Source organism: Providencia sp. PROV130 (assembly GCF_028482225.1).
Classification (GTDB): domain Bacteria; phylum Pseudomonadota; class Gammaproteobacteria; order Enterobacterales; family Enterobacteriaceae; genus Providencia; species Providencia rettgeri.
Map to the genome: position 1 here is coordinate 1 of NZ_JAMPQC010000001.1, position 115343 is coordinate 115343.

Consider the following 115343-nt stretch of genomic DNA (forward strand, 5'->3'; position numbering starts at 1 on the left):
GCCTTAGCATTCAATTCCCAATCCAGTAAATGTTCAGCTGCCAAGCTATACCTCGACAATGAAAGTACTGCATTCCTTCGCTGTACTTTATTTATTTTATTTCACCGGTTTCTGGGAGTAAGGCGTTATCTTGCAAAATACCAATGAGCAGTTCTTGCATTTTTTCTGCCATAATCTGCATATTATTGCGGCCTTGAAGGCTCGCGAGCTCGGTAGTTACCTCACTAAAACAACGCATTAAGCATTGAAGAGACAATGCTGCGCTCTGTGCAGTCCCACAATTAAAGATAACTTCTAGCGCTTCAATATAGGGTTTAGGCATCCACTCATGATAATTACGTCCTTTATACCAAACATCGCACATTGGGCCATTTTTGATAAAAACTAATTGTTCTAATAATTGTAGGAAATACTGCTTCATATCTGCACTTCTTGACCATGCGACCCACAATTCATCACGAGTTAAAGCTATAGTAACTTGATGAGCTTCATGCCAAAAATCAGAGACCACCTCAGCGAATTGCTCTGCAATTAATTGAGGTGGAGCAAATATTTGTTGGTTAGTGCGTTCAGGTAAGCCTTCGGTGATCCCTGTTTTATCGAGTAATACAGTAAAACCACGGGAAAATGTCGCGTCTAAACCTTGCTGCTTCATCTTAGATAATCGCTCAGGCTCGGCAAATGTGAAATCCACTTTGCGGCCTTCTTCAAAGATGACCAAACAAGTTGGCCAATCAGGTGCGTCTTCTTCCAGATTTAGCAAATGAAGAGCAACTAAAGGTTCAGCAAACTGATTAATCCAAGACTTCTGATTAAATATTTCAGTTGTACCATGACCAATCAATTCAATATCAATGTCTGAATAGCTATCAATGTCTTGTTCCCGAGCGCGGGAACCTGTCAATATGACGGCTTCAATTCTTGGATCGAGTAATGAAACAGAGATAATTTTATTTATTAAAGATGCAGGTGATTCCATAACTGACCTAATGAATTAAGTAAGGATGGCTAAGATACCGATAAAGAGGCAGAAAAGCGAAGCCTCAAACGTAAAAAACATGAAAAGAGTACTTAAATGACCAAGTTTTTTCCGAAGTGAAGGAAAATTGTTAGCGTTTATAGGTGATGTGACAGAAATTAAACTGTGTTAGTACCAAAATTGCCTTAATCGCGAAAAGTACATTAGGTTAAACATGGGGATGGAAAAAGTACCGTGGTGATATCGCTAATGTAAACTTAATGTAATTTTTACTTTTTTTGAAAGCCCCCTGAATTTACGCTGTTTTTTATTATCTGTAGCTATATTTATAAACTATTGTTTCCATATATTATATATTAAAATAAAATTTGTATTCTATTTCTTATCAAATTATTATTTGTTTTTTTTAAAGGGAATTAAAATGAAAATAAGTGTATCAAAACGAGATAAATATTTTTTGGAATTAAAAGATTATCATGAATCCATAAATGGAAATATAAAAGAACTTCATGTAGAACTAGATAAATTAACTGAACAAATATTAAAAATAGAAACTGAACACGAGAGTATATTCCTTGCCGAAAATTATAATTTGGAAAGCAAACTAACATATGTTGAATATATTCAATCTAAAATATATATTGATAGAGTTAAAGTTTATATTCATACCGTTAAGGATGCTCTAGGTAAATATCAAAAACTGCAAGATGAATTGAACTTTTATATTAAAAACCCAGAAGAGATAAAAAATATTACACCAAATATCGCTGAGTGCTATGGCAATGTGACAGAAAGTATTCGTAATTATCCATACATTAGCTCTAGATTACACCAGTTATTATCCACATTTGACTCCAAGGTTAGCCAGTTGATCACTGATGCTAAAGAATATACTTTAACTTTTCACTCTTCCTTGGCGGATATAAGATACAGTGCAAATGATATATCTTATTCGATAGGGAGTTTACAGCAATATAAACAATCGGATGAGGAATTAGAGATTAATAATGCTGAGAATGATGAGATTGAAATTGTCACTGAGTATAGACAAGAAATGGATATGTCGAGTGATAAACTAATACAAGATAGTACTAAAAAAGGGGATGTTATCAGTTCCGAAAATAAAATAAAACCTGAATTACATATTGAGAGTCAAAATTTAACCGAGAATATTGCAGGGTTTTATAGCAGAGAGCAAATTCTATCTAATATAGTAAGTCATAATAATATTATAGAATCCATTCTTCTACCTATACCAATATATTAGTTGCATATCTTCCTTTGATTTATCATACCTGCCTACAGTACAAGTCGGCAGGTTGTAACTTTTTTATTTCATGACATTTATACCCGTAACCATTCAAGTTGCAGGGTATTTCGTTGAGGTATAAGTGACTACGCTCGCCGAGCTACAGAATTTATCTATGCACCCCGCCTATTTTCTTTATCGCCTGCCCGCAACTCGAATTATTGTGGGACATAAAATTGACGAGAACGATCCCTATTATATATACAAGTTAACCTCTTAATTAAACACCATCTATTGATAAATCAAAGAGCAATCAACTTTTGCTTTCATGCAGGGTATATCCTTTGAGGAGAATCGCTAAAGGGGAGGAAATGATGCTAGATAAGTAAAAATAGTGAAGACTTATTGAGCAAACTAGCGTATCGTGTTTAGTATATAAAACAAAATTTGTAAATTTAGGCGGTTTTTAGCTTGGCTTAACTATTAAAATCGCTTTATGCTAAACAGAGGCAAGAGATGAGCGTGTTTATCGATTTTGAGCAGTCAGTTTACCCATTCCCAGCAAAACCTGCACTATTAAGCTCGGATGAAAAAACTTTTTATCGTGAGCGGATTAAATCACTATTAGTGGAAAAAAACGCAGTTATCGTCGCACATTACTATACCGACCCTGAAATTCAAGCTCTTGCAGAAGAAACTGGGGGCTGTGTTGCAGATTCACTCGAAATGGCACGTTTTGGGGCCAAACACCCAGCATCCACTTTAGTTGTCGCTGGGGTTAAGTTTATGGGGGAAACGGCAAAAATACTGAGTCCTGAAAAAAATGTATTAATGCCAACGTTAGATGCACAATGTTCTTTAGACATAGGTTGTCCAGAAGAAGAATTCATCCGTTTTTGTGATCAACACCCAGATAGGACGGTTGTCGTTTATGCAAATACTTCAGCGGCGGTTAAAGCAAGGGCTGATTGGGTTGTGACCTCAAGTATTGCAGTGGAATTGATTGAACACTTAGACAGCTTAGGTGAAAAAATTATTTGGGCTCCTGACCGCCACTTAGGTCGTTATGTACAGAAGCAAACTGGTGCTGATATTTTGTGTTGGCAAGGTGCGTGCATTGTTCATGATGAATTCAAAACACAGTCATTAGAAAAAATGAAAGCACTGTATCCCGAAGCCGCGGTATTGGTACACCCTGAATCACCACAAGCGATTGTCGACCTAGCGGATGCGGTTGGTTCAACTAGTCAACTAATTAAAGCAGCACAAAATTTACCTAACCCATCGATGATAGTGGCGACGGATAAAGGTATTTTTTACAAAATGCAGCAAGCTTGCCCCGAGAAGACGCTTTACATCGCTCCAACAGCGGGTGAGGGCGCCACATGCCGTACTTGTGCACATTGCCCTTGGATGGCAATGAATGGCTTAAAAGCGATTGCTGACGCCTTAGAAGGGAATACGCAAGATCATCAAATTCATGTCAGTGAGATATTACGAGAAAAAGCATTACGACCATTAAATAAGATGCTAGATTTCGCAGAGAGTCTAAAATAATAAATACAATTTTAATGAAGTACTGGGCAATACAACATTAACGATCACTTATAAAGGATTTTGGGATGGATTTCTTTAGTACAGCCAATACGTTAGTGCAGATCCCGCTATGGGGTTCAGTTTATGATTTATCTTACATTGAAGCGGTGGGGACTATTGCCGGCTTACTTTGTATCTTACTTGCCAGCCTAGAAAAAACGATTAATTATCTGTTTGGGTTAATTAACGTTTCTCTATTTGCAGTTATTTTCTTTCAAATTCAATTATATGCAAACCTGTTGCTACAGATATTTTTCTTTGTCGCTAATATCTACGGTTGGTATGCATGGAGTCGGGTCACCAGTTCACAGCAAGCAGAGCTAAAAATTCGTTGGTTGAGCTTACCAAAAGCGGCTATAACACTGGTTATTTCAGTCGTTGCTATTATTTATCTCACATTTAATATTGATGCAGTATTTGGTGTACTTGCAAGATGGGCAGTCGAATTATTAAATCTGTTTGGTGCCAACCTTGCGATGCCTACGATAGAACCAGATGCATTCCCATTCTGGGATTCTGCAATGACTATTCTTTCCGTTGTCGCAATGATTTTAATGACACGTAAATATGTTGAAAACTGGTTATTGTGGGTCATTATTAACGTAATTAGTATTGTTATTTTCTTTATTCAAGGTGTTTATGCGATGTCTTTAGAATACTTAATTTTGTTAGGTATCGCAGTCAATGGCTCCAGACTTTGGATAAAATCAGCTAAAGAGAATGGCTCCTCACCAATTTCGCGTGTTTAGCCAGAAAAAATCCGATAAAACGGCTAAAGTGACATCATCGTTGTTTAGCCGTTTTAGTTATTCTTTGCTCTGCCAAATGGGTTTTTAGCTTGTTTATTGTGCTAAATATTAGCCTTTCACCTCATTTTATAATTAACGATTAATAAAACCATGGTTTTATCGTGCGTTTGCCTGTTTACAGACTTCGGTTGAACGGTTAGATTAAAAATTCGATGCTAATTATCTTGTAAGTTTTTTTTAAGCCCAGTGAAGTCATTCACCGCTCCGCTCAACGCTTTACTCAAGCGCAGTAACTTGGGAGAAACCTAGCATGCAAATCAACTACAGTAAAAAATAATAAACATTGGATATACGGGTATGAATTATCAGAACGATGACGTCAGAATAAAACAAATAAAAGAACTATTACCACCTATTGCTCTGCTTGAAAAATTTCCAGCAACCGATAAAGCTGCGTTTACCGTTCATGAAGCCCGCCTCGCTATCCACAACATTTTAGCAGGCAAGGACGACCGTTTGGTTGTCGTCATCGGGCCTTGCTCAATCCATGATACTAAAGCCGCTTTGGAATACGCTGAACGTTTAGGTAAATTGCGTGAAGAACTTAAAGGTTCTTTGGAAATTGTCATGCGTGTGTATTTTGAAAAGCCGCGCACCACAGTGGGTTGGAAAGGGCTAATCAACGACCCTAAAATGGATTGTAGCTTTGATATTAATGAAGGTTTACGTATTGCTCGTGAATTGTTGCTGACTATCAATAACCAAGGCTTACCGACCGCAGGTGAATTCTTAGATGTTATCAGCCCGCAATACGTAGCAGATTTAATGAGTTGGGGGGCCATCGGTGCTCGTACCACGGAATCACAAATTCACCGTGAGCTAGCGTCTGGTTTATCTTGCCCTGTTGGCTTTAAAAACGGTACAGATGGTACGATTAAAGTAGCAATTGATGCCATTAACTCTGCGCGTTCTGCCCACTGTTTCTTATCAGTGACCAAGTGGGGCCACTCTGCGATAGTAAATACGAGCGGTAACCCTGACTGCCATATTATTTTGCGTGGTGGTAAAGAGCCGAATTACAGTGCTAAACATGTACAAGAAGTACGTGAAGGGCTGGAAAAAGCAGGGCTTGTACCGAGTATCATGATTGACTTTAGTCATGCAAATAGCTCTAAGAAATTCGAAAAACAAATGGAAGTCGCAACGGATGTTTGCAAGCAAGTCAGCCAAGGTGACCGTTCAATTACAGGGATTATGATTGAAAGTAACCTTGTTGAAGGTAACCAAAACTTAGAATCGGGCGAGCCATTAGTTTATGGTAAAAGTGTCACTGATGCATGTATTGGTTGGGATGATACTGAAAAAGTATTACGTCAATTATCTGATGCGGTGATTGCACGTCGTAATTAATATATCATTGTTATTTAATATTAAAAAACAGAAAGCCGATTCAATGAAAGGATTAGCTTTCTGTTAATTTTAGGTCGATTTCAATTTTTGATAAAAATATTAAATTGGAATGATTTTTTTAAATTTTCATCTTTAGTTTATATGATTAATTTTATTTAATAATATGATGGTTTAATATGAAAAATAAATTTGTTTTTTATCTTTGGATGGATTAATTTATATTTAATTTATTTGTATGGGTAAATGAATTTTTGAATGCTAAATTCAATTTAAGAGAATGAGACATGCAAATAAATAAAGCTTATTTGGATATTAGTTTGAGTTAAAATAAAGAAAAATTCAATTATCAATTGGAATGCATTAGATATGTAACGAATATGGATGATAAGTCAGGAATATATGCTATTAATATTTTAAGTGAATGGTCTGTTTCATTTATAGGAAAAGATTATATTGGTCTTAACTTAAGAAAAGATGTAATTATTTTATCATTAAACCTGCCTGCATTGTTATTAATAGTTCATATATAAAGCAGTTAAAATACATATTTACTTTATGGAATTAAAGTGAATTTTATCTTAATTATTTTTGGTGTTATTTTAAATTAATTTTTAATAATGCTAATCTTGTTTTGAAATTAATTAAAGGAATTTAAAATGGAGTTTAGATATACCTTAAGAGTGAATTATGAAATTTATTTAAAACGAACCGTTCACGATCTAAAAGAAAATTATAATTTAAGATTAGAGAAATATGAAGAGAATGCGGATTTTCTTTTAAAGGAGATGTCCGCAGTATCCAAAGGGATTGACAATGAAACAGATAAAAAAATTATTGATGAATATTTTTATTCAGTAATTGAATATTTTAGTGAAAATAAAAATTCAGAGTTTTTAAATAAATATAGTGAATATGCTGATAACCCTAAAAAAAGAAATTCACTTGAAAAGAAATTGATATTCTTAGCTAAAGAACAAATCAAGAGTCTTGAAAAACCCGGTATCAGCGGTGAAAAGTTTGCCTCTTTACGTGTTGAAACGCGAAGTGAAATAAAAAAATTCATGAAGCTAGTGGACATGATTGATCAACCATCCAGAGACTTAATGTGGAATTTGAGGGATGTATCTGAAATAGTAAAAGCATCACATGCAAATGATTATGACTATATAGCTATTCATATTGGCGATTATTTAGAGAGTATTAGGTATATTAAAGAACAAATGGTTGAGGTTAGAAAAAATATCAGTGCGATAAGTGAGATATTAAATGACAAATCATTAAGCGATGCTAATGCTGACTTTTATCATGACTGGATGGATTTTCAAACAGAAAGATTGGAAATACTTTCTAAAGACATTGCCATCATTAATGAAGTTACAAAAAAAGCGGAGCCGGTAATTATTCTGAATGGTAATTCTGGAACACCTATCATTGATCTTTTAGGTGAATGGTCTATTTCATTTATAGGGGAGGATTACATCACTCTTAATTCAAGTAAAGATGTGACCGCTTTCTTACTAAACCCGCCTGTACTGATACCAGTAGTTCAAGCTCAATAATTGTAAAAACCTTCGCCAGAAAAAATTGGCGAAGGTTTTTAGAGTATTATTTATTTTGATATGTACTTTTAGGTATCAGTTGCAAAAAATTTTCTACTTGGTTTTTTTCTTCTGGCGTTGTATTCGCCGGTGTTGCCGTTAGCTGTAAAGTTTGGTTATCGGCCTGTACGTCAAAATACATTTTTCCTTTTTCACCTTTCACGTAAGTGACATCTTTTAATGGTATACGGTAACAATGTGCAAAAATATTTGGGCGAATATAAAAATGTGAGTCTTTAATCGCTAAATAGATATTGTCACTAGCCTTTCTACCAAAGTAACCAAGAAAAATGGTAAAAACAAACAGGAACATCCCTAAACTTTGGCTTAATATAATAAAAGTGATACTGATTAAACCAAGTGCGCCGACTAAAATACGGTTATTACGTTTGTTGAACTCAACACGTTGGTCAAATTGAACATTTAAAGATGTATCAAATTGGTTTAGTTGATGATAGCGCCAGCGGATCGCAGAGAAAATCATTCCCATGGTAAATACAATGGTGATTGGCATCAATGCTAGGCTACTTAATATCGTAAGAACAATGGATAACCGAGGTTTATAGGTCATCACCATCATACTAATAATTTGTACTGGAAAGCTGACACAAGCAATGATCATTAAGGTTTTCATCAGCTCAGCATTAGCTGCACCATTTGAACCATCAACGACTAATTCGCCACCTTGGATCATATACAGCAGAGAGCCTAAGATACTGGCGCTTAGTACAAGACCAACCCAAACATACATATTAAATTTGTTCATTATTTATTCTATAAACTGAGTGGATAATGCCTCATATCATAATCGGTTATTTATATTTTCAACATAGCTGACACCATAATTTTGGTAATTTCGTGTAAATACATCAAATAAAATGAATTTACAGCGCTTTCTTGGGAGCTTTATAGGTTAAGGTGTAGGTTTCTGGTTTAGACCAAGAGGCAAATAGAAAAATATCAAATGAAGGAATTATGCAAATAGATAAAAAACCGTTATCTAGCCATCTAATATTATGGTTAAAATATTCTTTTGATTCATAAATGTTATCATCGGGCATGACGCATGAAAAATGCCAATAGTCTGATGCGCCTTCACCAATTGTTTTAGAAACAGAATACTCAAAATCGATTAAGGTAGAACTTTGAAATACAGAGAGTGATCCAATCAAAACATCGGTTCTTTGGCAACCGGAGGCTTTATGACGAATAACAATATTTCTTATATTAAATGTACACATATTAGTAATTGACAGTTGTCCTTTACGAATAGTAGCAGATCTTGAGGTAATATCTTTATCCTCTGAAATTATTTTTCTTGAGAAATGCATAAATTTATTTTTCCTAATAAATAATTATAACATTTAGTTGTTTATATTTTTAGTACTAGCCTGATTTATTAAAGATTCATAACAACCTAAACTATTTGAAAAAAATACCCTTGCATAATTATCTTCATTAATAGTACCAAGCTCAGTTGGGTCTAAGTGTAATGAAATTAAAACTAAACCATTGTCATTAGGGGATATATTACAATAAAAATTATTTTTTCCCTTTGAAGTAATAATGACATCACTGTCAGACCATGTCCATTCAACACTAATTTGCCAATAATCAAAACTAATGTGACTATCTGTATATGTAAATTTGGTATGCCCTACTACTTTTAAAGGTTCAGGATTATCGACGATTAAAGTTTTACCTACCATTCGGTCATTATAATATTCTATCTTTACTCTTTTTATTTTTTTTCTATCTCCTGTCATGTTTATAATGGCCATAGTGCCAGGAAGATATATTCTACTATCTGCATAGAGATTCATTTTTTTCCTAAAATTAATAACGTATTGTTGATGTTACACCCGCAATTTGGTCATCGACACAGCGAGTAATCGTAATTGAATTTTCTTTGGTATAAGATGAAAGTAATAAATCAAACATTGCTTATCCATTTTCATCATTAATTTTTCGATAAACAGAAATTGGAGTTGTGTCAGTACTATTAATTTGTAATGTAATAGAGACATTAGCATCTTCCCCATTGTCAACACCAACAGAAATCGATTTTATATACCCCGATTTATCTTTAGATGAGGAGCAGTTTTTATATAATGCAGCATGCGATTTAATTGATACTGTCGATAGCACAATCGCGGTTATTAACATAAATCTTTTCATGATATCCTCTCTTCAGTAATTAGTTTTTAATAACACCGATTGAACATCTTATATTCTTTTCTGATTCATATATTTCGTACGATTTTTCCATCGATAATATTGCCAAGTTAATAAATGATAATACTCGACTACTAACAGCGCCATCTATATCTTCACAGTAAAATTCTTCACCAGTATTTGTTTTAATTGATATCTGTGTCTGGCTATCATGCTGCCCCATATTGACTTGTAAATACTGAACGAATCCTTTTTTTTCAACATTATTTATCTCACGGGCATGTATTGAAGTATTGAATAATACTAAAGAGGCGAGTGCGACTACTTGTATGGTTTTCATATGTCTCCAGAATTATCTGTAAGTTAACACTAATGTTAAAATAGCTATTTAAAATTATATTCAGCCAATTATTTGGTGATATCAATTTCAATTTTTGTTTTTAGATAATAAATTTTGATGCTAAATGTTTTGGTGGAATATATAAGTATTATAGTTAATTTACATTCTCATTAAATACACTAATGAAACAATAAATAAGCTAAATATTAAGGTGGTTAAATGAAATTTAATTATTTCTCGTTGATATTTGTATTGTTTTTTTCTTTCTTTTTAACAGGGTGTGTTAGTCAGTTTAATAAAATAAAGCCAAATAACTCTAATCAAAGAGCTTACAATACAAATTACCAAATTACAGTCTATAATAACAGTGGGAGTAATATTAATGTGATAGATAAGAAAATTATAATTGGAAAATGGCATAAAGAACCTGCTCCAGAAATAAAAAGTAATGAAAGTGATTTGTTTATGCCTGTTTGGTTTGCAAATGCAGGTGCTGAAGGTTATGTTGAATATTCAATTTATAAAGGTTCATTTAAAATTCATTGGAAGTATACGAAGTCAGGAAATCGACATAATTGGGTAGAGGTAAATGATCCACATGGGTTATATAATATATCATGCCATAATTGTAATAGAAGTAATCTATTTAGCGTATATGTGACTCAAGTTAAAGAAATTGAAAGTTATAATATATTGATTATGTCAGACCCCCAAGCCTGGCGTTTACAAAATGGTTTAAATCCAAATAAAGATCGTAAAGAGTGGGAAACTGTTAACCAAAAGGTATCAGATAGCATTAATATATTAAATGATGTTTATCAGTTAAAATTTGGGATAATAAATGGAGATATCACTGAGTTTGGAAGAAAAACAACGTGGGAAAGTTTTGATAAAATATATACGAATAATATTAAATTCCCATTGTATATCGGTTTAGGTAACCACGACTATGCGAATAATGTTGGTGATTGTTGGGGCAAGGATTGCGCTAGAAACTCTTTTTTAGAATTAATAAGACGAATGAATGTTAATTATAAATACACACTAGAAAATTTTAATTTTGACTATGATGAGAAAAAAAGGATAGGGAGTGGCGCTTATTCATGGGATATGGGAGATGTTCATTATGTCCAACTGAATAATTATCCCACTTACTTTGAAAATTTGGGAAGTGTAAAGGTGACAAAATCAACGGAGTGGTTAGATAAAGATTTATCTGAAGCATATCGTAGAGGGAAGGCGACTATTTTAAATTTTCATGATTCTTATGACCACATTGCAGAAAAAAAATATACATCTGATAAAGAGAAAGAAAAATTAGAAAAAATGATTAAAGATTATAATGTGATAGCTATTTTTTCAGGGCATTCTCATTTTTCAGGTTTTACAGTGGGTTATCTTCGAGGAGTGATAAATTACGACAGTGGGGCTTTATTTAAAGGAGACTATTTATTAGTTTCTGTCGTCGATAAGTGTATTGAGGTTGAGGTATACAACGGCTTTAGTGGCCAACCTGTGAGAGTCAAGCGCTTAGGGAAGGAGTGTGGAGACTAGATTTTGATTTAAGTGCGAAACCTTTTCAGTTGTCACTCCAGTTTTTCACAACGTAAAAAAGGTTGAGCTTATGCCCAACCTTTTATTAAAAATAAAGTCAGTAATTACTTCGCTTTACCTTGGTTTGCAACTGCAGCTTGTTTAGCAGCGATTTCATCTTGGTTACCTAAGTAGTAACGTTTGATTGGTTTCATGTTTTCATCGAATTCATAAACCATTGGAACCGCAGTTGGGATATTCAGGTTCAGAATTTCATCTTCTCCCATGTTATCCAAGTATTTGACTAAGGCACGTAGTGAATTACCATGAGCCGCGATGATGACTTTTTCACCGCTAGCAACGCGAGGCTTAATGACTTCTTCCCAATAAGGGACAACGCGCTCGATAGTGGTTGCTAAGCTTTCAGTAACAGGTAATTCTTTGTCAGACAGTTTTGCATAACGTGGGTCATGGCCAGGGTAACGTTCATCATCTTTAGTCAGATCTGGTGGTGTGATCGCAAAACCACGACGCCATAATTTAACTTGCTCATCACCATATTTTGCCGCAGTTTCTGATTTATCTAACCCTTGCAGTGCACCGTAATGGCGTTCGTTCAGTTTCCAGCTTTTTTCAACGGGTAACCATTGCTGTTCAACTTGATCAAGGATGTTCCATAAAGTATGGATAGCGCGTTTCAGAACGGAAGTGTAAGCAAAATCAAAAACAAAACCTTCGTCTTTTAGCAGTTGGCCTGCAATTTTTGCTTCTTCGCGGCCTTTATCAGACAGTTCTACGTCAGTCCAACCTGTGAAGCGGTTCTCTTTGTTCCACTCACTTTCACCGTGTCTTACTAAAACCAGTTTAGTTACAGCCATAGCTAAAACTCCTATCAGTACATTCTAATTAGAAATGAATTGTTGCTGACCTACATTATAGGGATAGTCAACTTGAACGCCAGTAGCAACTTGCGTTTTCTCCCTATCTATGTGAAAAACAAATTTTACATGAGGGTAATGACTTGTTTTCTAGCTTCGTAGATTCTGCGAATACTCTAAATTTAACTCGAATTGAATCGATACAGCAAGCGATAAAATGACGGTTCGTACATTCTTATGATGGATATCAAGCAAAGTGCCTAATAATTTTAAGGCAAAGAACCGGCAGTTGATTGTTTTTTACAAATTGCTGACGATTGCTGTTTAAACCGAGTTTGTTTTTTCACCATAAGTTTTTTGTTCGGTGATTGAAGTACACTGATTCGTTTGAGCATTGTGTTTAAAGTCGTGAGTTTGTAATGGTCTAATGAACTGATAAAATTGAAAATGTTATCAGCTTTTGATGAACTGCATTATCTTCACTTATTGAGAAATATAAATTTAATGAGTTAAGGTTATTCAATGTATCATTATTCTGACCTATCTTAAATTTGTTGTTTTTTAAATTTTTTATTTCATTAAATTTCTTTTAATTAAGCCAATCGGTTGAATCGCATTCTATATAAAAACTCATAAAAATACTTTTTTTGAATTAATATAAAAAATGCAGATTAATAATTCATATTATTGCGGAATTTACAGTTTTTTATTCTTTCATCTTTTTGGCTAAAATATATTTTTAAAATAAAAATATTTTTAAAATTTAATCTAAGCCATTAATAATCAATTTATTATTAATTAACAAAAGCCGTTAATAAGGTTTTGATAGTTTTAATTTTTATTTATTTTAATAAATGAGGGTGGAATCACAGTAATTTTTTCTTTTATACGATTAGAATGATATAAATTTCTAAAGGGGAAACACGATGTCTTTACATTTTGCTTCATTTTTTAAGGCCTGCATTTTATTTTTGCTGTCACTTGATAGCAAAATGAAGGCTTTATTGAGCAAAATTTGCTGGTTTGTTCCCGTTACCTCTTTAGAAAAAGACGAATCCGAATACCCTAACCAATTAGAGAGCGATTTTTCAGTTAATTGGTCGCAATTATGGCTGAGTGCACAGACGCTTTATACCGCAGTATTTGCTAGTGACGTGATTAAAGTAGAAAGAAAGTGTTGCGCTAAGTCATTAATATCATTGAATATTCGTAAGCGTTACGAATTGCTATTTTTGTTCCTTGTTTCTAGTTTACGTCACATGATGACTTGCCGTCATTCTAGTGGTGCACCTGGAAATTTGGCTAATTTAACTTTAATTGTCTTTCAAAAGCACAATGCGCGTTTTCGCCATTGTGCTTTTTTTATTACCTGAATTAAATTTTTAAGGAGTTGTTATGTTTATTATCTGTGTCGCTGCTTGTCCTACTGGTGTTGCTCATACTTACATGGCAGCGGAAGCATTGGATATCGTAGGGAAAAAACGCGGTCACGAAATCAAAGTTGAGACCCAAGGGAGTATGGGAATTGAAAATGAAATTACCAGTGATGACTTAGCAAGAGCAGATGCAGTCATTTTGGCTGCTGATGTCGCCGTTATTAATAGGGAACGATTTGATGGAATGATTAAGCTTGAATGTAGCGTTGCTGATCCAATTAAGCATGGCGATGCAATTATTGATGCCATCGAGGAGGAAATGAAGAATGGGGCAGTTTAATGGTACATCTAAATTAGGTATTGGTACGGAAATTAAAAATGCCATTATGACAGGTGTGTCATGGATGCTGCCATTTGTGATTGCTGGTGCGGTAATTATGGGGATAGCGCGTATTGGCGCATCTTTATATGGTATTGATAATATTTGGGATGCAAGCCATCAGGAAGCGACAAATTTTGTGGTGCAAATGCTTCATAAATTTGATGGCTTTGGTGGGTTAGCGTTATCACTCATGTTACCCATTGTTGCGGGTTATATCAGTTTTGCGATTGCGAATAAACCTGGACTAGCGCCAGGCATGGTCGGTGGCCTATTGGCCAGCAATTTAGGGACGGGGTTTTTAGGTGCGTTAGCGGCAGGGTTTATTGCGGGTTACATTGTTCGTTTATTAGCGAAGTATACGAAATTACCTAAATCACTTGCATCAGCAGGACCTATTTTTATTTTGCCAGTCGGGGGTACATTACTCACTTGTATTATTATGGCATTTGTGATTGGTGCACCTTTAGCGGCACTTAATCATGGTATGGAACAATGGCTTTTATCAATGTCGGGGTCTAATAAAGTTATTCTTGCTGCCGTTATCGGTGCAATGGTTGGATTTGACCTTGGTGGTCCAGTTAATAAAGCGGCTGTAACTACTGCAATGGCATTATTAGCATCGGAAATTTATGAGCCAAATACTGCGGCTCAAGTGGCTATTATTATTCCCCCAATTGGCATTGGCTTAGCAACGTTAATTTGGGCAAAACGTTTTCCTGAGTCATTACGAGAGGCTGGTAAAGCGTCGACATTAATGGGGTTAATTGGTGTTTCAGAGGGGGCAATTCCATTTGCGCTGGCAAATCCAAAAATTATTATTATCAATATAGTTGGTGCAGCAACAGGTGCGGCGATGGCAGTTGGTTTAGGTGCAATAAACCATGCACCTATTTCAGGTTTTTATGGTTGGTTGGCTGTAGATAAATGGCCAATATATATATTGTCTGTTGCCGTGGGATCCGCAATTATTACCATTGGTTCCTTATTAATATTTCGTGGTAATGAACCGATAGAAACTAAAAAAACAGAGACGGCGACTCCTAAATTTAAAGTCGGACGTTAATCGAATTTTTATATTATTAATATTGTGCTGTGTTAATTAGCGTGAATAACGTGATGGATTCGCTCGGCTAAAAAATATTCAAAGGTTATATAATGAAAACTGTACATTTAATTCAACATACACACTGGGATCGTGAATGGTATTTCACGGAGAATGATTCCAAAATTATTCTTTATTATTTTATGAATGATTTAATAAAACATTTAGCAGAAGATCCCACCCTTGGACCATTTGTATTGGATGGGCAAACTGTCATGTTGGAAGACTATTTACAGGTTGCGTCGGAACAACGTGAGAGCCTACTAAAATTAATTAAACAAGGCCGAATTCTTATTGGGCCTTGGTATACACAAACGGATTTTTTAGTGGTGGGAGCCGAATCCATTACGCGTAATTTATTATTGGGCAAAGCCGATTGTGAACAATGGGAAAACTATATGTCAATAGGCTATGTGCCTGATTCATTTGGACAAAGTGCACAGCTTCCAATGTTTTTACAAGAGTTTGGCATTAACCATGCGGTGGTATGGCGCGGCTGGTGTGAACATGATGTTGCCAGTAGTGAATTTATTTGGAAATCTCAATCAGGCCATCGAGTCACTACGGCGGTATTACCTTGGGGGTATGGTTGTGCGAAATGGTTGCCTGATAACCCAGAAAAAGCGTCAGCTGTTTTACCAGCAATCTTAGAAAAACAGGCTCGGTTTGCTTATTCGGACCAAATATTGTTACCTAATGGTAATGACCAGTCGCCATTCGAGTATGCCGTTCCCGGGATGCTTGAGCAGCTAAACAAAGCACAAAATGACTATTATTTTGTCAAAAGCAGCTTTAGTGCATTTTTTGATGCGCTTCAAGCTAATAGTTCGGGATTACCTGAATTTGAAGGTGAATTACTGAGCCCGAAATATATGCGTGTCCACCGTGGTATTTTTTCTACACGGGTGGATATCAAATTATTAAATGCGCAGTTAGAGCAATTTGTTAGCCAACAACTCGAGCCACTTTTGGCGATTAATTGGCGGCTTGGTTTGCCTTATCCACAAACCGCGATTGATAATATTTGGCGCAAAGCGATGCAGTCGCATGCCCACGACAGTATTGGTGGGTGTAACTCTGATCGTGTTAATAGCATGGTAAAAGCGCGCTTAAAAGACGGCTTAGAAAGTGCGAATCAACTGTTTGACTTGAATATGAAGATGCTTGCTCGTGGAATAGAGGCGACCCAAGAAGGTAAAAAAGTGATTATCTTCAATTCGTTGCCACATAAAAGAGATGCGCAGGTTCGCATTACACTTTATACACCTGAAAAGCAATTTTGTATTAAGGACGATGCAGGGATACCTTGCCGCTGGCAACTTATTCGCGAAGAAAAACAAGATATGTCACTGATCGTACAAGAACTGGCAAATAGTACAACAACGACATGGTATCGGAAGTGTGAAATATTACTTGAAGCGAAAGACCTACCTTCCTGTGGTTATCGGACTTTTTATTTACTTGAAGGTGAAAATGCGGGCTTTGACACTCCTACCCATATTCAGGCTGAAAATATATTAGAAAATGAATGGTTGAAGCTCGAAATACATCAAGGGCAGTTGACGCTAACCGATAAACGCAGCCAGCAGCATTATCCGAATATTCTTCGATTAATTGATGGTGGGGACGCAGGGGATAATTATAACTATTCGCCACCTGAAAATGATTGGTTAATCAGTAGTGATGGTCACTTACAGCAATTTGATTGTATCAGAGCGCCTTTAATGGATTCGCTTATGCTTAATTGGCAGATACCCGTTCCTCAAAATGCGACGGCTCGCCAAGAAAAGCAAGCTAATGCGTATTTAGCAGCTTGCATGAAGCTTTCTTTGCCTCATGATAAGGCATGGTTAGATGTTGAAATTACGATCAATAATACGGTCGAAGACCATCGAATTCAGGTAGAGATCCCTACGGCAGTTCAACAGGTATTTCATTTTGCAGACCAACCTTTTGGTTTGATCCAGCGAGAAAATCAGCCAGCTGCCATGAAAATATGGCGAGAAGAAAACTGGACAGAAGCACCAACGGCACTCTATCCAATGCAAAGTTTGGTAATGCAATATGATGATAAAAAAGGTATGTGTGTTGTTACGAAAGGGCTCAGAGAGTATGAGATACCCACAAACCAAACCGATATTATTCGCGTAACCCTGCTGCGCAGTGTGGGTTGGTTAGGGCAAGCCAATCTCACTTGGCGGCCGGGGCGTGCATCGGGAATGGTTTTACCATCACCAGAGTCACAAATTCAGGGGCTCCATCATTTTCATTTTGCTGTACTGCCGATAGACAATGGTCAAAGTGCCCAACTTTGGCGTGATATTGAGCATTGGCGTTTACCTGCGTTTGGTTACCTAGATTCTGGTTGGTCTCAATTTAAAACTAATCCTCATTATATTGTTTTTCCTGATATTTATAGCTTGCTGATGTGGGATAGCGAGCTGCATTTCAGCACTTTGAAAAAAGCACAGAACCAAGAATCACTTATTTTACGCGGGTGGAACCCAAGTAGTGAAACCAAAACTTATTCAGAGCCTAAGTCGAATACACGGATACACCAAGTTACTTTATCGGAGTCTACATGCATAAATACAGATAAAGCTGCCCCTTGTACACCTGTGTCTTGGTTAATTGATTAATTAATAAGGAAAAGTAATGAAATTACTTACATTTCGTTGTGAGTTACCAAATGGTATTCATGCAAGACCAGCGAGTGAAATTGAGCAAAAAACAGCTTGCTTTCAATCAGATATTTTACTTTTTAATAAAAGCAAACAACGCCAAGCCAATGCGAAAAGTGTGCTGGCTCTTGTTGGTGCCGATGTCGCTGTTGGTGATGAATGTTATTTTACAATCAGTGGAAATGATGAAAATCTGGCTTATGAAAAACTAAAAATATTTATTGAGCAAGAGTTTATTCATTGTGATGGATTAATACCAAAAAAAGATAAACCAGAACAAGGAATGATCCCGATATATCTGAGCCGGACATTATCCCAAATTATTCAGGGTGACGGTGTTAGCAAAGGTATTGCAAAAGGTAGAGCTATTTATATGGAATCTTTTGATTTACAAAAGATTTCATTGTCAGAGCCATCAAGTTCACAATCAGAGCAATGTGAAATACTAAAACTTGCGTTACAAAGTGCTCGTCAGCAATTTAGTCTAGACATTCAGCAAGCGGATAAAGCAGCGGTTGATATTCTTGAGGCACAAAGCCAATTATTGGATGATGAGGATATTGAAGCGTGCTTGCTTGAACCAAGAGAGGCGCATAATGCGATTGCTGCGTTATCAATGGCAATTGAGGAGCTCAGCTTACCATTTCGAAGCAGTAGTAATGAATATTTACGCCAACGTGAGTTAGATATTAAGGATTTGGGATTGCGTATAGCGAGGCATCTTGGTATCCAATCTAAAATACAACTTCCTAAATTAACAGAAGATTCGATTATTATCTGCCAAGGATTACTAACTCCAAGCGAATTATTAGCATTGAGAGGTGAATATTTGCAAGGTATTGTGATGGCTTCAGGCGCAGAAACATCACATACCGTTATTTTAGCACAATCTTTCTCTCTTCCTTTAATATGTCTTTCATCCTCTATGATTGAATCAATCCAACCTGCTCATGTTTTATTATTAGATACGCAATACGATTTATTAATTATTGAACCTGATGTATATGCAGATAATTGGTTCAAGCTTGAAAAAGATAAATTATCTCATTTTTCTATTTTGACTAATAAACCAAAAATTGATTATTCAGTATTGGACTCGTCTTTAATTTTTCTTGATGAAAGAATGGAAAGTAAAGAGGAAGTCATTAAACGATTAACTGATAATTTAGAGATTCATCACCGAGCTGACTCAGGAGCACAAGTTGAACAAGCAATATGGCAGAGGGAAGAAATTTTTAGTACTGCATTAGGTTTCTCAATTGCAATACCGCACTGTAAATCACCTTTTGTTAAACATAGTAGTATTTCAGTATTGCGTTTACCGAATGAGCTAGCGTGGGGAGACAATGTTGATGTTAAATTAGTAATTATGCTAACAATTAATGATTCAGATGAAAATCAGCATATGCGAATTTTTTCTGTCCTCGCACGTAAATTAATGCATGAGTCTTTTAGAAATGAAATATTAAATGCAGAAAAATCAGAAGGTATTGTTGATTTATTAAAGTTGGAATTAGGGCTGTGAGATGAAAATATAAAATAAATTTAAATTTTAAATAAAGTTAATTTTCTTTTAATTTATTTAAAAGGATGGGATGGTTTTTTCAAAAAATAGAAGAGGTATATATACATAATAGATAACTAATAACTCATTTTTTTAACCGTTAAATAAAAAATAAATATTAATTATAGGAATCAGTTTATGAAAAACTTAACTCTAGGTATCTCTACATTATTATTTTGCACAGCAGCGAATGCGACATATATTGACTATCGTCATGAATGGTTAGGGGATGAACATCGCCATGAAGATCGTGTCAAAATTGGCCATAGCATGCAAAATGGAACTTATTTTAGCCTTGAAGGAAAATGGAGAAGTCGAGATGGTGGTTTCGGTGAAAACCTATCATCAAAAGGAAATGAGGTTGAAGTCGGTTATAAATATAAAGCCACAAAAGATTTTGTTTTAACTCCTTCTTTTGCGCTAGATTCGGGAGATAAGGATACAGCTTATAAATTCAGTGTCAAAGCTGCTTATAATTTAACGGATGATTTTAATATTGGAACTCGTTTACGTTATGGCGTAAGGCATTATGATAACTCTAATAGGCCTAAAAAAGATAATCAACATTATTGGCAGAGTAATTTTTATTTAGGTTATAAGTTGCAAGATTTCTCATTAAGTTATGACTTTGAATATAAATTTGATACTGATTATCCCGCATATAAAGGTAAAGAAAAGGATTATGCGCATAATCTGAATGTGTCTTGGATTGGTAATAAGACATGGGTTCCTTATGTTGAATTAGGGTATGTTTCCTATGATGACGGTTCATACGTCAAAAATGGACAAACTTACCGTGATGCATGGCAGTGGCGTTATCGTGTTGGCATTGCATATAACTTCTGATAGAAATAGTTAATTATCTAAAGGGAACAAATATGAACAATAAATTAAAATATGGTTTTGCCCTTGCATTAATGTCCGTTGGAACTGTCGCAATGGCAAATGACCCTACGGCTCAATCTTATAATTATCGCGTTGCATTTATGCCCGACATCCATTTTCATGATGTCTATGGGCAGTTTGCTGATAATGCATTTGAAGGATTAAAAAATAGTAAAAGTGGTCAAAATGCCGTTATTCGTTCTATGTATGCGCAATTAACCTCTACGCGTTTATTTAATGAAAACTATTTTGCTCTACGTGCTGCACTTGATGATGCAGGTAAGAAAGGTATTAAACTTATTGCATTACCTGGCGATTTTACCGATGACGGCCAACCTATTCACTTACGTGGGCTAGTGAAAGTCTTGCAAGAGTACGAGCAAAAATATGGTATGCGTTTCTTTGCAACGCCAGGAAATCATGATCCGAACCGCCCATTTGATATGCCAGCAGGAAAGGAAGATTTTCTTGGGATTGATGGTAAAACGCAACGTATCTTTAGTTTAGGGGCCAGTGAGTGTACGGGATATAACGGAAAAACGGCTGTTATAGAAACAGGAGCGGAGTTACCGACAATTTGTACCGAAGAGATGGTATATAGTGGTTATGGTCGAGTGATGGATGCAATGAAATCGTTTGGTATTAATCCACTACCAGAAGATATTTATTGGGAAACGCCATACTCAAACTATGATTCCCAAGGTTACAGCTATGAAGCAGCCTTAAAAGCCAGTGATTTTAACCAAAGACAGTATGAAATTTGCACTCAAGGAACAGGCGGTAAATATAAACAGGAGGGGTATGGGCCTTGTTTTAATGTTGCAGACAGTAGTTACCTTGTTGAGCCTACTCCTGGTTTGTGGTTAATGGCCGTTGATGCCAATGTCTATGTTCCTTCTGAAAAAGCGGATATTAACCACCCTAAGGCGGCTAAAAACTTTGCGGGGTCGGGGAATGCGGGTTACAACAAAATGTTGACACACAAACAACAGACTGTTGAGTGGATGGCGGATGTTGCAAAGCGCGCGAAAGAACAAAATAAAACATTAATCACGTTTAGCCATTTCCCGATGGTTGAATTTGATAATGGCGCAGCAGATGACCTTGAAACCATTTTTGGTAAAGGTAAATTTCAGTTAGAAAGGGCTCCAAAAGAAGATACGAGCCATGCAATGGCAAAAACAGGCATCGGTGTTCATGTTGGCGGTCATATGCATTTTAATGATACAGGTGTACGTAAGTATTCGGATGGCAGCTTGCTTTTTAATATTCAAGCTCCCTCAATGGCAGCATATGTTCCCGCTTATAAAATATTGAATTTTAGAAATGCCAATGAAATTGATGTGCAAACCATTATAATAGAAGAAGTACCTCGGTTTGATGAGTTATTTGAGCACTATCAGCAAGAGTGGAATCATCTCAAAAATACCAACTCGTCACATCTTTGGAATAAAGATATTTTAAGCGCAAATAATTATTATGACTTCACTAATTGGCATATTACTGAACTGACACGTTTACGTTTTATTCCAGAGGAATGGCCATGTGAAATTCGTCAAATGTTATTTAGTTTGAATGGTGAAGAGATGCTTATTTTAAGCCAATTAGACACAAAGAAAGCTTATAATGAAGTATTAACGGCACCATTGAGCCAAAATCATGAAATCTGTGCAAAGGACCCTGGGACTGTTAATGTCACCGAAATCTATTTGAAGAAAGACTCCGATGCATGGAAAAAAGCCAGTGATAAAGCTGCTATTCTTGCTAAAAATACAGGGTATCAGTTAAATGATTTTGCAAAATGGAATGGTTTTGACCTTGCTGTGGATTTTTATCGTTTACGTAATGCAGACGAGCTTGCGTTACAAGATATACCTGTAGAAAGATTAAATCAGTATCGGTTCCTTACAGGAACCTTGTTATCGTCATTACCAACTGAGACTGACAAAATTAATGCGGGTAGTTCATTTGAACATATTTTTAAATTACGTTTTGGCAGTATTTTCACTGTAATTGATAAATATCTACAAGGAAATCCGAGTCGAGATTTTTATCTTAATATTGAGTCCGGGGAAATTAAACCAATGAATGTTAATCAAACTAGTAATTAGATTAACGATAGATAACATGGCTATAATAATGAAAAATCACTAACATGACTCGTGTTAGTGATTTTTTATGATAAAAATCATCCAGTTTATGGGGGATTATGAATTTTCAATTCGCTAATATTAACTAGCAACCAACTTAAATGGGTAAGTAAAAAATAACAGATGCCCTAAATTCAACCCGAAATGAATCGATACCGCCAGCCATAATTTACCACTCCACATCCAAGCTAGACCATAAACCAAACCTGCCAATGTAGCGAAGAGGATTAACAACGGCCCACCTGCAAAATGTACAACACCAAATAACAGTGAAGTAATAACTAATGCGAGGTAAGGTGATTTTAACCAAAGAGTTAGGCGTTGCTGTAAATAGCCACGAAATAGCGCTTCTTCTGCTAATGAAACAAAAAATAGATTACAGAGTATAAAAGCAGGTAACCAACTAGGAAAATGCCATTCAAAGGCTAACCCACCAGCAGCAGTCGCAATCAGCAATAAAAGTGGAACAAAAATAACTAATAGTGCCCATTGAACTTTAGTTGCATGTTTGGCTGGACGGCAAATAAATAATGTTGGTAAGCAGGCAAGTAAAATAAAAGGAACGAGAGCCTTATCAAAGTTAAAATACATAGTGAAGGGAACACTATGTGTTCCGACTGTGACTTTATCTAGATATTTCAGGTTATTAAAGCCAGGGAATAAGTGAATAAATAACCCGATCGCACAGATTAGTAAGGTGATTTCACCGATAATTTTTATGGGTAGGTAGTGTTGGAAACGCAAACGAATAATGACAATTAACGTAATACAAGCTAAGAGTAGAATCGCTTGCCAATCAATAATGTGTGTGAATACTGCAGTAATGATTGTGCAGATGAGTAAAAAAAGAGCAATTAAACGATGTGTTGCAAGTGTAGCAAGTGAAGAGGCTAACATTAACCAAGCCATAAAGAATATCCATTATAATGTCTAAATTATTAGAAGAGGCGCAGTGTAATGATTTTGTGTGATTTTTCTAATTGAAAATAACTGAATAATAATAAATTAAACAAAATCAAATGGTTGTAATTATATAATTTAGTTATCATCTATTAAACATTAGATTAAATTTGCCAATAGTTTCACTGTATCTATTGGCAAATAAGTCAAAAATTAGATCGCTTCAATATCGTAACGGTATTTTCCATTATCAGGAACAAAAGTGAGCCGATGCGTAATACAAGCAGGGGCATCTTCATGATGATGGGTAACGAACAGGAGTTGTGTGCTACCTTGGCTTAGCATTACATCAATAAACCGCAATACTAATAACCGGTTAAGACCATCTAAGCCTTGTAGTGGCTCATCTAGAATCAGCATGGCAGGGTGTTTAACTAGCGCTCGGGCAATCAAAACTAAGCGCTGCTGCCCCCACGAAAGACTATGGAAAGGTTGCTGAGCGGTTTGCGTTGAAAAACCTAATAAAGCTAACCATTCATACGCTAATTGTATTTGGCGGTCAGAAGGTGTTTGGTACAAGCCAATAGAATCATGAAAACCGGAAATAATGACATTGAGTACACTGGTTGCGACTCGGTATTCTTGGTGAATGCTATTGCTGACATACCCAATATGGCGCTTAATATCCCATATGGTTTCTCCTGACCCACGACGGAGGCCAAATAAGGTTAAGTCATTACTGTACCCCTGAGGATGATCTCCTGTAATCAAACTCAATAATGTTGATTTTCCTGCGCCATTTTCCCCGATAATTTGCCAGTGTTCGTTTGGATTTACCTGCCAATTTAAACCGTGCAGTATCGGTTTGTCATTGTAGCTAACGGTCCCATTTCTCAAAATAATACGAGGCGTCGTATCATCCAATTTTTCGTCTGTGGTTGGGTCTTCGGTTTCAGGAATGGAAAGCTGTTTAATTTTCTCGCTGTGTTGTAATTGTGTGATTAGCGTGTTAGCGAGTACTGACTCTCTATTTCCTGCCATCGTCAGCTTGCAGTCTGCGACGACACCCATATTTTCAATAAAGTCAGGGAGTTCATCAAAGCGATTTAGCACTAACACCAAGGTGAGGCCTTTTTCAGATAAACTAGAGAGTAGCTCACTAAGATGATTTCTTGAATAGACATCTAAACCATCGAATGGCTCATCAAGGATTAGCAAGTCAGGATTGCCCATTAATGTTTGGCATAATAAAACCTTACGAGTTTCACCGGTGGAAAGGTATTTAAAGCGACGCGAAAGTAAGTCACTGATACCAAAGCGTGCGGCCAGCTCGAGACAATATTCATTGTCTTTATGGTTAAATTGAATGATTTCAGCAGCGGTATACCCTGTGTCATCTTCATCATCGCTGAGCATATCCGTATTGTTGCGCTGCCATTCTTCATTGATGATTTTTTGTAATTGTTCAAATGATAGACGAACTGGAGAGGTGAATGTATTTTTTACGACACCAGAAAGAGGAGGGAGCTCATTGGAAAGCACTCGAGCGAGTGAAGATTTACCGCTGCCATTGGCACCAATAAAAGCCCAACTTTCCCCTTTTCCGATGTTAAGCTGCTGAATGTCTAAAGTCTGTATTTCGCTGAGCTTAAAGTTGCCATGTTGTATTGTTATTGCGCTCATCAAGCTTCCTTATCATGATTATTTACCTTGTCATCTATCACAAATAATCAGGATTGAAGATAAAGTCAACAACTGAACAGCATGGCAGGAAAAAAAGGTGAATGCTTACTTACTTTTATAGTAAGTAAGCAGGACAAATTAGCACAGGGTGGCAATAATCACTTGGTCAGCATTAAATAGTGCAGTAACGCTATTATTCATTTTCAAAGATTGGCTATCAATTTCACTGTTTGGCATGGTTGAGCATAAAGTTTCACCGCCTGTGAGTGTCACTATTACTTCGCTGTTCTCATCACCTCTCTCTAAAGTGGTAATTTTCCCTGCAAGGTAGTTATCAAAGCCTGTTGGGTTGGGTTGTTTAGTAATTTTTACCCAAGGTGCTTTAATCAATGCGAGAACCTCTTTCCCTTCCGTTAACCCTAAACGGTTAGCGCTTTGCTCTGTTAGTGCGGCATTAATCACAGTGCTGTTATCGGCTAAGCGAATTTGTACATGTTGTTGAACTTGCATATGGTCACGGGAAATTAAGGTACCAAAAAATTGGTTACGGGCACTGGTTTGTAATGAAAACCGTGAAATAGCCGCTAATAAGCTGTCTAAAGGGAGATTATCTTCTTTAAGTACATCAAAGGCTTTTTGTTGAATTTGTGCAAGTAAATCATAAAGTTGGAGTAATCTTTCACCATAGTGAGTGAGTGTGGTGCCGCCACCGCCTTTGCCACCTGTCGCTCTATCAACAAGGATATCATCAGTGAGTTGGTTCATTTCATTGATGGCATCCCAAGCACTTTTATAGCTTATCCCTGCCAGTTTAGCACCTTGGCTGATTGACCCTGTCGCTTTAATTTGTTTTAGTAGCGCGATACGGCGAGGATCCGCAAATAAACTGCCCTGTAGTTTCAGTGTGAGTAAAATTTCGGCCTGCATAAATTTCTCCCTTCCGGCGTGGCTGGTGATGACAGACGTAAAAAGCACGTTTAGTATGTCGTTAGTATAATATTTTGTCTAAAATAGTCTCCATTATAACGTAATTGTGCGTTATTATTTTGATTTGATTTATACTCAATGTACTGAGAGTCAAGTTTTCCCTCGTCGGCGTATCTTGTAGGCTGGTGGGCACAGTATCACTGAAGAGGCTTTTTCCTATGTTTGAACTAATTAAAAGTTTGGGTTTTGCCCTGATGATGGTTCCAGTCGTTATGTTTTTGATCATGGGGTTGATCTACGGTTTGGGCGCGTTCTTTAACTTACTGTCTAAAGCACATGTACCTCATCATCACAACACTGAAAACAAGTAATTTTTAACAAAATTTATTGTTTGACTGATTATAGACCCCCTGACTGTAAATGCAGTCAGGGGGTTTTTCATATTGGAGAGGAATTTCATGATGGTCGGTATTCGTTATCGTAGTAAGTAGAAAATAATTGCCGGCGTTCATGAAGATTAAATTGCTCTTGTTCATGAATTGTTTTATCTAAGAAATCTTGGTGGAATTGTTTGAGCGTTTTCTCAGGATCTTGCTGAATATTTTCAGTTAATTGTTTCATTGCGGCAAGAACAAATAATCCACAGCCATTAGGTACGTTCTGTTGGATGTTTCCTTCTATGTAAGTGATATCTTCTTCAGTAACACCGGCCTTTTTGGCTGCCACTGTTATTTCTTTTCGAATATCGGTACTCACGTTATCGTATGAATTAAATAGAGTGCATTTTCTTTTATTATTTGCTGATTGATGTGTTGGATCTGCTTGATAGAGCACAAACAAGATCCAATGGTTATCATTAACATTGATAGGGAATAATTCGAATTGGTTTAATGTATTGCTATTTAAGACTTTTTGTTCAATTATTTCTGCTAATAAATTGTACCCGCTTTGGGTGAGGCCTATTGAGTCATTGACTGTCATATTTGATGGCAAAGTTGGGTTATTTTTATTGCTTGCGTCAATCTCATCACTTGTTGTCATCCTGTTATTATCCCAAAGAGTGGATTCCGCGGGTTCATTTTTCATCAATAGTTTTGTTAAACCAAGTCTATCAATAACTTTTTCTATTGCAGACCCGACAATATAAAGCAGCTTAGAAGGGGTCGTTAGTTTCGAGTCTTTTAGGTGTTTTTTTATTTTTGTATTAAGGTGTAATTGATATAATTTTTTGCTAGTTTCTTGTATTTCTTTATCTACACCTTTCTTTGCAGGCAGCTTTCCGCTAAATAAATCAAACAGAATATTTTCTGCTTTTCTTCCTTCGCTGTCTTGTCGTAGAGCGATATTGTGTAATAAATCGATACTCTCTAAGTTCCCATCACTAGCCGATTTTGCTAAAGAAGCTAAGGTTTCAGATGCTATTTCTTTATCAAACAGTCCATTAAACTGTTCGACTGTTAATTCTGCAATAAAGTGCGTACTAAGCTTTGTTGGAAAGGCCACCATATAATTACCTTTGCTATGTCGTTTGTAAAAGTGGAATGGAATACTGAAATGTGCACAACTTGTGCCGATAAAGTTATAAGGGGAATAGAAAGTTTTCTATAGCAAAACGATTTGAATGCTTGTGCGTTTTTTAATCGGCTAATTTTTCTTTTAGGGAAAACATGCAACAAAATTGCATCATTTCTTGCGCCAGCACACTTTTATCGCGAGTTTGACTTTAAGTTATCGCTGTGTCCTGTTATATATAACGTGTCGATTAATACTAGGGTAGATAAAAATGAAAAAAGGTTTGGTATCACTTCTCGCGGGCGCAACATTGACGTTAACGATGGCTAGCCATAGCTTTGCAGCAGATAAAATTACGGTTTTTGCGGCGGCTTCTTTGACGAATGCATTGAATGAAATTTCAGAACAATATAAGAAAGACACTCAGGTTGAGGTTGTTGCTTCTTATGCATCGTCCTCAACGTTGGCGCGCCAAATTGAGCAAGGTGCCCCCGCTAATTTATTCATTTCGGCTGACCAACAATGGATGGATTATGCTATCGATAAAAAGTTGATGGTCGAAGATACACGCTATACATTATTAGGTAATGAATTGGTGTTAATCGCACCGAAAGATGCAAAAATTGATAAAGTCGAAATTAATAAACAAACTGATTGGAAAAAACTGTTAGATGGTGGTCGGTTAGCAGTAGGTGACCCTGATCACGTGCCTGTTGGTATTTATGCAAAAGAAGCGTTAAGCAACTTGGGTGCATGGGAAACGGTTGACCCACTATTAGCACGTACGAATAACGTACGTAGTGGTATGGCATTAGTTGAACGTCAAGAAGCGCCTTTAGGTATTGTTTATGGTTCAGATGCTGTCGCAAGCCAAAAAGTTAAAGTTGTTGGTATATTCCCAGCAGATACTCATAAACCTGTTGAATACCCAATGGCAATTGTTAAAGATCAAGATAACCAAGCAACGCGTGATTATTATGAATACTTGAAAACGCCAGCGGCTTCAGAAGTATTCAAACGTTACGGTTTTGAACCTCGTACTAAATAAACGTTAAGAGAGCATTTTTTGCAGATGTTAAGTCCTTATGAATGGGAAGCGATTTACCTAAGTCTAAAAGTATCCAGTGTAGCTGTAATTTTCAGTTTACCATTAGGTATTTTAATGGCGTGGGTATTGGTCCGCTGTAATTTTCCTGGAAAAACACTGCTTGATAGTATTATCCATCTACCACTGGTATTGCCACCAGTGGTAGTGGGGTATTTATTATTGATCAGTATGGGTAAACGCGGTTTTATCGGTGAATGGTTATATAACTGGTTTGGCTTTAGCTTTACCTTTAGTTGGCGGGGTGCTGCGCTTGCGTCTGCCGTGGTTGCATTTCCACTAATGGTGCGTGCTATTCGTTTAGCGCTTGAAGCGGTTGACCAAAAATTGGAATTAGCCGCGAGGACACTAGGTGCGACACCATTACGGGTATTTTTCACGATAACCATTCCGCTTTCTCTTCCCGGTATTATTGTCGGAACAGTGTTAGCATTTGCACGTTCACTTGGTGAATTTGGCGCCACAATTACTTTTGTTTCGAATATACCAGGTGAAACACAAACCATCCCATTAGCGATGTACACCTTAATTGAAACGCCGGGGGCAGAAGTAGACGCTGCGCGGTTATGTGTCATTGCGATTATTTTAGCCTTGATTTCATTATTGATCTCCGAGTGGCTAACCCGCTGGGGTAAAAAGCGTTTGGGAGTGGCCTAAGATGTTAGAACTCGATTTTTCACAAAAATTAGGCGACTTACAGTTAGAAGTTAAAACACAATTGCCAACGGAAAGTATTACCGCGGTTTTTGGGCTTTCTGGTGCAGGTAAAACCTCGCTTATCAATGTAATCGGTGGGCTAACTAAACCGAATAAAGGGCGCATTGTTCTCAATGGCCGTACGTTAGTGGACATTGAAAAGAAAATTTGTTTACCGCCGGAACAACGCCATATCGGTTATGTATTTCAAGATGCACGGTTATTTCCTCATTATCGGGTGAAAAGCAATTTGCGTTATGGCATGGCGCCTGAAATGAAAGCCCGCTTCGACGATATCGTCGGGCTGCTTGGCATTGAAAAATTACTCAATCGCTACCCGATAACCCTTTCTGGTGGCGAAAAACAACGAGTCGCGATTGGACGTGCATTACTTACCGCGCCTGAAATTTTGCTGATGGATGAGCCGTTAGCGTCTTTGGATTTACCCCGAAAACGGGAATTATTGCCGTATTTAGAAAAGCTTTCTCAAGACGTTAAAATCCCCATTTTATACGTCAGTCATAGCCTAGATGAAATTTTGCGTTTAGCAGATAAAGTCATCGTGATGGCACAAGGTAAAGTTAAAGCCTTTGGTGCCCTTGAAGATGTGTGGGCAAGTAGTGCATTGCGCCCTTGGTTACAGCAAGAAACGTTAAGCAGTGTGGTAAGTGCAACTGTACATAGTCAACACCCTGATTATGAGATGACAGCGGTGGTTGTGGGTAACCAAAAGCTGTGGATCCCACGTGTTAACGCACCACAAGGCACTAACGTTCGGATACGTATTGATGCATCGGATGTATCTTTGGTGCTTGAAAAACCACAAGTGAGCAGTATTCGAAATATTTTGGCCGCAGAAGTGGTTGAATGGATTGAAGATGGCGAACAAGTGGATGTGAAGCTAGATTTAGGCGAAGAACATTATTTATGGGCACGTATTACCCGCTGGGCAAGGGATGAGCTGTCTATTCGTAAAGGTAGAAAAGTGTATGCGCAAGTGAAGGCTGTATCGCTATCTCGTCATCTATAATCACTCGTCGTTCTTGGCGTTGTGACAATAGAAAATAAGAAAAGGAAAGCTGAGCTTTCCTTGAATTAATAAAATAATTGGACGTTACAGAACGTACTTACGGATAACTTCAGCAATACCCGGTTCAGTATTAACTCGAGTCACGAGCTTAGCTTGTTGCTTGATTTCATCAACCGCATTACCCATCGCGACACCTAAACCTGCGGTTGTCAGCATACTTAAATCATTGAAATTATCACCAAAAGCGACAACATCATTCATTGTCATCCCTTGGGATTCAACCCATTCCTTTAAGCGTTGGCCTTTACTATTACCTTTACGGCCGACATCCACCTGATCCATCCAAGACCATTCACAATCTAAACCAAAGTCATTTTCAATTTCACTAACGACTTGATGAAGTTGATCTGTATTTGGTGAGCTAACAGCAAATTTCCAAATAGAATCATAGTTATGCATCACATCAGCGTAATCTTCAACAAATTCAATGGTTGGACGCTGTGCAACAGGTAAGGATTCGGCCCAATTTAATGTACGTTTAATGCCTTCTGTTTGCGCGTTATAGAGCATCGCATTATCAACATACATTAAATGTTGAATATCAGTACCACGCAGTTTATCGATCATTTGCGTGACTGAATCGAGGGTCATCGGATTAGATTTTAGGACTTTTTTGCCTAAATAATCGTATAGATAAGTTCCGTTACAGCAGATCGCTGGTGTATCAAGGTCTAAGGTTTGGTAAAACGGATGAATAGCGACATGATGACGACCTGTCACAATGATGACCTTAACGCCTTGGCGACGGGCTTCCTGTAAGACAGCTAGAGATTCCGGTAGAATTTTCTTTTGGTGATCAAGTAGTGTTCCATCAAGATCGAGCGCAATAACGCGGTATGACATAAACGGCTCCACGTGATTTTAGAGTTATCTATACGATGATTGGCAGCATCAGTATAGGAGATGAGGATATATTGAGCACAGCTATAAACTATCATATTCATGTTAGTAAGCTAAGGTTGTTTTATCATCATAGCGGATAATAGTAACGAACTGAACCGTTTTAGTATCACTATTATTTGTTCTTGGCACGATATATATAGTGGTGTTGGTGTCATTTTTTACAGTTAAAGCGAAATTAAACTAATAGCTGCGATAAATTGTAGATAATATTAATTGGCATTGTTAAATCTAGCTGTTGTTGAGGTTGTCTGTCAGAGACAGATATTCCATATTGTTTAGGTAGATACTTTTGATGTGAAAAGCTCAATATCGACTATGATTTTAAAATTTTAAGATAATGAGGCGTTTTTTTAGTAAATTGCAGAATTGAAATTTCGAACGCTCAAAAAGTTGTTAGCATGGACTCATACTACATTGAAGTGATTTGTGGCGAAGGTTATTTAGATAGTATTTAGCATCTTGCTAGTAAGAATAAAGGGTTTATTGTGGTAGCCAATAAAACTTTGATGTTACATTAAAAAATCAAGTTGAAATAATATACTTCGTTATTTATTAAAAATAAACAAGCATAATATAAAAAGTAATTTTCTTAGATTGTTTTCTTTGTAAAATATTAACTAATATGCATGTCGTTTTAAATTGAAAATAAATTTCATGCGAAATAGTTGGGCCATTAATATGGGGATTTAATTATATGAGGTTGGCGATAATTGGATGTGGGAATATTGTAAGAAAGGAACACATACCTGCATTATGTAGTTTGGGGGTGAGTATTAGTGCGCTGTGTGATATATCGATAAGTAATATTTATAAAACAAAATTATTATTAAATTACAGTCCTCCTACTTATTTATGTTATCGTAAAATGTTCGATGAAATTGAGCCAGATACAATTATTATTGCTCTTCCTCATGAGTTATATGAAAATGTAATTTTTTATTGCTGTAAAAATAATATAACAATAATAAAAGAGAAGCCATTTGCTTTAAATGTCATGCAGGCGAAAAAATTAAAGAATTTAATAATTAAAAATGATATGAGATTTTTTACTGTTTGTCAAAAGAGATATACGTTAGCTTATGAAAAACTGAAAGAATATTTAATCTCAACAGAAGAAAAAGTCTCCCAAATAGAAATAAGATACACTATTCCTAGTAAAAATCCAAATAGTGACTGGAGAAGCAGTCATGCGAGTTCTGGTGGTGGTGTTTGGTTGGATATGGGCTATCACATTGTAAATTTAGTAAACTATTTATTTGATGGAGATGAAATTAATGTTAATTACTCTAGGTTAATAAATACTTCTTCTGGTGAATATGATGTTGATGATGTTGCTTTTGTAGAGTTACAATGCAGAGATACAATTATTTTTATATATATATCATGCGTAGGATATAAGAAACATGAAGATGTAACGTTAATAAGTAATAATTGTATTATTTATGGAAATGAAAATATAGTTCAGGTTAAGTCAAAGAAACAAAAAATAATAAATGAATTTAATTTTATTAATGCACTTGAGTCACCATTTGTTCGTATGTATCGAGAGCTTTTTTTCAGTGATTCTCAAGACAGTTTCAATAGTAACTTAGTCAGTTCACTTGCCGTGACCGATATTTTAGAAATTGCTTTCAAAGAAAGTGGTTATAAAGCGATAAAATAAAAAGGAATGGAAGTATGATGAAATCAAAATACTGTAAGTTTAGTCATCCAATTATTACAGATGAAATTAAAGATAGTGTTAATAGGCAACTTTTTGAAGATATCTCAATTTATGATAATGGTGGAATTTACGAGCGCCTAGAAAGTACATTTAAAGAAATTTTTGATGTAGAAAATGCAATTGCTGTTAATTCTGGTACTACAGCATTATTTTCCATGTTTTATGGTGCTGGTATAGGCCGAGGGGATGAAGTAATAGTCCCTAGCTATACATTCTTTGCTACATGCTCTCCACTCCACCAGCTAGGCGCTGAGCTAAAATTTGCAGACTGTGGGGATAATGGCAATGTAGATCCAAAATCCGTAGAAGCCCTGATTAGCGATAAAACAAAAGCGGTGATTATTACACATATGTGGGGGATACCGTGTGATATGGATGAACTGATAGATATATGCGAACGACACGAAATTCTTTTATTAGAAGATAGTTCTCATGCACATGGAGCAACTTGGGATGGCAAAATGATTGGGAGTTTTTCTGATGGTTCTGCTTGGAGTTTTCAGGGTAAGAAAATACTAACTTCAGGCGAAGGTGGCTTCTTTGCCACTAAGCATCGTGAATTCTACGAACGAGCTGTGTTAGTCGGGCATTTTAATAAGCGTGCAAAAAAGGAAGTGAACACTGATAGTTTAAGAGATTTTGCTATTACAGGGACTGGCCTTAATTTACGAATGCACCCACTTGGTGCTTCGGTTGTTATGCCTCAGATGCTAAACTTTGAGCAGATGATGCAAGAAAAAAGGGAAACTGCTCATTTATTGAAAACTGGAATTGAGCAGATCGATGGTTTAAAGATAGTTCGCATTCCTAAAAAAGCGAACCCAGCTTGGTATGCCATGCCAGTTATGTTTGATCAGTCTAAATTTTCAATTGGTCTGCATGAATTCGTAGATATATTAAACCAAGCTGGTGCACTTGAGGCTGATATACCTGGCTCAACGTGCCCTATCAATGAATATTCTCTCTTTCACTCACCAAATAAAATCTCTCGTGACTATGGTGAGAAAATTCGAATTAATAAAGCTTATTTCGGAAATGCTATAAAATTTCACAATAGTATGTTTAAGTTGGATATTTGGTACGGAGAAGAGCGTTTCAATTTTATTGATAATTATTTATCAATCATTTCATCTGTTGCAGAGAAGTATCGAAGATGATAGAAAAATATATCCCTCATTCAGTCATGTCCAAACTTAAAAACTATGATCGTGTTGTTGTAGGCGGTTTAATCAAAGCTGGACATGATTCAAAAATTCTTTTTTTGAAGCGTTCAGAAGGCGAGTTCATGCCAAATGTATGGGAAATTCCTTCTGGTGGCATGGAGTGTGATGAAGATATGCAGACAGCGCTTAGTCGTGAAATCGCAGAAGAAACCGGAATGATAATTATTGAAATTTCTGGGTTTTCCGGTGCGGTTGAGTACCAAGCAATGGGCCAACGTTGTATCCAATTAAACTTTAATGTTTCATGCTCTGGTCATGTTTGTTTAAGCTCTGAGCACTCAGATTTTGCATGGTCTACTGTTGAATCATTCAAGGGAAATCTTGATCGTTTTATGTTGAGAACGTTAGGGTTGCAATGAGTTACCAAAAAGCTAGTTAAGGAGTTCTACAGTGTTAAATATTGCTTTAGAAGCCGCGAATACTGCTAGTAAATATTTACTAAAAGGTTTTTACGAAGCTGGTACATTTACCAGAAAAATAGATAACACCATTGTTACCGCTACAGATCTTAAAGTAGAAAATGTGATAAGAGAAGTACTTCAGGCGAGAACTCCACATATTCCTATTTTAGGGGAGGAGTTCGGAACAAATATTGAAGGTGAATTTTCTACCGGATGGATAATAGATCCTATTGATGGAACACGAGCATTTTTGTATGGCGTTCCATTATTTAGTACGTTAATTGCTTATGTTGAAAGTGGCATTCCCCTTGTCGGAGTTATATCATTTTCCGCTATTGATTCTATATATTATGCATCGTTAGGGAACGGGTGTTGGTCTAAAAAAGGTGATCTTGCACCAAAACGGATATGCACTCAGATAAAAAAAACGAAAAAATTAGGCGAAGCTGTTGTTTCGATATCAGGTATACACAGTACCAATTTTGATAACAGAGAAGGTAACAAAGCTTACAATCTATCAAATGTCGTTAATTCTGCTCAAGATATGGTTTTTATAAATGATTGTTATCAGCATTTAATGGTAGCAGCAGGAAGGATCGATTGTGCTATTGATACGTTAATGAAACCATGGGATATCGCGGCTATTTTACCTTGCCTTACTGAAGCTGGAGTTTATTATGCAAACATTAATGGTAATAAAACAAACGTGATCAATGGGGGAAGTTTGGTGTCAGCATCCTCCTCTGAGTTATTGGATGAATTAATTGTAGCTTTAAATTCATGACGCTGAACTTTGGCGCTATTTACTCACTGTGATTTGCATAATATAGGGTATAGTGAAGCCAATGTAGTGGACTATAGATACGGTTTTGTATTTTTATCATGAATTAAGGAGTCAGGATGAATCAGGTTGTTTATATTGCGAGCCCCGAGAGTCAGCAAATTCACGTATGGTTGATGAATGAGGTTGGGGAACTTACTCTTTTACAAACAGTAAAAACACCAGGCCAAGTGCAACCTATGGTATTAAGCCATGATAAAAAATACCTTTATATTGGTGTGCGCCCGAATTTTCGTGTCGTAACCTATGAAATTGAAGGCAAAGGGACACTGCGTTTAAAAGCAGAAACATCCGTTCCGGGAACGCCAGTTCACTTATCATTGGATAACACGGGCAAATATTTATTTGTTCCTTCATATCATCAACATAATCTATCAGTTCTGACTATCAATGATGAAGGTGTACCAAACCAAGTCGTTCAAGTGATTGAAGGATTGCAAAATCCACATTCGTCTCATGTTGATGTTGATAATCAACAGCTTTGGGTGCCTTGCTTAGGTGAAGACCATATCCGTTTATTCGATTTACATGAAAATGGTTATTTAACCGAAGCAACTGCAGACCAAATTACTACGGCTGAAAAATCTGGCCCTCGTCATCTGGCCTTCCATCCGACTGAAAAGGTCATTTATTGTGTGAATGAGTTAGATTCAACGGTAGGCGTATATCGTAAATTCACTCGCTATCGTAACATGCAAACTTTGGCAAATTACCCATTAGGTAACGAAAGCCAGCGCTGGGCTGCCGATATCCATATTACGCCAGATGGCCGCCATTTGTATGTTAGTGAACGTTCTGAAAGCTACCTCAGCCACTATCTGGTTTCTGATGACGGTTGCGAGCTAACATTAGAAGCACGTTACCCAACAGAGACGCACCCAAGGGGCTTTAATATTGATGCGACAGGTCGTTTCTTAATTTCCAGCGGGCAAAAATCAGACCACGTTTCAGTTTCTGAAATTGACCCGATTACGGGAAAATTGCGTTTATTAGCACGCTATGGGGTAGGGAAAGGACCTATGTGGGTCACCATCCTTTAATCTTCGTCATACTTCGAGCTATAGCGGTGTTGGCTTCACTCGGCTACTTGGGTCACATACTGGTGTATGCTCCCCAAGATATCCTCGATTGCCGCCTTGCTATAACTCGAATTATTTAGAAGATTCTCTAGTTAAAAATCTAGTTAAAAATCTAGTTAAAAATCTAGTTAAAAATCTAGTTAAAAATCTAGTTAAAAATCTAGTTAAAAATCGACTTAGATTAAGATTGAATTTATTGAGTTATCCCAACACTTTTGCCATCGTATTCGTCACTTTGCTCAGTTGCTCTGGGGTGATGATGTACGGTGGCATTACATAAATCAGTTTGCCGAATGGGCGAACCCAAACACCATTTTCCACAAATACTTTTTGCAAAGCCGCTGTGTTTACGGGTTTCTTCATTTCAATCACGCCAATTGCACCGAGAACTCTCACATCTGCTACGCTAGGATGGGCTGCTAATGGTGTTAGCTCAGCTTTAAGTTGTTGTTCAATAGTGGCAATTGTTTTTTGCCAAGGGCTATTGAGCAATAAGGTCAGGCTAGCATCCGCAACGGCACAGGCAAGTGGGTTACCCATAAAGGTTGGGCCATGCATAAAACAACCCGCTTCCCCATTGCTAATAGTTTCTGCAACGTGGCGGGTTGTGATTGTTGCCGAAAGGGTCATATAACCACCGGTTAATGCCTTTCCTAAACACATAATATCGGGCGATATATTTGCATGCTGGCAAGCAAACAATTTGCCGGTACGACCAAACCCCGTAGCGATTTCATCGGCAATTAATAATAGACCATATTGATCACATAAATGGCGAACTCCCTTTAAATATTCAGGGTGATAGATGCGCATTCCGCCAGCGCCTTGAACAATCGGTTCAAGGATGATCGCTGCAATTTCATGGCTATTTTCGGCAAGTTGTACTTCAAGTGGATATAAATCTGCGCTGTCCCATTCATCGTAAAAACCGCATTGAGGAGCTTCCACAAAAATATGCGGAGGTAAATACCCCTTATACAGTCCATGCATTGAATTATCAGGGTCGCATACAGCCATCGCACCGAAGGTATCTCCATGATATCCATGACGTAATGTGAGGATCCGTTGACGCTTTTCCCCTTTGGCTTGCCAATATTGCAATGCCATTTTCAGTGCAACTTCAACCGCCACGGAGCCTGAATCGGCAAGAAAGACACATTCGAGTGGCTCTGGCGTGATTGCTACCAACTGTTTGCATAGATTCACTGCGGGTGGGTGTGTAATTCCGCCAAACATCACATGGGACATTTTCGCTAATTGCGTTGTGACCGCTTGGTTTAATACAGGGTGATTGTAACCATGAATGGCTGCCCACCATGAAGACATCCCATCAATTAATTTTTTCCCATCGGCCATGATTAGCTCGGCTCCATGGGCTTCAACAATCGGATAAGCCGGAATTGGCTGGCTCATCGAGGTATAAGGGTGCCAAATATGTTTGGCATCAAATTGAATATCTACGTTATCCATTCGCTATCATCGTCAACTTTTTTAGATCATTTTAGTTGACATGATAATCGCAATATTTAAACTGGCAACAACTTTTTCAACTGGAGCGTTTCCGTGAGCCAATTAAAACAGTGGACAATAAAACAAGCTAATGAACTGTTTTCAATGCCTTTTTTTGAATTATTATTTCAGGCACAGCAAATTCATCGCCAACATTTCGACCCTCAGCAAGTGCAAGTCAGTACTTTGTTATCGATTAAAACTGGGGCTTGCCCTGAAGATTGTAAGTATTGCGCGCAAAGCGCCCGCTATAAAACAGGGCTAGAAACTGAAAAATTAATGGAAGTTCAGCAAGTTTTGGAATCGGCGAAAAAAGCGAAACAAGCAGGTTCAACTCGTTTTTGTATGGGCGCAGCATGGCGTAACCCAAAAGAACGTGACATGCCCTATTTGGAAATGATGGTGAAAGAAGTGAAGTCACTCGGCATGGAAACCTGTATGACTCTGGGAATGATTGATAACGCCCAAGCTCAACGCTTAGCAGAAGCAGGATTAGATTATTATAACCATAACCTTGATACCTCTCCAGAATACTACGGCAATATTATTACGACTCGCAGTTATCAAGATCGCTTAAATACACTCGAAAATGTACGAGATGCAGGGATCAAAGTCTGCTCGGGTGGGATTTTAGGCTTAGGTGAAAAAGTTAGTGACCGAGCGGCCTTATTAGTCCAATTAGCCAATTTACCGAAACCGCCAGAAAGTGTGCCGATCAACATGTTGATGAAAGTTGAAGGCACCCCAATGGCAGATAACGAAGATGTCGATGCATTTGATTTTATTCGTACTATTGCCGTTGCACGCATCATGATGCCAACGTCATACGTTAGGCTGTCAGCAGGCCGTGAATACATGAATGAGCAAACTCAGGCATTATGTTTTATGGCCGGCGCAAACTCCGTATTCTACGGGTGTAAATTATTAACGACTCCAAACCCTGATGAAAACAAAGACTTGGCGCTATTCAGAAAACTGAATATTAACCCTGAGCGTATTGAAACCGACGAAGGGGATAACCATCAAGCTGCTAAGTTAGCCGAAACGTTGTTAACTGCTGATAACGCTCAATTTTATAACGCAGTAGTATAATGGCTTGGCAATCATTTATACAAAACCAGATAGCGCAGCGTAAGCAGGCGTCTATCTGGCGTCAACGTCAGTGCATTGATCATGCGAATGGTCGGTCTCTTTATTTTTCCGGAAAAGAATATCTCAACTTTTCATCCAATGACTATTTAGGGTTATCTCACCATCCCCAAGTGGTTGCCGCTTGGCAGCGTGGTGCCGATGAATATGGCGTGGGGAGTGGGGGATCGGGACATATCACAGGGTTCACCAAAGCACATGATAAATTAGAACAAGCGCTCGCGGGTTGGCTAGGCTACCCAAAAGCCTTATTGTTTATTTCTGGCTTTGCTGCGAACCATGCGGTGATCACCGCATTAATGACGGAAAAAGATCGTATCTTAGCGGATAAGCTCAGCCATGCATCGATCATGGAGGCCTCAATTCATTCGGGGGCTCAATTAAGGCGCTTTCAGCATAATAATCCATTATCACTCGATAACTTAATCCACAAGCCTATTTCGGGTAAAACGCTTGTTGTGACGGAAGGCGTTTTTAGTATGGATGGTGATAGCGCTCCTCTTCAACAATTACAAGAAATAGCAAGAAATCAGCATGCTTGGTTGATGGTTGATGATGCACACGGTATTGGCGTTATCGGAGAACAAGGCCGTGGTAGCTGCTTTGCGAGTGGGGTTAAACCTGAAATTTTAGTCGTGACATTTGGTAAAGCATTTGGTTTAAGTGGTGCAGCGGTGCTATGTGATGAGCCAACAGCTGAATTTTTTATCCAATCTGCACGCCATTTAATTTATAGCACTTCGATGCCTCCGGCTCAGGCCGTTGCTCTTTTGGCGGCCGTTGAGCAAATTCAGTTCGCAGATCAGGCACGAGAAGACCTTAAGCAACATATTGAATATTTTAGACATAATGCTGATTTTCATGGCATGCAACTGACCCATTCAACGACGGCTATTCAGCCATTAATTGTTGGCGAAAACCAAGCTAGCCAACAGTTAGCCAATTTTTTACGCAAAAAAAATATTTGGGTGCAAGCTATCAGGCCGCCAACGGTTCCGCCTGGTAGTGCTAGGTTACGGATCACATTAAGTGCTGCACACCAACGTCAAGATATCGATCAATTATTGGAGGCTTTACATGACTTTATCGCTCAGTCGTGAAAAGCATAAAATTGCAGCGGCATTTGGCCGTGCAGCTAAGAGTTATGATGCAGTGGCAAGTTATCAACGATCAACAGGAACACAACTCCTTGATCAACTGACTTCAGTCTTAAATTGCTCACAATCAACGGCGCCATTGCATATTTTAGATGCAGGGTGCGGTACGGGCTATTTCAGCCATAAATTAAAAAACCAAGGACACCGCGTTACCGCATTAGACCTTTCTGTGGGAATGCTTGAAATGGCACAAACGAAAGCTGTGGCCGATCATTATTTATGTGCTGATATAGAATCCATTCCATTAGATTCACACACCTTTGATGTGGTTTTTTCAAATTTATCGGTTCAATGGTGCCAAGATCTGAGTAAAGCATTAAGCGAATTGTATCGGGTGACAAAACCGGGTGGAATTGTGGTGTTCACTACGCTTGCAGAGCATTCTCTCACAGAATTATCTTCAGCTTGGCATTCACTTGACGGCTATTCGCATGTGAATTCCTTTCTCAGTGTTCAACAGATACGTAATAGTTGTCAGTCATGGAGACATAAACTTATTTTTCAGAAGGATACACTCTATTTCCCTGAGTTAATAACACTGCTTCATTCATTGAAAGGAATTGGCGCGACACATTTGACCACTGGGCGTAAAGCAGGGCTAGTGACCCGTCAGCATTTACAGCAACTTGCTTTGCTCTATCCAATGACAGAGCAAGGCTTACCTTTAACTTATCATACGGTGTTTGGAGTGATTTACCGTGACTAAAGTGTATTTTGTAACAGGAACGGATACAGAAGTAGGGAAAACCGTTGTAAGTTGTGCTTTACTGCAAGCCGCAGGTTATCAAGGTTTGAATACGGTGGGCTTTAAGCCCGTTGCATCTGGAAGTGAACTCACGGTGGATGGGTTGCGTAATAGCGATGCGTTATTATTACAAGCCAATAGCCGAGTAAAATTACCCTATCAGGCGATTAACCCGATTGTGTTTGAAGCACCTACTTCGCCACATATTATTAGTGAAGAACTAAATCAACCTATTGAATTTTCAATAATCAATCAAGGGTTGGCTTATTTGAAATCTCAAGCTGATTGGTTATTAGTGGAAGGTGCTGGTGGCTGGTATACCCCGTTATCCGTAGAAAAAACGTATGCAGATTGGGTGATTGAGCAGCAGTTACCCGTTATTTTAGTGGTTGGTGTTAAGTTAGGTTGTATAAACCATGCATTGTTAACCATGGAATCTATCGAAGCTTCAGGTTTGCCTGTGGTTGGTTGGGTCGCCAATGAAGTTGAACCGGCTGGTCGTTTTCAAGCACAATATTTGTTGACACTTAATCGAATGATTAAGGCACCTTGTTTAGGTGTGATCCCACATCAAGACACACTTAACGGTGAATTAGGCAGTTATTTGGATCTTTCTTTATTAACTCTTTGATTATATAAAATTTATAAATATTTTCCCCAAGTAGGTCAAGTGCTTGGGGATGATCAATTGTTAAATAGAGATCCGATCTTTTTTAACGTTCTCAACTGAAATACTGTCAAGTATTTCAGTAAAAATACCACTCAGATCTTAATAAAAAATATAAAATCTGTTTTTCATCGCAGTTACTACGTAAAAATTTTTTCATTAAACTGCCATCTTTTTGTCATTTAGCCTCTATTGAACAAATCTTAGGGATCTTGTGAATCCATGAGCCTAAAGGGCTTCAAGAGTTATCCACCATTTCTGTGGATAACCTTGTGTATTAACGTTATAAAACAAGTTCTACGCTAGGCGACAAGCGGCTTTGACTTTATTTGATGTGATTCTGGACTTTAAATTAATTTATAATAAATACAAGTGGTTAAATAAAATCAAGCCTTCAATTTGTATTTGAGATACGGCATAAAAATGCAATAGCATAAAATATAAAGTTTCAAAAAGGTCAAGCACTTTTTTGGGGATAACATTTCTATAAACATATTAGAACGGAGAATAACAGAAAATTTAGCTTCAATACTTGAAGCTGGTTTTTTATCCAGTATCATAATGGGAGAAACTAGTTAAGGGGCGTTAATATGAGTAAGGATTTTAAGCTGTATTCTGATTTTCAGCCGGGAGGGGACCAACCCGAAGCCATCCATAAGTTAAGGGAAGGGCTACAAGATGGACTTGCTCATCAAACCCTATTAGGGGTAACGGGGTCCGGTAAGACGTTCACTATTGCCAACGTTATTGCGCAAGAGAACCGGCCGACCATGTTAATGGCGCATAATAAAACCTTAGCGGCACAGCTTTATAGCGAAATGAAAGCCTTCTTCCCAGACAACGCTGTGGAATATTTCGTTTCTTACTATGACTATTATCAACCTGAAGCTTACGTCCCAAGCTCAGATACTTTCATTGAAAAAGATGCGTCTGTAAACGAACACATTGAGCAAATGCGATTATCTGCGACCAAGGCCTTACTCGAACGCCGTGATGTGATTGTGGTGGCTTCTGTGTCGGCTATTTACGGTTTGGGTGACCCTGACAGCTACTTAAAAATGATGCTGCACCTAACAGATGGCATGATCATCGACCAACGCTCAATTTTAAGGCGTTTAGCAGACTTACAATATACGCGGAATGACCAAGCTTTTACGCGAGGGACTTTCCGAGTTCGTGGTGAGGTTATCGATATTTTTCCTGCGGAATCAGACGAGTATGCCTTACGTGTTGAGTTGTTTGATGACGAAGTTGAACGGTTGTCATTATTTGACCCATTGACAGGGCAAATACAACATCGTGTCCCTCGTTTCACCGTTTATCCAAAAACGCACTATGTCACACCGAGGGAGCGTATTCTCGAAGCAATGGAACAAATTAAGGTTGAATTAGCGGATAGACGAAAAGTATTACTAGAAAACAATAAATTACTTGAAGAGCAACGTATTACTCAACGAACGCAATTCGACTTAGAAATGATGAATGAGCTCGGTTATTGTTCAGGTATTGAAAACTATTCACGCTACTTATCGGGTCGTGCTCCTGGCGAGCCGCCGCCGACACTATTCGATTACTTACCCGCAGATGGCTTGCTGGTGGTGGATGAATCTCACGTTACCATCCCGCAAATCGGTGCGATGTACAAAGGGGATCGCTCAAGAAAAGAAACCTTAGTTGAATATGGGTTTCGTCTCCCTTCTGCTTTAGATAACCGCCCAATGCGCTTTGAAGAATTTGAAGCCTTAGCCCCTCAAACTATTTATGTGTCGGCTACTCCGGGTAACTACGAGCTCGATAAATCAGGCAATGAAGTGATTGAGCAAGTTGTTAGGCCTACTGGCCTACTTGACCCGATTATTGAAGTCCGCCCAGTTACTACCCAAGTGGATGATTTATTGTCTGAAATCCGTATCCGTGTGCAGAAAAATGAACGTGTATTAGTCACCACTTTAACAAAACGCATGGCAGAAGATTTAACGGAATATCTCGAAGAGCACGGTGAGCGAGTGCGTTATCTTCACTCAGATATCGATACAGTCGAGCGTGTGGAAATTATTCGTGACCTGCGACTTGGTGAGTTTGATGTACTGGTTGGGATCAACTTATTAAGAGAAGGCTTGGACATGCCAGAGGTCTCTCTGGTGGCTATTTTGGACGCGGACAAAGAAGGTTTCTTGCGTTCAGAACGTTCGCTTATTCAAACCATAGGGCGTGCGGCTCGTAACTTAAATGGTAAGGCAATCCTGTATGGAGACAGGATAACCAACTCCATGCAAAAAGCGATTGCAGAAACAGAGCGTCGCCGTGCTAAACAAATGGCGTTCAACGAAGAGCATGGCATCGTTCCACAAGGTTTGAATAAGAAAATCGGTGATATCCTGCAAATTGGTCACAAAGTGGGTGGTAAAGGAAAAAACCGCACGAAAGACAATGGTAAAAATAATAATTCGGTTGATATCCAATCGATGTCGACAAAAGAGCTGGAGCAACGGATTTCGCAACTTGAAGCGCAAATGTATAAGCATGCTCAAGATCTTGAATTTGAAGCGGCTGCGCGAGTCCGAGACGAATTGCAGGAGATTCGCTCCCAGTTTATCGCTAATTCGTAATTTTCTTCATACTTCACGCTGTGGGGGTGTTGGCTGCGTTTAGTCACTCGGGTCACATATTTATGTATGCTCCCCGAGCTGCCAACACTTGCCGCCTACCCACAACGCAAAGTATTTTGAAAATAGATTTTGTGGAAATACGGGAAACAAAGGGCTAATTTTAGGGAAGGTTTTCCGCTGCGGGTATTTAGCAGCGGAATGGCGGTTGGGGATTATAACAAGTTGATGGTTTCTTCGATGGCTTGCAGTAACAGCTTTCTATCATGGCGATAGGGAATATCGTCAGCTTCGAGTACTCGTTGAATTATTTTGCGTTCAGGGCTGATATTGCTTGTTTGTGTGCGAGGACCAAGGATTAACGCATCAATTTTTTGGCAACCAATATAATGTTCCATCATTTTTAGTTTGTCAGGCAAAGACAGGTTTGCTGCTGGGGAGCTAATTTCTTTCGCTAAATTACCAATATAAATCATCGGGGCTTTACATTCGCGCAGTGCAGCTGCAATTTCATCCAAAAGCAATAATGGCATTAAACTGGTAAAAAAGCTGCCGGGGCCGATAATAATTAAGTCTGCTTGGTGGATAGCCTGTAAGGCTTCTTTCGTTGCCTTTACTGTCGGGTATAAGCGTAATTCTTGCGGGATTTCATGCAGGGCATCAACATTCACCTCACCGTATACTTCATTGCCCATTTCATCGATAGCCATTAAATCAACAGGGGATTCTGACATCGGGATCAACTGCGCATCAACTTTTAGCATATTACGGATAAGATTTATGGCTTCTAGCGGGCGTACACTTAGGTGGTCTAATGATTTTAACATTAAATTACCTAAATTATGCCCTGAAAGCTCACCATTACCGCTGAAACGGTATTCAAACATCGCAGAAGCAATGGACGGCTCAGTAATTAGCTGATTTAAACAATTACGCATGTCCCCCCAAGCGATCCCTCCTTCAGAGCGACGAATACGACCTGTTGAGCCCCCATTATCGGTTGTGGTGACAATACCCGTTAAACGAGAACCTAAAGAAGAAAGTGAAGACATCACGCGACCAAGTCCATGCCCGCCACCTAGAGCGACAACATGCCTGAGATCCGCCAGACTGCAATTCGGCATAGTGTTCCTATATCAGTTAATTTTCAGTACTTATAAAAGCAAGTAAACCAGCGAGTTACGAAATGCGTTTTTTTACGCTAAGCCCGTTTTATGGCGACTAAAATAAATTGGGCGTTAATCTACCATAAAACATCATTCTTAGCTTAAGTACTGTGACAAAAAGCAATAAAAGAGACGATTCTGTATTGATGTGAGTCTTAGAAGGAAAAATGCGCTAGGGAGTTTTCATTTTAAATTATTATCTATATCATGTAAATAATTCTCATTTTCATTATTTATTTTATGGATCAATATGTCTGATTCAGAATTACAGCGCCTGTTTGCTCGCCATTCATCGTCGTTATGCCGTTATCTGAATATGTATCTTAAAGACCATAATTTAAGTATGGATATCACGCAGGAAAGCTTTGCTCGAATGGCAGAGTTAATGAAAACATCAACTATTCAAGATTTTGACGCGTATTTGTATCGAATTGCGAAAAACCTGATGATTGACCATTTCCGGCTACAGAAAAAACAACAATTAATGGCGATCAGTGACCAACAATGGCAAGAGATCCCATCACGGGTAAAAGGCCTTGAAGCCACTGTTATTCATGATCAACAACTCGCACAAATTCAGAATATTATTCAATCTTTGCCGCCCAGGACTCAGGAGATATTTCGCTTGCATCGAGAAGAAGGATTAGCTCAAACGGAAGTGGCGCAGCGCTTAAATATTTCATTAAGCACAGTCGAAAAACATTTAGCCAATGCATTGGCAATGCTAATTCATAAATGGAGAGACTAGTCATGAAGCCATCTGATAGTCCATCTGAAATTGAAAACAAAGCCGCAATGTGGGTTGTTAAAACCACGCAACGAGAGCTGACGTCGCAAGAAAGTGAAGATTTTCAGTGTTGGCTGAATGCGTCAGAGTTACATAAGTCTACATACTATCGTGCACAGCAATTATGGGCATTAACGGCCAATAAACCGCGACAACAAACAGCAGATAATCAACAGGGAATGAATAAGAAGAGGCAGCCTCGCTATATTGGTTTATCAATAGCGGCGGTTGTACTAGTGAGTGTGTTATCCATGTCAATTTGGTACTTTCAATATACACAGCCAGCGGATTACTATGCGAAAACCGGTGAAATACAGCATATTACCTTACCTGATGGTAGCCGTGTTGACCTCGACAGTGGTGCGCAATTGCAATTAGCATTTAGCCCGCAGTATCGGCAAGTCAATTTATTACGAGGGCGTGCTTATTTTACTGTTGCACCAAAAACGGATACGGAACCAAGGCCTTTTCAGGTTATGGCGAAAAATGGCATAACTCAGGCACTTGGCACTGAGTTTTCAGTTGATAATGAAAATAGCAAAGTGGCGGTCAGCGTTTATCAACACAGTGTAAAGGTGTCACTATTATCAGGGCAGGAAATGGTCATTCCAGCAGGCAATTTTACTCAATATCAATCAGATATAACGCCTATGACTTCCATGGTCAACTCACATTCTGCGGTATGGCGAGAAGGACAAATTATTTTTCAGCAGCAAACCTTTCCGGAGGTTATCGCTGAAATAAATCGATACCGTGACAAGCAAATTATTTTATTGACTGAGGAAAGAGTAGGGCACATTAGTGGTGTACTGCAAATTAATACACTTGATAGTGGGCTAACGCATTTGGTGTCATCGTATGGCTTATCCGTTTATGAAATTCCATTTTTCACTTTAATATATTGATTATTAATAATTAATATAGATATCGAATAATAATAAATTATTTTATAAATATTTATTTACGGGTTTTCCTAATTTCCGCGTCTTAATCTAAGTGATTATGATTTTTATTACCATTATCATTTTAGGGATGGGAAATGACTCAAAAAAAGCACCACTATAAAAAAGCAACACTCTGTGTTCACCTTGCATTATTTACGTTACCTGCATTTTCATTTTTCAATCTAGCACAGGCTAACTCAGCGGTAGCATCCGCACAGCAGGAAATAACATTTTCTGTTGCTGCAGGCTCACTTGAAAATGCTTTGCTGCAATTCGCCCGGCAAGCAAAGGTAGAAATTATCATTCAGAGCCGAGAAATTAATGACTTACAAAGTCAAGGCTTGAAAGGAAGCGTTACGCTACAGGAGGGATTACGTCGATTAATTGGTTCAAACCCTGTGCAATATCAATTACAAAATAACCGAATAACCATTGAGCGTATCGCGCCTACTACTGGTGATTCGGTGATTAAGCTAGATAACATTACTGTCACAGCAAGCCAGATCCAACAAGGGGATTGGGTATATAACAGTCCATCATCCGTCAGTGTTATTAGTAAAAAACAAATTGATGACCGCCCACCAAAGCACATAGCTGATGTGTTAGAGCTAACGACAGGTGTCTATTCGAGTGTTAGCCAACAAGACCCTTCTTTATCTGTGAATATCCGTGGAATACAGGATTATGGCCGCGTGAATATGAATATTGATGGGATGCGGCAAAATTTTCAAAAAAGTGGTCATGGCCAGCGCAATGGTTCGATGTATATCGACTCAGAACTGCTTTCTGGGGTGGAAATACAAAAGGGCAATACAAGTGGAATGGGAAGCGGTGGAACCTTAGGTGGTGTGGCAACCTTCAATACTGTCAACGCGTCTGATTTTTTATCAAAAGATAAAACCTTTGGTGGAAAACTACATGCGAGTACGGGGTCAAATAATACTCACTTTATTGGTAGTAGTGTACTGGCATTGGGGAATGAAAACGCGGATTTCTTGTTTGCGGCAAGCGAACGACGTCTTGGGGATTATAAACCAGGAACTCACGGTGATATTGGTAATATTCGAGTCAATAATGGAGCAGGGCATTATGATGAACTTGCGCACCAATTAAAACACACTCGTATTAATGACAGTAATTACCGAATGACCTCTTATTTGGCAAAGGCTGGCTGGAATATCAGTAACGAGCAGCGTTTGCAATTTAATTACTTAGAAACCAAAGTGGCAACACCAAATGCAGGAACGCTAACGAATTTAGGTAGCTCGTGGCCTTATAAGCTAGGCTGGAAAAGTAGCGGTTTCAGTGATGTAACAGCCAAGAATTATTCCCTTGATTACACTCAATTTAGCGATAACCAATGGAGCACCGAGCTAAAAGGAAAAGTGTATTTTGTTGATACCAAAGACAATACGGACACCTATTCCACTAGCCAAATTTATAATAATGGCTACCAGATGGACACTCGAGTCAAAACGGTCGGGATACAGCTTGAAAATCATTCAGAAATTGAATTTAACCATAACAATGTAATAAAAGCGCATTATGGTTTGGAAACTTTCCAAGACAAAGCGAGTAGTAGTTCGACACGTGAAGCGGCGAGTGGAGTGACACCGGACGGAAAACGTTCATTGAGCTCACTTTTCACTAATTTAACTTATGAATACGATGATTGGTTAACATTAGAAGGGGGAATGCGTTATGACTATTATTCTCTCAAAGGCCAAACTAGCATGAGTTATGCAGTGCTTCCTTATACCAAAGACAATCCATGTACAGGAAGAAGATTACGTGATTGCAAGGTTGTCATGACGACGGAAAATTGGGATGTTGATAACTCAGAAGGGGCATTTTCACCCCATATTCGCTTAGCGGTACGTCCTAATCTGGAATGGATGGAATTGTTTACAAGTTATGGGCGGTCATGGCGCCCGCCAGCGATTACAGAAACGTTAACCACAGGAAGTGCTCACAGTAGTTCGACTCAATTCCCCAATCCGTATTTAAAACCTGAGCGTTCAAATGCTTGGGAAGTGGGTATGAACATCAATTATCCGCAATTGTTTATCGAAGAAGACCGATTTGTGGCGAAAATTGCCTATTTTGATACACGTGTAGATAACTACATTAACTTAGCGATTGACCGTAAAAAGCCAGGGATGGTTAGCCCTAATATTGGAAATGCGGCTTATAGCAACAACTTGGTTGCGACCCGTTTTAGAGGGGTTGAATATCAACTAAATTACGACGCAGGCTTTGTGTATGCAGACCTGACCTTTACCCATATGATGGGCAAAAATAAATTCTGTTCACATCCTGCATGGTTAGGTGGTGTATTGAAGTATGGTGAGGACGTTGGTCCCGGTAACTGGTATGTTGAGCCAAATGAGGCATCAAACAATCATGTGGATTGTGACAGCAGTGCTATTTTCAGTAGTGCAGCGAACCTACCCGGTGACCGCGGTTCCTTTACATTAGGTGGGCGAGCGTTTGATAGAAAACTCGATGGTGGTGTAGTTGTTCGCTTCACACCCGGTTTCCAAGACTACTCAGTACAATCAAACTCCCCTTACTTAGCTGACTGGCCTAAATATACATTGATTGATTTATATGCAAGTTATGCATTAACCGATAATTTAACTATTCGAGGAAATGTCGAAAACTTGACCAATCGGGCGTACGTGGTTAGTTATGGGGAAAGCTTGGCCAATACGTTAGGTAGAGGGCGAACGGTGTCGGGCGGGATAGAGTACCGTTTCTAAATACACGTCATACATTACGCTGTGGCGTTTTGGTTAATAAATTTTGTGCCTTACTATTTATTTTTAATTGATATGCCAATTATTCAGTTTGAAATATCGGTTTGATAAGCGTTGAGTGCTGATATTTATAACGTTAACAATTAGATGGGGAGCTTGCTCCCCATTTTAGATCTATATCAATAAATGTTTAATTAAATAGTTAGAGATGTTAATCAATTAGCATGAAATTATGCTTTTTAAAGCCATCTAAAATGGAAAATTATCAGTGATAATAATAGCTTCGGTGATTCTATAATATCTTTTGTAAGTCGTTGTATATAATGGTATATATTGAATTGCAATTCGCTTTTTCAATTTCTATCGGCTAGAATCCTTACATAAATTAAGTGAACAGAGTGACGCATTTTACAGTTTAAAATCAGTGACTCGGTTCCAAATAAAACTCCTAGCCTTTGCGTCTAAGTTTGAATGACTGAATATGATGCACTGGCCGTGGCCTAGAGCCACCAGGGTGCAAGATAGAAATGTCTGCATCTCCCGTACTTGGAAAGGTGTGATTATGCAGCAACTTGTCGATCAATTTGACCGGAAATTTTACTATCTCCGGCTTTCTATAACAGATGTTTGCAACTTTCGTTGCACATACTGCCTACCCGATGGCTACAAGCCAAGCGGTCGTCATGAATTCTTAACATTAGATGAAATTCGTCGTATCAGTACGGCATTCGCAGAATTAGGCACAGAAAAAGTGCGTATTACGGGCGGTGAACCGACCATGCGCAAAGATTTCAGTGATATTATTGCTGCCATCAATGAAAATGAATCGATCAAAAAAATCGCCGTGACCACCAATGGCTATCGTATGGCCAGAGACGTGAAAGAGTGGAAAGATGCTGGACTGAACGCGATCAACGTGAGTGTTGATAGCCTCGATCCACGTCAATTTGCGGCGATCACGGGACAAGACAAATTCTTTCAGGTGATGAAAGGTATTGATGCTGCTTTTGAAGCTGGCTTTGAAAAAGTCAAAGTGAACGCGGTATTAATGAAAAATGTCAACGATATCGCTTTGAAATCATTCCTAAACTGGATCAAACATCGTCCTATTCAATTACGCTTTATTGAGTTAATGGAAACCGGCGACGGCAGCGATATTTTCCAACGTTTTCATATTTCGGGTGAAACTATTCGCGAGCGTTTAATTGAAGAAGGCTGGTATATGCTTCCACGTTCCCGAAGCGACGGCCCTGCTCAAGTCTTTAGTCACCCAGATTACCAAGGCGAAATCGGGCTTATCATGCCGTACGAAAAAGATTTTTGCCAAAGCTGTAACCGCTTACGTGTTTCCTCACTAGGAAACCTACATTTATGTTTATTTGGTGAAAATGGCATTCCGCTGCGTGATTTATTGGGTGCAGATGACCAAAACGAAGCGTTAAAAGCCCGCATTCAGCGAGGCTTACACCATAAACGAGAAACCCATTTTCTGCATATGGGTGATAGCGGAATTACACCTAATTTATCTGTAATCGGCGGTTAACTCTTTTTTATTTCAGGAGAAGATATGTCCCAACTGACTCACCTCAATGCGTCGGGCGAGGCGCATATGGTTGATGTTTCAGCCAAAGCTGAAACTGTTCGTGAAGCTCGCGCAGAAGCTTATGTCACTATGAATCCAGCAACTCTAACGATGATTGTCGACGGTAGCCATCATAAAGGCGATGTGTTTGCCACGGCACGTATTGCGGGTATTCAAGCGGCAAAAAATACCTGGCAGCTTATCCCATTATGCCATCCACTTCTGTTAACCAAAGTTGAAGTGATACTCAAAGCGGAACCTGAGCATAATCGAGTTCGTATTGAAACTTGTTGCCGATTAACAGGGAAAACAGGGGTGGAAATGGAAGCATTAACTGCTGCATCCGTTGCTGCTTTGACGATTTATGACATGTGTAAAGCAGTGCAAAAAGATATGGTGATTGGCCCTGTTCGTTTATTAGAAAAAACAGGCGGTAAGTCTGGACATTTTAAGGTGGAATAATGATCACAGTATTATTTTTTGCTCAAGTACGTGAGCTAGTCGGAACAGAACGCTTAGAACTCACCGGCACTTACCAAAAAGTTGAAGACTTACGTCAAGCGCTTTCACAGAAAGGCGATCGCTGGGCGTTGGCACTTGAAGATGGCAAATTACTTGCCGCTGTTAATCAATCATTTGTTTCACTAGACCATCCACTCTCAGAAGGGGATGAAGTGGCCTTTTTCCCACCGGTCACTGGGGGGTGATATGGAAAACACCCATATTGCAGTACAAACAGAAAATTTTAGTGTTGGCGAGCAATACCAATGGCTTGCTCAATGCGATAGTGATGGTGCAGTTGTGACTTTTACGGGGAAAGTACGTAACCATAATTTAGGTGACAGTGTTGCGGCATTAACACTCGAACACTACCCGGGAATGACAGAAAAAGCGTTAACAAATATAGTGATAGAAGCAAAAGAGCGTTGGCCATTGCAGCGAGTCAGTGTGATCCACCGTATTGGTACCTTACAACCTGGCGAAGAAATTGTTTTTGTTGGGGTGACGAGTGCCCATCGAAATGCAGCATTTCAGGCCGCTGAATTTATTATGGATTACTTAAAAACCAAAGCACCATTTTGGAAAAAAGAAACACTACCTGAGAATGAGCGATGGGTGGAAGCGAAAGAAACCGACGAGGCGTCTGCAAACCGCTGGTAATCGCACTTTTTCCTCTGAAAAATACGAATTTGCTGAATGGTATTGTCAAAAGAATGTGTTAGACTTTGGTTAATTTCTCCGATTGCAGTATTTTTACTGGGTCGATTTTTCTTTTAGCGAAAGGGTAACCATCATGGGTCAGTTTGATCAACGTAATGATTCTCTTGTCCAGGGTGCCAATACTGGCGTTCAGGCATTTATGTCGCAAGTATACGGCTGGATGACAGTCGGTCTACTGCTGACAGCTTTTGTTGCATGGTATTCAGTTAGCAGCGGTTTGTACTACACCATTGCAACCAATAAAATTCTCTTTTTTGGAATGATCATTGCTGAGCTCGGTTTAGTGATGGGGATTTCATTCCTACTGCAAAGAATTAGTGGCATGGCAGCAACGGGCATGTTTATGCTCTATTCATTGCTCACCGGCTTAACGATTTCAGTTATTCTTGCGGCGTATACCGGTGAGTCCGTTGCGGGCACATTTGTCATTACAGCAGTAATGTTTGGTGCATTAAGCTTCTACGGCTATACCACTAAACGTAGCTTAACAGGTATGGGTAACTTCCTGTTTATGGCGCTGATTGGTATTGTTGTCGCTTCTTTGGTTAACATCTGGCTGCAAAGCACCATGATGTATTGGGTGATCACATACGGTGGTGTTTTACTGTTTGCTGCTTTAACCGCGTATGACACACAAAAACTGAAAGAAATGGGTTCACAAATTGATGAAAACGACAGAGAAACAATGCGTAAATACTCTATCATGGGTGCATTATCTCTGTATTTAGACTTCATTAACCTGTTCTTAATGTTACTGCGTATCTTTGGCGACCGCCGCTAATTTGGTTGGCATTCCTCATTACTCCGTGAAATGAGGGGATAGCAGTCGTTAAAATTGAAAACCCTTGTTACTTCGGTAACAAGGGTTTTTTGATCTAAATACTATCGTAAAATATGATTTGAATATTATTAGTTTGTTTGTAATTCAAGATGTTAATGGTAGTTCCTGCACTTTTAGTTGCACTTCCAAAGCGTAATGTTATTTCTTTATGATCACGCTATTTTCTTCCTAAATAAATAATAAGCCACTGAACTGGTGATTATCGCAATGATAAATAATGGCCATAAACTATGGAAGATAACTGAAAAATCAGCATTTTTTAGGTATATCTGCTTAGTGATTTCAGTAAAGTGGCGAATTGGGTTAATCCAAGTAATTTGTTGCAGCCAAACTGGCATGTTCTCGACTGGGGAAATATAACCTGATAACAACACCGCTGGCATCATAAATACAAATACCCCAATGAACGCTTGTTGCTGAGTTGAACACAGTGCTGAAATAAGCAAACCAAATCCCACCAATGACAATCCGTAAAATAACATGGTGGCATAAAACAGGAGCAGGGAGCCAGCAAAAGGAATTTGATAGCAAAAGATCCCAATAACTAGGACTAAGCTCGCCTGTGCAGTCGCAACGATCAATGCAGGCACCGCCTTACCAATAAATATTTGCCAAGTGGTCAGGGGAGAAACGAGTAATTGGTCAAGGGTGCCTTGTTCTCTTTCCCTCGCGATAGAAAGAGATGTCACAATCAATACCCCAATCGTCGTTATTAAAGCTACCAATGAAGGCACAATAAACCATTTATAATCTAAATTTGGGTTGTACCAATTACGAACGATTAATTCACTGTTGTTTGGTACAGGTTGTGATTGAGTTAGCTCATGTTGGTATTGAGTGACAATTTGTGCAACATAGTTTGCTGCAATTTGCGCACTATTTGAATTACGTCCATCAAGGAGTAACAGCATATTAGCATTATGGTGACTTGCAATATCAGCACTAAAATTTTGCCCAAAACGGACAACCAGCAGCGCCTTGCGGTTATCAAGCGTTTCACGAATATCGTGTTCATTCTTCAATAATAAAACTTGAGAAAACGCACTGGCTTTAGCGAGACGTTGCGTCAGCTCGATAGAATGCTCACCATTGTCTTGGTCAAAGATAGCAATAGTTGTGTTAGTCACCTCAAGTGTGGCGGCCAGAGGAAATAAAATCATCTGAAATATTACGGGTAAAATGAGGATAACCCGTGTTTGCGGTTCTTGAAGTAATGATTGAAGTTCTTTCATAATTAAGGTGTATAGACGATAAAACATAACTTCACCTCAATCCAAACGACGGCGAGTTTTTAGCGCCGTTAGTCCAATAAATAGTATTGCAGATGCGATTAATAGCAGAAAATCTATCAATAAAACGATATAGATATCACCGGCAAGAAAGAGTGTTTGTAAGCTACTGACAAAATACCGAGCAGGGATAAAATAAGTCACAGCCTGAATAATGGCTGGCATGCTATCAATTTCAAAAATAAACCCAGATAACATAATGGCAGGTAAGAAGGCGGCATTCAGAGCGACCATCGCTGCATTAAATTGGTTACGAGTAATTGTTGAAATCAATAACCCCATTCCCAGTGCGGTTGCCAAATAAAGACTGGTAATGACAAATAAGACCAATAGAGAACCGCGATAGGGTACCCCTAAGATAAATGTGGTGACAAACATGCATAACACAATCACAAAAGTACCGAGAACTTGGTAAGGCAATAATTTTGAAAGCAATAATTCAGTTTTAGTAATCTGAGTTGAAAGTAATGCTTCCATCGTGCCACGTTCCCATTCTCTTGCGATAACTAAAGAGGTCAAAATGGCACCAACTACGGTAATAATGATACTAATTGCCCCTGGAATAATAAAATGCTGACTAATTGCAGCTTCATTAAACCAATAGCGCATATTGAGCTCAATTAAGGGTTCTGTTGGGTAGCCTTTATTTTCCCCTTGTTGAATTAGCCACGTTTGCCACACGCCTTGAGTATAAGCTTGTACAAAGTTAGCGGTATTCGGTTCGCTACCATCAGTAATGACTTGAATTGCAGCATTGCCTTGTTTTTTCAACAATTCGGCTGCGAAATTCACTGGGATGACGATAATGCCGCGAATTTCTCCTGCTTGCATTTTATCGATTAATAAATGGCGGTTATTACTAATGGTGGCATCAATAAATGGTGAGCCTGTGAAGGTATCAACCAATTCACGTGCTTGCGAACTTTGTTGCTCAAGTAAAATACCGACACGTAATTTACTTGAGTCTAAATTGATACCGTAACCAAAAATAAATAATAACATCAATGGGATAAGTACAGCTATAAGGGCGCTGCTAGGATCCCGCACAATTTGTTTACTTTCTTTCCAGCATAGCGCTTTAAGCCTACGCCATGAAAAATGGGAAGCGGAGTGAGTCATTGAGCCTCCTGTTGCTTATCATAATTCATGATAAGCTCAATAAATGCATCTTCCATGGAAGGATCAGGGTTTTCAGTACTGGCGATTTGCTGTTTCAGCTCATCAGGGGTTCCTGCTGCAATAATTTTTCCATGGTAAACCAACCCGATACGGTCACAATACTCTGCCTCATCCATAAAGTGGGTCGTAACCATAACGGTAACGCCTTTATCAACCATCCCATTGATATGTAACCAAAATTCCCTACGAGTTAGTGGGTCAACTCCTGAGGTTGGCTCATCCAAAAATAAGATATCAGGCTCATGCATCAATGAGCAGGCGAGGGCTAAACGTTGTTTATAACCCAAAGGGAGGGATTCAGTAACCTGATTGATAATCGGTTTGAAATTAAAAGCCTCAACCATTTCTTGGATTTTTTTGGCTTGTTGTTGATGATGCAAACCATAAACACCTGAAAAAAATTTCAGGTTTTGCCCTACTTTTAGGTTGCCATACAGCGAGAACTTTTGTGCCATATAACCAAGGTGCTGTCTGACTTTGTTTGAACTTGTTTTTAAATCCATTCCAAGAACGAGTGCTTGCCCATCTGTTGGCTTCATTAACGCACACATCATTTTAAAAGTCGTCGATTTCCCTGCGCCATTTGGCCCCAATAAACCAAAAATTTCTCCACGTTTAACTTGGAAATTTACGGTATCAGTTGCCGCAAATTGGCCAAATTTTTTGGTTAAGTTATGCGCTTCTATGACGGTTTCTTCAGGATTAGGCGGAATTTGCGGTACGATAGCGGCTAATTCCGAACGATGAGATGGCCCCCCACCTAATAAGTCAATAAACGCATCTTCAAAACGCGGCTGCGCCTCAATGAGTTTTCCATCTACCATATTTAATGCAGTTAATAAATTCGCTTGTGACGCATTAGGTTTCAAAATTAAGCGAATATAGCGGCCTTGGATCACACCATCGGTGGTTTCAGGTAATACGAGTGCATTTTGCAATACCGTGCGTTTTTGTGAGGCAGGTACATCAAGTAAAAACGAACGTCCCGCCATTTTTTGAGTCAATAATTCGGGTTTTCCTGCATAAAGCTGTTTGCCTTTATTTAATAGCAGTACATTTTTACATTGCTGAGCTTCATCTAAATAGGAGGTACTCCAAAGAATTAGCATTCCATCATCGGCAAGAGTATGAACCATTTGCCATAATTCGCGTCGAGCAATGGGGTCAACACCAACACCGGGTTCGTCGAGTAAAAGAACTTTGGGTTTTCCTAATAATGTACAGGCCAATCCGAGTTTTTGCTTCATTCCTCCCGATAACTTACCGGCTAGCCTATCGGTAAAAGGAGCTAGGCTGGTGAAAGAAAGCAGTTGTTGGTAGGTTTTTTGCCGCTCTTCGCCGAGTACCCCACGCAAATCTGCATACAAATTTAAATTTTCTTGTACGGTCAGGTCTTCATATAAACCAAATTTTTGGGGCATATAGCCTAGGCTGGCTCGCATAGCAATGCTGTCGTCGATAGGGTCGAGCCCCATCACGCTAATTTTCCCTGCATCTGGTTTTAATAGTCCTGCAATCATACGCATTAAGGTTGTCTTTCCTGCACCATCAGGGCCGACAAGACCTGTTACAGAACCCCCATGAATTTCGATTGTTAAACTTTCAACGGCTGGAGTATCCAAGCCAACAAATGTTTTCTCGACTTTGGATAGGCGGATACTGTAATCATCACTCATAGCAAACTCTTACTGTTTATTATCAGCAAATTGAATAGTCACTGGCATTCCTTGACGTAAAGCATCATCAGCATCATTGACGACGATACGTAGTCGATAGACTAAGTCGGTTCTTAAATCCGGTGTTTGTACGCTTTTAGGGGTAAATTCGGCAGTAGGGGAAACAAAACCGATGGTGCCATGGTAGGGCTGGTTTGGGCGGCTATCCGTATACAGTAAGACTTCTTTACCGGGGATGGCATCACCGAGGTGCGGTTCACTCACATAGGCTCGAACCCAAACTGGATTTGTTAAAGTGACGCTAAAAACGGTATTACCTGCACCGATGATCGTGCCTGGCTCTATTGCTCGGGTTAAAACAGTTCCAGGGGAAGGCGCAGTTAAAACGGTATCTTGTAAGTCAAGTTCAGCTTGAGCGACAGCTGCCTCGGCTTGTAGCCATTCGCCTCGCGCAGCCGCTATCTCCTCTTGGCGAAAGCCACTTTGGTATTGGTTCAGCTTATCTTGTGCTGCTTGAAGGGCGGCAAATGCTTGGTTTCGATTGTTCTTCGCGTTGTCTAAGTCATTAGCTGAAATAACGCGAGACGCAGCAAGCCCTTGCTGACGTTTATAAAAGTTATCGGCATACTGCCAAGCTGCTTGTTTTTGCGCTACTTCAGCTTCAACCTGTGCAATCTCTTGAGTTCGGTAACCACTTTCTTTCAAAGCAAGTTGAGCTTTGGCGCTATCACGTACCCCTTTGGCTTTATTTAAGGTGTTAATGTAGGGGCGATCATCCAGTTGACCAAGTTGCTCACCTGCAATAATTTTTTCGCCTTCATCAACGTTTAGGGATTTGAGCTTACCTGACACTCGAAAACCAAGATTTACTGTCCGGACATCTACATTGCCGTAGAGAGTTAATATTTTGTCTTGCTGTGATTGATAGTAGTAATAACCGCCAATTGCAGCACCGATTAATATGAGAATAATGAAAACAACAACAGAACGGTTTTTATTGCTCATAGCTAACCTTACTTAAAGAATCTACGATATGAAAACAAATTATGTTGTTAGAGGCCGCTGTTTTTAATGGAGAAATGTGGCTCAAGTTGCAATAAAATCATCAGCCTCTAGTTATTATCAATGTGAATGAATCACTTTAATATTTTTATCATATCACTTTTCATATTGTTTGCGATGGCGTAAGCCCGCTAATAATATATTTGTATGTTCAATAAGAACTTGATTAATAATTTTAAATTCATTTTCATTAATATGTTTCCAACCAGTTTGGCGTAATAACGTTTCTCGAGCAATACGAAATGAAAGCGTTTCGCCAAGGATTGCGTGTGTATGAATTAACGTTGTTAAATGATTGGGGTCAGCGCCAATATAAATCGCAATCAAGCGGTTTAGGCGCGAATGTATTGGGCCTAAAGCTTGTTCATGGATTATCGTATAGGCTTCGGTGGGGTTGAGTTGTTCACGTGCTAATATGCGAGAAAAGCTTAAATTTTTCTTTTCCAACTGAAAATGATTATAAGCAATGACTGTTTTTTGTAGTAAATCAAGTGCATCATCAGTTACCTGTACTGACAAAGGTTGATTTAGAAAATTGTCAATTGCTTGAAAAACATCATGGAAATCGTCCCTGATTGTTTTTGCGATAAGCTGAGCAACAGCTAAGTAAAGCCCTTCTTTTGATCCAAAATAATAAGAAATTGCGGCAATATTTTGCCCTGATGCCTGTGCGATTTTGCGTGTAGTAGCGCCATCAAGCCCTTGTTCTCCATATACATCAGCAGCAGTAAGAAGCAATTGCATTTTTGCATTTTCTCCTCGCAATGTTGACGATGAACTTGTATTCATAACCATTCCTTTAAAAATTCAGAATTAAATAACACCTAATTAGCTCTTAATGGCTTTTCATGTTAATAAAAAGTAAAAAACGACATCTCATAGTACCATGTAAGTATATATACTATACGAATGAGATTTTATATTAATTTATTAAGCAAACTAAATTAATATATTTATCATCTGCAAATAATGTTAGAATTTTACACAGTGTCGCACGGCAGTTTGCGCTTTTTCTTCTGACTCACTTCCCCCATAACTGCCACATTCAATTTGAAGCGGTGAAGCCCGGAGTAATTTAATTTGACTACTTTTTCAGACCTCGCGTTAAACGAGGAAATTTTGCTTGCCATTAATGAATTAGGTTATGAAAGCCCTACTCCTATTCAACAACAAGCTATCCCAGCCGTGCTTGCAGGAAACGACCTTTTAGCTAGCGCTCAAACAGGTACAGGTAAAACAGCAGGTTTTACATTACCAATTTTACAAAAGCTTATTACAACTCCTCGAGTAGGAAAGGATCGCAAGCCTATTCGCGCGTTAATTCTGACGCCAACAAGGGAGCTTGCAGCGCAAGTTGCTGAAAATGTAAAAGAATATAGCCGTCATTTACGTATTCGTTCTTTTGTGGTTTTTGGTGGGGTGAGTATTAACCCGCAAATGATGAAGTTACGTGGCGGGGTTGATGTCCTAATTGCAACTCCGGGGCGTTTATTAGATTTAGCGCATCAAAATGCAGTAGACCTTTCTCAGGTCGAAGTTTTTGTACTGGATGAAGCTGACCGTATGTTAGACATGGGGTTCATTCATGATATTCGTAGGGTGATTAATAAGTTACCTAAAAAACGCCAAAACTTATTGTTCTCAGCAACGTTTTCTGACGAAATCAAACAACTGGCGAATAAATTACTCAATAACCCTGTAACTATTGAAGTTGCTCCGCGAAACTCAGCTTCTGAGCAAGTAACTCAATATGTACATTTGGTTGATAAAAAACGAAAAGCGGAATTGCTTTCGTTTATGATTGGCCGTGAAAATTGGCAACAAGTCCTTGTTTTTACTCGTACAAAACATGGTGCAAATCGTCTTGCTGAGCATTTAAATAAAGATGGTGTTAAAGCTGCGGCTATTCATGGCAACAAGAGCCAAGGGGCGCGTACTCGTGCATTAGCTGACTTTAAATCTGGGGATATTCGTGTTTTAGTAGCAACGGATATCGCCGCTCGTGGTCTCGATATTGAACAGCTTCCTTATGTAGTGAATTTTGAGCTACCTAATGTTGCAGAAGATTATGTTCACCGTATTGGTCGTACAGGCCGTGCAGAAGCAACTGGAATGGCCGTTTCCTTAGTGTGTATCGATGAGGCTAAATTACTCAAGGATATCGAAAAATTATTGAAAAAATCGATTCCTTTGATGGCGATTGAAGGCTATGAGCCCGACCCTTCCATAAAGGCTGAGCCAATTCAAAAAACACCACAACGCAATGAACGTCGTTCAGGCGGTTCAGGTGATAGGAATCAAAGTAAAGCACCACGTCGTAGCAATGCACCATCATCAAAGCCAAGTTCAGGGAAGGGGGCGGGTTCCCCATGGAAAAACGCACAGAAAAAAGTTAAACAAGGGCGAAGTGACAGCTAACCTTCCATAAGCTTGCGGCTCTTTTTAATGTTAATAGCATTAAAAAGAGCTACTTGCAAAGTCACGTTAAGCTAGTTTTTGGTATCTCCCACCTTAGAAGTTTTTCTGCTCATCTATTAAATAAACGGTATGATAAGCAGGTATTATTACGTTTTTTGTGAGCCATTTATGCGCGTTTTGTTAGCTCCTATGGAAGGAGTTTTAGACCCCCTAGTTCGTTGTTTATTAAGTGAAGTTAATAACTATGACCTGTGCATAACCGAGTTTGTTCGCGTGGTTGATACCCTTTTACCTGCAAAAACATTTTACCGTTTATGCCCTGAACTAAAGTATGGAAGCCGCACCCCTTCAGGGACATTAGTTCGCGTGCAACTATTAGGGCAGCATCCTCAGTGGTTGGCAGAAAATGCAAACCGAGCGGCTGAATTAGGATCTTGGGGAGTCGACTTAAATTGTGGTTGCCCATCAAAAACAGTCAATGGTCATGGTGGTGGTGCGACTTTATTAAAGCAACCCGATTTAATCTATCGAGCCGCTAAAGCAATGCGAGAAGCAGTTCCAAAAGAGTTACCTATTTCGGTTAAGGTTCGTTTGGGGTGGGATAGTTCTGAATTTGCTTATGAGATTGCAGATGCAGTTCAACAAGCAGGAGCAACAGAACTTACTGTTCACGGTAGAACCAAAGAAGACGGTTATAAAGCAGAGAACATTAATTGGTCTGCCATTGGCGAAATCCGTTGTAAATTGTCGATTCCAGTGATTGCTAATGGTGAGATTTGGGATTATACAAGCGCACAGCGCTGCCTTGAAATCACAGGATGTGATGCCGTAATGATTGGCCGTGGAGCACTCAATACGCCAAACCTTAGCCGGGTGGTCAAATTTAATGAGTCTAAAATGCCTTGGGAGCAAGTTGGCAAGTTGCTATTAAAGTATACGGAACTTGAAAAACAAGGAGATACAGGCCATTACCATGCAGCCCGAATTAAACAATGGCTAGGCTATTTACGCAAAGAATATCATCAGGCAGATGAACTATTTTCTCAAGTTAGATCGTTAAAAAATGCCCAACAGATTGCACAAGTGATAACTGAAAAAGTGAACAATTAATTATGAATAATGTTAATTAGCAAGAATTTATAGTTGCGAAATTAACTTATAGGGTCTTTACTTAATTGGTAGGAGAGCGATTTAATTTACTTAAAGCTCTACTATTATATGAGAAAATTTTGACATTATAGTGAAATTACCGAGTCTGGGAGGCGTAAGATGGGTGTAATTGCTTGGATTATTTTTGGTCTAATTGCAGGTGTTTTAGCTAAGTGGCTGATGCCAGGTACTTATCACATGGGGTTCATTATGACCACCGTGCTGGGGATTGTTGGTGCCGTTGTGGGTGGTTACATCAGTACTTTCTTTGGTAAAGGAAAAGTTGATGGCTTCAACTTTGGGAGTTTTGTTGTCGCGGTCATTGGTGCGATTGTCGTACTGTTCTTAGCCGGGATATTTGCCAAATAGCCATTTTCTCTACTTGGTAAATGCTCATTCTATAAGCCACTTAAATATCGAGTGGCTTATATTTTTATGGGAGAAGATTACGACTCGATTGGCAGGCCGTTATCTTGCCCCCATTGGGCCCATGAACCATCATACAAACGCAGGTTTTGGTTACCTAATAAGGTTAATGCCATTAATACCACTGCAGCGGTCATTCCTGAACCACAGGTCGTCACAGAAGGCGCATGGATATCTACACCTTGCTTAGCAAAGATAGCTTTAAGTTGCTCTGGTGATTTGAATGTACCATTTTCCACAAGAAGATCCCATGGGACGTTTTTGCTCCCTGGAATATGCCCCATACGTAAACCCGGACGCGGTTCTGGCGCTTGGGCAAGAAAGCGTGGCTCTGCGCGAGCATCAATAATTTGAATTTTGCCTTGATTTACAATCTCAAGTACTTGTTCTTGATTCAGTGCGTTACTGTCTTTACGTGTGGCATGGAATTGCTTCGCAGCTGGCGGAGTGACTTCCCCTGACTGAACATCAAACCCAGCAGCTTTCCAAGCATCGATGCCACCGGCTAAAATTTTAACGTTTTTGCAGCCCATCGTGGTGAAAGTCCACCATGCTCTTGGGGATGAAAATAAGTTATTCTGAGAATAAATAATAACTTGGGTGTCATTGCCAATGCCCATGGCACTAACTGCTTGGCTAAAAACTTCAGCACTTGGCAGCATATGAGGTAAATCACAGCTTTTGTCTGCAATTTCATCTTGATGAAAGAACTGAGCGTTAGGAATATGTTCTTCTAAATATTGCTGGCGGCAATCATAAGGTGCGGTTGGTGGTGGAGAGGAAGCATCGAGCACAATGATGTTATTATCAAATAGATGTGAATTTAACCATTGTGGGGTTACGAAATAATCGTTGTACATAAGCTATCTCCATCCTGGGTTGCTAAATTATTTAAAAATTACTGAATTTGATTAGGTGCTGGCAGTGCTGAAGGGGATTGCGGTTGTCCTTGCTCAAGTGGTGTTGTTGAACGGGTATAAATGTTCATACCAGCTAAAACAATACCGCCTACAGAACCAAAAGCACATAATGCGCAAAGTGCGATAACAACCTTTTTCATTTTCTATAGCCTGCCTAGTGATAAAAATCCAAATAGTGTAAGAACTCAAAGTATAACCGGATGAGTGTTGCAAACAAGTTAAAAGCTATTTTTTCTGTTGCATAATGGGCGTTTTGCAAAAAGCTTCCCAATTTTTATGTATAATGGGTATTAATACAGTAGTTTTGCGAAGCGGTTGGCAAAAGAGTTTTTTTCATATTTCGTATTGTTGTCAGTTTCGTTATCTTTCATTTTAACTTTGGTCACCTGCATAATTTATGTCCCTGTCGAATAAAACTAAAGAACAAATAACTCAGTGGTATAAAGGGTTGTCCGTACAAATTGATGGGTTTGTTTCAAGAGCCCCGCAGCGGCAGATGATAGCGCAAGTCGCGAAAAATTTAGCGGATGATGACGGTCGCCATTTGGTCATAGAAGCGCCTACTGGGGTAGGGAAAACTCTATCTTATTTAATACCGGGGATAGCGGTTGGTAGGGAAGAAGGAAAAACCTTAGTGGTTAGTACGGCGAATGTGGCATTACAAGACCAAATTTATAGTAAGGATTTACCGTTATTAAGCAAAATTATTCCTGATCTAAAATATACAGGTGCATTTGGGCGTGCTCGTTATGTTTGCCCCCGTAATTTAGAAGCTATTTGTGCAGCAGAAGGTGAGCAAATAGATTTAATGTTATTGGTGGAAGACAAAACGGAAATTGCGAATAGTGAAGAACGGGCAATTTGTCAGCAGCTGCGGCATGATTTTCAAAGCTTTGCATGGGATGGGCTAAGGGATCATCACAAACGGGCATTTAGCGATAGCTTATGGCGTAAAGTCAGCACAGATAAAATGAACTGTTTAGGCCGTAATTGCCAATTTTATCAGCGGTGCCCATTTTTTATTGCTAGGCGAGAAATCGAAGATGCAGATGTAGTGGTTGCTAACCACGCGTTGGTAATGGCAGCTATGGAGAGTGAGTCGGTATTACCTGACCCGAAAAATTTATTATTAGTGCTTGATGAAGGTCACCATGTTCCAGACGTTGCAAGGGATGCCCTTGAAGTTGAAGGCGAAATTACGCTAGTTCAATTAACGGCACAGCTTGATAGCTTTATTCAGCATGTTGGGCAATATATGGGGCAATTTCGTCCAGCAAAACCACCAAAGTTAGCTAACCCTGAACGATTACAGCAACATGCAGAAAAATTGCGTGAAACATTTCGTGATTTTTCATTACTAGCAAATGCCTTATTGCCAGAAACGTCAAAAGAAACTGAGTATTTATTTCCGCTAGGTGTATTGCCTGAAGCAATGCAATTAAGCTGTCAGGTGCTATTTAAGCAGACAGATGCCCTACAGGGGTTAGCGGAAGCTATCTTAAATGATTTGACGGAACAAACTGCGAAGCAAGATATTGTTCGCTTACATCGGTCGATTATTGTAACTAGTAGGGCTATGGGATACTTTGAAAATATGTCGAAGCTTTGGCGGCTGGCGGCATTAGAGCAAAGTTCAGGTGCCCCTGTGTCAAAATGGTTAAGTCGGCGTTATGAGAAAAACCAATCTCGTTTCTTTATGCATTGTGCGGGGATCCGAGTGAGTGAGCAATTACAACATTTGTTATGGCGAAATGTTCCTCATATCGTGATTACCTCAGCAACGCTGAGGTCGTTGAACAGTTATTCACGTTTTATGGAACTTACTGGGCTATCTGAAAAAAGTGATGATCGCTTTGTGACATTGTCCTCCCCTTTTAACCATGTTGAGCAGGGAAAAATTATTATTCCTAAAATGGAATACGAGCCAACGATAAACAATGAAGCGGAACACTTAGCGGAAATGGCGGTATTTTTTCGTGAACAATTTATTAAAAATACTCACCGTGGCGTGTTGGTTTTATTTAGTAGCCAAAGAGCAATGGAAGGTTTTCTTGAGCACGTAAAAGATTTGCGTTTGCAGCTTTTAGTTCAAGGAGATCAACCACGTTATCGGTTAGTCGAAACACATTGTGAAAGAATTAATCAAGGGCAATCTAGTGCCTTAATTGGCTTACAATCGTTTGCAGAGGGGTTAGACCTAAAAGGGGAATATTTAACTCAGGTCCATATTCATAAAATCGCATTTCCACCAGTAACAAACCCTGTGATTATCACTGAAGGTGATTGGTTGAAGTCGTTGAAGCGATACCCGTTTGAAGTTCAAAGTTTACCGAGTGCTTCATTTAATTTGATACAGCAAGCAGGTAGGTTAATTCGTAGTCATGAATGTTATGGTGAGATTATTATTTATGATAAACGGTTATTAACTAAAAATTATGGCAAAAGGTTATTAAATGCATTACCGGTATTTCCGATAGAACAGCCTGAAATATCTAAAAACAGTAAATAATTAAGTTAACGTATTTTGTTTTAAGGTATTTAAATGTCAATAATAGTTTGATTTATATAGTTAATTGTTAGTAAATAAAATGGCCACTTTGCAGTGGCCATTGGTCAATTTGAATTGACTCTATTTACGACATTACTCAATATTAGCTTCTAAAAACCAGAGGAATTTATCCATATCGCGGGAAGCCGCGGTAAACATATCTGCGGTATCTTCGTCTTCCACTTCATCAATCGCTTTTCGAATATCATTCGCGACAACCGCATAACGGTCTGCTAATGCTTTCAAATGATCTTGTACACTGTGAATATTAATTGGGTAAGCCTCTAACGAAGTGAAGCGGCTAACCTCTTGGGTTGTACCAATAGCAACGCCTCCCAATTGAACTGCACGTTCAGCGAATTCATCTAAGTGTTCAACTAACGTGGTTCTAAAGCCATCTAACATTTCATGTACGGCGATAAAATTGCGACCACGCATATTCCAGTGGGCTTGTTTAGTCATTAGAGAGAGATCGGTAAAATGAACCACCATAACATTAAGTATTCCAATGGTTTCCAATTTTACGCTGTCTTCCATATCATTGCGGGTATATAAAAGTTCACTTGAAGATGCTTTAAATAATTTAGCTGTACTCATGATTCATCCTCTCTTAAATATGAATTTGTTTAGTAACCTCATCTGTCAATAAATATAAAATAATCAAACGACTTTGTCATAATGTAATAAACGATTAGTTTAATAGGCCTATTCGATAGGTTTTATTAACTGTTAATTTATTGTGGATCTTGAATACCGATAGTTTTTAGCAATAAGTGCTATAAAGCTTATTAAATAATAAAATAAAAATAAAAAATGATTATTTCAAATTGATGAATAAATCTTTACACGAAAAAAGGTTAATAAATATCAACATATCGAATTTATTAACCTTAACTGCTTTGTTTGCCATTAGATTCTGTGGTTAGGACACTTTTTCTATTTTTGACTTTGGTACCGCTGTTGAGGTTGAACCAATAGAAGCACAGACAATACACAACAATGCTAACCATTGAGTCATTGTTAAGTGTTCATGTAGGAAAACTATCCCCAAAAATGCGCCCATACAAGGTTCAAGGCTCATCAATGTACCAAAAGTTCGAGCAGGCAAGCGGGTTAGCGCGATCATTTCTAATGTATAAGGGAATGCGGTTGATAAAATCGCAACAGCTAGCGCAAGAGGTAAGATTGATGGGTCAAACATCACCTCGACCCCAGTTTGCATTAAACCGATAGGAAAGAAAATCATCGCAGAAATAAATGAACCGATAGCCACGGTGGCTGCGCCATAACCGGCTCCCGCGCGTTGGCCGAATATAATATACAATCCCCAACAGACACCGGCTCCGAGAGCATAGATGGCACCGAGGGTATCAATGGATTCAATATTATCGCCAATAGGAAGTAAAAATAATAACCCAACAATAACCAGCGCTATCCACAGAAAATCAATTGGGCGGCGAGAGGAAAACATCGCGACGGCTAAAGGGCCAGTAAACTCAAGTGCAACGGCTATTCCTAATGGAATGCGTTCAAGGGAAAGGTAAAATAAATAATTCATTGTACCTAGGGATAAACCATAGGCTAGCAGGGGAACAAGCGAGTTTCTTCTGAATTTTAAACGCCAAGGTTTAAAAATAACAAATAATATAATCGTAGCAAGCAATAAACGTAAACCAGTAACACCGGGAGCGCCGATAACAGGAAATAAAGTTTTAGCTAAAGAAGCTCCGCTTTGAATAGAGGTCATTGCAAGCAATAATAACCCTATAGGTAATAGCGGAAATGCGCTCTTTTTAGTGTCGGCAGACATAAATAAGTAAACCTCGGAAAACGTAACTTAATTGATAATAAATATTTAGAAAATAAGTATTTAGTGATGAAAAATAATTTCTTAAAGATTATCTCATAAAACTGCGCGGCTTTATATTTCTTTATGGTTTAGCTATCGCTCATAAGGGGGTAAATGTGCTCTATTGGCTGTCAATATGTTGGTTTAGGTGAATTGTAGTGCTATAAACATGAATTAGTCTCATTTTATTATGACAGAGGACGAAGCTTGAGCTTCTGTATTAGGCTCGTATAATTCAATTCTCTAAAAAGTCACAATAAAAATGGAAAATGAGGAACAGATGGGAAAGATTAAAAGTATTGCAGTGTATTGTGGTTCCAGTATGGGAAATAATGAGATCTATCAGCAAAAAGCCATTGAATTTGCCAAAGAAATGGTTAAGCGCGACATTACATTAGTTTATGGCGGTGCTAGTGTGGGAATTATGGGGACAATTGCTGATACCGTTTTGTCATTAGGGGGAAAAGCGATTGGAGTTATCCCATCATTGCTAGAAGAACGCGAAATTTCTCATAAGAATTTAACCGAACTATATAAAGTTGAAACGATGCATCAGCGTAAAAGTAAAATGATCGAACTTGCCGATGCCTTTGTCGCTTTACCTGGCGGGTATGGCACACTTGAAGAGTACGCAGAAGTGTTTACTTGGAGCCAAATTGGTTTGCATGCTAAGCCGTGTGCCTTGTTTAATATTAATAATTATTGGCAGCCATTGATTGATATGACAAATAAAATGGCAGATGAAGGTTTTCTACATGAAAAATATCGTCATATGGCGATTGTGAATGATTCACCTGCTGAGTTATTAGAAAGTTTTGAATCTTATATCGCCCCATCAATTAAAACCTACGACTAGCATCAATACTGAAATAACAGAGAGGAATGCATGATAAGGGAAGCTATAAAAAGAGATGTAGACTCTATTTTATCACTTTACCAAATTTTGTTTTCGGAGATGGCATTACTTGACCCTGAGCGCTTACAACCCGCGGAACAGGCTAAGGAATTTATTGAAAATGCAATTATTGACGATAAATTTTATGTGTTAGTTGCTGAATTCAACGGTGAGATTAAAGGGTTTTGTATCGCACAACAGCAAGCCGCTGACCCTTATAGCTGCATTGTTCCTCGAAATTTTGGTTATATTTTTGACCTTGTGGTTGATCCTAATTTCCGTGGAGAAAAAGCAGGGCAAAAATTACTAACTACGATGAAAGCATGGGCGAAAAGTCGACAACTGAGCCACTTGGAGCTATCAGTATTAGCGCAAAATCATCAAGCGATTAAGTTTTATGAACGAGAAGGGCTTACAGAAATCAGTCGTACTATGGGGATCACACTTTAGTTTGGCAATATAATCGGTCTTTCCTTTCGTGTTAATCAATTTGCTGAAAACAGCACAAGATCTAAGCGGCGTAATATGGCATAATGCGCCGCTATTTATACCTGCCGTACTCTAATGACCATGCATGGAATGCATTTTACTGCTCAAATGATTATTTTGGGTTATTTTGCACGCCGTAGTCATGGGCCTCTAATCATCGCAGGCTATTTTACACCGTTTAATTTAAGGCATAGCAGTGTTAACAACGAACAATATCACTATGCAGTTTGGCAGTAAGCCACTGTTTGAAAACATTTCAGTTAAATTTGGCACAGGCAACCGTTATGGTTTGATCGGCGCAAATGGCGCGGGTAAATCCACATTTATGAAGATCTTAGGGGGAGATTTAACCCCTACAGCTGGAAATGTGAGCACGACTGATCCAAATGAGCGTATTGGTAAACTTCGCCAAGATCAGTTCGCATTTGAAGAATTTACCGTACTTGATACCGTGATAATGGGCCATAGCGAACTGTGGGACGTCAAACAAGAGCGCGATAGAATCTACGCCTTACCTGAAATGAGCGAAGAAGATGGTTACCGAGTGGCTGATCTAGAGGTCGCTTATGGTGAAATGGACGGCTATAGCGCGGAAGCTCGTGCCGGTGAATTATTGTTGGGTGTAGGTATTCCTGTTGAACAACACTATGGGCCAATGAGTGAAGTTGCACCTGGCTGGAAACTGCGTGTGCTGTTGGCACAAGCCCTATTTTCTGACCCAGATATCTTATTACTCGATGAGCCGACGAATAACTTGGATATCGATACTATTCGTTGGTTAGAGCAAGTGCTGAATGATCGTAACTGCACGATGATCATTATTTCCCATGATAGGCACTTTTTGAATACCGTATGTACGCACATGGCTGACCTAGATTACGGTGAATTGCGTTTATTCACAGGTAACTATGATGAATATATGATTGCGGCAACTCAAGCGCGTGAGCGCCTATTATCGGATAACGCGAAGAAAAAAGCGCAAATTGCTGAGTTACAGTCTTTCGTTAGCCGCTTTAGCGCAAATGCCTCTAAGTCGAAACAAGCGACTTCTCGTGCACGTCAAATTGATAAAATTCAATTGGATGAGGTGAAAGCGTCTAGCCGTCAAAACCCATTTATTCGTTTTGAACAAGAGAAAAAACTGTTCCGAAATGCGCTTGAATTAGAGGCTGTAACTAATGGTTATGACCAAGGGCCATTATTCAAAAATGTCAATTTATTACTAGAAGTTGGCGAAAAAATGGCCGTTATTGGTGCTAATGGTATCGGTAAAACGACATTCTTAAAAACGCTGGTGGGTGAACAGCCTGCAACTAGCGGAATGGTTAAATGGTCAGAAAACAGTAGCATTGGTTACTATGCTCAAGACCATGCAGAAGATTTTGAAACAGATTTAACCGTGTTTGACTGGATGAGTCAGTGGAAAAATGAAGGAGATGACGAGCAAGCGGTGCGCAGTATTTTAGGCCGTTTACTATTCTCTCAAGATGACATTAAAAAGAAAGTTAAAGTGTTATCTGGTGGTGAACAAGGGCGCATGTTATTTGGTAAGTTAATGATGCAACAGCCAAATATTTTGATTATGGATGAACCAACCAACCACTTGGATATGGAATCCATCGAGTCATTAAACTTAGCCCTCGAATTATACAAAGGAACGTTAATTTTCGTTTCTCATGACCGTGAGTTTGTTAGCTCGTTGGCGAGCCGTATTTTAGAAATCAAAGAAGATAAAGTAATTGATTTCAAAGGTAGTTATGATGAATACCTGACAAGCCAAGGTGTAGTGCTTTAAATATCGTTTTGGATTAGAAACAAAAAGCCCTCAGTTTTGATTGAGGGCTTTTTAATGGGCGAAGTAAACTTAGTTTTTCTTCACAAACTCAGATTTCAATTTCATTTGACCGAAACCATCAATCTTACAGTCGATATTGTGGTCGCCCTCGACCAAACGGATACCTTTAACGCGGGTACCGATTTTTAGCATTGAAGAGCTGCCTTTGACTTTGAGATCTTTAATCACGGTGATGGTATCGCCATCAGCTAGCAGGTTACCATTGGCATCTTTTACAATTAATTCATCAATATCAGCTACAGGCTCGGCATCATTCCATTCATGCGCGCACTCAGGGCAGATATACATATCGTTATCAGTATAGGTGTATTCAGACTGGCATTTCGGGCAAGGAGGGAATTGCATATTCATACTCTCAGTAACTTTATCAAAAGAATAAACAGTGGTGATATTTAAACCATCAAGCACCACAAAAGAGAGATAGTATAAGGTGAAAGGGCAATTAAATTATTTTTTCGGATTATTCTTAATTTTAGTGTGATTGAAATAGGAAAAAGGCGAGAAAAGCCTCGCCTGAATGATGAAAAAAGTCAACTTGCTCGAAAATTTAGCCGTTAGCCTTTAGCACAGACTTCACAATGCGGGTCTTTGCTAAGTTTAAATTGGCGGAAGTCCATGGTCATTGCATCAAATAGCAATACTTTTCCTGAATTAACCTTCCCATAATTAGCTAATAATTTAATTGCTTCCATCGCCTCTAGCGTACCAATGGTTCCGACTAAAGGGGACATGACCCCGGCTTCAACGCAAGTTAAGCTATTGTCACCAAATAAACGGCTTAAACAGTGATAGCAAGGGGTATTTTCTTCATAAGTGAAAACAGATAATTGTCCTTCCATGCGAATAGCTGCACCTGAAACCAATGGCTTTTTATGTGGTAAACACAACCGGTTGAGCTGTTCACGAATGGCGACGTTATCAGTGCAATCTAAGATCACATCATGATGTGTGATTAATTCATCAAGTTGTGCATCATCTAGCTGTGCATTGACGGTATCAATTTGGATATGTGGGTTAATGGCTGCAAGCTGTGTTTTCGCGGAATCAACTTTTGGCATATCAATGGTCGCATCACGATGCAACACTTGCCGTTGTAAGTTAGATAATGACACGGTGTCGAAATCCACCAATGTCAGGTGACCGACACCTGCTGCGGCAAGGTATTGAGTGGCAGCGCAGCCTAAACCACCAAGGCCAATAACCAGCACTTTGCCAGCTTTAAGCTTTTCTTGCCCATCGAAATCAAACCCACGGAGGATAATTTGGCGGTTGTACCGCAACATTTCCGGATCGCTAAGCTCTTGCACAGTTATTATTCACTTTTTAATAAATAGTTAAACATTTCGACTTCAACCATTTCACCCGCTTCAACACGGCCACGTTCTCTTTCAAGGACAATAAAGCAGTTAGCTAAACTAAATGAACTAAACACGTGTGAGCCTTGGTGACCCGTTGTGGCGACTTGTAATTGTCCTTGTTCATTGGTGCTTAGAATTCCTCGCTGAAAATCTAAACGACCCGGGCTTTTCTTCAACGCGGTGGTAACTGGAACTTTGAAGCGTAGCGGGGCACGCCATTGGCTGTGCCCTGAAAGGCGCGCAATCAGTGGTTGAACTAATTGGTAAAAGGTGAGTGCAGCAGAAACAGGGTTCCCCGGTAGCCCACAAAACCAAGCGTCACTTAACTTACCAAATGCAAAGGGTTTTCCTGGTTTAATGGCTAACTTCCAAAAACCAATCGTGCCTAATTCATCCAAAATTTGTTTGGTATAGTCAGCTTCACCCACGGAAACGCCGCCACTACTGATGACCAAATCAGCGTGTTGGTTAGCTTCGATAAAGGTTTGTTTGAGTTTTTCTGGCGAGTCCGGTATCACACCTAGATCAAGTACTTCGCAGTTAAGTTTTTCAAGCATCAGGCGAACGGTGAAACGGTTAGTATCATAAATTTGCCCATCTGCTAAAGGAAGGCCGACGGCTTGTAGTTCATCACCTGTTGAAAAAACGGCAACTTTAAGGCGACGATAAACGGTGACATCTGCAATCCCCAGTGAAGCAATTAACGGCAGTTGGGCTGTTGTGAGTAACGTTCCTGCAGGGAACACAGCATTGCCTTGGGCAATATCTTCCCCTGCTTTACGAACGTTACTACCTTGTTTGATAGGTTGGGTAAATACAATGCCTTGGCTCGTTTGCTCTGTAGATTCTTGCATCACAACCGTATCCACGCCTTGTGGAATCGGGGCACCGGTCATAATACGCACGCAGCAACCTGCTTTTAATTCGCCTTCCATAGGATTGCCGGCAAATGATTTACCAGCCACTGGCATTGGTGTTTTTCCATCCCAATCGGCAAAACGCAAGCCATAGCCATCCATAGCAGAATTATCGAATGGTGGGACATTGATAGGGGAAATCAGGTCTGTCGCAATGATGCGCTGTGCAGAGGAGGTCAGTGGAATGATTTCGGTATCTGTGACGGTTTTCGTTTGAGATAGTAATTTTTCCAATGCAACATCTAGAGAAATCAAATCGTTAGTATGACACTGATCCATAAATAATGACCCTCATTATTGTTATCTGCCTTGAGGCTTAAAATGTGTTCGTAATGCATATTATGGCAGAAATCCATTAGTGGGTGAATGAATAGAAATTGATTACAGATAGCTTTTAGTGAGATTTAGACAATTAGCTGGCATTAGCACAGAGAAAATTATGCACAAAATAACAAAACTGTTGTTGCTATAATCATGTTAAATAGTTAGGCACTCTATATTTATCTTTTAAAATTAATGTATCAATAAAAAATGTGCTATTAATCACCGTATGTAAGGTGTAAAACCTTTTAAAGGATAGATTAACAGGGTGAATGAATTGCATGAATAAGTGCAAATATTTCACGGTAATTATCCATGTTGTACTGGATTATCTGTACCTGCTGTTTTAGAGTACCGCACACCTGCATTTTATAAAAATAGTTATACCATTTGTGGAGGATCACATGTCATCTCTGAGTAAAGAGGCCGAATTAGTTCATGCCGCACTGGAGGCAAGAGGCTTAGAAACGCCTTTGCGTATCCAGCCAAAATCAGGCGACGAACGCAAGAAACTGATTGAGGGGCACATGACAGAGATCATGACGCTGCTGAATTTGGATTTAACCGATGACAGTTTAGCTGATACCCCTCGTCGCATCGCAAAAATGTATGTTGATGAAATTTTTTCAGGGCTAGATTACGCAAACTTTCCAAAAATCACTCTGATTGAAAATAAAATGAAAGTGGATGAAATGGTCACCGTGCGTGATATTACGCTAACAAGCACCTGTGAACACCACTTTGTTACGATCGATGGAAAAGCTACAGTTGCCTATATTCCAAAAGATAAAGTCATTGGTTTATCGAAAATTAACCGAATTGTGCAATTTTTCTCACAACGCCCACAAGTGCAAGAGCGTTTAACACAGCAAATTTTGGTTGCTTTGCAAACATTACTGGGAACAACGAATGTGGCTGTTTGCATAGATGCAGTGCATTATTGCGTGAAAGCACGTGGTATTCGTGACGCGACAAGTGCAACAACAACAACGTCATTAGGCGGGTTGTTTAAATCAAGCCAAAACACACGACAAGAATTTTTACGTGCAGTTCGCCATTTATAATTTATGACAACAACGACACCGTCAAGTCGTATTGACGCACTTGACGCCGTCCGTGGTATAGCGATTTTAGGTATTCTTTTAATGAATATCTTTGCTTTTGCTTTACCACAAGCGGCGTATTTAAACCCTTATTACACCAATACAACACCCGAGTCAGAGGCTTACCTCTGGGGTGTTTTCAATGTCCTTTTTCAAGGTAAAGTTCTCGCTATTTTTTCCATCCTATTTGGGGCAACACTTGTATTGCTACAGCCTCGTTCTCTTGGTTGGAACCGGTGCCGTTTATTTGTTTTAGCCCTATTCGGGGTGATTCATGGGGTTGGCTTTTGGGACGGTGATATTCTTTTGGCCTATGCATTAACGGGCTTGTTGGTAGCCTATTTGCTTAATCAATATGATGATGGTTTTTTATTGAAAATAGCATTGTCACTATATTTGATTGGGCTAGTCATCTTGCTCGTGTTGGGAAGCGGTGTAGATCCCTCTGGTTTTTGGCAAACCTCGGATAAGCAATTGGCATTTGAATATACTATACATACCTCGGGGGGAATGGATGGTGTGTATTATCGAGCATCAGAGATGCTCAAGATGGTTGAAATGCTGGTTATCCAATATGGCTGGCAATTATCTGCGTTGATGATTATTGGCGCGTTGTTAATGAAAAATGGTTGGTTACGAGGGCAATTTAGTGCTCAACATTACCGCAAAATAGCCTGCATATTTATCTTGCCATCCTTATTGATTCAAATAGTTTCGCTATACATGCAAAGCCAATTCAATTGGAGTTATTTTTCAACTTCAATCATTGGTTATATTATTAATGAGCTAGTTATTCCATTTCAATCTATAGGATACATAGCTCTGGTGTATGGCTTTTGGGGAATAGTGGTAAACAATAAAGTAATCCATGGGCTGCAATATGTGGGCCGTATGGCGTTGAGTAATTATATTTTGCAAACGCTAATTTGTACCACATTGTTTTACCACTTAGGCTATTTTGGGCAATTTACAAGGGTTGAATTACTTGTTTTGGTTCCCATTATTTGGGGGGCAAATTTATTGTTTTCTTATTATTGGTTAATGTTTTTTAGGCAGGGGCCGCTTGAATGGTGTTGGCGTAAATTGACCGGAAAATTAATAAGTAGATGAAGGTTCATCTACTTATAGATCTAATTCAATTTATTGACTTCATCCGGTGAAACCGCTGGATAGCCTTTAATTCCTTCAGGCATTTTAATAGGAGCAGGGATAGATTCTTGCTCACCTAAAAATTTAGGTTCGCGTTTTAAAATATATAAATCCGCCAAAGCTCCTAGCCGTGCAAACACTTCGCGTACTCTCACTTTATACATTCCAGAAGGTGTCGGAACCGCTAAACACTGTGCATCAATACCTTTATGTTTGGCGATAAAGACCGCTCGTTCACAATGAAAACGCTGGGTAATAATCGTAAAATTATCGGTATCAAACACTTTTTTAGTACGTACCACTGAGTCTAATGTCCTAAAGCCAGCGAAATCGAGCACAATTTTAGAGGCTGGAACCCCTTCTTTAATTAAATCTTTGCGCATGTTGATTGGCTCATTGTAATTATGTGCGCCATTATCACCACTGAGAAGTAAATATTTAACTTTTCCACTGTGGTATGCCTCAGCTGCGCCTTTAATGCGATAGGTATAGTAGAGGTTATTAACACCAGAGGCATAATATTTGGATGTGCCAAGTACCATGCCGACATCGCGCGCAGGCAATTTTTCTACATCTTCATAGATATAGGGGGCGGTATCCCAGCTTATCCAGCGATCAAGCAACATTATGGTCGTAAATGCGATCCCTGCAAGAATAATAAGACCAAAAAACAGACGTTTCCTCATGTCCTAGCCTTGATAATAAAGAGTCATAATTTTGAAATTGTTGGCCTCAATAGGCCAGTGTCTCTAGGCTACTTGACTTAAATTAGTGACGCAAGTCGCGTAACGTAAAATCATGTCAATGTCTACATTACAATCGGGGTTGACTAATATTAAGCCCAATAATTGAATCAAAATTAATCAGAAATTGGATGAAAAAGATAAATCACATTCTTATTAAAGAGTGAGCAGCTTCACATCATGATAGTTTTTATAGAATGAAGCTATATATTATGAAATTTTAATTCTATATTTTATATTTGCAGTGAAATATTATTTCTTTAATGGTTTTTTGTGAATAACAGATTTTTAATCAGATAGGTGAGGAAAGTATGAAGCTAACGACATTACTAGCCACAAGTGCCGTACTTGTTACAGCGAGTGTGGCAGCGAAAGAGTACCAAATCAATCACACCAATCAGTTAAAATCACTCAATGATGCGACGAAAAGTCCGGAAGTCTGGGAACAAGCAGAAGTATTAACCGATTTTACTTACCCATGGGAAAAGGAAACGGCCCCTAAAACAGATTTTCGTGCCCTGTGGAGTGATGACGCATTATATTTCCGCTTTATTGCAGATGATAAAGATATTCAGCTAGGTGATAACTCAGATAAAGACCAAGCGGTATTAGATTCTGACCGAGTTGAACTTTTTTTCACGACTAGCCCTGAATTAAAACCGTATTACACGGCGGAAATGGACCCGAAAGGGCGCACTTTCGATGCAAAAGCTAATTATTATCGTGAAGTTGACCCAAGTTGGAATTGGGAAACATTACAAACGGTGGGTGAAATAACGCCAAATGGTTATGTATTAACAGGAAAAATTGATTTAGATGAATTTACTAAACTCGATTTATGGCAAGACGCGGACAAACAGACACTAATGTGTGCCATTTTGCGCGGAGAGTTCAGTGCGGGCGAACCTAAGCAAGTGCGTAAATGGATTAGCTGGATCAAGCCTGATTCTGTTAAACCTGATTTTCACATCCCATCAGCCTTCGGAACCTGCAAGTTCGTAAAATAGCATTATCGCCGGTGGCTTTTGTCACCGGTAGCTTTTCAATACAAACGTATAATTGTGAGAAAGATCATAACCTGCAATTAAGTTGTATGAAATCGCAGTGATTTAAATTGAAATAAAAATTCATTTAATGTATTTTTTAATGAAATTAAATTTCATGAGGGCGTTTGAATGTCTCTAGCCGAAAATACTCTGAGTGACTGTCTATACAATGAATTCAATCAGGAAACGCAACAGTTTTCACGTTTGGATACACTCTCGATGGTGAACGTCATTAACCAAGCAGATAGCACGGTTGCAGGTGCTATTCAGGTCGTTCTACCTGCGATTGCCCAAGTGGTTGATGCTGTTGCTGAGTGCTTAAAGCAAGGTGGACGCTTGTTTTACATTGGGGCAGGTACCAGCGGCAGGCTAGCCGTGTTAGACAGTGCAGAATGCCCACCAACATTTGGTACTTCGTCTGAAATGGTACAGTCGATTATTGCGGGTGGCCAAGATGCAATGCTAAAAGCAGTTGAAAATATTGAAGATTCAGCAGAATCAGCGATTGATGAGCTTAAAAAGCGCCAGCTTTGTGCAAAAGATGTCGTGGTGGGTATCGCTGCCAGCGGACGCACACCATTTACTTTAGCGGGTATTGAATACGCCAATGAAATCGGTGCGTTAACGGTGGCTATTACCACGCGAGGCTGGGGATTAGTCAGTGATGTCGCAAAATTAGCGATTGCACCTGATGTTGGTCCTGAAGTGTTATCGGGTTCAACTCGCATGAAAAGCGGTACTGCACAAAAAATGATTTTAGGCATGCTAAGTACCTGTGTAATGGGGCGATTGGGTCGTATTCATACTAATTTAATGGTTGATGTCGTTGCCAGTAATATCAAATTACTGCGCCGCGCAGAACGGATTGTTAGTGAAGTTTGCGGTATAGATGAACACACCGCAGCAGGGTTATTGGCACAAGTGGATTATCATCCACGACGTGCAATTTTAATGCATGAGCTACAGATTAATGCACAGCAAGCAACGGATATCGTTCAACAGCATCCAAATACCACCTTGGACAGCATGTTAGCAATCACCGTTAAGTAATGGGATAGCGTGATGAAGAGCGGGTTTACTGGCTCAGTCAACATCAGGGGAATCATATGGCTAATAAGATAGAACATCTGGAAGTACTCGCCAGAGAAATAGAAAAATATGCGGGCGGCTTTGAGAACGTGGCAACATTAACTCACTGTATGACGCGTATCCGTTTAGTTTTAAAAGATAACAGTAAATTCGATGCTGAAGCTTTGAAACAAATTGAGGGTGTAAAAGGCGTTATTTTCAATGGTGAGCAACAACAAGTGATTGTTGGAATGGGAACCGCAGCGAAAGTCTTTTCGGTGATGAACAAACGCATGCAAGGTAGTACCTCTGCAACAACGGAAAGTGCAGCACCAGCAGAGAAAAAAGCATTTTCCATACGACGTATGCTAAATACGTTGGCCGCCATTTTTGTTCCAACCATTCCTGCACTGATTGGTTGTGGTTTGATTATGGGGCTGATCAATATTGTGCGTTTAGTGGCACCAGGCGTTGTTGAACAATTCCCTGAATTATTTAAGTTATTAAAATTGATTGGTAGTGCAGTCTTTGTTTATCTTTCAATTATGATTGGGGTGAATACTGCGAAAGAGCTTGGTGCATCTACCTCAATTGGTGCGGTCATGGCTGGATTACTTTCAATGCCAGGTTTAGCGGATATCACCTTATTTGGCTCGAAGTTAGTCCCGGGTAGTGGGGGAATTTTTGCAGTGCTTATGGTGGTCGTTTTCTCTTCTAAATTTGAAGTGTGGTTTAGAAGTATCATTAAAGAAAGCTTAGACCTCATCGTGACGCCATTTGTGACCATTTTAGTCTCAGCGATGGTGGCAATTGTAGTGTTCCAACCTGCAGGGCATTACTTAAATCAAATTTTAGCGCAAGGTGTTTCTGTCGCTTTATTAAATAGTGGCGGTGGTGCCGTGGCGACTGGCGGTATCTTGGGGGGAAGCTTCTTATTTTTATTACTAACGGGTTTACATCAAGGTTTGATCCCAATTCACGCTGAAATTTTACAAACTTTTGGTCTGAATTACTTGTTCCCAATTTTAGCTATGGGGGGAATGGGGCAAGTGGGTTCGTGTTTCTGGGTTTATTTAAAAACCAAAAACCAACGCTTGAAGAAAACCTTAGTCGGTGCGTTACCTGTGGGTATTTTTGGTGTCGGTGAACCACTTTTATTTGGTGTGTCATTACCATTAGGTAAACCATTCATTGCAGGTTGCATTGGTGGAGCTGCGGGCGGGGCATTAATGGCGTTCTTCCATGTCGGGATCATCATTCCTTTTGGAACAGCAGGGTTATCATTAATTCCATTAGTGGGTGATGGCCAAATATTGGATTTCTTAATTGCTGTTGCAGGTGCATGGATTGTCGGGTTCATTGCCAGTATGATAATAGGCTTCACTGATCCAGAAAAATAATTAGAAGGAAAAGCCATGTCGACACTGACGGTAAAACTGGAAAGCTTGCAGACACGCGGTAAAGGCACAGAACAACGTATTGCCACCTTTTTGCTGGATAACCGCGAAAGTCTTATCGCGATGAATGCAGCGGAGTTGGCGCAGGCGGCTGGGGTAAGTAGTGCATCTGTTATCCGCTTTTCACGTCAAATGGGGTACCGTGGCTATCCTGAATTTAAAGTCGATTATTTGTCGGATGAGAAACAACACAAAGCCGAAAGCCTATACGGTAATCTGAGTCGCCACGATGATACTTCTCAGATTATCGCTAAAACGGGGCACATGTTTATTTCGGCTATTGAAAAATCACTGGATCTGCTTGAACCACCAGTTGTGGATACGATTGCGCAAAAAATGTACCAGGCCAAACGTATTGTGCTGTTTGGTGTCGGGTCTTCAGCTATTGTTGCCAGTGATATTTTCCATAAATTAATTCGCATTAATAAACATGCACTGTTTAGTTATGATTTGCATGTTCAGCTAAGTTACTCGGCAAATTTGGGGCCAGAAGACCTTGCTATTGCGGTAACGGCACGCGGAAATACTCAAGAAATCAATAGCATGCTTCGTTCTGCAAAAGAAACCGGATGCCCGACAGTCGCACTGACGCGTTTTGGCCAAGATGAAGCGATGAAGTTAGCGGACTTCGCCTTGCCTTATTTTTATGATGAGCAACACTCCCAATTAGGCATCATCACCCCCCAAGTGTTACAGATGATTACTTTCGATACATTATTTTTTAAATACCTCACGTTAGCAGATAGTGATGCAAATGAAGCATTACAAAAAGGGCGACGAGCACTGATACAAGGCAAGAGTTAATGATTGTAACGGAGTTAGCGATAGGTGCACTGATTGGGCTGATTATTAGCACAACGGGTGTCGGTGGTGGTGTGATTGTATTACCGATACTGACCTATTTCTTTGGGCTAAATGCATTAGCGGCAGTAGCCACTGCCAATTTTCTTTCGATGTTAATGAAGGTTTCTTCTTCTTATATGCATTTTCGACTAGGCAATATTCCCTTTAAAGGGGCAATGATTGTGTTAGCGATTATGTTACCGAGCACCTTTCTCTCTAGCTTGTTTGTGACATGGCTGGGGGGGTTACCGGGGTATGAAAAACAAGTTGAGTGGGGGATTAATCTCTTAGTGGCTGCTGCCATTATTTTTTCGCTCTATTTATTTATTCAGCGAATGTTTTTTGTTTCGATCATCAAACAAGAAACGGCGAAAGGGGACCAGCTAAAATCCATGGCTGTGCCAGCTATCTTGGCGGGTGTTGTACTTGGTGCAACGGGTGTTGGTGGTGGGGTGGTTGTTCTCCCTATGTTATTGCGCTATATGCAACTAAATATTAAGCAAGCAATTGGCACATCGATTTTTGTAACAACCGTGTTATCCGGTTCCTCTGCTTTAGCTTATGCGCAAGATGGCTATACGGATTTAAAATTGGCGCTGATATTGTGTGCAGGGGCATTGATTGTGATGCCACTGGCTAAATATTTACTGATCCGTTTATCTGAACGCACCTTTCAATACATTACATTGTTATTAATTACCTGTAGTGCAGTAATGATGACAATGAATTTATTCACCTTCTAGGGTCATGAGTCCTATTATTGATGTTGTTAATAATAGGACTGACTCTTCACTAAAAACGGTGCGTTTATCGCTGATTAAGCTCTTTTGTCATTTCTTGGTAAATAAATTGGCGCTCATAGTTTAGGTCTTCGTCTTGTAAGGAAGAAAACTGGCTGAGTGTAATAGTGAGTAAGGCGGCGGCTATAAGTACAATTAAGCCACTAGACAGCAGTTTTGCTCGAGCTGTTGCATGGGGAGCTAGTACAAAAGCGCCACTGATAACCGCACCGAGTATTGCGCCACCAATATGAGCTGCGTTGTCAATACCTGACTGCAAACCATTGATAAGAGTTAACGCAATCATCCCAATAATATTATATAGCGGGCGTTTTAATTGGTTGCGTTCTTCAAGAGAAAGGTTGGGGTGATTAATTCTTTTTAATAAATCAATGACAGAAGCCGCAGCTAACCCCATAATGGCACCAGATGCACCAATGCCAACAGTAATATACACTGTGTTATCAGGTAAATATAAACTGTTCCATGCATTCATTGATGCTCGGCTTGCTGCTTCCTTAATGGCTTCGCTATATTGCCAATAAGCACTAAAAAATGCGGCACCAATACCTGAAAATAGGTATATCGCGAGCATCCTAAATTTTCCATAGGTGCGTTCGCATTCAATCCCAATAACAAACAAGGCCAATGTATTTAAAGCAAGGTGCATACCACCTGAGTGCAATACCATACTGACTGGATAACGCCACCAATCCCCAGTTAATGAAAGTTGGTAAACATTGGCACCAAATAACAATAAGTTATTTTCTTGGGAATCGAGTGGGGCGGCATAATTGAGCTGGTAAAAATAAACAACAATATTCAGCACTGCAATAAAAAGCGTTAGGGCTATTGCCCATAGGGAAAACTTAGGTTTCTGTGGAATAGCAGTATTGAGGTCGCCAGTCATGTAAATGTCCTATTAATCAGTCATGGCCGTTATCTTAAATAAGTGATTTGTTTAGCGCAATTTATCATTATCTGAGAATGCAGATATCATTTTGTAGGGGTCATAAAAAACAAAAAAAGAGCTCTAAAGAGCAGCAAGTCTGATAGGTTTTGAAAATAAATTAGGAAAATCAATTTATTGATTTTCGGCTGATAACACAAAGCGGGAAAAACCACGCTTTTATCCCGCTTTGTCAACAACCTCAGGAGCTCTAAGAGCTCCTTTCAACGTCATTATGACAAATTAAAACGAAGTTCGTTTATAGGTACGGTACTCAGGCTTCCAGAAATTGCGTTCAATAGCTTCATCAAGCGCGCTATCCGAAGTGACCGTTGCCACACCTTGAACTTGTGCTTCTTTTGCCACTTGTTTAGCAATAATGCGTGAAACATCTTGGATATCAGACAGTAAAGGCAATAGCGCACCTTCGCCATTTTTGGCTAGTGGCGAACAGCTGGCGAGAGCACGGCTGGCAGCCATTAACATGCCATCAGTGACACGTTTAGCACCAGAGGCAATCACACCAAGACCAATACCCGGGAAGATATAGGAGTTGTTACATTGTGCAATTGGGAACACTTGGTCTTTGTAAGACACTGGGTTAAATGGACTTCCTGTTGCGACTAAGGCCTTGCCATCAGTCCAATTGATAATGTCTTCAGGGCGAGCTTCAACACGTGATGTTGGGTTAGATAACGGCATCACAATAGGGCGTTCACAGTGCTTATGCATCTCTTTAATGATTTCTTCTGTGAATAACCCAGCTTGGCCAGACACACCAATCAATATGGTTGGTTTGGCATTGCGTACGACATCTAACAGTGAAATTGAGTCACTGTTAACATCCCAGTCGGTTAAATTTCCACTGCTTTGGGTTAATTTGGCTTGGAAATCGAGTAAATTAGGCAGTTTATCGGTTAATAAACCAAAACGATCAACCATATAAATGCGCGAACGCGCTTCTTCGTCGCTTAACCCTTCAGATTTCATTTGAGCGATAATTTGTTCTGCGATACCGCAACCCGCTGAGCCTGCACCTAAGAAAGTCACGCGTTGGTCACTTAACTTACTGCCTGCGGCATGGCTGGCGGCAATTAAGCTACCTAATGCAACCGATGCGGTGCCTTGAATATCATCATTGAAACAGCATAGCTCATCACGGTAACGGGTTAATAAAGGCATCGCATTTTTCTGAGCGAAATCTTCAAATTGTAATAATACATTTGGCCAGCGGCGTTTAACTGCCTGAACAAATTCATCAAGGAACTCGTTGTATTCATCACCCGTAATACGTGGGTGACGCCATCCCATATACAGAGGGTCATTCAGACGCTGTGGGTTGTTGGTTCCTACGTCAATAACAATAGGTAAGGTATAAGCAGGGCTGATACCCCCACATGCGGTATACAGGGATAGCTTACCAATTGGGATACCCATACCACCGATACCTTGGTCACCAAGGCCTAAAATACGTTCGCCATCAGTAACAACAATCACTTTCACATTTTGTTTAGTGGCGTTTTGTAGCATGTCGTCGATGTATTCACGATTCGGATAAGAAATAAATAAACCACGTGCACGACGATAAATGTCAGAGAAATGCTCACAAGCTTCACCCACGGTTGGGGTATAGATAATAGGCATTACTTCAGTGAGGTGAGCATCTATAAGGCGATAAAATAAGGTTTCGTTGGTGTCTTGAATATTTCGCAGATAAATGTGTTTATCAATATCTGATTTAAAATCAATTAATTGGCGATAGGCTCGTTCAACTTGTTCTTCGATGGTTTCAACTTGTTCAGGAAGTAAACCATGCAAGTTAAAATTTGCACGCTCTTCTTCGGTGAAGGCGCTTCCTTTATTCAGCAAAGGGAATTCAAGCAAAATTGGGCCAGCGTAGGGTATATAGAGAGGGCGTTTTGTTTCGTACTCATGTTCCATGAAATATCACTCTTCGGACGATTAATCAACAAAGTCAGGGTAGATCCTAAGCTAAACAGCAAATATGTACAGTAAATAATGATAAAAAAGCGTTAAAAAATTTACTGAAAAATATTGTGCATATGATAAGGAGTTTATGCGCGAAAGGGAATGAAAGCCGATAACGGCATACGCATTACGGTAGGTAGATCACGCTTAGGCAAATAATGAATGTCTCATCGTTATTTTTACGTTTTCAAACGTTAGTTTAGCTTTTCTGCGGGTTCAATTTTTTCATGTTTTTTCTTATTTTTAGTCAGTTACAGAGAGAAAAAACGGATTCAATGAAAGTTAAATTATATTTTTAAATATCATATATTGCTGCAAGTTTTAAATTTATATAAGTTAAATTTTATTTTATATTTCATTTTTCACTAAGGAGTTTTATGAATTTAATTAATGGGGTGTTAAGAAATAAGCGTATTTATATATTAATTATTATGGCATTTCTAGGAGGAATGAATCATTCAAGAGCAGACTATAACCCAATCGAAACACTAAGGAATATTGACAGCTATTTCTATGAAAACAAATATGGCTCATCAATTTTTGGTCGAGTTATAACAGATTATTTTTATTTGGTGATGAAAGAAAAAAACAAAACAATTAATAAAACATTGATAGACAAAATAAATTATGACCATGCATTAGAAATGCTTCAAGTATTGAAGCGAAAAGCGAAGAAACAGAGTACAGGTGAAAAAGTCTCTCATGATATGACTTATAAAGAAGCAGATGAAATACACTATCTGGTCATGTTACGTAATAAAATACCCGAAGAAGCTTGGGTTTTAGGTGTGGTATTTTCTGTATTAGATGAAAAAGAAAAAGAATTTTATTGGCAAAAAATTATGGCAGCTTCTGGAGACCGTGGCCATGAATTATCGGTAATATACAGCTTGATGAAAGTGATGTCAGAAAAGGAAAAGAAGGCCACTAAAAAACAGAAAATAATTATTAATAAATGGTATGAACGTATGAGTAAAACATTAGCTTCTGCTAAATCATAGTTTTCATTTAAATAAGTTTGAAAACTAAATGTTATATAAGTATTAAGGTGTCAATTATTATGAAATTATATTTTTGTTTAATTCTACCGTTATTATTATTTTCCTGCATTGTAAATGGCGAGAACCGCCCCGGTTTTGTCTGTGGGCAGTTTAATAAGAATATTATAGAAGTTCCTGGCGAGTATGTTTTTCCATTTGCTGAATATGAAGGGTATAGCTATTTTGACCCAAGGTTTATTGAAAATAAAGAAGGATGCGATGCTAATTTTAGAGAGTTAACATTAATAACGCATTGGCCTTATATGACAAGTGTTGATTCCAAAAAAAAAATCCACCTTGAAATAGATGAAAAAACGATAAGAATTATATTGAGACCAATTCGAGAGAAAGATTATTCATTAACACAAAAAATGAGGAATTATCTAAATGCATCATATTTAGGAAAGCGAAGTCAAATATTTTATGACGATGATTCCGAACTTCAATATGTTGACTATTTTGATGAATATAATATATCTGAAAAACTATATAGTGGAGAAAGAACTCAAAAGAAAAGAACTTTTTTTTGGTTCGAAAATGAAAATGAAGTTATTGCTATCTTAGAATGCTTATGGCTACCATTAGAAAATAAATATTTAAGTTGTAATATGAGTTTTTCAATATTGGAAGTGAGAATACTAGCAGAGGTTAGGTTTAGTTTTGATAAACATAAAAAATGGAGAGATATAATGAAAGAAACTAAGGTTTTTGTGATTGATTTTATTAAGGATGAATATTATGAGTAAAGATATGGCTAGTTTTTCAATTAATTATAATGATGTTGTAAATTTGAAGGCTATTTTAAATGAAGGATATTTGGAAGCGTTTTACAGATATCTTGCTGACAAGGGGGATAGGTATTCATTAACGGCGCCTGGGAGTTATAATGAGCATAGTTTCTTAAGTCGATTATACTTTAATTATGGTTTAGATGTTTATAGTGATGAACTGAAATACATGTATTTAAGAGGAATATTATATAGGGTTCAACAGGATTTAGCTAAAGAGTACATGGTGTTAATAGAAAGTAAGTTTAAAAATAATATGGATAAAAGAGGGTTTATAAATATATCTAGTGAGGATATTTATAAGCACTATATGCATGTTTTAGAAAAAAATAATATGTTTATGGGATATTGGGATACTAATATAGCAATGTTATTTTTTACTACTGAAGAAAGAGGGGAGTATTGGGATAGTAAATTAAATAATAGTGATTCATTCAAAGGCCAAGTGATTCATTATTTTAAAACTATAAATTCCCTATTGGATATTTATGATAAATATACTAATAAAAAAGGCACTCCTATAGCGTGGTACTTGAAAAATAACTATAATCTATTTATGTATGAAAGGGGGTGTGAGTTAATTGAAGAGCAGAAAGATATAATATTAAAAGATAAATATCTTTGTGATTTAATATATACTGTTCATATGAAGTATGTTAAATACAAAGATGAAATGGATATTAAAATAGGGAATGTGTATGATTTAATAAACTATCAAGAAAATGAATTATTTTACTCTGATAAGATTGATTTGAAAAATAAAATCAAATTAGAGGTGTTGGAAAAAGATATTAAAAATAGAAGGAGAAAAAGGTCAGTTGGTAATTATACTGATGAGTTTGTTACGAAAAAAGATGATGCTATTAGAATATATGAGGAGTTTAAAAAGATACAAAAGTCTGAAGTTATTTATGATTATTTGGAAAGTGAAGGTTCCAAATACGCTGTTATTGCAAATGGATTGATTAAAGAACAATCTTTATCTGGAAAGGTTGCAAGTAATTTTATAGATACAGAGTTGGAAAAAAATGGAATAAATGAAAGTAAAATTATTTTGGATAAATTAAAATTGGATTTGGCAGAAGAAACTATTTTAACATTTATATCACGAAGTGATAGTGATGGGGTTATAAAGGGAGATTTAACATCACAAGAAACACAACGTATTCATTATAATGCTTTTGAACGTAATGGTATATCAAGGTATGGATGGACATTAACAATCCCTTACCAGATTTTACCAGAAAGCAGACATAAAGAAATTCATCTTGAAATGTTAAAATCTGCAGGTAATGATCAGGCTGAATTTCAGTTTTCTATTTTCTTAAGTGACGAAATGTTTCTCGAAATAATTAAAAACCCAAAGATAGAATCGATAAAATATTATGTTAATTGGGGGGAGATATTATTAACAATTGATAATATAAAAGAAGTGGGGGCTGTTTTTGGTGATTATTTTGTAGAAAGTGGAATAACACTCAAGGAAGATATAGCAGCCTACGTGAATGAATTAAAAAAAGTTATCCCTAAAAGCGATTTAGATATTTATGGGGTTGAGAGCAAAATATCGCAAACCAAAACCCAGCCTATCAATCAAGGAGCGCCATCAACACCACCAATTAAGCATCCACATAATAGGGTAGAGAAATCGATATTGGAAAGCACTTATCCGAAAGTCGAACCGAATAGACAATTAGCACCTCGTACAACAAATCTGTTTGATAGATTAACAGTTGATAAAAATGAAACACCAACAAATCATTATTTAGAACGCCCAAGCGTTGTTCTTCCGGGAACGCCAGGATTTAAAGACTTTCCTAAGGATACAATAGAAAATAATCGTCATTTCGAGAACATGGTTGGTCAGCTAAGAGACAATATGTCATCAATGAATAACTCAATGAATTCATTTAATGATAGATACTCAATACCTTCAATACCAAGTGTACCTGAATTTAGTTATAGGGGGTATTCGTCAGGGGCTTCTCTTAATTTTAATTAGTATTATAAAATTGCTAATAATAAAAATAATTATTTATGATGGTTTGTCATAACATGAAACGGTTATTGCTGACTATTCATATTAGTAGCAATAACCGTTACTTTTAAATCAATATCAAATTAATCCAAATAAGCTAATTCAATATTTTGGCAACCTAGTGCCTGTAATGTATTTTCGGTCACACACCAATGTTTGATAATCGCATCTTGTTTTTCAACAAACTTAGCTTGGTCGATGGCGTGAATATCTTTACCTGCAAGGTTAATCATAATTAAAGCGGCTTGCAGTGGTGGTAAACTTGGGTTGAATGCGGCATTTTCTGCGTAGCGTCCGGTAAACAGTGAGCCATCTTTTAATTGTAACGCAATTCCTGAATGGGATCGGCTATAAGGTGCATGGGATTGGTTTGCAGCCTCAATTGCTGCACTTAATAACCGGTCACGGCTTTGGTTTTTATAGCCATGGTCAACAGGGTCGAGTAGTAAAGTAGTAATATTGAGGTCAGACGGCCCAAATGAGTCGGGTAAATAGTGGTGTAGTATTGCGGGTGTGCGGCCTGGTAAATTCACCATAATTTTACCGCCTTCACGCAATTCATTCATAAATTGGCGGCAGTGCCCACAAGGTGTGTAATTCACGGTAATTGAGGTAATCTGCGTTTCACCTTTCATCCAAGAGTGTGTCACTGCACATTGTTCTGCATGGATCACTTGCCCCATTGAAACATGGCTAAACTCCATATTGGCGCCGAAATATAAATTACCGCTAGCACCGCAAGCGATTGCACCAACGTGAAAATGGGAGATTGGAGTAATTGCATAAGCCGCAGCGAAAGGCAATAACGCAAAGGCTAGCTCAGCGTCGTTTACACCTGCTTCAGCTTTAATCTGTTTGACTTGTTCCGCTGTTAACATACCTCGGAAATCAGAATTATCAATGATTGGTCTAAGTACCGACTGTAACTTTTCTGGAAGTTCGGCCCAAGCGGCCTTAAATCGTGAATGCATGTGTTACCTCCCTAATTAATTGTTTTTATTCTATTCAATAATGCGCCTAACAATATGTGATTTAAATCACCATTTTAAATGAAACATATGAAACAAATTCTTTAATTGAGAGATGTATCTCATGTTTTCTCTGTGTGTTAGTGAGTAAGAGGCTAATGGATTCCTCTTACTCATTTGCTTGGATATTGGCTTAGTGAATTAAGCTTAGCTAAAAAGATGTAAAATAACAGGAAAGATAAATGGGGCAATAAGTGAGGTGATAACCCCACAGGTCATCAATGCAAGGGAACTGTAAGCACCTTCAATGTAATTCACTTCGGCACAGCGGGCAGTGCCTAGGGCGTGGGAAGCGGTTCCCATCGCGAGTCCTCTTGAGGCGTGGGTTCGTACACGCAGCACATCAAATAAGCTATGGCCAAACATGGCGCCTAAGATCCCAACAAACAACACGCAGGCGGCACTAATCGCAGGGATCCCACCAACCGAATCAGCAACAGCCATCGCGATAGGGGTAGTGACCGATTTAGGCAAAATAGAACCCGCGATATCAGGGGTTGCCCCTAACCATAGTGCGATGGCGGCACCGCTAAACATGGCCACTAAACTACCTGCAAAACAAATGCTTAATAAAGATTTCCACTGGGCCCGAATTTGGTGCATTTGTTCGTAAAGTGGAAAAGCTAGCGCGACGACTGCAGGTTGTAGTAAATCATTGAGTATTTTGCTACCTGCAAAATAGTGCTCATAAGAAGTATTTGTCACGACCAATAACGCAATCAATACCGCAATAGTAATTAATAGTGGGTTTAAAATCGGTAACTTAAATGTGGTCGACAGCTTACGAGCCAAATAAAACACCACAATGGTCAGCGGCAATGACCACCAAATATGTTCTAACATTATTCATTCCCCTTAGTTTTATCATTATTAATGACCGAAGAAATTGGCTCTTCGGGGGGTAAAGGAACGTCATCAGGTTGAGCACCAACGACAGGGCGTTCCTTATGAATATAGTTAGAACTGATGGCGACAACGACCATAACGATTAAGGTACTAACCACACAGGAAACGATGATGGGAACCATTTGTTGGCTGATTAATTCATAGTAATTCATTATGCCAACACCAATAGGAACAAACAGGATGGTCATATTTTTCAACAAAATGCTGCAACCGGGTTGTGCCCACTTCGCGGGGATAATTTGTAACGCAAGCAATATGAATAAAATTAACATGCCGACAATGCTGCCAGGGATGGAGAATGGAAGTAGTGTTGAGATAAGGTTTCCAATAATCAGGCAAAGGTAGAGTATTGCGAAAGCTCGCAAATATTGCCATCCCGTTATCAGTACCTGTTTAAATGACATGAGACTGGTCCTGTAATGTAATATCTATTCATCATACAATTAACTTTATTATTGTGCTACCGATCACAATAAAAAGCCAATAAAAAAGTGGGAAGTATTTAGCTTCCCACTTTTGATGAATAACAGACTAGAGCAAGTATGGGTTATTTAACTTGCATACCGGGTTGCGCACCACTGTCTGGGCTGAGCAAGAAGATATCTTTACCGCCAGGGCCAGCAGCCATTACCATGCCTTCAGAAACACCAAAACGCATTTTACGAGGTGCGAGGTTGGCAACCATCACGGTTAAACGGCCTTCTAAGGCTTTTGGATCTGGGTAAGCGGAGCGAATGCCTGAAAATACTTGGCGAGTTTCACCGCCGATATCCAATTGTAATTTTAGTAGCTTGTCTGAGCCTTCAACAAAATCAGCTTGCTTGATTAATGCAATTCGCAGGTCAATTTTCGCAAAATCATCAAAGGTGATGGTTTCTTGAATTGGGTCATCGGCTAGCGGCCCCGTAAGTTGCTGAACGGGTTTGATGCTCTCTTTTGAGGCTTCAACCATTGCATCCACTTTTGCCATTTCAATGCGGTTAAACAATGCCTTAAATGGTGCGACGCTGTGGTTCAATAATGGGGTGTTAATCGCATCCCATGATAATTCACTATTTAAGAAAGCTTCAGCACGCTTAGTGAGCCCTGGTAAAACAGGTTTCAGGTAAGTCATCAGAACGCGGAACAAATTGATGCCCATCGAGCAAATATCTTGCAGCTCTTGATCTTTACCTTCTTGTTTTGCCACAACCCAAGGGGCTTTTTCATCAACATAGCGGTTTGCGATATCGGCTAATGCCATGATTTCACGGATCGCTTTGTTATATTCACGGTTATTATAATCTTCACCGATAACTTTAGCTGCATCAATAAATTGTTGATATAGCTCAGGCTCAGCGAGATTTGCCGACAATTTACCGTCAAAACGTTTAGCAATAAAGCCTGCATTACGAGATGCCAAGTTAACCACTTTATTGACGATATCGCTATTCACACGCTGTACGAAATCTTCTAAGTTAAAATCGATATCATCGATACGAGAAGACAATTTGGCAGCATAATAATAACGTAAGCAGTCGGCATCTAGGTGATCTAAGTAAGAGCGGGCAGTAATAAATGTACCGCGCGACTTCGACATTTTTGCCCCATTAACCGTGACATAACCATGAACAAACAGATTTGTTGGTTTACGATACTGGCTACCTTCTAACATGGCAGGCCAGAACAGGCTGTGGAAATAGACGATATCTTTACCAATGAAATGGTAAAGATCGGTTTTCGAATCTTTATTCCAAAACTCGTCAAAATCAAGGTCACCGCGTTTATCACACAGATTTTTAAAGGAGCCCATATAACCGATAGGGGCATCTAACCAGACATAGAAATATTTACCCGGCGCATTCGGAATTTCAAAACCGAAATAAGGCGCATCACGGGTGATATCCCATTGTTGTAAGCCAGATTCGAACCACTCCTGCATTTTATTGGCGACTTGTTCTTGCAGTGCACCTGAGCGAGTCCATGCTTGAAGCATGTCGCTAAAGGCAGGAAGATCAAAGAAAAAGTGTTCTGAATCACGCATGACAGGTGTCGCACCTGAAATCACTGAACGTGGGTTAATCAGCTCTGTTGGGCTGTAGGTTGCGCTACACACTTCGCAGTTATCACCGTATTGGTCTTCGGCTTTACATTTTGGACAAGTGCCTTTAACGAAGCGATCCGGTAAGAACATGCCTTTTTCTGGGTCGAAAAGCTGTGAGATAGTGCGGTTTTTAATAAAACCGTTATTTTTCAGTTTCCCGTAAATTAGCTCTGATAAAACCTTGTTTTCTTCACTGTGTGTGGAGTGATAGTTGTCATAACTAATGGCGAAACCAGCAAAATCGTTCTGATGCTCTTGGTTCACTGCCGCAATCATCTCTTCTGGCGTTACGCCCAGCTGTTGAGCTTTAAGCATGATTGGAGTTCCGTGCGCGTCATCGGCACAGATAAAGTGAACCTCTTTGCCGCGCATTCGCTGATAACGGACCCAAATATCAGCCTGAATGTGTTCCAGGATATGACCAAGATGGATTGAACCGTTAGCATAGGGTAACGCACAGGTTACCAGTAATTTATTCGCGACTTGAGACATAGTAACTTTCTTACTTCCATTATTTGAAAAGGGTCTTTGATGTTAACCGATCAAAACCATCGCTGCTAGGGGTATAAAATATTAATTGGCAATTTGTTCGAAAAAGAAATTTTTACCTCTTTGTGGTTTTTACTGTGCGGGGTAATCACTATTTTTTGTGTTCTCTGTTATGATTAATCTCAGTCAAAGTATATCTGTTTAATTTTATGTAGCTTATTATTCAGGATGTACCTAGTTCAAAAATATAAATAAAGGAGCCGGGATGAACGATAAATCCCCCGAGCAGAGCAAACCAGAACTGCTGACTGAACAAGTCTCCAAAGTTTTGGCTTCATTTACACACCCAACACTGCAACGTAATTTGATTTCTATCAAAGCGTTACATCATTGCGCAATGTTGGACAACGTGCTGCATGTCGAATTAGTTATGCCATTCGTTTGGAAAGGGCCGTTTCAAACTTTAATTAGCGAAAAGACCGCTGAATTGAAGCAACAAACAGGCGCTCATGCTGTTGAATGGAAACTGCGTCATGACATCACGACATTAAAACGTGCAAATGATTTGCCGGGTATTAATGGTGTTCGTAATATCTTAGCCGTCAGTTCGGGTAAAGGTGGTGTTGGTAAATCCAGTACTTCTGTGAACTTAGCGCTTGCGCTGGCACAAGAAGGAGCGAAAGTGGGGATCCTTGATGCGGATATTTACGGCCCATCAATTCCAAATATGTTAGGCACAACATTAGAGCGCCCAACCTCCCCAGATGGTCAGCATATGGCCCCAATCATGGCGTATGGCTTGGCAACAAACTCAATAGGTTACTTAGTGACCGATGATAACGCGATGGTTTGGCGTGGCCCAATGGCAAGCAAAGCATTGATGCAGATGCTACAAGACACGTTATGGCCGGATTTGGATTACTTAGTTATCGATATGCCACCGGGAACAGGTGACATCCAGCTGACGCTTTCTCAAAATATTCCAGTAACCGGTGCTGTTGTGGTGACGACTCCACAAGATATTGCCTTGGTTGATGCCATGAAAGGCATTGTGATGTTTAAGAAAGTTAATGTCCCAGTACTGGGTGTTGTTGAAAACATGAGTGCACATATTTGCAGCAATTGTGGGCATGTAGAACCGATTTTTGGTACCGGTGGTGCTGAGAAATTAGCAGAAAAATACCATACTAAATTATTGGGACAGGTTCCTCTGCATATCTCTTTACGTGAAGACCTTGATCGTGGCCAGCCTACTGTTATGCGTGATCCAGAAGGTGAATTTGCCGATATCTACCGTGAAATTGCTTCAGGAATTTCAGCCTTGATGTATTGGGAAGGGGATAAAATCCCAACAGAAATTTCTTTCCGTGCAGTTTAATCGGTTATAGAGCAAAAAGGCTATTTAGTATTATCTCTAAATAGCCTTATTTATTGTTGAACCCTTTTTTTACTAAACACGCCTACTTTAACCTTCTATACCTTCTATTTTTCTGAATTGTTCTCGGAATATTTCTTTATTGAGTCATGTTCGCGTAGAATAGCCGCATCTGTTATTTAATCAGTTTTCTTTCTACGGGTAATCCGAAAAGGTGACTATGAAATTTTTAATTTTTATTGTTGTCGTGGTGCTGATCGTTATTTATTTTTATAACCGTATCGTTGCGTTGCGAGAAGCTGTTATTTCGAGTGAAACAGAAATTTCAGTTCAATTAGACCGTCGTGGAAAAGTATTTGATAGCTTATTGGCAACAGTTAAAAAATATTTAAGCCATGAAACCGAGGTGTTCAGCAAAATTACAGAACTACGGACACAAGCACAAAATACGACAGGAGATAAAGCCCGCGAAGCCGAAGATGCATTATCAAAAATGGTGACCAGTGGGGCGATTAATGTCGCAGTTGAAGCTTATCCTGAGCTAAAATCCGATGCAATTATGGCAAATTTACAAGAAGAAATCGTTTCTTCAGAAAATAAACTGTCATTTGCTAAACGTGGTTATAACCGCTCATTAGAAACGTATAATGCGTATATTGCGTCTATGCCCGCGGCACTAATTGTTGGCATTATTCCTAGCTTAAAAATTTCAAAGGAATATTGGCGTCTTGATGAAGAAACTATTAAGACTGAGGAATCACGTCGCATTAATTTTGATTAAAAATCTCTTACCTTTGAAGTTATCAATCATCGGAATGCCTTATGGTGTTCCGATATTATATGAGTGGTAGATAGCAGGTCACATTATGGATTTTAGAAACGTCATTCGTAAAAATAATCTTCGCACGCGTTTGGTGGTGATGAGCTATATTTTTTTAATGCTAATTATTGGCTTATTGGCAGATATTGCAACACATCCAAATGAGCAATTGGACTTAGTCGATAATGCGATGATGTTTGTGACACTTCATGAATTACCTATCGCCACTTTTATTGTTTTAGGCTTAACCTTTCTTGGGTTGATTTATATTCATTTTAGAGGCCATAAAATGATGTTAGCTGGGATGAATGCCAGAGAAATAACCCAAGAAAATGCGAGTAGCCCCCAAGAAAAACAACTTTTTAATATTATTGAAGAATTAAGTTTAAGTGCTAGTTTAGGTTATATTCCCCGTTTATATATTTTAGAAACGGATGAGCCGAATGCTTTCGCAGCAGGGTGGAATAAGCGTAATGCGCTTGTGGGGGTAACCAGAGGTTTGTTGCAAACGCTTAATCGGCAAGAAGTTCAAGCCGTTCTCGCTCATGAAGTTGGGCACATTATTCATGGTGATTCAAAATTAACCCTGTATGTGGGGATTTTGGCAAACGTGATTTTAACGGTAACGAATTTATTTAGTCAGATTTTTATCCGAACAGCAGGGCGCAGCCGCAATAATGCTGCTAATAAAGCGCAAATGATCCTATTGGTTCTAAATTTTGTTTTACCGTGGATAACCCAAATACTCTATTTTTATTTATCTCGTACCCGTGAATATATGGCTGATGCAGCGGCAGTGGATTTGACTTCAGATAACCAAGCCATGATAAGTGCGTTGAAAAAAATCTCCGGTAATCATGAAACCCATGAATATGATAACAGTACCACAGGGCAAGCTTACCGCAAGGCCGCTTATATTTTTAATAAAGGCGATTCTGTATTTTCTACTCACCCTTCGATTGAAAATCGCATTGCGGTATTAGAAGGAAAAAAACAATTTTAGTGTATAAATGACATTTTGTACGCTCCGATTTACGGCATTTCCTATCCAATGGGTGTTTTTTTAGCGAACTTTGTTGAGGTATGCTGGAACAACACGCCATTACCCCCTATAATTCCGCCAACATAACATTTTTCTGTTGTGTATCTCATTTCTAAATATTTAACCAGGTTATCATTTTATGACTGACATAGCGCATCACTGTACCATTGTAGGTATATCGGGAGCCTCTGCATCTGGCAAAAGCTTAATTGCAAGCACGTTATACCGTGAATTAAGAGAACAGGTCGGTGATCATAATATCGGTGTTATTCCAGAAGATTGTTATTATAAAGACCAAGCCGATGTCCCAATGGAAGAACGCCTTAAAGTAAATTATGACCATCCTAACTCGATGGACCACAGCTTGCTTTATGAACATCTCAAATCACTGAAAAGTGGCCAAGCAGTAGAAATCCCGCAATACGACTATGTCGCTCATACACGTAAACAAAAAACCATCACGTTCAAACCTAAAAAAGTCATTATCATTGAAGGTATTTTGTTATTAACAGATAAACGCTTACGTGGTGAAATGGATTTTTCTATTTTTGTTGATACACCACTTGATATTTGCTTGATGCGCCGTATTAAACGTGATGTAAATGAAAGGGGCAGAACGCTTGATTCCGTTATTGACCAATATAATAAAACGGTTCGCCCAATGTTTTTGCAATTTATTGAGCCATCAAAGCAATATGCCGATATCATTGTTCCTCGCGGTGGGAAAAACCGTGTAGCGATTGATATCTTGAAAGCAAAAATTGGCGAATTCTGTCAAGATTAAACCGCGCAGAAATTAAAATAATGAAGGGGGAAACAACCATGCGTCTTTGTGACCGCGATATTATTCAATGGATGGATGATGGTAAATTAGTTATTAGCCCACGCCCACCAGTTGAACGAATCAATGGTGCAACTGCAGATGTTCGTTTGGGAAATCAATTCCGCGTTTTTCGAGGACACACGGCTGCATTTATTGACCTTAGTGGCCCTAAAGATGAGGTTAATGCCGCATTAGATCGCGTCATGAGCGATGAAATTGTTCTTGATGAGGATGAGCCATTTTTCCTGCACCCAGGAGAATTAGCACTTGCAGTGACGCTTGAGTCTGTTACGCTCCCTGATAACCTTGTAGGTTGGTTGGACGGGCGCTCTTCATTAGCGAGATTAGGTTTGATGGTGCACGTAACCGCACATCGAATTGACCCAGGTTGGCATGGGCAAATCGTGCTAGAATTTTATAATTCAGGTAAATTACCATTAGCATTGCGTCCTGGCATGGTGATTGGCGCATTAAGCTTTGAGCCATTATCTGGTCGTGCTGATCGCCCTTATAATAGCCGACAAGATGCTAAATATAAAAACCAACAAGGTGCTGTTGGTAGCCGTATCAGTGAAGACTGATAACCGGTGAACTTTGCGGAAGTTGTTGTGTTTAATGGAGATTAAACCGGTAATTTCCGCCCATTTTCAGGGATAGGTGTGAGTTCATTTTTGTGGCGAGCGCAAGCGGAATTTAAGAGAGGGAAGGATGAAACGTTTTTTGACGACACTGATTATTTTACTTGTGGTGATTGTTGCAGGGTTAACAACACTTGTAATGTTAGTGAACCCGAATGATTTCCGTCATTATATTGTTGAACAAGTAGAGAAAAAAAGTGGTTATCAACTTGAATTCAACGGTGATATGCGTTGGCATGTGTGGCCAACCTTAAGCATTATTACTGGGCCTGTTTCCCTTACTGCACCGAATGCCGCTAAACCCATCCTAAGTGCAGATAATATGCGCTTAGATGTTGAATTATGGCCTCTCATTTCCCATAAGCTTTCTGTTGAGCAAATTGTTATCGATGGTGCTGTTATTCGCAAAACACCTGATAGCGAAATTCAAGCTCACCGTAACACCCCTGTTGCGCCTGGTGGTGTACCAACATCAACCACTTCACAAGAGAAAAGTGACTGGTTATTAGATATAGAAAAAATTAATATTTCTAATAGTTTAGTTATTTGGCAAACAGCTAAAGATGAATTTAACCTGCGTAACATTGATTTATCACTGAAGAAAAGTGATAAAAAACAGGTCGTAGTTAAATTCAGTGGAAATCTAAATAAAAACCAACAAGAGTTTGTATTTAATCTACGTGCAGATATCGATTTATCAGATTTTAATCAAAAGATTAGTGGAAAATTAACTCAGTTTGATTATAAGTTGAGTGGTGTTGATTTACCTGAAAGTGGAATTGAAGGGCAAATAACGAGTGATTTTCTATACACCAAAGGCAAAGTGGAAAGTGCTAGTTTAAATAATTTGGCAATAACGGCTAATGAAAGTGCCCTATCAGGGAATGGCAGTATCCAATTAACGGATACTCCAAAAATTAGGGTTAATTTAGTCGCCGAGAAATTAGATTTAGATAATCTATTAGGGATAGCATCGGCCAGTACCAGTGTAGAATCAGAGACAAATAATAACCGTGTCGGTGTTAAACCGGTTATTTCTGGGGCTAATCCTCAACAGTATGATTTGTCAGGCTTGCAGGCATTTTCCGCCGATATCAATTTAGCCATTAAGCAGTTAATTTATCGCGGAATGACGGTTAGTGATGTGGTTTTTGAGGCACAAAACCAAACTCCTCGTTTGACTGTTTCAAAACTACAAGGTAAGGCATTTGGTGGTGATTTTTCATTACCTGTGACTTTTAATTACAGCTCAACGCCTGCTTATGTTTCAGCAAAACCAGATTTAAAAAATATCGACTTAACTCCGCTATTAAAAGCCTTCAATATGCCACAAAAATTAAGTGGAATAATTTCGTTAAATGCGGCGTTATCGGGTGTGGGTTATGATGATAATGCAGTGAAAAACCAATGGCAAGGGCCGGTTAATTTTGAACTAAGAAACGCAAAATTACAGGGGCTGAATATTCCGCTATTAATTCAGCAATCCGTTTCCAGAGTAACCAATAAGATTAATGCACCCGTCAATTCGGGAAATTTCACTGAGGTTGATTCCTTCACTGTGGCAGGTAAATTAAATAAAGGTACGTTGAACATTTCCTCTATGAATGCGATGTCATCCTTAGTTAACATCAGTGGGCAAGGCCGTATGAATATCCCTAATGAAACCATTGATGTCAATTTAGGGGTTAATATTGCGAATGGCTGGGGTGGGGATTCACGTTTGGTTCAACAATTGCAAGCTATGACCATTCCACTGCGAATTTATGGTAATTGGCATAATTTGAAATACCAATTAGATGTTGAAAAATTACTGCGTAATGAGTTACGTACACAAGCTAAAGAAGCGCTTGGTAACTTCTTGAAGAAAGAAGAAAATAAAGGACTCAATGATTTATTGAATGCCCTTTAAGATAACAAAACGCCCTTAAATGGGCGTTTGAGGTTGTTGACAAAGCGGGATAAAAGCGTGGTTTTTCCCGCTTTGTGTTATCAGCCGAAAATCAATTTATTGATTTTCCTAATTTATTTTCAAAATCTATTAGATTTGCTGCCAAACATAATAGGTTTGTCAGCAGTCTGAAGCGCCCTTAAATGGGTGTTTTCTCTTTTTATGAACTTATTTTATTTTTGTAATCAGAAAGATCATTATTTAGTTGAATCATTTTATTCGATAAATTTTGAAAAAATGAAGAGTCATTCGGATTAAATTGCTCAGTGTTAATATCATGTATAGTTGTAATTAATTTGGTGATTTGGGTGCTCAATTTACTTATTTTATTGAAATTATTTGTTTTTTCTGGTGTTTTTTGTAATTTATCACTTTGATTAGTGATTAAATTATTACTGTTCTCTTTAATCAGTACAGGGCAACATTTAACGTTATTATTAATGCTTATTGCTGTAACTGCTATATTTTCTGATTTTTTTTTTGTACTTGTACTAGGCACTTGGATCGTACTGCTATTTGATTGGCTAGTTTTTATTTTCACAATGTGACCTTCGTTTAAATTAGTTGTATTTAATACGCTGAATTATTCAAGCTTTGAATGTATTTTTCTTTTAAAAAACGCCACTATTTTGCGCTTAATCGTCTAAAGGTTGATATCTATAGGTTTTAGGCAAAAAAATACCAGCCATATAGGCTGGTATTTAGTCAAAAAGCACGTGCTAATTAGTCATCTTCAAACTCATAGCCATCCCCCTCAGGGGCTGGTGGAGTGATTAACACTTTATTGACTCGGTGGCTGTTAACCTCAAGAGGTTGGAATATACAACCGTTAATTGTCACTTGTTCACCGACTTCAGGAACACGTTGCAGGTGCTCCATTAAAAGACCCGCAATCGTTTCATATTCACGTTTATCGTCTAATTCCATAGGGATAAACATGATCAAGTCTTCAAGTGGCATAAAACCGTTGGCAATCCAAGTGCCATCATCCAGTTTTTGAATATCGTGGCGTGAGTCGTTTTCTTCATCACCAACCGGCAAGTTACCTGCTATTGTTTCCATTACGTCGGTCAATGTCACGATACCTTCGATAGAACCAAATTCATCCACAACAAAGGCAAAGTGGGTATGCGCTTTACGGAATTGCTCTAACGCTTTTAGCAGCGATAACCCTTCAGGGAATATCAATGGCTGGGTAATCAATGCACGTAAGTTTAATGGCTGGCCTTTTAATTGCTGTTTAACCAAATCCATTACATGTACCACGCCAACGGGTTCATCACTGATAGTTTCATCAATGACCACTAAACGTGAGTGTGGGTTTTTCTCCATTAATTGCAGTAAATCTGAAGATGATTTATTAATGTCGAGGTAATCCACATCATGGCGTGATGTCATAATGCTTTCGACATTACGTTGCGCCATACCGAGCACTCGAGCAATCATCAAACGTTCTTGTGGATCAAAAACGGATTGATTATCAGCGATAAGATTAGAAGTATGTGGGTCTAATTCTCCACGTTCGTTATTACCGCTAAGAATGCGTAATACCGCTTCAGCTGTACGTTCACGTAGTGGGCGTGAGCCTTTAAGGAACTTACGGCGATTGAATTGGGCAAATTGGTTGAGGACTTCAATCATGATAGAGAAGCCAATTGCAGCGTATAAGTAACCTTTCGGTATGGCATAGCCAAACCCTTCGGCAACTAAGCTGAAACCAATCATCAATAAGAAGCTCAAACACAGTATGACAATGGTTGGGTGCTGGTTAACAAAGCTCGTTAACGGTTTACTTGCCCAAATCATTAATGCCATTGCAATGGTCACAGCTGCAATCATTACGCCGATATGGTCAACCATACCAACAGCGGTGATCACGGAGTCCAGTGAGAATACGGCATCAAGAACAATAATTTGTGCAACAACAGCCCAGAAATTCGATGTCTTTCTTTGGGTATTGGTGTGTTCGTCTTTCCCCTCCAACCGCTCGTTTAGCTCCATTGTGGCTTTAAACAAGAGGAATAAACCACCCACCAACATAATTAGGTCACGAGCGCTAAAGGCGTGATCAAAGAGCGTTAATATCGGTTTCGTGAGGGTAATGAGCCATGACAGGCTAAATAGAAGCACAACACGCATAATCAGGGCTAATAAAAGTCCAGTTACACGGGCTCTATCACGCAGCTTTGGCGGGAGCTTATCGGCCAGAATGGCGATGAAGACGAGGTTATCAATACCAAGAACGATTTCTAGAACGATAAGGGTAGCGAGGCCCGCCCAAATCGAAGGATCTGCGATCCATTCCATACAGTTTGTTTTACCTTCTGATATGACGGCTTATACCGACGAGTGAATAATGCGGTTTGTTGAACGAAATATCAATAAAAAATAACGTTAGTTGGGCAATTCTTGACAAAAATGGCCTTGTATACGTCATCGATTGCATCAATAACTACCATGCAACACAATCCTAGGTTAATATGTGATCCCGTTAACAGAATGTCAGCACGGTCGAGGCTGACTTGGTCCTAATCAGACAGGAGTTGTTCATGTCAAAGCAGCAGATTGGTGTTGTCGGAATGGCAGTCATGGGGCGTAACCTTGCGCTTAACATTGAAAGCCGTGGTTACTCAGTGTCTATCTTTAATCGTTCTAAAGATAAAACAGACGAAGTGATTGCCGAAAATCCAGGGAAAAAGCTAGTTCCCAACTATACAATTGAAGAGTTTGTTGACTCTCTGGAAAAACCTCGCCGCATCTTGTTGATGGTAAAAGCGGGTGAAGCAACGGACAAAACAATTGCCTCGCTGACTCCTCATCTGGACAAAGGAGATATCTTAATTGACGGTGGTAATACTTTATTTACTGATACTATCCGTCGTAATCGTGAATTATCTGAGCAAGGTTTTAATTTCATCGGTACTGGTGTTTCAGGTGGCGAAGAAGGCGCATTAAAAGGTCCTTCAATTATGCCTGGTGGTCAAAAAGAAGCTTACGAACTGGTTGCTCCAATTTTAAAAGAAATTGCAGCACAAGCAGAAGGCGAACCTTGTGTGACCTATATTGGTGCGGATGGTGCGGGCCACTATGTTAAAATGGTTCACAACGGTATTGAATACGGTGATATGCAATTAATCGCAGAAGCCTATTCATTATTAAAAGGTTCATTGAACCTGAGCAACGAAGAATTAGCAGGCATCTTTGCTGAATGGAACAAAGGTGAACTGAGTAGCTATTTAATTGAAATCACAGCAGATATCTTCAAGAAAAAAGATGAAGATGGTAAATATTTGGTTGACGTGATTCTTGATGAAGCGGCTAATAAAGGTACCGGTAAATGGACTAGCCAGAGTGCGCTGGATTTAGGTATCCCTCTGACGTTAATTACTGAGTCTGTATTTGCACGTTATATTTCTTTCTTAAAAGATCAGCGTGTTGCGGCGTCTAAAGTATTAACAGGTCCAACCCTCAAAGCGGTTGAAGGTGATAAAAAAGAGTTCATTGAAAAAGTTCGCCGTGCACTGTATTTAGGTAAAATTGTGTCTTATGCACAAGGCTTCCAACAGCTCAAAGCGGCATCAGAAGAATATAATTGGGATTTAAACTACGGTGAAATCGCAAAAATCTTCCGTGCAGGCTGTATTATTCGTGCGCAGTTCCTGCAAAAAATCACCGATGCGTATAACCAAGATGCAAAAATTGCCAACTTGCTGTTAGCGCCATACTTTAAACAAATTGCTGACGAATACCAGCAAGCACTGCGTGATGTGGTGTGCTATGGTGTACAAAATGGCATCCCGACACCAACATTCTCAGCCGCTATTTCTTATTATGATAGCTACCGTTCAGCCGTATTGCCTGCAAACTTAATCCAAGCGCAGCGCGACTACTTCGGTGCTCACACTTATAAGCGTACTGATAAAGACGGTGTTTTCCATACTGAGTGGATGGAATAATCCGTCATCATTGACTGTTGATGACATGAAAGGCGCTAAGTTTAGCGCCTTTTTTGACTTTTAAGCACCGTAAAATGTTTAATTTATAACAACGAGTATTTTCTAAATTACATTTTATCGAGTCTAGGCATGGTTTATGCGTAATTTTCTTATCTTATTACTTTTATTAGTATTACTTGGTCCATTAGGGATTGATTTATATTTACCAACAATACCTGATATTGCGAAGGATTTAGGTAGCAGTGAGTCGGTGATCCAGTCAACGATAGCATTGTTCATTCTTGTTCTGGGACTAGGGCAATTGATTTCGGGTCCATTAGTCGATAGATATGGACGAAAACCTGTCGCGATAGCGGGTATGCTGTTATATATCATCGGTGCAGGTGTTGCTATTGTAGCAACAACATCCACTGTATTTATTGCATCACGTTTATTGCAAGGTGTTGCGGTTTGTTGTACTTCGGTAGTGGCATTTAGTTGTGTACGTGACCGGATGAATGGTACGGAGGCAGCTCGCGCTTTTGGTTTTTTAAATGGGACATTAAATATTGTTCCAGCGTTAGCTCCACTACTTGGAGGTTTACTGGCAGAGGCATGGGGGTGGCGGGCACCGTTCTGGTTTCTTGCTTTGTATGCATTGGTCATATTAGTGCTAATTGTTGCTTTTTTACCGGAAACACGCCCAGTTAATTTACCTAAAGCAAAGATTATTCCGCTGAAAACCTATTGGCGAATTTTAGGAAATTATCAATTTATTATTTTTGCCTTAGTGAACGCAGGCACGATGGGTATGGCATTAACTTATGTGTCACTTGCACCAACTGTACTGATGGGGGATGCGCAGTTATCTCCGCTAGCGTTTTCTATTGTATTCGGTATTAATGGTTTTTGGATCATGTTTGCCAGTTATATTGCTAATAGCTTTATTCATAAAATAGGGCGACCAACCTGTTTATTAATAGGTAGTTTAATGATGGCAGTGGGTTGCTTAGGATTATTGCTAGGTTTTGTCGTATTGCCGATAGAAATACAAAGCCATTGGTTAGTCTATATGTTACCTGTTGCCTGTGCTTGTACAGGACTGGCCTTTATGATGGGAACGGCAACCAGTTATGCTTTAGAACCCTTTGGTAATGAAGCAGGTACCGCATCTGCCTTAGTGGGTTTTGTACAAATGGCTGGAGGGGCAACTCTTGGGCTTTGTGCAATCGGTTTGCCCATTGCCCCAAAATTATCCTTAGCAATAGTGATGTTAGTTGGTTGTCTGTTTGGGGTAATAGCAAGAAAAACGAGTTTATCGGTTGCTAGTCATTAAATGCCTAAGGCATGTTAAACAACTATTTTTATTGATACATCAAGATGTCACGGGTTGCAGGATATAACCCGTGACAAGATTGGGTTATTTATTCAACAATAGTGCCATTAATCGTAGTGAGAAACCGATTCTCTTTAATTTCAATCGGTCTTGAGTGAACCATTTTATTACGAATATACAGTTTAGTCTCAATTGGGATTAAATCGTGTTCAATATTAATATGGAATTTATTCATCATATCTTTGTTGGCTCGGAAGTTATTAAGCTGATATTGTTTTTTGTTCCCATCATTAAAAATCACCTCTAGGTAAGAGGAGTCAGTATTAACTCGCTGATCGTTTTGATAAACCATGCCATAAGAACCAAATAAAGGGGGATAAATATAACTATCAATGGTTCCTTCAGGATCATAGAAGCCCATTAAAGTGACAACCTCTACACCTTGCTTTGTGGCTTTTTTATGGATAGCAGACTCTGGTTCCGAAATTCGTTTCCAATTAACTCCATCTGAACGATAGCAAAATAAATCATTTTTCGTGATTGTCTCCACCTTATTATTGACATGTACTTTACTGTTGTATTGTGCATATGACTTTATTTTAATAGTACTATTTTTATTATGTTCGGATGCCACAGGGAGATTAATATTCGGCGCATAATAGCCATTTCCTTGGTAAAGATAGACTAAGTTACTTTTTTTCAACAGTTCATTTATACCATCAGTTGTAATATCAGAACCATTTTTTGGGGAAAACTTAATGAGACTGAAATTGGAAAGATCTAATTTAGCATCAACGCTTTTTTTAATATTTGGATCCCATTTTTTATATCCCGTCGATGATTTTGGGCAAAAAGTATATTTACTTTCCAATTTCTTTTGGATAGCAACAAGGGAGTTGGGTGTGTATGCGGTATAGGCATTGTATTTGGGATTGTAAGCTTCCCCACCACTCATTGCGTCATGGTTTAATGAACCATCTTGATAGGTATTTGGGATAAAATAGTTATTATCAGAATCCAGTAGCCATGTTGCATTTTTTTTATCAGCAGTTGCATGCGTTCCTCCTTCTTTGCCTCCATAGTAATCACTTAGACCAAAGTTATGGCCAAACTCATGACTAAGCTCATTACTATCTGTTCTATTTAACGTTGCTTTCCCACCACCGCCTGACCAGCCATGAATGACCCTCCCATTCTCATATACCCCAACAGAATTATAGGCGGTTATTTGGCTCGTAGGATTAAATGACTCAGCATCAGAAGCTGAACTGTTCACACCATAATTCGCTAGATTAATGCCATCGGCATAGAAACGTTTGGTTATCGACTCCCTCATATTACCACTATGGCCACCACCTTCACCCGTTGCTTTATCAGTGAAAACTTGCCCATCAGGCATCACCACTTTTGTAAGGTGGATTGGCTCATAGCGAGAAACAATGAAATTTTTGACGGGGATAGTTTGGTAATATTGCCGATTAAGTTCGGGCTTTTCTTGAAAAAGAAATGCATCCCTAGGAGGAGTAAGTAAACCAATATCCAATGTATTGACCAGTAATTCATTTGGGGCACCAATATCAATATCTGATAGTGTTCCTTTTTGGTCTTTCAAAACAAACTCTAGCTTTATACCTGGGTGAATATACTCTTCAGAAATTTTCACTGACCATGTATCTTCAATGTATTCTAAATTACTCGTTGAATCTTCATTTTTTGCGATAGAAGAATCATTATTAAGATAAATAGGGATCCATTTTTTATGAAAGTCATAAACAAAAAGTACACTTTCACCCGTTTTCATTTTTAGGCTATTTTTTCCATAATGAATGTAGCTATTATAATCGGCACTAGAGCTGAAAAGGATTTTTTTATTATGAAGGTCATTATCTGCCATAAGTGTAAAGTTACGTGCCCAATTTCCGTCACTTGTGGCTATTTTTATTGATTCATTGTTTTTTAATAATTCCAATAAGTGTTTTTTGTTTTTAGATGACTCATTAATTGACTTATTATTATCTAAAGTTAAATCATAACTTTCTGGTTGTGAATAGTCTAGCGGTGGGATATCTCTGGTTATAGGTATATTTTCCCAGTCCCCATTAGTATTACACTTGAATAAATATAAGTCTCCTTTTTTTAATTCAATACATTTATATTTAGTATGAATAAGAGTCGGCTCATCGGATGTTGAGGTAAATAGGATTTTTTTATGTACATGGCTAATATTACTTTTTAACATTAAACTATCAACAGTATCATTATCAACCTTGGTTATTTTTACTGTTGAATATTTATTTAAAATATCATTCATAAAACTGGCATCTGATTCACTAACATCGATATCTGGAAGATTTTCAATTTCGATATCAAAGAATGGAGGTAAATTAAATGCTGAAATATCAGGTGATTTCCAATATTCGATTAGATTGATATTCTCTTCAGTGAGCCAACGTCCATTGTTGTCACAAATGAACTGAATAGTGCGATTCTTTGGCAATGTTACCGTTTCATTTCCATAGCTAATATTAATATCTTTTTTATGAGTATTTTCTAAAATTATAGTTTTTCCTTTGTATCTCACATCATTATTTAGTATGAATGTTTTCTTCATATATTTATGATTGAAAGTTAAGTGTATTATCTTATTTTTTAAAATTAAATCATGTAAAGCTTTTTGGTTTAAAGTTATATCATTTAAGTAATTTTCATTTTCAATGGAAATATCAAACCTTTTAGTTGATTTGAAATGGTGAGGCAATAAATTTGTCTCTGTGGTGCTGTTGTTTGCAATCTTAGGTAATTTGGTGGGAGGGCGTAAGTTTTCACTAGTTATCAATTTATTATTTTTATCATAAATTGTTAATCTAATATTTTCATTTTGTTGAATTGATGATTGAGGTTTAAACATAACTAACGTTTTTCGACCAGATATCAATTTAGGTTGTATATCTCCTTCAATTCGATTCACAGCAGGAATGATTGAGTTTTGAGCGAAATAAACGCTTCCCTTTAATTCACCACTCGTGTCACTGATTTCTTTATGTGTTAAAGGGTTAATAAACTTATTTTTATTAAAGTAAATAGCCTTATCCGGTTTTATTCCACTACTGCTTTTTTCGTCATTTCTATCTAAGTGAATAAATGGATTGCTTGTTTTATCCTCATGGAGAATTACTTCCACTATTAGTTCATTATTTTCATTATTTTCATTATTTTCATTATTTAATGCGTGAAATATTTCATAAATGTTATTGGCTAAGCTTGTTGAATAAGGAGAAGCTAATGAGTTATAAGTGGGTTGCTTAATAATGTTTTGAATTATTGGGTTTTTTTCTATCATTTTGTATCTTTCTTCTATTTAACAGTATGCTGAAATTATTTTTATTTAATTTATAATAAAATATATTAATTGTGTGATTTTTTATTTGAAAGTTAGTCTTAAATACTATTTCTTTTGTTCATTTTTTATTAATTGATAATTAATTATATGGAAATTATTTTCTATGATATTATTTGCACAAGTAATTTAAATAATAACAGGTTTGTTAGGATGAATAACATGTTGAATCCATTACTAAAACAACCTCGAGTGGCTAAAGGTGATGTATTTTGAACGCGAATGCATCACCATAGAATGCGTTCTATGGTAAATATAAACGAATTAAAAGGTTTAGTACCATGAATCAAAAGCATTGGTCAAAATACGAACTACTTCATGAGGTCGTACAAAACCCCAATATCCATATCAAAGGTAGGCATAGTTATTACAGCGACTGTTGGGATAACGGGTTTGAGCAGTCAGTTGTGCGTTATCTACAAGGTGATGAACAAAGCCGAGACTGGCAGCTAGCATGGGATGTTGACCAACTTTATATCGGTGATTATGTCTGTATTGGTAGCGAAGCTGTGATATTAATGGGAGGGAACCATACTCACCGAATGGATTGGTTTTGCTTATATCCTTTTCTTGAATATATTGAAGAGGCATATATAGGTAAAGGTGATACCTTGATTGGTGATGGGGCATGGATTGGCATGCGTGCCTTTATCATGCCCGGAGTTAAAATTGGTGAGGGGGCGGTCATCGCGGCCAATAGTGTGGTCGTTAAAGATGTCGAGCCTTATTCTATTGTTGGGGGGAACCCTGCAAAGCCGATTAACTATCGCTTTTCACACGACGTCATTACTGAACTATTAGCATTGAAAATCTATGATTGGCCGGAGGAAAAATTTACCGCATTAAAGCGGTTTATTTGTGGTTCCGATTTTGTGGCATTAAAAAATGCCAGCCAGAAATATGACCAGCGATTGATTAGCTAGCTTTTCTTATTAAGGTTAAGGGGGATTCTGTGGAATCTCCCTTTTTACATATAACTAATTTTCTTCTGTGCGAATAAATTCAACTAAACTAGGCGCTGCTATTCTTTGATAATCTTCTGTATTTAAAATAATAGAGCGTTCTAATGTACCAGCATTAAAGGCGAGTTCCTCAAAACGTTCAAAAAGTAGCGGGTCAGCAATTAATTTTAAATTGGGATGAAAGCTAAAGGGGGGAATAGCCCCAAATACGCATTGAGTGAGCTCATCGACTTCTTTGGGGCTTGCTAAAGATGCACGAGTCCCGCCAATTGCTGTGGCAATTTTACTCAAATCAGCTTGTTTATCGGCAGGTAAAATTGCCAGTACGTGTTGGCGGATACCATTTCCTTTGACATGGCATACTAATCCTTTTGCCCCTTGCCCAAGTTGCGTGCCACGTATTTTTGCCACTTCTTCTGATTTCCCCGCAGTGGAATGTTCCATCACACGATATTTGGCATTATTTTTATCAAGTAATTGTGTGAGTTGCATAAAAATAGAATTTTCAGACACTGTTTTTTCCCTTTAAAACCACATCAATAACAGGGAATGATAACAAGTTCATCAAGAGATACAACCGAGAAATAGTGCTAGCTAAAAATCGTAATTGTGGAAAATATTATAAATTGCATATCAGATGCGGTTTTTAACTATATTGCTAATCTGTTTTGAGGTTTTATTGTTATATCCTCTGTAGGATTATTTATTCTAAATTAAATCAATAGGTTATTTTTATGATTTATTATGAAGAAGTGAGAATACATCTTGTTAAGAATTGAGTTTGATCATTTACGCTGTATTTTATTATCAGTAATATAAAACTTTATATAACGAAAAGATAATATGAATCGTAAATTTAACTTATATGTAATATTACCGCTGATTACAGGGATCGCACCGTCTATCGTTGCTGCACAAGTTTCGGAACAATTGGCTAAATTTAAGCAAGATAAAATGCTAGTCATCGCAGCACCAAGCGATGTGTCCAGAGAAGCTCAGGCTGGCACTGGTTTTTTTACTTCACAAATTGATCTTGGGCCATTAGGTACTCGTGAGTGGATTGATACGCCATATTCTACAACCACTATTCACCGTGAAATGATCAATAACCAGCAAGCCAAAAGTTTGAGTGAGTTATTGAAATATGCGCCAAGTACACAAATGCAAGCTCGCGGGGGAATGGATGTGGGTCGTCCACAAAGCCGTGGTATGCAAGGTGGTGTGGTAACAAATAGCCGTCTTGATGATTTGTATATGGTGTCAACGACCGCATTCCCTGTGGAAATGTTGGATAGAGTAGACATTATTAATAGCTTGACGGGCGCATTGTATGGCCCTGCAAGTCCTGCTGGACAATTTAATTTCACCACAAAACGCCCAGAAGATATTCAGCGTTTTTCTTTAGGTTACCAAAGCCGCAATGCCTATAGTGGCCATGCTGACTTAGGCGGTTATTTTGATACAGATAAACGCTTTGGTTATCGTCTTAATTTGCTGGATGAGGAAGGAACAGGCAACCTGAAAGACAGTACATTACGCCGTAAATTAGCTTCTGTAGCGCTAGATTGGAATATTCAGCCAGGTACGCAACTTCAATTTAATGCGAGTCATTACAATTTTGTGCAAAAAGGTTATGTGGGTAGTTTTAGCTATGGTTCTGATATTAAATTACCGAAAGCCCCTAACCCACAAGATAAGAATTTAGCGTTACATACGGCGGGTAATGACTTAACTACGGATACTGTTAGCACTCGATTACTTCATGATTTTAATGAGGATTGGACGCTAAAAGCTGCAGTCGGTTACCAGCAAGCAGATAGAGCGATGCGTACAGTAACCAGTGCCATTCAAGATAACAATGGGAATATTAGTCGCTCATTAAGCGATTCTCCTGCTTCGGGGCGTTTTCGTGTGTTGAGTAACTCAGTAGTACTAAATGGCCACGTGGACACAGGCTCTATCGGTCATGACTTATCATTAGCGACAAACGGTTATGTTTGGTCGATTTACAGTGCCAAAGATAAGAGTGTGAGACGTGATTTAGGGCAAACCAATATGTATCACCCATCGCCGATGGAAGAGCCATCGGACGGTAAAATTCATACGGGAGGTTCACGTTATAAGTCTGCTGAAAATAGCCAACAAAGTATCACTATCGGCGATACCATCACCTTTGACCCACAATGGTCAGCCATGTTTTACCTTAGTCAAAGCTGGATAGAAAGCCGTAGCTTTGATAAACAAAACCACAAAACTAGCCAAGCCAATGACCATGGCCTTAGCCCTCAAGGCGCGTTGATGTATAAAATTACCCCAAATGTGATGACGTATGTGAGCTATGCAGATTCGTTGGAAGAGGGGGATACCGCGCCGATGAATCAAAATCTGAAAAATGAAGGACAAACCTTAGCCCCTTATCGTAGCAAACAATATGAATTGGGCATTAAAGCCGATTTGGCAGATTTAAACCTGGGTGCTGCCGTATTTCACTTGGAGCGTCCATTTGCCTATGCGGGGGACGATAACGTGTTTCGCAAACAAGGTGAACAAGTGAACCGAGGGCTAGAACTCACGGCCACAGGCCATGTATGGCAAGGGTTGAATGTGTATAGCGGTGTTACCTTCTTAGACCCAAAACTCAAAGACACTAAGTTAGCCACTACGCGGAATAAGCGTGTCGTTGGTGTACCGAAAGTTCAAGCCAATATGCTAGTGGAATATAGTTTGCCGTCGATGCCAGAACTGGTGTACAGCGCTAATGTGCATTATACGGGGAAACGAGCCGCCAATGACACCAATACCAGTTGGGCGGGAAGCTACACGACATTAGATTTAGGCACGCGTTATAGCACGAAAATCAATCAAGTCCCAACGACGGTCAGGCTATCCGTCAATAACGTAACCGATGAGCATTATTGGGCTTCTATCTTCCCATCAGGGATTAATGGGGAAGGAAAAGGGGGCAGCGCTTTCTTAGGATCAGGTCGAGAAGTGCGCGCGACGGTGACGTTTGATTTCTAATGGGTTAAATAAAAATCAGGAGCGCTCTTCTTTTCTTTGGACAGGAAGAGTGACAAATATGAGAAAAACAACGTTTTTACAAACGGTTATTTTGCTGGCAGGGCTACTCATCCACAGCCTGTCTTACGGTAAGACGGATAACCCAGAACTGCGAATTGCGACGCCGTGGCCAGCACAAAATACCATCATTATGATGTTAGGATATGGTGAGCAAATCGTTGGCACATCGATGATCGCGAAAAAAATTCCATTGTTTCGCCAAATGTTACCCAACATTGATAATGTTCCAGTGATCAGTATTAGCAATCAACTAAACCCAGAGCAAATTATTTCATTGCGAGCTCAATTGTTATTTATTGCAAAGGGGATGGAAGTACCGCAGCGCGATTTACTCGAAAGTGCTGGAGTTAAAGTTGTTGAATATCCTGCCAATTCATTAAAAGCTTTACAAGCAAGGGTGCAAGCAACAGCGAAAGAGTTAGGCCCTGATGCAGAACAAAAAGCCCTTGAATACCAACGTTATTTTGACCGCAATGTCGCATTAGTTAGTGAGCGTTTAGTGGGGCTGACTGATGCAGAAAAACGGTCGGTATACCACAGTATGGGAAATGCGTTATTTACCTCTGGGCGTCCGTCATTAAACCAAGACTGGATGGATTTAGCGGGGGCAAAAAATGTGGCTGAAACGTGGTTTTCGGATAAAAAAAATAATTCAGGTGAGGTCTTGTTGGAAAGCATTATTACTGCGAGCCCTGATGTGATTGTTGCGATGAATAAAGAAGATGCCAATATCATACGCACGTCTCCTCAATGGAAAGCAATTAGCGCGGTAAAAAACCAGCAGGTATATGTGAACCCAAAGGGGATGTTTTGGTGGTGCCGAGAAACGTCAGAGGAGGCATTGCAGTTTCTGTGGCTAGCACAAACACTGTACCCAGAGCGCTTTGCAGATATCGATATGAAGCAAGAAACGGCGGACTTCTATCTGAAATTTTTTGCTATTTCACTCAGTGATGAGCAAATAGATAAAATCTTGCACCCATAAAATAGGCTGCCAGTGAGACTGGCAGCGGATTAACTATTGATGGCGTTCTTTTAACCGTTTGATTATCGTGCTTAAATCCAGCTCTTGGTCTTGTAGTAAGACTAATAAGTGGTACATCAAATCAGCGGCTTCATTAGTCAATTCTGCGCGGTCATTCACGGTGGCTGCCAATGCAGTTTCAACACCTTCTTCACCGACTTTTTGTGCAATGCGTTTAGTCCCGCTAGCATATAAACGCGCGGTATAGGAGCTTTCTGGCGACGCAGTTTTGCGTTCTTTGAGTAACGTTTCTAACTCAAATAAAAACCCCCAATCGCTTTGTGCTGGTGCGAAGCAGCTTTGTGTGCCGTTATGGCAAGTTGGGCCATCCGGCAGTGCGAGAGCTAACAGCGTATCACTGTCACAATCTGGGTAGATATCCACTAAATTTAAAAAGTTATTCGAGGTTTCGCCTTTCGTCCACAAACGTTGTTTTGTGCGAGAGAAAAAGGTGACTTTACGGCTATCTAAAGTGACTTGTAATGCTTCTGGGTTCATATACCCAAGCATTAGCACATCACCTGAAACGGCGTGTTGTACGATCACAGGCATTAAATTATCGACTTTTTGCCATGCCAGTTGGCTAGATTGTTCTGTGGTTAACATACTCTAATTTGAACTCCATTTTCGGCTAGGTATTGTTTTAAGTCACCGATATTAATAATTTGTTTATGGAATACAGAAGCGGCTAAAGCGCCATCAACGCCTGCGTCAGTGAAAGCATCAAGGAAATGCACTTTTTCGCCAGCGCCACCCGAGGCAATTAATGGCACTTGGCAAACTTCACGAACTTTCTTCAGTTGTACCAGATCATACCCTTGGCGTACACCATCTTGGTTCATCATATTTAATACGATTTCACCTGCGCCGCGTTGTTGCACTTCTTTCACCCAATCGAGGGTTTTCCAGCGCGTCTGCGCTGTGCGCTTTTCATCGCCGGTAAATTGGTAAACGAGATATTCACCCGTACTTTCATCGAACCAAGTATCAATACCCACAACGATGCATTGTACGCCAAAACGTTCTGCTAAGCGGCTGATCAGGGTTGGGTCTGACAGTGCAGGGGAGTTGATCGAGATTTTGTCTGCACCAAAAGATAAAATTTGCGAGGCATCTTCAACGCTTTTGATACCACCTGCAACACAAAAAGGAATATCAATCACTTCAGCGACTTTGGCAACCCAGCTTTTATCTACTACTCGACCATCAGAAGAGGCGGTAATATCATAAAATACCAGTTCATCTGCACC

General features: G+C 38.9%; 102 protein-coding genes and 1 riboswitch (1 of these 103 running past the window's edge). Of the genes, 63 read left to right on the plus strand and 39 right to left on the minus strand.

Features of this window, described 5'->3' with window-relative positions; translation table 11 throughout:
• Positions 1 to 91 precede the first annotated feature (91 nt).
• A complete protein-coding gene (locus PSF28_RS00005; protein ID WP_272684418.1) occupies positions 92 to 979 on the minus strand; it encodes an aminoglycoside 6-adenylyltransferase in 888 nt (295 codons plus the stop codon).
• Between the two features lie 421 nt (positions 980 to 1400).
• On the opposite strand from PSF28_RS00005, the gene PSF28_RS00010 reads away from it, so the two are divergent.
• The 5 genes from PSF28_RS00010 to PSF28_RS00030 all read left to right on the plus strand — a co-directional run bounded on the left by PSF28_RS00010 (position 1401) and on the right by PSF28_RS00030 (position 7542).
• A complete protein-coding gene (locus PSF28_RS00010; protein ID WP_272684419.1) occupies positions 1401 to 2246 on the plus strand; it encodes a hypothetical protein in 846 nt (281 codons plus the stop codon).
• A 498-nt stretch (positions 2247 to 2744) separates the two neighbouring features.
• Positions 2745 to 3785 (plus strand): quinolinate synthase NadA, encoded by a 1041-nt coding sequence (gene nadA / locus PSF28_RS00015; RefSeq protein WP_210840398.1) that lies wholly within the window; start codon positions 2745 to 2747, stop codon positions 3783 to 3785.
• A 65-nt stretch (positions 3786 to 3850) separates the two neighbouring features.
• Positions 3851 to 4573 (plus strand): nicotinamide riboside transporter PnuC, encoded by a 723-nt coding sequence (gene pnuC / locus PSF28_RS00020; protein ID WP_210840397.1) that lies wholly within the window; start codon positions 3851 to 3853, stop codon positions 4571 to 4573.
• Positions 4574 to 4930: 357 nt separating this feature from the next.
• Positions 4931 to 5983 carry a 3-deoxy-7-phosphoheptulonate synthase AroG gene (aroG, locus tag PSF28_RS00025; protein WP_210840396.1) on the plus strand — a complete coding sequence of 351 codons (1053 nt, stop codon included), beginning with the start codon at positions 4931 to 4933 and terminating at the stop codon, positions 5981 to 5983.
• Between the two features lie 656 nt (positions 5984 to 6639).
• Positions 6640 to 7542, plus strand: coding sequence for a hypothetical protein (locus PSF28_RS00030; protein WP_272684420.1), 903 nt, complete (start codon positions 6640 to 6642; stop codon positions 7540 to 7542).
• A 46-nt stretch (positions 7543 to 7588) separates the two neighbouring features.
• Here the strand turns inward: PSF28_RS00030 and PSF28_RS00035 are convergent, their stop codons facing one another.
• From PSF28_RS00035 to PSF28_RS00055, 5 genes are all read right to left on the minus strand, one after another.
• Positions 7589 to 8347, minus strand: coding sequence for a hypothetical protein (locus PSF28_RS00035; protein ID WP_210840477.1), 759 nt, complete (start codon positions 8345 to 8347; stop codon positions 7589 to 7591).
• 118 nt (positions 8348 to 8465) lie between these two features.
• Positions 8466 to 8912, minus strand: a complete 447-nt coding sequence (locus PSF28_RS00040; RefSeq protein WP_272684421.1) for a hypothetical protein — start codon at positions 8910 to 8912, stop codon at positions 8466 to 8468.
• A 33-nt stretch (positions 8913 to 8945) separates the two neighbouring features.
• Positions 8946 to 9404, minus strand: a complete 459-nt coding sequence (locus PSF28_RS00045; RefSeq protein ID WP_272684422.1) for a hypothetical protein — start codon at positions 9402 to 9404, stop codon at positions 8946 to 8948.
• Between the two features lie 121 nt (positions 9405 to 9525).
• Positions 9526 to 9759 carry a hypothetical protein gene (locus PSF28_RS00050; RefSeq protein WP_272684423.1) on the minus strand — a complete coding sequence of 78 codons (234 nt, stop codon included), beginning with the start codon at positions 9757 to 9759 and terminating at the stop codon, positions 9526 to 9528.
• 19 nt (positions 9760 to 9778) lie between these two features.
• On the minus strand, positions 9779 to 10096 hold the full coding sequence (locus PSF28_RS00055) for a hypothetical protein (RefSeq protein ID WP_210840532.1): 318 nt from the start codon (positions 10094 to 10096) through the stop codon (positions 9779 to 9781).
• Positions 10097 to 10315: 219 nt separating this feature from the next.
• Between PSF28_RS00055 and PSF28_RS00060 the strand changes: the two genes are divergently transcribed.
• Entirely contained in the window at positions 10316 to 11650 is a 1335-nt protein-coding gene (locus PSF28_RS00060; protein WP_272684424.1) for a metallophosphoesterase, read from the plus strand.
• Between the two features lie 104 nt (positions 11651 to 11754).
• Here PSF28_RS00060 and gpmA read toward each other — a convergent pair whose 3' ends face one another.
• Positions 11755 to 12507, minus strand: coding sequence for a 2,3-diphosphoglycerate-dependent phosphoglycerate mutase (gpmA, locus tag PSF28_RS00065; protein WP_210840485.1), 753 nt, complete (start codon positions 12505 to 12507; stop codon positions 11755 to 11757).
• Between the two features lie 926 nt (positions 12508 to 13433).
• On the opposite strand from gpmA, the gene PSF28_RS00070 reads away from it, so the two are divergent.
• The 7 genes from PSF28_RS00070 to PSF28_RS00100 all read left to right on the plus strand — a co-directional run bounded on the left by PSF28_RS00070 (position 13434) and on the right by PSF28_RS00100 (position 22608).
• Complete coding sequence (locus PSF28_RS00070) at positions 13434 to 13880, plus strand: hypothetical protein (RefSeq protein ID WP_210840289.1); 447 nt, start codon at positions 13434 to 13436, stop codon at positions 13878 to 13880.
• 22 nt (positions 13881 to 13902) lie between these two features.
• Positions 13903 to 14223 (plus strand): PTS fructose transporter subunit IIB, encoded by a 321-nt coding sequence (locus PSF28_RS00075; RefSeq protein ID WP_210840288.1) that lies wholly within the window; start codon positions 13903 to 13905, stop codon positions 14221 to 14223.
• On the plus strand, positions 14210 to 15328 hold the full coding sequence (locus PSF28_RS00080; RefSeq protein ID WP_210840287.1) for a PTS fructose transporter subunit IIC: 1119 nt from the start codon (positions 14210 to 14212) through the stop codon (positions 15326 to 15328). The genes PSF28_RS00075 and PSF28_RS00080 overlap by 14 nt, the downstream gene beginning before the upstream one ends.
• 92 nt (positions 15329 to 15420) lie before the next feature.
• On the plus strand, positions 15421 to 18006 hold the full coding sequence (locus PSF28_RS00085) for a glycoside hydrolase family 38 C-terminal domain-containing protein (RefSeq protein ID WP_210840286.1): 2586 nt from the start codon (positions 15421 to 15423) through the stop codon (positions 18004 to 18006).
• Between the two features lie 16 nt (positions 18007 to 18022).
• Complete coding sequence (locus PSF28_RS00090; RefSeq protein ID WP_210840285.1) at positions 18023 to 19573, plus strand: fructose PTS transporter subunit IIA; 1551 nt, start codon at positions 18023 to 18025, stop codon at positions 19571 to 19573.
• A gap of 177 nt (positions 19574 to 19750) precedes the next feature.
• Positions 19751 to 20458 (plus strand): oligogalacturonate-specific porin KdgM family protein, encoded by a 708-nt coding sequence (locus tag PSF28_RS00095; protein ID WP_210839903.1) that lies wholly within the window; start codon positions 19751 to 19753, stop codon positions 20456 to 20458.
• 32 nt (positions 20459 to 20490) lie between these two features.
• On the plus strand, positions 20491 to 22608 hold the full coding sequence (locus PSF28_RS00100; protein ID WP_272684425.1) for a metallophosphoesterase family protein: 2118 nt from the start codon (positions 20491 to 20493) through the stop codon (positions 22606 to 22608).
• A gap of 120 nt (positions 22609 to 22728) precedes the next feature.
• Here PSF28_RS00100 and PSF28_RS00105 read toward each other — a convergent pair whose 3' ends face one another.
• The 3 genes from PSF28_RS00105 to modE all read right to left on the minus strand — a co-directional run bounded on the left by PSF28_RS00105 (position 22729) and on the right by modE (position 26157).
• Complete coding sequence (locus PSF28_RS00105; protein WP_272684426.1) at positions 22729 to 23556, minus strand: CPBP family intramembrane glutamic endopeptidase; 828 nt, start codon at positions 23554 to 23556, stop codon at positions 22729 to 22731.
• A gap of 204 nt (positions 23557 to 23760) precedes the next feature.
• Complete coding sequence (modF, locus tag PSF28_RS00110; RefSeq protein ID WP_272684427.1) at positions 23761 to 25230, minus strand: molybdate ABC transporter ATP-binding protein ModF; 1470 nt, start codon at positions 25228 to 25230, stop codon at positions 23761 to 23763.
• 138 nt (positions 25231 to 25368) lie between these two features.
• Positions 25369 to 26157, minus strand: coding sequence for a molybdenum-dependent transcriptional regulator (modE, locus tag PSF28_RS00115; protein ID WP_210839911.1), 789 nt, complete (start codon positions 26155 to 26157; stop codon positions 25369 to 25371).
• 218 nt (positions 26158 to 26375) lie between these two features.
• Between modE and PSF28_RS00120 the strand changes: the two genes are divergently transcribed.
• Complete coding sequence (locus PSF28_RS00120) at positions 26376 to 26528, plus strand: AcrZ family multidrug efflux pump-associated protein (RefSeq protein WP_004909125.1); 153 nt, start codon at positions 26376 to 26378, stop codon at positions 26526 to 26528.
• Between the two features lie 85 nt (positions 26529 to 26613).
• On the opposite strand, the gene PSF28_RS00125 is transcribed toward PSF28_RS00120, so the two are convergent.
• The gene (locus PSF28_RS00125; RefSeq protein ID WP_272684428.1) at positions 26614 to 27663 is read right to left on the minus strand and encodes an ElaD/SseL family deubiquitinase; all 1050 of its coding nucleotides are present in this window, start codon (positions 27661 to 27663) and stop codon (positions 26614 to 26616) included.
• Positions 27664 to 27940: 277 nt separating this feature from the next.
• Here PSF28_RS00125 and modA point away from each other — a divergent pair, with 277 nt between their 5' ends.
• Genes modA through modC form a run of 3 tightly spaced genes read left to right on the plus strand, consistent with a single transcriptional unit; the run spans position 27941 to position 30500 of the window.
• Positions 27941 to 28717: a molybdate ABC transporter substrate-binding protein gene (gene modA, locus PSF28_RS00130; protein ID WP_247605447.1), complete on the plus strand. Its 777-nt coding sequence runs from the start codon at positions 27941 to 27943 to the stop codon at positions 28715 to 28717.
• Positions 28718 to 28741: 24 nt separating this feature from the next.
• Complete coding sequence (gene modB / locus PSF28_RS00135; protein ID WP_094962413.1) at positions 28742 to 29431, plus strand: molybdate ABC transporter permease subunit; 690 nt, start codon at positions 28742 to 28744, stop codon at positions 29429 to 29431.
• 1 nt (position 29432) lies between these two features.
• Positions 29433 to 30500 (plus strand): molybdenum ABC transporter ATP-binding protein ModC, encoded by a 1068-nt coding sequence (gene modC / locus PSF28_RS00140; protein WP_272684429.1) that lies wholly within the window; start codon positions 29433 to 29435, stop codon positions 30498 to 30500.
• An 84-nt stretch (positions 30501 to 30584) separates the two neighbouring features.
• On the opposite strand, the gene PSF28_RS00145 is transcribed toward modC, so the two are convergent.
• Positions 30585 to 31403, minus strand: coding sequence for a pyridoxal phosphatase (locus tag PSF28_RS00145; protein ID WP_109910960.1), 819 nt, complete (start codon positions 31401 to 31403; stop codon positions 30585 to 30587).
• 754 nt (positions 31404 to 32157) lie between these two features.
• Between PSF28_RS00145 and PSF28_RS00150 the strand changes: the two genes are divergently transcribed.
• From PSF28_RS00150 to pgl, 5 genes are all read left to right on the plus strand, one after another.
• The gene (locus tag PSF28_RS00150) at positions 32158 to 33126 is read left to right on the plus strand and encodes a Gfo/Idh/MocA family protein (protein ID WP_117162181.1); all 969 of its coding nucleotides are present in this window, start codon (positions 32158 to 32160) and stop codon (positions 33124 to 33126) included.
• Positions 33127 to 33140: 14 nt separating this feature from the next.
• The gene (locus PSF28_RS00155) at positions 33141 to 34343 is read left to right on the plus strand and encodes a DegT/DnrJ/EryC1/StrS family aminotransferase (RefSeq protein WP_109910962.1); all 1203 of its coding nucleotides are present in this window, start codon (positions 33141 to 33143) and stop codon (positions 34341 to 34343) included.
• The gene (locus PSF28_RS00160) at positions 34340 to 34768 is read left to right on the plus strand and encodes an NUDIX hydrolase (RefSeq protein WP_004909135.1); all 429 of its coding nucleotides are present in this window, start codon (positions 34340 to 34342) and stop codon (positions 34766 to 34768) included. Before PSF28_RS00155 ends, PSF28_RS00160 begins: the two co-directional genes overlap by 4 nt.
• A gap of 31 nt (positions 34769 to 34799) precedes the next feature.
• Positions 34800 to 35594: an inositol monophosphatase family protein gene (locus PSF28_RS00165; protein ID WP_109910963.1), complete on the plus strand. Its 795-nt coding sequence runs from the start codon at positions 34800 to 34802 to the stop codon at positions 35592 to 35594.
• Between the two features lie 116 nt (positions 35595 to 35710).
• Positions 35711 to 36691: a 6-phosphogluconolactonase gene (gene pgl, locus PSF28_RS00170; RefSeq protein ID WP_123382144.1), complete on the plus strand. Its 981-nt coding sequence runs from the start codon at positions 35711 to 35713 to the stop codon at positions 36689 to 36691.
• 240 nt (positions 36692 to 36931) lie between these two features.
• Here the strand turns inward: pgl and bioA are convergent, their stop codons facing one another.
• Complete coding sequence (gene bioA, locus PSF28_RS00175) at positions 36932 to 38200, minus strand: adenosylmethionine--8-amino-7-oxononanoate transaminase (RefSeq protein WP_272684430.1); 1269 nt, start codon at positions 38198 to 38200, stop codon at positions 36932 to 36934.
• Positions 38201 to 38293: 93 nt separating this feature from the next.
• On the opposite strand from bioA, the gene bioB reads away from it, so the two are divergent.
• The 5 genes from bioB (at position 38294) to uvrB (ending at position 44566) form a co-directional block, all read left to right on the plus strand.
• Positions 38294 to 39331, plus strand: a complete 1038-nt coding sequence (gene bioB / locus PSF28_RS00180) for a biotin synthase BioB (protein ID WP_210836052.1) — start codon at positions 38294 to 38296, stop codon at positions 39329 to 39331.
• Positions 39331 to 40488 carry an 8-amino-7-oxononanoate synthase gene (bioF, locus tag PSF28_RS00185; protein WP_272684431.1) on the plus strand — a complete coding sequence of 386 codons (1158 nt, stop codon included), beginning with the start codon at positions 39331 to 39333 and terminating at the stop codon, positions 40486 to 40488. Before bioB ends, bioF begins: the two co-directional genes overlap by 1 nt.
• On the plus strand, positions 40466 to 41251 hold the full coding sequence (bioC, locus tag PSF28_RS00190) for a malonyl-ACP O-methyltransferase BioC (RefSeq protein ID WP_272684432.1): 786 nt from the start codon (positions 40466 to 40468) through the stop codon (positions 41249 to 41251). Before bioF ends, bioC begins: the two co-directional genes overlap by 23 nt.
• Positions 41244 to 41921, plus strand: coding sequence for a dethiobiotin synthase (bioD, locus tag PSF28_RS00195; RefSeq protein WP_272684433.1), 678 nt, complete (start codon positions 41244 to 41246; stop codon positions 41919 to 41921). Before bioC ends, bioD begins: the two co-directional genes overlap by 8 nt.
• A gap of 626 nt (positions 41922 to 42547) precedes the next feature.
• Positions 42548 to 44566: an excinuclease ABC subunit UvrB gene (gene uvrB / locus PSF28_RS00200; RefSeq protein ID WP_115167709.1), complete on the plus strand. Its 2019-nt coding sequence runs from the start codon at positions 42548 to 42550 to the stop codon at positions 44564 to 44566.
• Between the two features lie 212 nt (positions 44567 to 44778).
• Here uvrB and PSF28_RS00205 read toward each other — a convergent pair whose 3' ends face one another.
• Complete coding sequence (locus PSF28_RS00205) at positions 44779 to 45687, minus strand: gluconeogenesis factor YvcK family protein (RefSeq protein ID WP_004909155.1); 909 nt, start codon at positions 45685 to 45687, stop codon at positions 44779 to 44781.
• Between the two features lie 292 nt (positions 45688 to 45979).
• Between PSF28_RS00205 and PSF28_RS00210 the strand changes: the two genes are divergently transcribed.
• The 8 genes from PSF28_RS00210 (at position 45980) to PSF28_RS00245 (ending at position 53803) form a co-directional block, all read left to right on the plus strand.
• The gene (locus PSF28_RS00210) at positions 45980 to 46477 is read left to right on the plus strand and encodes an RNA polymerase sigma factor (protein WP_210836057.1); all 498 of its coding nucleotides are present in this window, start codon (positions 45980 to 45982) and stop codon (positions 46475 to 46477) included.
• Between the two features lie 2 nt (positions 46478 to 46479).
• Positions 46480 to 47421: a FecR family protein gene (locus PSF28_RS00215; RefSeq protein ID WP_210836058.1), complete on the plus strand. Its 942-nt coding sequence runs from the start codon at positions 46480 to 46482 to the stop codon at positions 47419 to 47421.
• A gap of 134 nt (positions 47422 to 47555) precedes the next feature.
• Positions 47556 to 50222, plus strand: a complete 2667-nt coding sequence (locus tag PSF28_RS00220; RefSeq protein WP_272684434.1) for a TonB-dependent receptor — start codon at positions 47556 to 47558, stop codon at positions 50220 to 50222.
• A 430-nt stretch (positions 50223 to 50652) separates the two neighbouring features.
• Positions 50653 to 50792, plus strand: a riboswitch (molybdenum cofactor riboswitch).
• The gene (moaA, locus tag PSF28_RS00225; protein ID WP_109910973.1) at positions 50782 to 51762 is read left to right on the plus strand and encodes a GTP 3',8-cyclase MoaA; all 981 of its coding nucleotides are present in this window, start codon (positions 50782 to 50784) and stop codon (positions 51760 to 51762) included. Its footprint overlaps the riboswitch before it by 11 nt.
• Positions 51763 to 51786: 24 nt before the next feature.
• Positions 51787 to 52263, plus strand: coding sequence for a cyclic pyranopterin monophosphate synthase MoaC (gene moaC / locus PSF28_RS00230; protein WP_109910974.1), 477 nt, complete (start codon positions 51787 to 51789; stop codon positions 52261 to 52263).
• Positions 52263 to 52508, plus strand: a complete 246-nt coding sequence (gene moaD, locus PSF28_RS00235) for a molybdopterin synthase sulfur carrier subunit (protein ID WP_210836060.1) — start codon at positions 52263 to 52265, stop codon at positions 52506 to 52508. The genes moaC and moaD overlap by 1 nt, the downstream gene beginning before the upstream one ends.
• Position 52509: 1 nt before the next feature.
• Positions 52510 to 52962 (plus strand): molybdopterin synthase catalytic subunit MoaE, encoded by a 453-nt coding sequence (gene moaE / locus PSF28_RS00240; RefSeq protein ID WP_210836061.1) that lies wholly within the window; start codon positions 52510 to 52512, stop codon positions 52960 to 52962.
• 133 nt (positions 52963 to 53095) lie between these two features.
• A complete protein-coding gene (locus tag PSF28_RS00245) occupies positions 53096 to 53803 on the plus strand; it encodes a Bax inhibitor-1/YccA family protein (RefSeq protein WP_210836063.1) in 708 nt (235 codons plus the stop codon).
• Positions 53804 to 54015: 212 nt separating this feature from the next.
• Here the strand turns inward: PSF28_RS00245 and PSF28_RS00250 are convergent, their stop codons facing one another.
• From PSF28_RS00250 to cecR, 5 genes are all read right to left on the minus strand, one after another.
• Positions 54016 to 55122 (minus strand): ABC transporter permease, encoded by a 1107-nt coding sequence (locus PSF28_RS00250; RefSeq protein WP_004909173.1) that lies wholly within the window; start codon positions 55120 to 55122, stop codon positions 54016 to 54018.
• 9 nt (positions 55123 to 55131) lie between these two features.
• Complete coding sequence (locus tag PSF28_RS00255; RefSeq protein ID WP_272684435.1) at positions 55132 to 56271, minus strand: ABC transporter permease; 1140 nt, start codon at positions 56269 to 56271, stop codon at positions 55132 to 55134.
• Positions 56268 to 58007, minus strand: a complete 1740-nt coding sequence (locus PSF28_RS00260; protein WP_210836067.1) for an ATP-binding cassette domain-containing protein — start codon at positions 58005 to 58007, stop codon at positions 56268 to 56270. Before PSF28_RS00260 ends, PSF28_RS00255 begins: the two co-directional genes overlap by 4 nt.
• Positions 58008 to 58016: 9 nt before the next feature.
• Positions 58017 to 59012, minus strand: a complete 996-nt coding sequence (gene hlyD, locus PSF28_RS00265) for a secretion protein HlyD (protein ID WP_272684436.1) — start codon at positions 59010 to 59012, stop codon at positions 58017 to 58019.
• 153 nt (positions 59013 to 59165) lie between these two features.
• Positions 59166 to 59864, minus strand: a complete 699-nt coding sequence (cecR, locus tag PSF28_RS00270; protein ID WP_109910978.1) for a transcriptional regulator CecR — start codon at positions 59862 to 59864, stop codon at positions 59166 to 59168.
• 285 nt (positions 59865 to 60149) lie between these two features.
• Between cecR and rhlE the strand changes: the two genes are divergently transcribed.
• The 3 genes from rhlE to PSF28_RS00285 all read left to right on the plus strand — a co-directional run bounded on the left by rhlE (position 60150) and on the right by PSF28_RS00285 (position 63005).
• Positions 60150 to 61487, plus strand: a complete 1338-nt coding sequence (gene rhlE / locus PSF28_RS00275) for an ATP-dependent RNA helicase RhlE (RefSeq protein ID WP_272684437.1) — start codon at positions 60150 to 60152, stop codon at positions 61485 to 61487.
• Positions 61488 to 61655: 168 nt separating this feature from the next.
• Complete coding sequence (dusC, locus tag PSF28_RS00280) at positions 61656 to 62597, plus strand: tRNA dihydrouridine(16) synthase DusC (RefSeq protein WP_272684438.1); 942 nt, start codon at positions 61656 to 61658, stop codon at positions 62595 to 62597.
• A 159-nt stretch (positions 62598 to 62756) separates the two neighbouring features.
• Complete coding sequence (locus PSF28_RS00285) at positions 62757 to 63005, plus strand: GlsB/YeaQ/YmgE family stress response membrane protein (protein ID WP_004256598.1); 249 nt, start codon at positions 62757 to 62759, stop codon at positions 63003 to 63005.
• A 77-nt stretch (positions 63006 to 63082) separates the two neighbouring features.
• Here the strand turns inward: PSF28_RS00285 and sseA are convergent, their stop codons facing one another.
• Both sseA and PSF28_RS00295 read right to left on the minus strand, forming a co-directional pair.
• The gene (gene sseA / locus PSF28_RS00290; RefSeq protein ID WP_004909190.1) at positions 63083 to 63922 is read right to left on the minus strand and encodes a 3-mercaptopyruvate sulfurtransferase; all 840 of its coding nucleotides are present in this window, start codon (positions 63920 to 63922) and stop codon (positions 63083 to 63085) included.
• 38 nt (positions 63923 to 63960) lie between these two features.
• The gene (locus PSF28_RS00295; RefSeq protein ID WP_004256593.1) at positions 63961 to 64122 is read right to left on the minus strand and encodes a hypothetical protein; all 162 of its coding nucleotides are present in this window, start codon (positions 64120 to 64122) and stop codon (positions 63961 to 63963) included.
• A gap of 257 nt (positions 64123 to 64379) precedes the next feature.
• Here PSF28_RS00295 and dinG point away from each other — a divergent pair, with 257 nt between their 5' ends.
• Positions 64380 to 66491, plus strand: a complete 2112-nt coding sequence (gene dinG, locus PSF28_RS00300; protein WP_272684439.1) for an ATP-dependent DNA helicase DinG — start codon at positions 64380 to 64382, stop codon at positions 66489 to 66491.
• 132 nt (positions 66492 to 66623) lie between these two features.
• On the opposite strand, the gene dps is transcribed toward dinG, so the two are convergent.
• Both dps and rhtA read right to left on the minus strand, forming a co-directional pair.
• A complete protein-coding gene (gene dps / locus PSF28_RS00305; RefSeq protein ID WP_210836079.1) occupies positions 66624 to 67127 on the minus strand; it encodes a DNA starvation/stationary phase protection protein Dps in 504 nt (167 codons plus the stop codon).
• A 325-nt stretch (positions 67128 to 67452) separates the two neighbouring features.
• Positions 67453 to 68340 carry a threonine/homoserine exporter RhtA gene (gene rhtA / locus PSF28_RS00310; RefSeq protein WP_210836081.1) on the minus strand — a complete coding sequence of 296 codons (888 nt, stop codon included), beginning with the start codon at positions 68338 to 68340 and terminating at the stop codon, positions 67453 to 67455.
• Positions 68341 to 68659: 319 nt separating this feature from the next.
• Between rhtA and PSF28_RS00315 the strand changes: the two genes are divergently transcribed.
• The 3 genes from PSF28_RS00315 to PSF28_RS00325 all read left to right on the plus strand — a co-directional run bounded on the left by PSF28_RS00315 (position 68660) and on the right by PSF28_RS00325 (position 71558).
• Positions 68660 to 69235 carry a TIGR00730 family Rossman fold protein gene (locus tag PSF28_RS00315; RefSeq protein WP_210836088.1) on the plus strand — a complete coding sequence of 192 codons (576 nt, stop codon included), beginning with the start codon at positions 68660 to 68662 and terminating at the stop codon, positions 69233 to 69235.
• Positions 69236 to 69265: 30 nt separating this feature from the next.
• Positions 69266 to 69724, plus strand: coding sequence for a GNAT family N-acetyltransferase (locus PSF28_RS00320; RefSeq protein ID WP_272684440.1), 459 nt, complete (start codon positions 69266 to 69268; stop codon positions 69722 to 69724).
• Between the two features lie 235 nt (positions 69725 to 69959).
• The gene (locus PSF28_RS00325; RefSeq protein WP_210836097.1) at positions 69960 to 71558 is read left to right on the plus strand and encodes an ABC-F family ATPase; all 1599 of its coding nucleotides are present in this window, start codon (positions 69960 to 69962) and stop codon (positions 71556 to 71558) included.
• A 69-nt stretch (positions 71559 to 71627) separates the two neighbouring features.
• Here the strand turns inward: PSF28_RS00325 and PSF28_RS00330 are convergent, their stop codons facing one another.
• The 3 genes from PSF28_RS00330 to moeA all read right to left on the minus strand — a co-directional run bounded on the left by PSF28_RS00330 (position 71628) and on the right by moeA (position 74172).
• Positions 71628 to 71963, minus strand: coding sequence for a zinc ribbon domain-containing protein YjdM (locus PSF28_RS00330; RefSeq protein ID WP_004909208.1), 336 nt, complete (start codon positions 71961 to 71963; stop codon positions 71628 to 71630).
• 209 nt (positions 71964 to 72172) lie between these two features.
• The gene (gene moeB, locus PSF28_RS00335; protein WP_210836099.1) at positions 72173 to 72925 is read right to left on the minus strand and encodes a molybdopterin-synthase adenylyltransferase MoeB; all 753 of its coding nucleotides are present in this window, start codon (positions 72923 to 72925) and stop codon (positions 72173 to 72175) included.
• Between the two features lie 5 nt (positions 72926 to 72930).
• Complete coding sequence (gene moeA / locus PSF28_RS00340) at positions 72931 to 74172, minus strand: molybdopterin molybdotransferase MoeA (RefSeq protein ID WP_210836101.1); 1242 nt, start codon at positions 74170 to 74172, stop codon at positions 72931 to 72933.
• A 446-nt stretch (positions 74173 to 74618) separates the two neighbouring features.
• Between moeA and folE the strand changes: the two genes are divergently transcribed.
• Both folE and yeiB read left to right on the plus strand, forming a co-directional pair.
• The gene (gene folE / locus PSF28_RS00345; protein ID WP_004256561.1) at positions 74619 to 75278 is read left to right on the plus strand and encodes a GTP cyclohydrolase I FolE; all 660 of its coding nucleotides are present in this window, start codon (positions 74619 to 74621) and stop codon (positions 75276 to 75278) included.
• A 3-nt stretch (positions 75279 to 75281) separates the two neighbouring features.
• Positions 75282 to 76427 (plus strand): DUF418 domain-containing protein YeiB, encoded by a 1146-nt coding sequence (gene yeiB, locus PSF28_RS00350; protein WP_272665384.1) that lies wholly within the window; start codon positions 75282 to 75284, stop codon positions 76425 to 76427.
• Between the two features lie 20 nt (positions 76428 to 76447).
• Here yeiB and sanA read toward each other — a convergent pair whose 3' ends face one another.
• A complete protein-coding gene (sanA, locus tag PSF28_RS00355; protein WP_272665383.1) occupies positions 76448 to 77152 on the minus strand; it encodes an outer membrane permeability protein SanA in 705 nt (234 codons plus the stop codon).
• 368 nt (positions 77153 to 77520) lie between these two features.
• On the opposite strand from sanA, the gene PSF28_RS00360 reads away from it, so the two are divergent.
• From PSF28_RS00360 to PSF28_RS00380, 5 genes are all read left to right on the plus strand, one after another.
• Positions 77521 to 78216, plus strand: a complete 696-nt coding sequence (locus PSF28_RS00360) for a sugar-binding protein (protein WP_272684441.1) — start codon at positions 77521 to 77523, stop codon at positions 78214 to 78216.
• Positions 78217 to 78384: 168 nt separating this feature from the next.
• A complete protein-coding gene (gene murQ / locus PSF28_RS00365) occupies positions 78385 to 79305 on the plus strand; it encodes an N-acetylmuramic acid 6-phosphate etherase (RefSeq protein ID WP_272684442.1) in 921 nt (306 codons plus the stop codon).
• A gap of 56 nt (positions 79306 to 79361) precedes the next feature.
• Positions 79362 to 80723: a PTS transporter subunit EIIC gene (locus PSF28_RS00370; protein WP_004909226.1), complete on the plus strand. Its 1362-nt coding sequence runs from the start codon at positions 79362 to 79364 to the stop codon at positions 80721 to 80723.
• Between the two features lie 15 nt (positions 80724 to 80738).
• A complete protein-coding gene (locus PSF28_RS00375; protein WP_004909230.1) occupies positions 80739 to 81584 on the plus strand; it encodes a MurR/RpiR family transcriptional regulator in 846 nt (281 codons plus the stop codon).
• Positions 81584 to 82366, plus strand: a complete 783-nt coding sequence (locus PSF28_RS00380) for a sulfite exporter TauE/SafE family protein (protein ID WP_004909234.1) — start codon at positions 81584 to 81586, stop codon at positions 82364 to 82366. The genes PSF28_RS00375 and PSF28_RS00380 overlap by 1 nt, the downstream gene beginning before the upstream one ends.
• 64 nt (positions 82367 to 82430) lie before the next feature.
• On the opposite strand, the gene PSF28_RS00385 is transcribed toward PSF28_RS00380, so the two are convergent.
• Together PSF28_RS00385 and PSF28_RS00390 are read right to left on the minus strand one after the other, a co-directional pair.
• Positions 82431 to 83312, minus strand: a complete 882-nt coding sequence (locus tag PSF28_RS00385; protein ID WP_110731802.1) for a rhomboid family intramembrane serine protease — start codon at positions 83310 to 83312, stop codon at positions 82431 to 82433.
• Positions 83313 to 83594: 282 nt separating this feature from the next.
• The gene (locus tag PSF28_RS00390) at positions 83595 to 85292 is read right to left on the minus strand and encodes an NAD-dependent malic enzyme (protein WP_109910989.1); all 1698 of its coding nucleotides are present in this window, start codon (positions 85290 to 85292) and stop codon (positions 83595 to 83597) included.
• Positions 85293 to 85717: 425 nt separating this feature from the next.
• Between PSF28_RS00390 and PSF28_RS00395 the strand changes: the two genes are divergently transcribed.
• The 3 genes from PSF28_RS00395 to PSF28_RS00405 are packed head-to-tail and all read left to right on the plus strand — an operon-like array spanning position 85718 to position 89170.
• Positions 85718 to 86341: a hypothetical protein gene (locus tag PSF28_RS00395; RefSeq protein ID WP_115167695.1), complete on the plus strand. Its 624-nt coding sequence runs from the start codon at positions 85718 to 85720 to the stop codon at positions 86339 to 86341.
• Positions 86342 to 86400: 59 nt separating this feature from the next.
• The gene (locus tag PSF28_RS00400; RefSeq protein ID WP_272684443.1) at positions 86401 to 87126 is read left to right on the plus strand and encodes a hypothetical protein; all 726 of its coding nucleotides are present in this window, start codon (positions 86401 to 86403) and stop codon (positions 87124 to 87126) included.
• Positions 87119 to 89170: a hypothetical protein gene (locus tag PSF28_RS00405; protein ID WP_272684444.1), complete on the plus strand. Its 2052-nt coding sequence runs from the start codon at positions 87119 to 87121 to the stop codon at positions 89168 to 89170. The genes PSF28_RS00400 and PSF28_RS00405 overlap by 8 nt, the downstream gene beginning before the upstream one ends.
• Positions 89171 to 89289: 119 nt before the next feature.
• On the opposite strand, the gene cdd is transcribed toward PSF28_RS00405, so the two are convergent.
• From cdd to metG, 4 genes are all read right to left on the minus strand, one after another.
• Positions 89290 to 90177 carry a cytidine deaminase gene (cdd, locus tag PSF28_RS00410; protein ID WP_272684445.1) on the minus strand — a complete coding sequence of 296 codons (888 nt, stop codon included), beginning with the start codon at positions 90175 to 90177 and terminating at the stop codon, positions 89290 to 89292.
• A gap of 204 nt (positions 90178 to 90381) precedes the next feature.
• Positions 90382 to 91077 (minus strand): CidB/LrgB family autolysis modulator, encoded by a 696-nt coding sequence (locus PSF28_RS00415; RefSeq protein ID WP_102138398.1) that lies wholly within the window; start codon positions 91075 to 91077, stop codon positions 90382 to 90384.
• The gene (locus tag PSF28_RS00420) at positions 91077 to 91544 is read right to left on the minus strand and encodes a CidA/LrgA family protein (RefSeq protein ID WP_125893324.1); all 468 of its coding nucleotides are present in this window, start codon (positions 91542 to 91544) and stop codon (positions 91077 to 91079) included. Before PSF28_RS00420 ends, PSF28_RS00415 begins: the two co-directional genes overlap by 1 nt.
• 143 nt (positions 91545 to 91687) lie before the next feature.
• Positions 91688 to 93715, minus strand: a complete 2028-nt coding sequence (metG, locus tag PSF28_RS00425; protein WP_272684446.1) for a methionine--tRNA ligase — start codon at positions 93713 to 93715, stop codon at positions 91688 to 91690.
• 262 nt (positions 93716 to 93977) lie between these two features.
• Here metG and apbC point away from each other — a divergent pair, with 262 nt between their 5' ends.
• The 6 genes from apbC (at position 93978) to asmA (ending at position 100319) form a co-directional block, all read left to right on the plus strand.
• Positions 93978 to 95090, plus strand: a complete 1113-nt coding sequence (gene apbC, locus PSF28_RS00430; RefSeq protein WP_210838966.1) for an iron-sulfur cluster carrier protein ApbC — start codon at positions 93978 to 93980, stop codon at positions 95088 to 95090.
• 217 nt (positions 95091 to 95307) lie between these two features.
• Entirely contained in the window at positions 95308 to 95868 is a 561-nt protein-coding gene (locus PSF28_RS00435) for a LemA family protein (RefSeq protein WP_210838964.1), read from the plus strand.
• A gap of 85 nt (positions 95869 to 95953) precedes the next feature.
• Complete coding sequence (gene htpX, locus PSF28_RS00440) at positions 95954 to 96910, plus strand: zinc metalloprotease HtpX (protein WP_210838962.1); 957 nt, start codon at positions 95954 to 95956, stop codon at positions 96908 to 96910.
• 178 nt (positions 96911 to 97088) lie between these two features.
• On the plus strand, positions 97089 to 97733 hold the full coding sequence (udk, locus tag PSF28_RS00445; protein ID WP_004256495.1) for a uridine kinase: 645 nt from the start codon (positions 97089 to 97091) through the stop codon (positions 97731 to 97733).
• A gap of 38 nt (positions 97734 to 97771) precedes the next feature.
• Entirely contained in the window at positions 97772 to 98353 is a 582-nt protein-coding gene (gene dcd / locus PSF28_RS00450; protein WP_210838970.1) for a dCTP deaminase, read from the plus strand.
• Positions 98354 to 98480: 127 nt separating this feature from the next.
• Complete coding sequence (gene asmA / locus PSF28_RS00455; RefSeq protein WP_210838960.1) at positions 98481 to 100319, plus strand: outer membrane assembly protein AsmA; 1839 nt, start codon at positions 98481 to 98483, stop codon at positions 100317 to 100319.
• A 199-nt stretch (positions 100320 to 100518) separates the two neighbouring features.
• Here asmA and PSF28_RS00460 read toward each other — a convergent pair whose 3' ends face one another.
• Complete coding sequence (locus PSF28_RS00460; protein ID WP_210838958.1) at positions 100519 to 100899, minus strand: hypothetical protein; 381 nt, start codon at positions 100897 to 100899, stop codon at positions 100519 to 100521.
• 182 nt (positions 100900 to 101081) lie between these two features.
• A complete protein-coding gene (locus PSF28_RS00465) occupies positions 101082 to 102665 on the minus strand; it encodes a TerC family protein (protein WP_210838956.1) in 1584 nt (527 codons plus the stop codon).
• A 242-nt stretch (positions 102666 to 102907) separates the two neighbouring features.
• Between PSF28_RS00465 and gndA the strand changes: the two genes are divergently transcribed.
• Positions 102908 to 104314 (plus strand): NADP-dependent phosphogluconate dehydrogenase, encoded by a 1407-nt coding sequence (gene gndA, locus PSF28_RS00470; RefSeq protein WP_210838953.1) that lies wholly within the window; start codon positions 102908 to 102910, stop codon positions 104312 to 104314.
• A gap of 136 nt (positions 104315 to 104450) precedes the next feature.
• The gene (locus PSF28_RS00475; RefSeq protein ID WP_272684447.1) at positions 104451 to 105629 is read left to right on the plus strand and encodes a multidrug effflux MFS transporter; all 1179 of its coding nucleotides are present in this window, start codon (positions 104451 to 104453) and stop codon (positions 105627 to 105629) included.
• 88 nt (positions 105630 to 105717) lie between these two features.
• On the opposite strand, the gene PSF28_RS00480 is transcribed toward PSF28_RS00475, so the two are convergent.
• Entirely contained in the window at positions 105718 to 108969 is a 3252-nt protein-coding gene (locus PSF28_RS00480; RefSeq protein WP_272684448.1) for a M66 family metalloprotease, read from the minus strand.
• Positions 108970 to 109307: 338 nt separating this feature from the next.
• Here PSF28_RS00480 and PSF28_RS00485 point away from each other — a divergent pair, with 338 nt between their 5' ends.
• Positions 109308 to 109949 carry a CatB-related O-acetyltransferase gene (locus PSF28_RS00485; protein WP_210838844.1) on the plus strand — a complete coding sequence of 214 codons (642 nt, stop codon included), beginning with the start codon at positions 109308 to 109310 and terminating at the stop codon, positions 109947 to 109949.
• Between the two features lie 54 nt (positions 109950 to 110003).
• Here PSF28_RS00485 and PSF28_RS00490 read toward each other — a convergent pair whose 3' ends face one another.
• The gene (locus PSF28_RS00490) at positions 110004 to 110480 is read right to left on the minus strand and encodes a YbaK/prolyl-tRNA synthetase associated domain-containing protein (RefSeq protein ID WP_109911324.1); all 477 of its coding nucleotides are present in this window, start codon (positions 110478 to 110480) and stop codon (positions 110004 to 110006) included.
• Positions 110481 to 110942: 462 nt separating this feature from the next.
• Here PSF28_RS00490 and PSF28_RS00495 point away from each other — a divergent pair, with 462 nt between their 5' ends.
• Positions 110943 to 113009 (plus strand): TonB-dependent receptor, encoded by a 2067-nt coding sequence (locus PSF28_RS00495; protein ID WP_442958794.1) that lies wholly within the window; start codon positions 110943 to 110945, stop codon positions 113007 to 113009.
• Positions 113010 to 113067: 58 nt separating this feature from the next.
• Positions 113068 to 114054 carry an ABC transporter substrate-binding protein gene (locus tag PSF28_RS00500; RefSeq protein ID WP_210838848.1) on the plus strand — a complete coding sequence of 329 codons (987 nt, stop codon included), beginning with the start codon at positions 113068 to 113070 and terminating at the stop codon, positions 114052 to 114054.
• A gap of 33 nt (positions 114055 to 114087) precedes the next feature.
• Here the strand turns inward: PSF28_RS00500 and hisIE are convergent, their stop codons facing one another.
• Together hisIE and hisF are read right to left on the minus strand one after the other, a co-directional pair.
• Positions 114088 to 114699, minus strand: a complete 612-nt coding sequence (hisIE, locus tag PSF28_RS00505) for a bifunctional phosphoribosyl-AMP cyclohydrolase/phosphoribosyl-ATP diphosphatase HisIE (protein ID WP_004909325.1) — start codon at positions 114697 to 114699, stop codon at positions 114088 to 114090.
• Positions 114693 to 115343, minus strand: partial view of an imidazole glycerol phosphate synthase subunit HisF gene (gene hisF / locus PSF28_RS00510; protein ID WP_210838850.1) — the 3' portion only. 126 nt of this gene lie beyond the right edge of the window; only the last 651 of its 777 coding nucleotides appear in the window; its start codon lies beyond the right edge, outside the window; its stop codon occupies positions 114693 to 114695. Before hisF ends, hisIE begins: the two co-directional genes overlap by 7 nt.

Coding starts and splice junctions, on each gene's coding strand:
- PSF28_RS00005 (WP_272684418.1), bottom strand. CDS start 979: ATGGAATCACCTGCATCTTTAATAAATAAAATTATCTCTGTTTCATTA.
- PSF28_RS00010 (WP_272684419.1), top strand. CDS start 1,401: ATGAAAATAAGTGTATCAAAACGAGATAAATATTTTTTGGAATTAAAA.
- nadA (WP_210840398.1), top strand. CDS start 2,745: ATGAGCGTGTTTATCGATTTTGAGCAGTCAGTTTACCCATTCCCAGCA.
- pnuC (WP_210840397.1), top strand. CDS start 3,851: ATGGATTTCTTTAGTACAGCCAATACGTTAGTGCAGATCCCGCTATGG.
- aroG (WP_210840396.1), top strand. CDS start 4,931: ATGAATTATCAGAACGATGACGTCAGAATAAAACAAATAAAAGAACTA.
- PSF28_RS00030 (WP_272684420.1), top strand. CDS start 6,640: ATGGAGTTTAGATATACCTTAAGAGTGAATTATGAAATTTATTTAAAA.
- PSF28_RS00035 (WP_210840477.1), bottom strand. CDS start 8,347: ATGAACAAATTTAATATGTATGTTTGGGTTGGTCTTGTACTAAGCGCC.
- PSF28_RS00040 (WP_272684421.1), bottom strand. CDS start 8,912: ATGCATTTCTCAAGAAAAATAATTTCAGAGGATAAAGATATTACCTCA.
- PSF28_RS00045 (WP_272684422.1), bottom strand. CDS start 9,404: ATGAATCTCTATGCAGATAGTAGAATATATCTTCCTGGCACTATGGCC.
- PSF28_RS00050 (WP_272684423.1), bottom strand. CDS start 9,759: ATGAAAAGATTTATGTTAATAACCGCGATTGTGCTATCGACAGTATCA.
- PSF28_RS00055 (WP_210840532.1), bottom strand. CDS start 10,096: ATGAAAACCATACAAGTAGTCGCACTCGCCTCTTTAGTATTATTCAAT.
- PSF28_RS00060 (WP_272684424.1), top strand. CDS start 10,316: ATGAAATTTAATTATTTCTCGTTGATATTTGTATTGTTTTTTTCTTTC.
- gpmA (WP_210840485.1), bottom strand. CDS start 12,507: ATGGCTGTAACTAAACTGGTTTTAGTAAGACACGGTGAAAGTGAGTGG.
- PSF28_RS00070 (WP_210840289.1), top strand. CDS start 13,434: ATGTCTTTACATTTTGCTTCATTTTTTAAGGCCTGCATTTTATTTTTG.
- PSF28_RS00075 (WP_210840288.1), top strand. CDS start 13,903: ATGTTTATTATCTGTGTCGCTGCTTGTCCTACTGGTGTTGCTCATACT.
- PSF28_RS00080 (WP_210840287.1), top strand. CDS start 14,210: ATGGGGCAGTTTAATGGTACATCTAAATTAGGTATTGGTACGGAAATT.
- PSF28_RS00085 (WP_210840286.1), top strand. CDS start 15,421: ATGAAAACTGTACATTTAATTCAACATACACACTGGGATCGTGAATGG.
- PSF28_RS00090 (WP_210840285.1), top strand. CDS start 18,023: ATGAAATTACTTACATTTCGTTGTGAGTTACCAAATGGTATTCATGCA.
- PSF28_RS00095 (WP_210839903.1), top strand. CDS start 19,751: ATGAAAAACTTAACTCTAGGTATCTCTACATTATTATTTTGCACAGCA.
- PSF28_RS00100 (WP_272684425.1), top strand. CDS start 20,491: ATGAACAATAAATTAAAATATGGTTTTGCCCTTGCATTAATGTCCGTT.
- PSF28_RS00105 (WP_272684426.1), bottom strand. CDS start 23,556: ATGGCTTGGTTAATGTTAGCCTCTTCACTTGCTACACTTGCAACACAT.
- modF (WP_272684427.1), bottom strand. CDS start 25,230: ATGAGCGCAATAACAATACAACATGGCAACTTTAAGCTCAGCGAAATA.
- modE (WP_210839911.1), bottom strand. CDS start 26,157: ATGCAGGCCGAAATTTTACTCACACTGAAACTACAGGGCAGTTTATTT.
- PSF28_RS00120 (WP_004909125.1), top strand. CDS start 26,376: ATGTTTGAACTAATTAAAAGTTTGGGTTTTGCCCTGATGATGGTTCCA.
- PSF28_RS00125 (WP_272684428.1), bottom strand. CDS start 27,663: ATGGTGGCCTTTCCAACAAAGCTTAGTACGCACTTTATTGCAGAATTA.
- modA (WP_247605447.1), top strand. CDS start 27,941: ATGAAAAAAGGTTTGGTATCACTTCTCGCGGGCGCAACATTGACGTTA.
- modB (WP_094962413.1), top strand. CDS start 28,742: ATGTTAAGTCCTTATGAATGGGAAGCGATTTACCTAAGTCTAAAAGTA.
- modC (WP_272684429.1), top strand. CDS start 29,433: ATGTTAGAACTCGATTTTTCACAAAAATTAGGCGACTTACAGTTAGAA.
- PSF28_RS00145 (WP_109910960.1), bottom strand. CDS start 31,403: ATGTCATACCGCGTTATTGCGCTCGATCTTGATGGAACACTACTTGAT.
- PSF28_RS00150 (WP_117162181.1), top strand. CDS start 32,158: ATGAGGTTGGCGATAATTGGATGTGGGAATATTGTAAGAAAGGAACAC.
- PSF28_RS00155 (WP_109910962.1), top strand. CDS start 33,141: ATGATGAAATCAAAATACTGTAAGTTTAGTCATCCAATTATTACAGAT.
- PSF28_RS00160 (WP_004909135.1), top strand. CDS start 34,340: ATGATAGAAAAATATATCCCTCATTCAGTCATGTCCAAACTTAAAAAC.
- pgl (WP_123382144.1), top strand. CDS start 35,711: ATGAATCAGGTTGTTTATATTGCGAGCCCCGAGAGTCAGCAAATTCAC.
- bioA (WP_272684430.1), bottom strand. CDS start 38,200: ATGGATAACGTAGATATTCAATTTGATGCCAAACATATTTGGCACCCT.
- bioF (WP_272684431.1), top strand. CDS start 39,331: ATGGCTTGGCAATCATTTATACAAAACCAGATAGCGCAGCGTAAGCAG.
- bioC (WP_272684432.1), top strand. CDS start 40,466: ATGACTTTATCGCTCAGTCGTGAAAAGCATAAAATTGCAGCGGCATTT.
- uvrB (WP_115167709.1), top strand. CDS start 42,548: ATGAGTAAGGATTTTAAGCTGTATTCTGATTTTCAGCCGGGAGGGGAC.
- PSF28_RS00205 (WP_004909155.1), bottom strand. CDS start 45,687: ATGCCGAATTGCAGTCTGGCGGATCTCAGGCATGTTGTCGCTCTAGGT.
- PSF28_RS00210 (WP_210836057.1), top strand. CDS start 45,980: ATGTCTGATTCAGAATTACAGCGCCTGTTTGCTCGCCATTCATCGTCG.
- PSF28_RS00215 (WP_210836058.1), top strand. CDS start 46,480: ATGAAGCCATCTGATAGTCCATCTGAAATTGAAAACAAAGCCGCAATG.
- PSF28_RS00220 (WP_272684434.1), top strand. CDS start 47,556: ATGACTCAAAAAAAGCACCACTATAAAAAAGCAACACTCTGTGTTCAC.
- moaA (WP_109910973.1), top strand. CDS start 50,782: ATGCAGCAACTTGTCGATCAATTTGACCGGAAATTTTACTATCTCCGG.
- moaC (WP_109910974.1), top strand. CDS start 51,787: ATGTCCCAACTGACTCACCTCAATGCGTCGGGCGAGGCGCATATGGTT.
- moaD (WP_210836060.1), top strand. CDS start 52,263: ATGATCACAGTATTATTTTTTGCTCAAGTACGTGAGCTAGTCGGAACA.
- moaE (WP_210836061.1), top strand. CDS start 52,510: ATGGAAAACACCCATATTGCAGTACAAACAGAAAATTTTAGTGTTGGC.
- PSF28_RS00245 (WP_210836063.1), top strand. CDS start 53,096: ATGGGTCAGTTTGATCAACGTAATGATTCTCTTGTCCAGGGTGCCAAT.
- PSF28_RS00250 (WP_004909173.1), bottom strand. CDS start 55,122: ATGTTTTATCGTCTATACACCTTAATTATGAAAGAACTTCAATCATTA.
- PSF28_RS00255 (WP_272684435.1), bottom strand. CDS start 56,271: ATGACTCACTCCGCTTCCCATTTTTCATGGCGTAGGCTTAAAGCGCTA.
- PSF28_RS00260 (WP_210836067.1), bottom strand. CDS start 58,007: ATGAGTGATGATTACAGTATCCGCCTATCCAAAGTCGAGAAAACATTT.
- hlyD (WP_272684436.1), bottom strand. CDS start 59,012: ATGAGCAATAAAAACCGTTCTGTTGTTGTTTTCATTATTCTCATATTA.
- cecR (WP_109910978.1), bottom strand. CDS start 59,864: ATGGTTATGAATACAAGTTCATCGTCAACATTGCGAGGAGAAAATGCA.
- dusC (WP_272684438.1), top strand. CDS start 61,656: ATGCGCGTTTTGTTAGCTCCTATGGAAGGAGTTTTAGACCCCCTAGTT.
- PSF28_RS00285 (WP_004256598.1), top strand. CDS start 62,757: ATGGGTGTAATTGCTTGGATTATTTTTGGTCTAATTGCAGGTGTTTTA.
- sseA (WP_004909190.1), bottom strand. CDS start 63,922: ATGTACAACGATTATTTCGTAACCCCACAATGGTTAAATTCACATCTA.
- PSF28_RS00295 (WP_004256593.1), bottom strand. CDS start 64,122: ATGAAAAAGGTTGTTATCGCACTTTGCGCATTATGTGCTTTTGGTTCT.
- dinG (WP_272684439.1), top strand. CDS start 64,380: ATGTCCCTGTCGAATAAAACTAAAGAACAAATAACTCAGTGGTATAAA.
- dps (WP_210836079.1), bottom strand. CDS start 67,127: ATGAGTACAGCTAAATTATTTAAAGCATCTTCAAGTGAACTTTTATAT.
- rhtA (WP_210836081.1), bottom strand. CDS start 68,340: ATGTCTGCCGACACTAAAAAGAGCGCATTTCCGCTATTACCTATAGGG.
- PSF28_RS00315 (WP_210836088.1), top strand. CDS start 68,660: ATGGGAAAGATTAAAAGTATTGCAGTGTATTGTGGTTCCAGTATGGGA.
- PSF28_RS00320 (WP_272684440.1), top strand. CDS start 69,266: ATGATAAGGGAAGCTATAAAAAGAGATGTAGACTCTATTTTATCACTT.
- PSF28_RS00330 (WP_004909208.1), bottom strand. CDS start 71,963: ATGCAATTCCCTCCTTGCCCGAAATGCCAGTCTGAATACACCTATACT.
- moeA (WP_210836101.1), bottom strand. CDS start 74,172: ATGGATCAGTGTCATACTAACGATTTGATTTCTCTAGATGTTGCATTG.
- folE (WP_004256561.1), top strand. CDS start 74,619: ATGTCATCTCTGAGTAAAGAGGCCGAATTAGTTCATGCCGCACTGGAG.
- yeiB (WP_272665384.1), top strand. CDS start 75,282: ATGACAACAACGACACCGTCAAGTCGTATTGACGCACTTGACGCCGTC.
- sanA (WP_272665383.1), bottom strand. CDS start 77,152: ATGAGGAAACGTCTGTTTTTTGGTCTTATTATTCTTGCAGGGATCGCA.
- PSF28_RS00360 (WP_272684441.1), top strand. CDS start 77,521: ATGAAGCTAACGACATTACTAGCCACAAGTGCCGTACTTGTTACAGCG.
- murQ (WP_272684442.1), top strand. CDS start 78,385: ATGTCTCTAGCCGAAAATACTCTGAGTGACTGTCTATACAATGAATTC.
- PSF28_RS00370 (WP_004909226.1), top strand. CDS start 79,362: ATGGCTAATAAGATAGAACATCTGGAAGTACTCGCCAGAGAAATAGAA.
- PSF28_RS00375 (WP_004909230.1), top strand. CDS start 80,739: ATGTCGACACTGACGGTAAAACTGGAAAGCTTGCAGACACGCGGTAAA.
- PSF28_RS00380 (WP_004909234.1), top strand. CDS start 81,584: ATGATTGTAACGGAGTTAGCGATAGGTGCACTGATTGGGCTGATTATT.
- PSF28_RS00385 (WP_110731802.1), bottom strand. CDS start 83,312: ATGACTGGCGACCTCAATACTGCTATTCCACAGAAACCTAAGTTTTCC.
- PSF28_RS00390 (WP_109910989.1), bottom strand. CDS start 85,292: ATGGAACATGAGTACGAAACAAAACGCCCTCTCTATATACCCTACGCT.
- PSF28_RS00395 (WP_115167695.1), top strand. CDS start 85,718: ATGAATTTAATTAATGGGGTGTTAAGAAATAAGCGTATTTATATATTA.
- PSF28_RS00400 (WP_272684443.1), top strand. CDS start 86,401: ATGAAATTATATTTTTGTTTAATTCTACCGTTATTATTATTTTCCTGC.
- PSF28_RS00405 (WP_272684444.1), top strand. CDS start 87,119: ATGAGTAAAGATATGGCTAGTTTTTCAATTAATTATAATGATGTTGTA.
- cdd (WP_272684445.1), bottom strand. CDS start 90,177: ATGCATTCACGATTTAAGGCCGCTTGGGCCGAACTTCCAGAAAAGTTA.
- PSF28_RS00415 (WP_102138398.1), bottom strand. CDS start 91,077: ATGTTAGAACATATTTGGTGGTCATTGCCGCTGACCATTGTGGTGTTT.
- PSF28_RS00420 (WP_125893324.1), bottom strand. CDS start 91,544: ATGTCATTTAAACAGGTACTGATAACGGGATGGCAATATTTGCGAGCT.
- metG (WP_272684446.1), bottom strand. CDS start 93,715: ATGTCTCAAGTCGCGAATAAATTACTGGTAACCTGTGCGTTACCCTAT.
- apbC (WP_210838966.1), top strand. CDS start 93,978: ATGAACGATAAATCCCCCGAGCAGAGCAAACCAGAACTGCTGACTGAA.
- PSF28_RS00435 (WP_210838964.1), top strand. CDS start 95,308: ATGAAATTTTTAATTTTTATTGTTGTCGTGGTGCTGATCGTTATTTAT.
- htpX (WP_210838962.1), top strand. CDS start 95,954: ATGGATTTTAGAAACGTCATTCGTAAAAATAATCTTCGCACGCGTTTG.
- udk (WP_004256495.1), top strand. CDS start 97,089: ATGACTGACATAGCGCATCACTGTACCATTGTAGGTATATCGGGAGCC.
- dcd (WP_210838970.1), top strand. CDS start 97,772: ATGCGTCTTTGTGACCGCGATATTATTCAATGGATGGATGATGGTAAA.
- asmA (WP_210838960.1), top strand. CDS start 98,481: ATGAAACGTTTTTTGACGACACTGATTATTTTACTTGTGGTGATTGTT.
- PSF28_RS00465 (WP_210838956.1), bottom strand. CDS start 102,665: ATGGAATGGATCGCAGATCCTTCGATTTGGGCGGGCCTCGCTACCCTT.
- gndA (WP_210838953.1), top strand. CDS start 102,908: ATGTCAAAGCAGCAGATTGGTGTTGTCGGAATGGCAGTCATGGGGCGT.
- PSF28_RS00475 (WP_272684447.1), top strand. CDS start 104,451: ATGCGTAATTTTCTTATCTTATTACTTTTATTAGTATTACTTGGTCCA.
- PSF28_RS00480 (WP_272684448.1), bottom strand. CDS start 108,969: ATGATAGAAAAAAACCCAATAATTCAAAACATTATTAAGCAACCCACT.
- PSF28_RS00485 (WP_210838844.1), top strand. CDS start 109,308: ATGAATCAAAAGCATTGGTCAAAATACGAACTACTTCATGAGGTCGTA.
- PSF28_RS00490 (WP_109911324.1), bottom strand. CDS start 110,480: ATGCAACTCACACAATTACTTGATAAAAATAATGCCAAATATCGTGTG.
- PSF28_RS00495 (WP_442958794.1), top strand. CDS start 110,943: ATGCTAGTCATCGCAGCACCAAGCGATGTGTCCAGAGAAGCTCAGGCT.
- PSF28_RS00500 (WP_210838848.1), top strand. CDS start 113,068: ATGAGAAAAACAACGTTTTTACAAACGGTTATTTTGCTGGCAGGGCTA.
- hisIE (WP_004909325.1), bottom strand. CDS start 114,699: ATGTTAACCACAGAACAATCTAGCCAACTGGCATGGCAAAAAGTCGAT.